98 protein-coding genes, 2 tRNA genes and 1 pseudogene (1 of these 101 running past the window's edge) are annotated in these 114,332 nt (G+C 66.2%); 57 read left to right on the plus strand and 44 right to left on the minus strand.

Annotated features, from left to right (window positions below):
• The 3 genes and pseudogenes from H7F51_RS02000 to H7F51_RS02010 form a co-directional block, all read right to left on the minus strand.
• Positions 1-126, minus strand: a pseudogene (locus H7F51_RS02000) (electron transfer flavoprotein subunit beta/FixA family protein); the annotation flags it as partial.
• Between the two features lie 12 nt (positions 127-138).
• Complete coding sequence (locus tag H7F51_RS02005) at positions 139-1,314, minus strand: acyl-CoA dehydrogenase (protein ID WP_185662555.1); 1,176 nt, start codon at positions 1,312-1,314, stop codon at positions 139-141.
• Positions 1,315-1,428: 114 nt separating this feature from the next.
• A complete protein-coding gene (locus H7F51_RS02010; protein WP_185662556.1) occupies positions 1,429-2,307 on the minus strand; it encodes a LysR substrate-binding domain-containing protein in 879 nt (292 codons plus the stop codon).
• 102 nt (positions 2,308-2,409) lie between these two features.
• On the opposite strand from H7F51_RS02010, the gene H7F51_RS02015 reads away from it, so the two are divergent.
• The 3 genes from H7F51_RS02015 to H7F51_RS02025 are packed head-to-tail and all read left to right on the plus strand — an operon-like array spanning position 2,410 to position 6,214.
• Positions 2,410-3,633, plus strand: a complete 1,224-nt coding sequence (locus tag H7F51_RS02015; protein WP_221773975.1) for a CaiB/BaiF CoA transferase family protein — start codon at positions 2,410-2,412, stop codon at positions 3,631-3,633.
• Position 3,634: 1 nt separating this feature from the next.
• Positions 3,635-4,744, plus strand: coding sequence for an alanine dehydrogenase (gene ald / locus H7F51_RS02020; protein ID WP_185662557.1), 1,110 nt, complete (start codon positions 3,635-3,637; stop codon positions 4,742-4,744).
• 39 nt (positions 4,745-4,783) lie between these two features.
• A complete protein-coding gene (locus H7F51_RS02025) occupies positions 4,784-6,214 on the plus strand; it encodes an aldehyde dehydrogenase family protein (protein ID WP_185662558.1) in 1,431 nt (476 codons plus the stop codon).
• 24 nt (positions 6,215-6,238) lie between these two features.
• On the opposite strand, the gene H7F51_RS02030 is transcribed toward H7F51_RS02025, so the two are convergent.
• The 5 genes from H7F51_RS02030 to H7F51_RS02050 all read right to left on the minus strand — a co-directional run bounded on the left by H7F51_RS02030 (position 6,239) and on the right by H7F51_RS02050 (position 14,686).
• The gene (locus H7F51_RS02030) at positions 6,239-7,393 is read right to left on the minus strand and encodes an acyl-CoA dehydrogenase family protein (protein ID WP_185662559.1); all 1,155 of its coding nucleotides are present in this window, start codon (positions 7,391-7,393) and stop codon (positions 6,239-6,241) included.
• Between the two features lie 4 nt (positions 7,394-7,397).
• Positions 7,398-8,693, minus strand: a complete 1,296-nt coding sequence (locus H7F51_RS02035) for an aminotransferase class III-fold pyridoxal phosphate-dependent enzyme (protein ID WP_185662560.1) — start codon at positions 8,691-8,693, stop codon at positions 7,398-7,400.
• 29 nt (positions 8,694-8,722) lie between these two features.
• Positions 8,723-9,883 carry a GDSL-type esterase/lipase family protein gene (locus H7F51_RS02040; RefSeq protein ID WP_185662561.1) on the minus strand — a complete coding sequence of 387 codons (1,161 nt, stop codon included), beginning with the start codon at positions 9,881-9,883 and terminating at the stop codon, positions 8,723-8,725.
• Positions 9,884-9,975: 92 nt separating this feature from the next.
• A complete protein-coding gene (locus H7F51_RS02045) occupies positions 9,976-13,017 on the minus strand; it encodes a TonB-dependent receptor domain-containing protein (protein ID WP_185662562.1) in 3,042 nt (1,013 codons plus the stop codon).
• Positions 13,018-13,162: 145 nt separating this feature from the next.
• A complete protein-coding gene (locus H7F51_RS02050; protein WP_185662563.1) occupies positions 13,163-14,686 on the minus strand; it encodes a N,N-dimethylformamidase beta subunit family domain-containing protein in 1,524 nt (507 codons plus the stop codon).
• Positions 14,687-14,776: 90 nt separating this feature from the next.
• On the opposite strand from H7F51_RS02050, the gene H7F51_RS02055 reads away from it, so the two are divergent.
• From H7F51_RS02055 to H7F51_RS02070, 4 genes are read left to right on the plus strand one after another with little or no spacing between them, the layout of a single operon-like run.
• On the plus strand, positions 14,777-15,568 hold the full coding sequence (locus tag H7F51_RS02055) for a TetR/AcrR family transcriptional regulator (protein WP_221773976.1): 792 nt from the start codon (positions 14,777-14,779) through the stop codon (positions 15,566-15,568).
• Positions 15,565-16,902 carry a spinster family MFS transporter gene (locus H7F51_RS02060; RefSeq protein WP_185662565.1) on the plus strand — a complete coding sequence of 446 codons (1,338 nt, stop codon included), beginning with the start codon at positions 15,565-15,567 and terminating at the stop codon, positions 16,900-16,902. The genes H7F51_RS02055 and H7F51_RS02060 overlap by 4 nt, the downstream gene beginning before the upstream one ends.
• Positions 16,903-16,936: 34 nt before the next feature.
• Positions 16,937-18,187: a 3-oxo-tetronate kinase gene (otnK, locus tag H7F51_RS02065; protein WP_185662566.1), complete on the plus strand. Its 1,251-nt coding sequence runs from the start codon at positions 16,937-16,939 to the stop codon at positions 18,185-18,187.
• Entirely contained in the window at positions 18,184-18,822 is a 639-nt protein-coding gene (locus H7F51_RS02070) for a class II aldolase/adducin family protein (RefSeq protein ID WP_185662567.1), read from the plus strand. The genes otnK and H7F51_RS02070 overlap by 4 nt, the downstream gene beginning before the upstream one ends.
• A gap of 408 nt (positions 18,823-19,230) precedes the next feature.
• Here the strand turns inward: H7F51_RS02070 and H7F51_RS18785 are convergent, their stop codons facing one another.
• The gene (locus H7F51_RS18785; RefSeq protein WP_281384397.1) at positions 19,231-19,362 is read right to left on the minus strand and encodes a hypothetical protein; all 132 of its coding nucleotides are present in this window, start codon (positions 19,360-19,362) and stop codon (positions 19,231-19,233) included.
• A 441-nt stretch (positions 19,363-19,803) separates the two neighbouring features.
• Between H7F51_RS18785 and H7F51_RS02075 the strand changes: the two genes are divergently transcribed.
• The 4 genes from H7F51_RS02075 to H7F51_RS02090 all read left to right on the plus strand — a co-directional run bounded on the left by H7F51_RS02075 (position 19,804) and on the right by H7F51_RS02090 (position 22,814).
• The gene (locus tag H7F51_RS02075; RefSeq protein ID WP_185662568.1) at positions 19,804-20,040 is read left to right on the plus strand and encodes a hypothetical protein; all 237 of its coding nucleotides are present in this window, start codon (positions 19,804-19,806) and stop codon (positions 20,038-20,040) included.
• A gap of 181 nt (positions 20,041-20,221) precedes the next feature.
• Positions 20,222-20,773 (plus strand): DUF3489 domain-containing protein, encoded by a 552-nt coding sequence (locus tag H7F51_RS02080; protein WP_185662569.1) that lies wholly within the window; start codon positions 20,222-20,224, stop codon positions 20,771-20,773.
• Positions 20,773-21,192 (plus strand): DUF2924 domain-containing protein, encoded by a 420-nt coding sequence (locus tag H7F51_RS02085; protein ID WP_185662570.1) that lies wholly within the window; start codon positions 20,773-20,775, stop codon positions 21,190-21,192. Before H7F51_RS02080 ends, H7F51_RS02085 begins: the two co-directional genes overlap by 1 nt.
• Entirely contained in the window at positions 21,189-22,814 is a 1,626-nt protein-coding gene (locus tag H7F51_RS02090) for a recombinase family protein (protein WP_221773977.1), read from the plus strand. The genes H7F51_RS02085 and H7F51_RS02090 overlap by 4 nt, the downstream gene beginning before the upstream one ends.
• Before the next feature lie 97 nt (positions 22,815-22,911).
• Here H7F51_RS02090 and H7F51_RS02095 read toward each other — a convergent pair whose 3' ends face one another.
• Positions 22,912-23,610: a thermonuclease family protein gene (locus H7F51_RS02095; protein WP_185662571.1), complete on the minus strand. Its 699-nt coding sequence runs from the start codon at positions 23,608-23,610 to the stop codon at positions 22,912-22,914.
• A gap of 105 nt (positions 23,611-23,715) precedes the next feature.
• Between H7F51_RS02095 and H7F51_RS02100 the strand changes: the two genes are divergently transcribed.
• Complete coding sequence (locus H7F51_RS02100) at positions 23,716-25,683, plus strand: DUF2075 domain-containing protein (RefSeq protein WP_246447666.1); 1,968 nt, start codon at positions 23,716-23,718, stop codon at positions 25,681-25,683.
• 271 nt (positions 25,684-25,954) lie between these two features.
• Here the strand turns inward: H7F51_RS02100 and H7F51_RS02105 are convergent, their stop codons facing one another.
• From H7F51_RS02105 to H7F51_RS02115, 3 genes are read right to left on the minus strand one after another with little or no spacing between them, the layout of a single operon-like run.
• Positions 25,955-27,049: a dCTP deaminase/dUTPase family protein gene (locus H7F51_RS02105; protein WP_185662572.1), complete on the minus strand. Its 1,095-nt coding sequence runs from the start codon at positions 27,047-27,049 to the stop codon at positions 25,955-25,957.
• A gap of 4 nt (positions 27,050-27,053) precedes the next feature.
• The gene (locus tag H7F51_RS02110; RefSeq protein WP_185662573.1) at positions 27,054-28,115 is read right to left on the minus strand and encodes an adenylosuccinate synthetase; all 1,062 of its coding nucleotides are present in this window, start codon (positions 28,113-28,115) and stop codon (positions 27,054-27,056) included.
• Positions 28,115-29,983, minus strand: coding sequence for a ribonuclease H-like domain-containing protein (locus tag H7F51_RS02115; protein ID WP_185662574.1), 1,869 nt, complete (start codon positions 29,981-29,983; stop codon positions 28,115-28,117). The genes H7F51_RS02110 and H7F51_RS02115 overlap by 1 nt, the downstream gene beginning before the upstream one ends.
• Positions 29,984-30,136: 153 nt before the next feature.
• Between H7F51_RS02115 and H7F51_RS02120 the strand changes: the two genes are divergently transcribed.
• The 3 genes from H7F51_RS02120 to H7F51_RS02130 all read left to right on the plus strand — a co-directional run bounded on the left by H7F51_RS02120 (position 30,137) and on the right by H7F51_RS02130 (position 34,472).
• Positions 30,137-30,958 (plus strand): DUF5131 family protein, encoded by an 822-nt coding sequence (locus H7F51_RS02120; protein WP_185662575.1) that lies wholly within the window; start codon positions 30,137-30,139, stop codon positions 30,956-30,958.
• The gene (tcmP, locus tag H7F51_RS02125; RefSeq protein WP_185662576.1) at positions 30,925-32,445 is read left to right on the plus strand and encodes a three-Cys-motif partner protein TcmP; all 1,521 of its coding nucleotides are present in this window, start codon (positions 30,925-30,927) and stop codon (positions 32,443-32,445) included. Before H7F51_RS02120 ends, tcmP begins: the two co-directional genes overlap by 34 nt.
• A 320-nt stretch (positions 32,446-32,765) precedes the next feature.
• Entirely contained in the window at positions 32,766-34,472 is a 1,707-nt protein-coding gene (locus tag H7F51_RS02130) for a DNA methyltransferase (RefSeq protein WP_185662577.1), read from the plus strand.
• Positions 34,473-34,838: 366 nt separating this feature from the next.
• Here H7F51_RS02130 and H7F51_RS02135 read toward each other — a convergent pair.
• The 4 genes from H7F51_RS02135 to H7F51_RS02150 form a co-directional block, all read right to left on the minus strand.
• Positions 34,839-34,912: transfer RNA gene (locus tag H7F51_RS02135), tRNA-Cys, on the minus strand.
• 73 nt (positions 34,913-34,985) lie between these two features.
• The gene (locus H7F51_RS02140; protein WP_185662578.1) at positions 34,986-36,371 is read right to left on the minus strand and encodes an RNB domain-containing ribonuclease; all 1,386 of its coding nucleotides are present in this window, start codon (positions 36,369-36,371) and stop codon (positions 34,986-34,988) included.
• An 87-nt stretch (positions 36,372-36,458) separates the two neighbouring features.
• On the minus strand, positions 36,459-37,181 hold the full coding sequence (locus H7F51_RS02145; protein WP_246447668.1) for a winged helix-turn-helix domain-containing protein: 723 nt from the start codon (positions 37,179-37,181) through the stop codon (positions 36,459-36,461).
• 226 nt (positions 37,182-37,407) lie between these two features.
• Entirely contained in the window at positions 37,408-38,607 is a 1,200-nt protein-coding gene (locus H7F51_RS02150) for an LL-diaminopimelate aminotransferase (RefSeq protein WP_185662579.1), read from the minus strand.
• 176 nt (positions 38,608-38,783) lie between these two features.
• On the opposite strand from H7F51_RS02150, the gene H7F51_RS02155 reads away from it, so the two are divergent.
• The 3 genes from H7F51_RS02155 (at position 38,784) to clpS (ending at position 42,573) form a co-directional block, all read left to right on the plus strand.
• Positions 38,784-40,673: a PHA/PHB synthase family protein gene (locus tag H7F51_RS02155; RefSeq protein WP_185662580.1), complete on the plus strand. Its 1,890-nt coding sequence runs from the start codon at positions 38,784-38,786 to the stop codon at positions 40,671-40,673.
• 162 nt (positions 40,674-40,835) lie between these two features.
• The gene (locus H7F51_RS02160; protein WP_185662581.1) at positions 40,836-41,822 is read left to right on the plus strand and encodes a phasin family protein; all 987 of its coding nucleotides are present in this window, start codon (positions 40,836-40,838) and stop codon (positions 41,820-41,822) included.
• Between the two features lie 334 nt (positions 41,823-42,156).
• Entirely contained in the window at positions 42,157-42,573 is a 417-nt protein-coding gene (gene clpS, locus H7F51_RS02165) for an ATP-dependent Clp protease adapter ClpS (protein WP_185662582.1), read from the plus strand.
• Positions 42,574-42,626: 53 nt separating this feature from the next.
• Here the strand turns inward: clpS and H7F51_RS02170 are convergent, their stop codons facing one another.
• Positions 42,627-43,280 (minus strand): VIT1/CCC1 transporter family protein, encoded by a 654-nt coding sequence (locus H7F51_RS02170; protein WP_185662583.1) that lies wholly within the window; start codon positions 43,278-43,280, stop codon positions 42,627-42,629.
• 207 nt (positions 43,281-43,487) lie between these two features.
• Here H7F51_RS02170 and lptF point away from each other — a divergent pair, with 207 nt between their 5' ends.
• Positions 43,488-44,714 carry an LPS export ABC transporter permease LptF gene (gene lptF / locus H7F51_RS02175; RefSeq protein ID WP_185662584.1) on the plus strand — a complete coding sequence of 409 codons (1,227 nt, stop codon included), beginning with the start codon at positions 43,488-43,490 and terminating at the stop codon, positions 44,712-44,714.
• Positions 44,704-45,801 (plus strand): LPS export ABC transporter permease LptG, encoded by a 1,098-nt coding sequence (gene lptG, locus H7F51_RS02180; protein WP_185662585.1) that lies wholly within the window; start codon positions 44,704-44,706, stop codon positions 45,799-45,801. Before lptF ends, lptG begins: the two co-directional genes overlap by 11 nt.
• Before the next feature lie 4 nt (positions 45,802-45,805).
• Here the strand turns inward: lptG and H7F51_RS02185 are convergent, their stop codons facing one another.
• Positions 45,806-46,891 (minus strand): fatty acid desaturase family protein, encoded by a 1,086-nt coding sequence (locus H7F51_RS02185; RefSeq protein ID WP_185662586.1) that lies wholly within the window; start codon positions 46,889-46,891, stop codon positions 45,806-45,808.
• A gap of 145 nt (positions 46,892-47,036) precedes the next feature.
• On the opposite strand from H7F51_RS02185, the gene H7F51_RS02190 reads away from it, so the two are divergent.
• The 4 genes from H7F51_RS02190 to H7F51_RS02205 all read left to right on the plus strand — a co-directional run bounded on the left by H7F51_RS02190 (position 47,037) and on the right by H7F51_RS02205 (position 50,387).
• A complete protein-coding gene (locus tag H7F51_RS02190; protein ID WP_221773981.1) occupies positions 47,037-48,176 on the plus strand; it encodes an N-acetyltransferase in 1,140 nt (379 codons plus the stop codon).
• A 73-nt stretch (positions 48,177-48,249) separates the two neighbouring features.
• Positions 48,250-48,717, plus strand: coding sequence for a response regulator (locus tag H7F51_RS02195; protein WP_185662588.1), 468 nt, complete (start codon positions 48,250-48,252; stop codon positions 48,715-48,717).
• A 416-nt stretch (positions 48,718-49,133) separates the two neighbouring features.
• A complete protein-coding gene (locus H7F51_RS02200) occupies positions 49,134-49,535 on the plus strand; it encodes a response regulator transcription factor (RefSeq protein WP_185662589.1) in 402 nt (133 codons plus the stop codon).
• Between the two features lie 54 nt (positions 49,536-49,589).
• Positions 49,590-50,387: a response regulator gene (locus tag H7F51_RS02205; protein ID WP_185662590.1), complete on the plus strand. Its 798-nt coding sequence runs from the start codon at positions 49,590-49,592 to the stop codon at positions 50,385-50,387.
• 192 nt (positions 50,388-50,579) lie between these two features.
• On the opposite strand, the gene H7F51_RS02210 is transcribed toward H7F51_RS02205, so the two are convergent.
• On the minus strand, positions 50,580-52,208 hold the full coding sequence (locus H7F51_RS02210) for a CHASE domain-containing protein (RefSeq protein ID WP_246447669.1): 1,629 nt from the start codon (positions 52,206-52,208) through the stop codon (positions 50,580-50,582).
• Positions 52,209-52,448: 240 nt separating this feature from the next.
• Here H7F51_RS02210 and H7F51_RS02215 point away from each other — a divergent pair, with 240 nt between their 5' ends.
• From H7F51_RS02215 to H7F51_RS02225, 3 genes are all read left to right on the plus strand, one after another.
• Positions 52,449-52,634, plus strand: a complete 186-nt coding sequence (locus H7F51_RS02215) for a NepR family anti-sigma factor (protein WP_343061173.1) — start codon at positions 52,449-52,451, stop codon at positions 52,632-52,634.
• Positions 52,635-52,732: 98 nt separating this feature from the next.
• Positions 52,733-53,284 (plus strand): sigma-70 family RNA polymerase sigma factor, encoded by a 552-nt coding sequence (locus H7F51_RS02220; protein ID WP_246447715.1) that lies wholly within the window; start codon positions 52,733-52,735, stop codon positions 53,282-53,284.
• Positions 53,285-53,356: 72 nt separating this feature from the next.
• Complete coding sequence (locus tag H7F51_RS02225; protein ID WP_185662592.1) at positions 53,357-54,550, plus strand: AI-2E family transporter; 1,194 nt, start codon at positions 53,357-53,359, stop codon at positions 54,548-54,550.
• 83 nt (positions 54,551-54,633) lie between these two features.
• Here H7F51_RS02225 and H7F51_RS02230 read toward each other — a convergent pair whose 3' ends face one another.
• Together H7F51_RS02230 and H7F51_RS02235 are read right to left on the minus strand one after the other, a co-directional pair.
• Positions 54,634-55,245 (minus strand): superoxide dismutase, encoded by a 612-nt coding sequence (locus H7F51_RS02230; RefSeq protein WP_185662593.1) that lies wholly within the window; start codon positions 55,243-55,245, stop codon positions 54,634-54,636.
• A gap of 103 nt (positions 55,246-55,348) precedes the next feature.
• The gene (locus tag H7F51_RS02235; protein WP_185662594.1) at positions 55,349-56,614 is read right to left on the minus strand and encodes a dicarboxylate/amino acid:cation symporter; all 1,266 of its coding nucleotides are present in this window, start codon (positions 56,612-56,614) and stop codon (positions 55,349-55,351) included.
• A gap of 94 nt (positions 56,615-56,708) precedes the next feature.
• Here H7F51_RS02235 and glmM point away from each other — a divergent pair, with 94 nt between their 5' ends.
• The 3 genes from glmM to thiD all read left to right on the plus strand — a co-directional run bounded on the left by glmM (position 56,709) and on the right by thiD (position 59,175).
• Positions 56,709-58,049 carry a phosphoglucosamine mutase gene (gene glmM / locus H7F51_RS02240; protein ID WP_185662595.1) on the plus strand — a complete coding sequence of 447 codons (1,341 nt, stop codon included), beginning with the start codon at positions 56,709-56,711 and terminating at the stop codon, positions 58,047-58,049.
• On the plus strand, positions 58,049-58,273 hold the full coding sequence (locus H7F51_RS02245) for a DUF1272 domain-containing protein (protein ID WP_185662596.1): 225 nt from the start codon (positions 58,049-58,051) through the stop codon (positions 58,271-58,273). The genes glmM and H7F51_RS02245 overlap by 1 nt, the downstream gene beginning before the upstream one ends.
• A 134-nt stretch (positions 58,274-58,407) precedes the next feature.
• The gene (gene thiD / locus H7F51_RS02250; RefSeq protein ID WP_185662597.1) at positions 58,408-59,175 is read left to right on the plus strand and encodes a bifunctional hydroxymethylpyrimidine kinase/phosphomethylpyrimidine kinase; all 768 of its coding nucleotides are present in this window, start codon (positions 58,408-58,410) and stop codon (positions 59,173-59,175) included.
• A gap of 141 nt (positions 59,176-59,316) precedes the next feature.
• Here thiD and H7F51_RS02255 read toward each other — a convergent pair whose 3' ends face one another.
• Positions 59,317-60,186, minus strand: a complete 870-nt coding sequence (locus tag H7F51_RS02255) for an LOG family protein (protein ID WP_185662598.1) — start codon at positions 60,184-60,186, stop codon at positions 59,317-59,319.
• Between the two features lie 249 nt (positions 60,187-60,435).
• On the opposite strand from H7F51_RS02255, the gene H7F51_RS02260 reads away from it, so the two are divergent.
• Positions 60,436-60,690, plus strand: a complete 255-nt coding sequence (locus H7F51_RS02260; protein WP_185662599.1) for a hypothetical protein — start codon at positions 60,436-60,438, stop codon at positions 60,688-60,690.
• A gap of 118 nt (positions 60,691-60,808) precedes the next feature.
• On the opposite strand, the gene H7F51_RS02265 is transcribed toward H7F51_RS02260, so the two are convergent.
• Positions 60,809-60,882: transfer RNA gene (locus tag H7F51_RS02265), tRNA-Gln, on the minus strand.
• 68 nt (positions 60,883-60,950) lie between these two features.
• Positions 60,951-61,544 (minus strand): PAS domain-containing protein, encoded by a 594-nt coding sequence (locus H7F51_RS02270; RefSeq protein WP_246447670.1) that lies wholly within the window; start codon positions 61,542-61,544, stop codon positions 60,951-60,953.
• Between the two features lie 291 nt (positions 61,545-61,835).
• Between H7F51_RS02270 and H7F51_RS02275 the strand changes: the two genes are divergently transcribed.
• The 3 genes from H7F51_RS02275 to H7F51_RS02285 are packed head-to-tail and all read left to right on the plus strand — an operon-like array spanning position 61,836 to position 64,615.
• Positions 61,836-63,143 (plus strand): Ppx/GppA phosphatase family protein, encoded by a 1,308-nt coding sequence (locus H7F51_RS02275; RefSeq protein WP_185662600.1) that lies wholly within the window; start codon positions 61,836-61,838, stop codon positions 63,141-63,143.
• A 13-nt stretch (positions 63,144-63,156) separates the two neighbouring features.
• Positions 63,157-63,819, plus strand: a complete 663-nt coding sequence (locus tag H7F51_RS02280; RefSeq protein ID WP_185662601.1) for an RlmE family RNA methyltransferase — start codon at positions 63,157-63,159, stop codon at positions 63,817-63,819.
• A 43-nt stretch (positions 63,820-63,862) separates the two neighbouring features.
• On the plus strand, positions 63,863-64,615 hold the full coding sequence (locus tag H7F51_RS02285) for an AraC family transcriptional regulator (RefSeq protein WP_185662602.1): 753 nt from the start codon (positions 63,863-63,865) through the stop codon (positions 64,613-64,615).
• A gap of 308 nt (positions 64,616-64,923) precedes the next feature.
• Here H7F51_RS02285 and H7F51_RS18790 read toward each other — a convergent pair whose 3' ends face one another.
• Positions 64,924-65,871, minus strand: a complete 948-nt coding sequence (locus H7F51_RS18790; protein WP_185662603.1) for a c-type cytochrome — start codon at positions 65,869-65,871, stop codon at positions 64,924-64,926.
• Between the two features lie 189 nt (positions 65,872-66,060).
• Between H7F51_RS18790 and H7F51_RS02295 the strand changes: the two genes are divergently transcribed.
• From H7F51_RS02295 to H7F51_RS02330, 8 genes are all read left to right on the plus strand, one after another.
• Positions 66,061-66,954 (plus strand): prephenate dehydratase, encoded by an 894-nt coding sequence (locus H7F51_RS02295; protein ID WP_185662928.1) that lies wholly within the window; start codon positions 66,061-66,063, stop codon positions 66,952-66,954.
• A gap of 72 nt (positions 66,955-67,026) precedes the next feature.
• Positions 67,027-67,680, plus strand: a complete 654-nt coding sequence (locus H7F51_RS02300; protein ID WP_343061175.1) for a hypothetical protein — start codon at positions 67,027-67,029, stop codon at positions 67,678-67,680.
• Positions 67,677-68,972 carry a DUF4350 domain-containing protein gene (locus H7F51_RS02305; RefSeq protein ID WP_185662604.1) on the plus strand — a complete coding sequence of 432 codons (1,296 nt, stop codon included), beginning with the start codon at positions 67,677-67,679 and terminating at the stop codon, positions 68,970-68,972. The genes H7F51_RS02300 and H7F51_RS02305 overlap by 4 nt, the downstream gene beginning before the upstream one ends.
• Positions 68,973-68,980: 8 nt before the next feature.
• Positions 68,981-69,937 carry an AAA family ATPase gene (locus tag H7F51_RS02310; protein WP_185662930.1) on the plus strand — a complete coding sequence of 319 codons (957 nt, stop codon included), beginning with the start codon at positions 68,981-68,983 and terminating at the stop codon, positions 69,935-69,937.
• Between the two features lie 2 nt (positions 69,938-69,939).
• Entirely contained in the window at positions 69,940-71,265 is a 1,326-nt protein-coding gene (locus H7F51_RS02315) for a DUF58 domain-containing protein (protein WP_246447720.1), read from the plus strand.
• Complete coding sequence (locus H7F51_RS02320; protein ID WP_185662606.1) at positions 71,265-72,341, plus strand: stage II sporulation protein M; 1,077 nt, start codon at positions 71,265-71,267, stop codon at positions 72,339-72,341. The genes H7F51_RS02315 and H7F51_RS02320 overlap by 1 nt, the downstream gene beginning before the upstream one ends.
• Positions 72,338-73,288, plus strand: a complete 951-nt coding sequence (locus H7F51_RS02325) for an RDD family protein (RefSeq protein WP_185662607.1) — start codon at positions 72,338-72,340, stop codon at positions 73,286-73,288. The genes H7F51_RS02320 and H7F51_RS02325 overlap by 4 nt, the downstream gene beginning before the upstream one ends.
• Complete coding sequence (locus tag H7F51_RS02330) at positions 73,285-73,806, plus strand: GNAT family N-acetyltransferase (RefSeq protein ID WP_185662608.1); 522 nt, start codon at positions 73,285-73,287, stop codon at positions 73,804-73,806. Before H7F51_RS02325 ends, H7F51_RS02330 begins: the two co-directional genes overlap by 4 nt.
• On the opposite strand, the gene H7F51_RS02335 is transcribed toward H7F51_RS02330, so the two are convergent.
• Positions 73,803-74,573 carry an SDR family NAD(P)-dependent oxidoreductase gene (locus H7F51_RS02335; protein ID WP_185662609.1) on the minus strand — a complete coding sequence of 257 codons (771 nt, stop codon included), beginning with the start codon at positions 74,571-74,573 and terminating at the stop codon, positions 73,803-73,805. The genes H7F51_RS02330 and H7F51_RS02335 overlap by 4 nt on opposite strands.
• Positions 74,574-74,648: 75 nt before the next feature.
• Entirely contained in the window at positions 74,649-76,064 is a 1,416-nt protein-coding gene (locus tag H7F51_RS02340; protein ID WP_185662610.1) for a hypothetical protein, read from the minus strand.
• A 175-nt stretch (positions 76,065-76,239) separates the two neighbouring features.
• On the opposite strand from H7F51_RS02340, the gene ispG reads away from it, so the two are divergent.
• The 3 genes from ispG to H7F51_RS02355 all read left to right on the plus strand — a co-directional run bounded on the left by ispG (position 76,240) and on the right by H7F51_RS02355 (position 78,624).
• Positions 76,240-77,382 carry a flavodoxin-dependent (E)-4-hydroxy-3-methylbut-2-enyl-diphosphate synthase gene (ispG, locus tag H7F51_RS02345; RefSeq protein WP_185662611.1) on the plus strand — a complete coding sequence of 381 codons (1,143 nt, stop codon included), beginning with the start codon at positions 76,240-76,242 and terminating at the stop codon, positions 77,380-77,382.
• Positions 77,383-77,414: 32 nt separating this feature from the next.
• Positions 77,415-77,936, plus strand: coding sequence for a retropepsin-like aspartic protease family protein (locus tag H7F51_RS02350; RefSeq protein ID WP_185662612.1), 522 nt, complete (start codon positions 77,415-77,417; stop codon positions 77,934-77,936).
• A gap of 76 nt (positions 77,937-78,012) precedes the next feature.
• Positions 78,013-78,624: a murein L,D-transpeptidase catalytic domain-containing protein gene (locus H7F51_RS02355; RefSeq protein WP_185662613.1), complete on the plus strand. Its 612-nt coding sequence runs from the start codon at positions 78,013-78,015 to the stop codon at positions 78,622-78,624.
• Between the two features lie 874 nt (positions 78,625-79,498).
• Here the strand turns inward: H7F51_RS02355 and H7F51_RS02360 are convergent.
• On the minus strand, positions 79,499-80,983 hold the full coding sequence (locus H7F51_RS02360; protein WP_185662614.1) for a L,D-transpeptidase family protein: 1,485 nt from the start codon (positions 80,981-80,983) through the stop codon (positions 79,499-79,501).
• Between the two features lie 180 nt (positions 80,984-81,163).
• Between H7F51_RS02360 and H7F51_RS02365 the strand changes: the two genes are divergently transcribed.
• On the plus strand, positions 81,164-82,057 hold the full coding sequence (locus H7F51_RS02365) for a DMT family transporter (protein ID WP_246447672.1): 894 nt from the start codon (positions 81,164-81,166) through the stop codon (positions 82,055-82,057).
• Positions 82,058-82,344: 287 nt separating this feature from the next.
• Positions 82,345-85,020: an aconitate hydratase AcnA gene (gene acnA, locus H7F51_RS02370; RefSeq protein WP_185662616.1), complete on the plus strand. Its 2,676-nt coding sequence runs from the start codon at positions 82,345-82,347 to the stop codon at positions 85,018-85,020.
• 155 nt (positions 85,021-85,175) lie between these two features.
• Here the strand turns inward: acnA and H7F51_RS02375 are convergent, their stop codons facing one another.
• The 9 genes from H7F51_RS02375 to H7F51_RS02415 form a co-directional block, all read right to left on the minus strand.
• Entirely contained in the window at positions 85,176-86,087 is a 912-nt protein-coding gene (locus H7F51_RS02375; protein ID WP_185662617.1) for a PEP-CTERM sorting domain-containing protein, read from the minus strand.
• A gap of 230 nt (positions 86,088-86,317) precedes the next feature.
• Positions 86,318-87,346, minus strand: coding sequence for a Holliday junction branch migration DNA helicase RuvB (gene ruvB / locus H7F51_RS02380; RefSeq protein ID WP_185662618.1), 1,029 nt, complete (start codon positions 87,344-87,346; stop codon positions 86,318-86,320).
• 339 nt (positions 87,347-87,685) lie between these two features.
• Positions 87,686-88,288: a Holliday junction branch migration protein RuvA gene (gene ruvA / locus H7F51_RS02385; RefSeq protein WP_185662619.1), complete on the minus strand. Its 603-nt coding sequence runs from the start codon at positions 88,286-88,288 to the stop codon at positions 87,686-87,688.
• A gap of 284 nt (positions 88,289-88,572) precedes the next feature.
• The gene (locus H7F51_RS02390; RefSeq protein WP_185662620.1) at positions 88,573-89,130 is read right to left on the minus strand and encodes a DUF4337 domain-containing protein; all 558 of its coding nucleotides are present in this window, start codon (positions 89,128-89,130) and stop codon (positions 88,573-88,575) included.
• 118 nt (positions 89,131-89,248) lie between these two features.
• Complete coding sequence (ruvC, locus tag H7F51_RS02395) at positions 89,249-89,725, minus strand: crossover junction endodeoxyribonuclease RuvC (protein WP_185662621.1); 477 nt, start codon at positions 89,723-89,725, stop codon at positions 89,249-89,251.
• 10 nt (positions 89,726-89,735) lie between these two features.
• Positions 89,736-90,086, minus strand: a complete 351-nt coding sequence (locus H7F51_RS02400) for a DUF3147 family protein (protein WP_185662622.1) — start codon at positions 90,084-90,086, stop codon at positions 89,736-89,738.
• Between the two features lie 28 nt (positions 90,087-90,114).
• Positions 90,115-90,858, minus strand: a complete 744-nt coding sequence (locus H7F51_RS02405; protein ID WP_185662623.1) for a YebC/PmpR family DNA-binding transcriptional regulator — start codon at positions 90,856-90,858, stop codon at positions 90,115-90,117.
• A gap of 106 nt (positions 90,859-90,964) precedes the next feature.
• A complete protein-coding gene (locus tag H7F51_RS02410; RefSeq protein WP_185662624.1) occupies positions 90,965-91,201 on the minus strand; it encodes a DUF2312 domain-containing protein in 237 nt (78 codons plus the stop codon).
• A 99-nt stretch (positions 91,202-91,300) separates the two neighbouring features.
• On the minus strand, positions 91,301-91,636 hold the full coding sequence (locus H7F51_RS02415) for a DUF1244 domain-containing protein (RefSeq protein WP_185662625.1): 336 nt from the start codon (positions 91,634-91,636) through the stop codon (positions 91,301-91,303).
• Positions 91,637-91,703: 67 nt separating this feature from the next.
• Between H7F51_RS02415 and pyk the strand changes: the two genes are divergently transcribed.
• Together pyk and H7F51_RS02425 are read left to right on the plus strand one after the other, a co-directional pair.
• Entirely contained in the window at positions 91,704-93,170 is a 1,467-nt protein-coding gene (gene pyk / locus H7F51_RS02420) for a pyruvate kinase (protein WP_343061176.1), read from the plus strand.
• 73 nt (positions 93,171-93,243) lie between these two features.
• Positions 93,244-93,519, plus strand: a complete 276-nt coding sequence (locus H7F51_RS02425; protein ID WP_185662627.1) for a DUF4242 domain-containing protein — start codon at positions 93,244-93,246, stop codon at positions 93,517-93,519.
• 10 nt (positions 93,520-93,529) lie between these two features.
• Here the strand turns inward: H7F51_RS02425 and H7F51_RS02430 are convergent, their stop codons facing one another.
• A complete protein-coding gene (locus H7F51_RS02430; RefSeq protein WP_185662628.1) occupies positions 93,530-94,192 on the minus strand; it encodes a YggS family pyridoxal phosphate-dependent enzyme in 663 nt (220 codons plus the stop codon).
• Here H7F51_RS02430 and H7F51_RS02435 point away from each other — a divergent pair.
• Together H7F51_RS02435 and H7F51_RS02440 are read left to right on the plus strand one after the other, a co-directional pair.
• A complete protein-coding gene (locus tag H7F51_RS02435; protein ID WP_185662629.1) occupies positions 94,191-94,772 on the plus strand; it encodes a thiamine phosphate synthase in 582 nt (193 codons plus the stop codon). The genes H7F51_RS02430 and H7F51_RS02435 overlap by 2 nt on opposite strands.
• Before the next feature lie 58 nt (positions 94,773-94,830).
• Positions 94,831-97,212, plus strand: a complete 2,382-nt coding sequence (locus H7F51_RS02440; protein WP_185662630.1) for an FtsK/SpoIIIE family DNA translocase — start codon at positions 94,831-94,833, stop codon at positions 97,210-97,212.
• A 187-nt stretch (positions 97,213-97,399) separates the two neighbouring features.
• On the opposite strand, the gene H7F51_RS02445 is transcribed toward H7F51_RS02440, so the two are convergent.
• From H7F51_RS02445 to H7F51_RS02455, 3 genes are all read right to left on the minus strand, one after another.
• The gene (locus H7F51_RS02445) at positions 97,400-97,831 is read right to left on the minus strand and encodes a MucR family transcriptional regulator (RefSeq protein WP_185662631.1); all 432 of its coding nucleotides are present in this window, start codon (positions 97,829-97,831) and stop codon (positions 97,400-97,402) included.
• Positions 97,828-98,589, minus strand: coding sequence for a SapC family protein (locus H7F51_RS02450; protein WP_185662632.1), 762 nt, complete (start codon positions 98,587-98,589; stop codon positions 97,828-97,830). The genes H7F51_RS02445 and H7F51_RS02450 overlap by 4 nt, the downstream gene beginning before the upstream one ends.
• Positions 98,590-98,780: 191 nt before the next feature.
• Positions 98,781-104,681, minus strand: a complete 5,901-nt coding sequence (locus H7F51_RS02455) for an autotransporter outer membrane beta-barrel domain-containing protein (RefSeq protein WP_185662633.1) — start codon at positions 104,679-104,681, stop codon at positions 98,781-98,783.
• 632 nt (positions 104,682-105,313) lie between these two features.
• Between H7F51_RS02455 and H7F51_RS02460 the strand changes: the two genes are divergently transcribed.
• The 4 genes from H7F51_RS02460 (at position 105,314) to H7F51_RS02475 (ending at position 109,284) form a co-directional block, all read left to right on the plus strand.
• Complete coding sequence (locus H7F51_RS02460; protein ID WP_185662634.1) at positions 105,314-105,715, plus strand: MarR family transcriptional regulator; 402 nt, start codon at positions 105,314-105,316, stop codon at positions 105,713-105,715.
• Positions 105,716-106,535: 820 nt separating this feature from the next.
• Positions 106,536-106,967 carry a hypothetical protein gene (locus H7F51_RS02465; RefSeq protein ID WP_185662635.1) on the plus strand — a complete coding sequence of 144 codons (432 nt, stop codon included), beginning with the start codon at positions 106,536-106,538 and terminating at the stop codon, positions 106,965-106,967.
• A gap of 54 nt (positions 106,968-107,021) precedes the next feature.
• Positions 107,022-108,152, plus strand: a complete 1,131-nt coding sequence (gene ald, locus H7F51_RS02470; RefSeq protein ID WP_185662636.1) for an alanine dehydrogenase — start codon at positions 107,022-107,024, stop codon at positions 108,150-108,152.
• A 118-nt stretch (positions 108,153-108,270) separates the two neighbouring features.
• A complete protein-coding gene (locus H7F51_RS02475) occupies positions 108,271-109,284 on the plus strand; it encodes a methyl-accepting chemotaxis protein (protein WP_185662637.1) in 1,014 nt (337 codons plus the stop codon).
• 196 nt (positions 109,285-109,480) lie between these two features.
• On the opposite strand, the gene H7F51_RS02480 is transcribed toward H7F51_RS02475, so the two are convergent.
• The gene (locus H7F51_RS02480; RefSeq protein ID WP_185662638.1) at positions 109,481-109,876 is read right to left on the minus strand and encodes a thioesterase family protein; all 396 of its coding nucleotides are present in this window, start codon (positions 109,874-109,876) and stop codon (positions 109,481-109,483) included.
• A complete protein-coding gene (locus tag H7F51_RS02485; RefSeq protein WP_185662639.1) occupies positions 109,873-111,972 on the minus strand; it encodes a S9 family peptidase in 2,100 nt (699 codons plus the stop codon). The genes H7F51_RS02480 and H7F51_RS02485 overlap by 4 nt, the downstream gene beginning before the upstream one ends.
• A 63-nt stretch (positions 111,973-112,035) precedes the next feature.
• Between H7F51_RS02485 and H7F51_RS02490 the strand changes: the two genes are divergently transcribed.
• The gene (locus H7F51_RS02490) at positions 112,036-113,850 is read left to right on the plus strand and encodes an aminopeptidase P family protein (protein WP_185662640.1); all 1,815 of its coding nucleotides are present in this window, start codon (positions 112,036-112,038) and stop codon (positions 113,848-113,850) included.
• 188 nt (positions 113,851-114,038) lie between these two features.
• Positions 114,039-114,332 carry the start of an EF-hand domain-containing protein gene (locus tag H7F51_RS02495; protein WP_185662641.1) on the plus strand. The gene runs 327 nt beyond the window's last position, so 294 of the gene's 621 nt are visible here — the first part of the coding sequence; the start codon lies at positions 114,039-114,041; its stop codon lies off the right edge, out of view.

Genomic DNA, 114,332 nt, shown 5'->3' on the forward strand with positions numbered 1-114,332 from the left:
GGCGATCTCGTCGAACGGGTTCATGCTCATCTTGACGTTGGCCAGGTCCACCCCCGAACCATCCGCCTTCACCCGCGGCTTCACGTTGTAATCGATCACCCGCTTCACCGGGACCAGGATCTTCATCGCCACCTCGCTTCAGAATGCCGCTATTCCGGTGATGGCACGGCCCAGGATCAAGGCGTGGACATCGTGGGTACCTTCATAGGTGTTCACTGTCTCAAGATTGAGCAGGTGGCGGATGACCTGGAATTCGCCGGAAATGCCGTTGCCGCCGTGCATGTCCCGGGCTGCACGCGCAATATCCAGCGCCTTCCCGACATTGTTGCGCTTGATCAGCGAGATCGCCTCGGGGGCGAAGTCGCCGGCGTCAATCAGGTGGCCAACCCGCAGCGCAGCTTGCAGCCCCAGCGCAATCTCCGTCTGCATGTCCGCCAACTTCTTCTGGTAAAGCTGGGTGGCGGCGAGCGGACGGCCGAACTGGCGGCGTTCAAGCCCATACTGGCGCGCCGCCGAATAACAGAACTCCGCAGCCCCCATGGCGCCCCACGCTATGCCATAGCGCGCCCGATTAAGGCAGCTGAAGGGTCCCTTGAGCCCTTGGACACCCGGCAACAACGCATCGTCGGGCACGAACACATCGTCCATCATCACCATGCCGGTGATCGATGTGCGCAGCGACAGCTTGTTGCCAATCTTGGCCACCCCCAATCCGGGGGCGCCCTTTTCCACGATGAAGCCCCGGATAGCACCGTCATGTTCCGCACTTTTCGCCCATATGATGAAAAGATCGGCGATCGGCGCATTTGAAATCCACGTCTTGTTGCCCTTCAGGACGTACCCCCCCGGCACCTTCCGCGCGGTAGTCGCCATCCCGCCAGGGTCAGAGCCAGCGTCAGGTTCAGTAAGGCCGAAGCAGCCGATCAGTTCTCCTGCGGCCAGGCGCGGCAGATACTTCTCGCGCTGGTTTTCCGACCCGAAGGCCAGGATCGGGTAGATCACCAGGCTCGACTGCACGCTGAGCATCGAGCGATAGCCGGAGTCCACACGCTCGACTTCGCGGGCGACGAGGCCATAGGCCACGTATGACGCTCCCGCACCGCCGTATTGTGGAGGAAGCGTTACCCCAAGCAGGCCTTGCGCACCCATTTCCCGGAATATCCCGGGATCAGTGGCTTCACGCTCGAACGCGTCGATCACGCCGGGTTGGAGACGCGATTGGGCATAGCCCTTGGCGGCATCCCGGATCATTCGCTCGTCTTCGCCAAGCTGGCTTTCGAGGCCAAGCACGTCATCCCAGGCAAACAGGCTCATCTGGTTTCCCCAACAAGAATTCGCCCTCGGCAATGGTGACTTTTGTAATTCCGTTAAACAGACGACTTTCTATTATTTAATTCCATATAGCAATAATACGGCTTGGAAATTTCGTCATGCCAGCCCGTTCACAACCTCCCGCACTGCCTTGGGCAAGGTCGCACCTTGAAGCATCACCAGTTCGACCGACCTATCGAGGTCCGATACCGGCAGGTACGACAAGCCCTCCAGCGAGAGTCGTTGGAGGGAAGCTGGAACGGCTGCCACTCCGCATCCCGCCGCCGCGAACCCCGCGGTGGTGATGAAATCCGAATTGCGGACAACCTCGGGCATGGCAAAGCCGCCAGTCCGTGCAATATCGCGGATAACATCGATCAGGCCGACCTCCTCATGGAACTGTGGCACGATGAAACGGGCGCCCGCGAGATCCCCGCACCGCACGCGTCCCCTCCGCGCCAACGCACTGTCAGCGGCCATGGCAACGACCACAGGTTCGCTATGGATAACCTTTGCGACCAGCCCACCCGGATAACTCAGCCGCGGACGCACGATCGCCAGGTCGAGCCGGCCATCGCCGACCGCCGCGATCTGCTCGGGCGTGCCCATCGCAACAGGATGGATCTCAACCTCCGGCAGAGCAGCGCCGAGAGAGCGGATGATTGAGGGCAATACCCCGGTGAGGATGGCGGAAAAGACATATCCGATGCGCACCGAACCGGCGATCCCCCGGGATATGGCCTTCCCGCGCGCCTCGGCAGCTATCAGCTCCCCCACCATCTGGCGCGCCACTTCAAGAAATTGCGCACCTTCCGGAGTAAGTTCCACCGGCCGGCGCTTGTTCCGCAGAAGCAGCCGCATGCCGAGCTTGTCCTCGAGCCGCATCAGCCGTTTGCTAACAACGGACTGGGTGCAGCCAAGCCGATCAGCCGCCCGAACGAAGTGGCGCTCTTCGGCGACCGTGATGAATGCTTCCAGGCTGTCGGGATCAAGCACTCTCGAATAAATTCCATATGACGATCAAAATTGCAAGTTTTGGCGATTTTCAATCAGTAAAAACCGGGTTCAATGCGGTCCTCCACCAAGGACACTTCTCGCATGCCAGCCTACACCGCGGATCGCCGGAATCTGAATGCTCCCCTCGAAGGCCTGCGGGTCCTGGAACTGGCGCGCGTCCTTGCAGGGCCGTGGGCGGGCCAAATACTTGCCGATCTGGGCGCCGAGGTTGTGAAGGTCGAGGCGCCGGCGGGCGACGATACGCGCAAGTGGGGGCCCCCCTTCGTCCACAATCCGGATGGCACGCGCGACGCGGCTTATTTCCACGCGACCAACCGCGGAAAGCGGTCGGTCGTGGCAGACTTCGCATCACCCGAAGGTCAAGCACTGGTGCGCGGCCTCGCCACCGGGGCCGATGTGGTCATCGAAAACTTCAAAGTCGGCGGTCTTGCCCGTTACGGCCTCGACTATCGCAGCCTCAGCGCCACCAATCCGCAACTGGTCTATTGCTCGATCACCGGCTTCGGCCAGGATGGGCCATACGCGGCACGGGCCGGCTACGATTTCATCGTTCAGGGCATGAGCGGCATCATGGATCTCACCGGCGAACCCGACGGGCCGCCTCAGAAAACCGGCGTCGCCTTTGCCGACATCATGACCGGGCTCTACGCCGTTATCGGCATCCAGGCCGCCCTGACCGAGCGGGAACGCACCGGCCTTGGCCAGCACGTCGACCTGGCGCTGCTCGATGTCATGGTCGGCACTCTTGCCAATCAAGCGATGAACTATTTCGTGACCGGCGAGTCCCCGCGGCGGCTCGGCAACAGTAGTCCGAACATTTGCCCCTACGACGTCTTTCCCACGCTGGACGGCCCGTTCATCCTGGCTGTCGGAAACGATGACCAGTTCGCGCGTTTTTGCCGCGCCGTCGGCATCCCGGCAAACTCCGCCGTCACCACCAACGCCCAGAGGCTTCAGCGGCGCGATGAGGTGACTGCCATGATTGCGGCAAGAACCCAAAGCTGGCGACGCGACGACCTTCTGGTGAAACTCGAGGCCGAAGGTATTCCTGCTGGACCGATCAACACGGTGGCAGAGGCCTTCGCAGATCCGCAAGTCCGCCATCGCGGAATGGCTCTCAGCATTGATCGACCAGATGCTCCCCCAGTGCCCGGCGTCCGCCTGCCAATTCGCTTCTCGCGCTCTGTGCCGGTGGCCAGTTCAGCCTCGCCAGCGCTGGGGCAGCAAACGGCTGCGGCTTGGGGGCCTTGGCGAGATCAAACCGGCTTGGCAGGCGGCCAAACGAACTCGAAAGCAGGAGATTGAAATGCGTGTTGGTGTTCCCAAGGAGATCAAGACCCACGAATACCGGGTCGGATTAACTCCCGGCGCGGTGCGCGAATATACAGCACGCGGACACCTGGTGCTGGTGGAGACCGGTGCCGGCAGCGGGATCGGCGCGAGCGACGAGGATTACCTCGCCGCCGGGGCGACGATCGCCGAGACCGCCGCTGAGATTTTCGCCGCGAGCGACATGATCGTGAAGGTCAAGGAACCTCAGCGATCGGAATGGTCGCAGCTGCGCGAGGGCCAACTGCTCTTCACCTACCTCCATCTCGCCCCGGATCCCGAGCAGACACGCGGCCTGCTCGAATCCGGCTGCACTGCCGTGGCCTATGAGACGGTTACCGACGAGCGCGGCGGCCTGCCGCTGCTCGCTCCGATGAGTGAAGTAGCAGGGCGGCTCTCGATCGAGGCCGCAGGCGCCGCGCTCAAATGCTACAACGGCGGAAGGGGGCTCCTGCTGGGCGGCGTGCCGGGCGTTCCGGCGGCGCGTGTCATCGTGATCGGCGGCGGTGTAGTTGGCACACACGCCGCGCGCATGGCCGTGGGTCTTGGCGCGGAGGTGACCCTGATCGACCGCTCGATCCCGCGCCTGCGGGAACTCGACCAGTTGTTCGGCGGGCGGGTACGGACACGCTTTTCCACGCTTGAGACCATCGAGCAGGAAATAGCCTCGGCAGATGCGGTCATCGGCGCGGTGCTGGTTCCGGGAGCGGCCGCACCCCGACTGGTAACACGTGCCATGCTTTCCCGGATGAAGCGGGGCGCGGTGCTGGTCGACGTGGCCATCGACCAAGGCGGGTGTTTCGAAACCAGCCGGCCCACCACGCACGACATGCCCACGTTCGAGGTCGACGGCGTGATCCACTATTGCGTGGCCAACATGCCGGGCGCCGTTCCGCTAACGTCGAGCCATGCGCTGAACAACGCAACCCTGCCGTTCGGACTGGCCTTGGCCGAAGGAGGGCGCGGGGCGCTGGTGCGCGACCCGCACCTGATGGCTGGGCTTAACATCGATGGCGGGAAAGTGCGCAACCGGCAGGTAGCCGAAAGCCTCGGCCTGCCTTTCCATCCCACAGCCGCTGCAGCCTGAGCCGCCGCGAAAACGCCTGCTTCGACAAGGAACCTGGCCGTGAACGATACTTGTGACGCCGCCCCTTTCATTGCTGGCGAGTGGCGCGGGGCCAAGGACCGTTTGGCCCAGCCGATCTTCAACCCGGCAACCGGTGCAGAGATCGGGCGCGTAGTCCATGCGAACGCGGCCGATCTCGACGATGCCCTGGCGGCGACGAACCGCGGATTCCGGGCCTTCCGGGCGATCAGCCCTGACGAACGGGCGCGGATTCTCGTCAGCGCAGCCGCAAACCTGCGCGCACGGGCCGCCCGGATCGCCCGGACCGTGACGCTGGAACAGGGCAAGCCCCTTGCTGAGGCGCTGGGAGAGGTAAGCGCTGCGGCGGCCCTGCTAGATTTCCATGCCGGCGAGGCCGTGCGAATCTATGGCCGCGTTCTGATGCGCGCGCCCGGCAGCCGCAGCCTCGTGCTGCACCAGCCGGTCGGCCCGGTCGCCGCGTTCTGCGCCTGGAACTTTCCCGTGCTCAACCCCGTACGAAAGCTGGGGCCAGCCCTGGCGGCGGGGTGCTCAATCATTCTCAAGCCCAGCGAGGAAACCCCGGCCAGCGCCAGCGAGGTTTTGCGCTGCTTCCTTGATGCAGGCCTGCCCCCTGACACGGCGCAACTCGTATTTGGCGATCCTGACGCCATTTCCCGCCACCTGCTGGCCTCGCCCGTAACGCGAAAGCTGAGCTTTACCGGCTCGGTATCGGTGGGCAAGCACCTGATGAAGCTCGCGGCAGAAACGGTGATGAAGATGACCATGGAGCTGGGCGGCCACGCCCCCGTGCTGGTCTTCGAAGATTGCCAGTTGGACCGGACGCTCGACATCCTCGCAGCGCACAAGTTCCGTAATGCCGGCCAGGTCTGCATCGCCCCCACCCGGTTTTACGTGCAGGAGGATATCTACGACGCCTTCGTCGGTGGCTTTGCCGAACGCGCTCGCGCCCTGCCTGTCGGCAACGGCCTCGACGCGGTAAACCGGATGGGGCCAATGGCAAATCCGCGCCGTCCCGAGGTCATTGCGGCGATGGTCGAAGATGCCCGCAGCGTCGGCGCAAGGCTTGTCGCCGGGGGAACCGCCGGCGATGGATCGGGCTATTTCTTCGCCCCCACTGTGCTGGCAAATGTCCCTCCTGCGGCGCAGGTCATGAACGAGGAGCCGTTCGGGCCAGTCGCGCTGATCTGCCCGTTCAGCGACGACGACGACGCGATCGCGAAAGCGAACCGGCTGCCGTTTGGCCTCGCCGCCTATTGCTTCACCGAGAACGGGCGGCGGCAGAACCTGATGGGCGATGCGATCGAAGCTGGCATGGTGCTGATCAACCAGGTCCGTGCGACCTGGCCCGATGCCCCGTTCGGCGGCCTCAAGGAATCAGGCTTCGGTTCGGAGGACGGCCCGGAGGGTGTGGCAGCTCACCTGAATGCCAAGGCCGTGCACATCGCTTGATCGAACAATCGATGCAGGCGCGACTCAATCGGCTCGGGCATGACGCCGGATCATTTCCCGGGCAATGATCAACTGCTGGATCTGGCTCGTTCCCTCATAGATGCGAAACAACCGGACATCGCGGTACAGCCGCTCAATACCGTAATCGGCGATGTAACCCGCACCGCCGAAGATCTGCACGGCCCGGTCAGCTACCCGGCCAACCATTTCACTGGCCGTATACTTCGCCGCCGCGGCCTCCATGCCGACGGTTGCCCCCTCATCGCGGACACGGGCAGTTTCGAGCACGAGCGCGCGGGCCGCCAGCATTTCCGCGGCGGAATCAGCGATCATCGCCTGAATCAGCTGGTGCTCAGCAATTGGCTTGCCGAACTGCCGCCGCGTAGTGGCGTAGGCGATGGTGTCTGCGATAAGCCGCTCGGCAATGCCCACGCATACCGCGGCGATGTGCAGCCGCCCGCGATCAAGCACCTGCATCGCGATGGCGAAGCCTTGCCCCTCCTCGCCCAGTCGGTTTTTGGCGGGAACCGGGGTGTCGTCGAACATAACGTCAGCAACATGCGCTCCGCGCTGCCCCATCTTCTTTTCCGAAGCGCCAACCGACACACCCGGCAGGCCGCGCGGCACGAGAAACGCCGAGACCCCCCGCGGCCCCGGAAGGTCGCCGACCCGCGCCATCACGGTGAAGAGGTCGGCCTTGTCCGCATTGGTGATGAAGCGCTTGTTACCAGTCAGCCGGTACACGTCTCCCTCGCGGCGCGCCCGGGTCATCACGCTGCCTGAATCCGAGCCGACTTCCGGTTCGGTGAGTGCAAAACTCGTGATCACCTCGCCTGACGCGATCCCCGGCAACCACCGCGCCTTCTGCTCCGCTGTCCCCGCCAGGACCAATCCCTGGCTTCCGATCCCCACATTGGTGCCAAAGGCAGACCGGAAGGCGGGCGTCGTATGGCCAAGTTCCATCGCCACCCGCGCTTCCTCGAGCATGGTCAGACCCAGCCCGCCATAATCCTCGCCGATCGACAGCCCGAACAGGCCCATGGCGCGCATGTCGGCAATCACGTCATCGGGTAGGGCATCGTTCGCTTCAACCACGGCCTCAAGCGGACGCAGGCGTTCATCCACAAAGCGGCGCACTGCGCCCAACAGGGCGTCGAAGGTCTCGGGATCGACCGGCAACCGTCTAGTCCGACGAGGCGGCGCGCTCGGCGATCCGCCGCTTCAGGGCCGAGGTCTCTCCTTCACTGAGGCGGGCGTGCGAGCCGCGCAACGCCTCGAACGCCATTCCGGTCCGCCGCAGCGTCTCATCGACGACCGTCCCATCGTGAGCGTGGGACAGGAACATGTTGTGGAAGGGGTGGAAATAGACCCCATGCTCGATGCACAGCTGCGCCCAGTTGAACCCGATCACGAAATCCGGATCGTCCCGAAACAGGATCTGCGGCATCTGCGCCGGCCCGGTCTGGGAAAGCGCGAAGCCTTGGTCCGCTGCCTGCCGGTCGAGCCCATCACGCAGTCGCTGTCCCTGAACGATCATTTTCTCCAGGTAATCCGTTTCGCGGATCTGCCGCAGCGTTGCCAGGGCGGCAGCCATCGGGACGGCGGAGAACCAGTAGGACCCCGTCACGTAAATGTCGGCCGCGGCCTTGCGCGCCTTGTCATTGCCGAGGACCGCCGAAATCGGGTGCCCATTGGCAAAGCATTTGCCCCATGCGCTGATGTCAGGCTCAATTCCGGTGTGGGCCCAGCTGCAATCGCGCGCGATCCGAAAACCTGCGCGCACGTCATCGACGACCAGCAGCGCGCCCGACGCATCACACAATTCGCGAGCGGTCTGGGCATAGTCCAGGTCCAGATCTTCCTGATCGGCGTAGACATCGTGGCGATAAGGCGCCGCGAAGACGGCCGCGACATCGCCGCGGTGCGCCTCAAAGGCGGCGCGCAGGCTTGCGGCGTCGTTGTAGCGATACGTAACGACGTGCGCCCGGTCCGCCGGGATCACGCCTACTTGTCGCGGCGTGCACCACGGCATCGCACCGTGATAGGCGCCGTCGGCAACCAGCACGGTCGCGTTCCCGGTGTGGGCACGCGCGGTCATCAATGCGATCATCGTCGCGTCGCTGCCGTTCTTGCAGAACATCGCCCAGTCGGCGTGCGCGACCATGTCGACGAAGGCCTCGGCAAGTTCTACCATGAGCGCGCTCGGGCCGGTCATGGTGTCCCCCAGGCGCCGCTGCTCGGCAGCCGCCTGCTCAACCGGTTCGAAGCCATAACCGAACAGATTGGTTCCGTAGCCGCAGAGGTAGTCGATGTACTCGTTGCCATCGACGTCCCATAGCCGGGCGCCGACCGCGCGGCCGAAGAACTGCGGATACCCGGAAGGCAGCATCCCGACCGAATGATGACCGTATACGCCGGCCGGAAGCACCTTCGCCGCGCGTTCGACAAGGTTCAGGTCATTGGTTCGTGCCCTGACCATTTGGCTTTTCCCTTCCATTATAACTACATTCAGCGCGGTTTGGCGAAGATCGCCGGGTCGATGGCCCGCGCCATGACGCGGTAGCCGTCGTCGTTGGGATGAAGCCAATCGCCGCTGTGGAAGCGCGGATCGACCCGGCCCGGATTGGCGGGGTCGCGCAGCGCCCTGTCGAAATCGATGATGCCGTCGGCCGGGTTGTCTGCCCGTATCCAAGCGTTGACGCGAAGCCGGCTCTGCTCTCCCGCTTCGGTAAAGAAGGTCGAGCCGCGAAACGGCGGGATCGTTCCCAAGAACACCCTGATCCGCCGGGCATGGGCATCGGCAATGAGTTGGCGATAGCCCGCGATCAGCCGCTCGCCGACATCCGGCTCCCCGCCAATGTCGTTGATCCCGAGCAGGATAACGGTATCGGTTGCGCCGGGAACCTCCAGCGCGTCGCGCTTGAACCGCGCCAGCCCCGCTTCGCCGAACGATGGATATTCGCCGGTCCGCGTCAGGTAATTCCCGGCGATCCCGGCATTGACGATCCCGATATTGACGCCGGCATCCAGAACACGCTCCGCGAACAGATCGGGCCAGCGCCGGTTGGCCGCAATGGTCGAGCCCACGCCGTCAGTAATGGAATCGCCGAAGGCAACGACCAGTCGCTTTGCCGTGCTGCCTGCCACGTCGATGCCGCTGAGGAAGACTCGCTGCTGCACGCGTCGGTCAGGCACCGCACCGGGCCTGGCCGATCGCCCCTTGAACACCTGGGTGGGATCTTCGCCGCGGCTGTGACAGGTGCAGGGCCCGGTTGGTCCGGGGAGGTAGAGGCTGATGCGCATCTCCTGCAGCGGTATCGTCGCCAGGTCGACCGCGTCGCTGAGCACCTGCCCATGTGCCGGCATGACCATGCGATCGTTCCCGGCGAAGGTCATGTGCATCGGTCGGGCATAGTGCCCGGCCCCATTCCGCAGCGCGATCGTGACGCCCTCTATCGCTATGGGCCGGTCGCCGTACGCGTTGCTGAAGCGCACCCGCAACCGCTTGCCGCCGATGGCCAGCCGGACATGCTGCACCACCGTCTCGTCGGCAAAGGACGGGGAAACCCTCTCGGGGAACTCAGGCGCCGACAGCACCTGCGGAGCAGGCGGTGCCATCCACGCGGTCATCCACAGCGATGCGGCCATCAGCGCGTCATGCGCAGACACGTCGGTCTCCTTGGCTGGACATTGTTCAATCACTCCGGGGAGAAGAGCCTCTGGATCGGACAGGGTCCCTTCTCCCACAATTCCGGCCGGGGTCAGAACGACTTCTGGAGCGACAGCTTGATGGTGCGGCCCAACGGATCGCCGGTCATGGCGTCGTAGTTGAGGTCCTGCCGCGAGAACGGCGGGTCGCGGTCGAACAGGTTGTTCACGCTCAGCGTTGCCGTGGTATACCAAGGCAGTTTGACCCGGTACGTCAGGTCGAACAGCATCGCCGCACTGATGCGTTGCCCGGCCGTGACCGTGCCGCAGGTTGGCGAAACCACTGTTGGCGGGGTGCCGCCGCACGCCGCGACCGTACCGGTCTGCTGCGCCGCGCTGTAAGTGAACAGACCGCGCTGGTCGGTATAGGCTCCGGTGTAGCGCCCGGTCAGACGGAGGTTATGATTGCCTTGTGCGTATTCCACAAAGCCCTGCCCTTTCCACTTGGGCAACGGGTAGGCCACCGTCAGGATGTTGGCATTGCCTGCCGCCTCGAACGCCGAACCGGCCACCGGCACGCCGCCGATCACGAGCTGACCAACCGAGTACTTGTCGACATAAGTCGCGCTGGCACCCAGGTTGACCGTCCCGCCCGCAAGTACATCCGGGATCGAATAGTCGAGGATGAAATCGAAGCCGGACGTCTTGATCCTTGGTCCGTTGATCTGGGTCACCGTGACCCGCGTGATGGTTGATGAGGAGCAGCCCGAGCTGAAGGCGAAGTGCGAGGCGATGAAGGCCGGATCGCCGTTGCAGGTGCCGCCGCCCGCCGGGAAGGCCGCCGCCAGAACGTTGGCGAGCGGTTCGGCGGTCAGGATATCCTTCAGCTGGTAGTTCCAGTAATCAACCGAGGCGCGCAGGCGGCCCACCTCGAAGATGCCCCCGACACTGTAGGACGTGGCCTTTTCCGGCCCCAGGTTGGGATTGCCCTTCGTCTCCACAGGAAGGGTCTGACCAAAGACCACCAGCCCGGCAAGCGAACTGACCGGAGCCACCGATTCCTGCGGCGGCGCGCGGAAGGTGGTGCCTACCGATCCGCGCAGCGCGAACCACGGGAATGCCTGGAATTTGGCGCGGAGCTGCGGATTGAAAGTCGACCCGCCCTTCGCGCCATAGTCCTCGAAGCGAGCCGCGGCGCTGATATTGAATGTGTCGAATACCGGAATATTGAGCTCGCCGAACACGGCATAGATCGTCTGGCTCAGGCTGACCGGCGTTCCTTGCGATTCCACCACCAGCGGCGAAGTGGGCTTGGGAAAGCAGTTCGTGTTGCCGTTGAGCGGCGTGTCCGCGCAGGGGTAAAGCAGCGCATTGGTGAACGAGCCATATTCGGTGCTGTAGCTGTTGGTGCGAACCTGTCCGCCCACGGCCCAGCGGATCGGCCCGCCTGGCAGTTCGATCGGGGCCGTCCCTGAAAGCCCCGCGTCGATATTCATGATCTTGGTAACGAACTGGTACTGCATCTGCGGGAACATCCAGTCGACCAGTTCCTTGTTGTTGTTGGCTAAAGCCGGAACATATCCCGGATTGGTGAGCCCGAGCGGCGGGCTGCCCGGCAAGGCGTTGGAAAACGGGTTGAAGTAGGAGCAACTGCCCACGCCTGGCGTGCCGGTGGCATAGTTGCAGTTGGGGCCGCCCAGGCCGCGCAGCGCAGCCTGAAGGCGGACCGTCAGCGTATCGCGGAAGGTTACCTTGCTGGCATAGCGGCCGTAGGTCACGCCCAGGTTCCAGGCCAAATCGCGTGCAAGGCTGCTGTCGCCCAGCGTTCCGCTCAATTCAGCCGTAGTCCGGAAGACCGAGCGGTATTGCGGGGTGTAGTTCGGCCCGTAGTCGAATAGCGGATTCCCGCCCGACAGGAACGGACGGAACGCGCCCAGCGGAATGAGCGCACCGTTAGTGCCCCACGGAAAATAGTTGGGATAGGCCGCCACGATGGCTTGGTAGCCCGGGTTAGTGCTCGGGATGTAATAGCCGCCCAGCGTGGCCGGCGTAACGGAAGTGTTGAGCCCGCCGAACCCGGCCGGCAATGCCGACGCGGGGACTTCGCGAGAAACGGCAAACGAAGGCGTGCGGTTCGGGCTGGGTGCATCGGTGAACGAATAGAGCCCGTCGATGGTCAGGGTAACCCGGTCCGACAGCTCTGTCTTCAACTTGCCGTAGAACTGGGCCCGGACCTGCTTGTCGACGAGGTTGTCCCACACCGTGTAATGCGCCCGGCACACGGTAAAGCCACCCGGCGTCGGGTTGGTCAGCACTTCGCCCAGTGCCGCGCAGCCGGGATCGGGCAGTGCCGCCCCAAGCTGGGTCGAGCCGTTAAGCGGGATAAACCGGCCGGGGTTTGCCGCCGCCGACCAGCCGCCCTGCGGATTGCTTTCGAAGGGCAGGACCGCCCAGTCGCGCGCCAGCACCGGCAGGTCTGACTTGTACTGAAAGCCGGCTGACAGCATCAGGCTGGTTCGCTCGCCGCGCTTGCCCCACAGCACACTGCCGCTCAAATCGCCGTCAGAACCTGTAATGTAACGATAGTCGGCGTTAAGCTCGAGTCCGTCGAACCGGTCGCGGGTGATGAAGTTGACCACCCCGGCCACTGCGTCGGAGCCGTATGTCGCTGCGGCGCCGTCCTTGAGCACTTCGACCCGGGCGATCGCCGCCGCAGGAAAGGTGTTCACATCGACGAAGTTGGTGAACGTGGGGAAGCGTTTGCCATCGAGCAGGACCAGCGTGCGTTCCGGCCCCAGGCCGCGCAGGTTCACTGACGCCTGGCCCTCGTTGGAGGCGCCCCGCCCAGCGATGAACTGGTTCGATTCGCCAATGATGCCGCTTGCCGCCGGCAGCGCCTTGAGCATTTCGACCGTAGAGGGCGAGCCCTGCTTGGCCATGCTTTCCGCTGTGATCACGTTGACCGGAATGGCCCCCGTCTCGGCCGCGCCCCGAATGTAGGTTCCCGTCACGACGATCTCGTCCGCGGGCGCCTGGTCGGCCGGGCCATTGGTGCCGCCCGGCGCCTGCTGGGCCGCGGCCACGCCGGGCATCAGCGCCGCGGCCATGGCCAGAGCAGCGGTCGAGCAAGTCAAGGCGTTTCGCAAAATGAGCATCTTGGGCTCCCCCCATGGTTCAGCAAGCGAAAGCAACCACAATCCCGGCATTCGCACAAGTCATAAATAGATATTTATCGTCTTTTTGTGCGGTGAACACGGATTTATCGGAACGAAACCGCATCATAGCCGGGAAAAAACGGCTCTATCCGACTGCGCCAAACCGCTGGAGGACATTCAGGGTGATTCGTGGGACAAAGCTCAGCCCGCTGGCGAGCGCGCTGGCCCATTCGGTTGTGCCGGCATTGAATACCTCGCCTTTTTCGCGCCGGAACGACGCCATTACCGCGTGCCCCCGGCGAAGGCGGTCCTGCGCACCAGCTTCCGAATGGCCGTGGGCGACCAAAGCTGCGAGTTCCAACTTCTCGGGCGCAAGTATCGGCGGATAGGCCGTCCCCGGCTCTTCCGCGAAGACGGCAGGAGCCATGGCGATTACCGCCAGGTCAGCAGGAACGCCCAGGTGCGGAACTGCCGACAGGCGCCCATCTGTGTTGAATTGCAGCAGACAACCATCGTTTTCATAAGCGAGCAAAGGGCTGTCCCCGCCAATCTGGTCACCATAAAACAGGTCGCAACCCTCCAAGGCCCAGTGCGTCTCGTCATACACCGTATAGCTGCCAGTGCCCCGCGCCACGCACATGCCAAGGCGGTGATAGCCGCCAAGCAGAAAGGTCAACCCCAGGAGCGCAGCCTCGGGTCTGGCGAATTGCGGATGGGACCACAGCCCCGTCGCCGCGCTGGCCAGATCCGGCTCACGATCGATGCCTCGCGACTTGTGGCAAACCATCCGGCTTCCGTCCCACCGCACCTTCCAGTAAGACGTGTTTCCAGAAAAGACCGCCAGGTTTCCGCCTTGATCGACATAGTCATCAAGCGCCTGCCGCTGCGGGCCCGACCAGTATTCTGAATGCCCCACGACGAGGACGCAGGCATAGCCGTCCAATACGTGCGGACGGTCATTCAGGTCGCGGTCGGTCGCATAGTCCAGGCCAATCCCATGCTCTTCGCACCAGGCGACGAACTTGTGCTCCCACTTGTTCTTGAACCCGGCCGGATTATCCAGAGGACCCAACCCATGCTCGGCGGTGAAACGCCGCGACGGCATGTCCGGGAGCTCACCGGCCCCCCGCAATCCGCCGTTCATCAGCTTGGGCACGCCCTCCGGGGCGTTCAGGATCCCTTGGGCGAAGGGCCGCTCCTGCGAGACGATGCCGACCGCTTGGTCCAGAGCCTCGAACAGCCCCAGCCGGCCGTCCATCACTGCCCCGATATCGCCGTAAGTGCTGCGCCCGCCCCACCAGTTGTAAGCTTGGTACGTGTTGGTGGCCAAGACCAGCAAAGCGCGTTGCGTACGGGCGGACGGCAACACACAGACGAAATGGCAGGTGGTTTCGCCCAGCTCATTCTCGAACCGCAGTTCGTAGTACCCGCTTTCCCAACCAGCGCCGACGGTGAAGGTGGCGGTAACCGGCCAGCCGCAGCCCATCGTGTCCGCGTCCGCGGGGACCGCGTGCTCGACCGTTGCAATATTTTTAACCTCGAGCACGACGCCGCGCTCGCGCCCGAGCCGGGCGATCTCCAGGCGGCAAACTTCACCGCTCGAAGAAAGGTGAATGTCGACCGGATCGCCCGGCCGGGCGCTCAGAACACTGGTGTAAGCTGCGATCATTCGAGCGTCTCCGCATGGCCCGCGAACAAAGTTGCTTGCTAACCCGATAAAAAACGGAAAATATCGCCGGTAGCAAGTGATTCTCGATAAATGTCGGTTTTTGAAAACCGCACAACCAACGATGAGGGGCCGATGCCGCGAGCCAAGCGAACCAATTCCAACGACGCGGTGGGCAGCCGGACCGCGATTCCCCGCGAGCCGTCGCAGGAGCGAAGCCGCGTGCGATATCGTACCCTGCTCGACGCCACGGCCGAACTCGTCGAGGAGCGCGACTTTGCCGATATCAGCCTCTACGACATCAGTGACAGGGGCAAAGTCCCCCCCGCCTCGGTCTATCATTTCTTCCCGACCAAGGAAGCCGCCTTCGTGGCCTTGGCCAAGCGCTATCTTGAAGACCTGGCGCAAGTCCTCAACCACCCCACACCGCTGGACGAGGTCAACGGCTGGGACGACCTGCTGACTATCCGTTATCAGCGCGTGGTCGCTTACTACAACGCCCACGCAGCTTTCGCGCGGATCGCCTTCAGCGGCTCGACCATATCCGAGATTCGACGAATCGACGCCGATTACCTCGCTGATGCCCGGCACACCCCGCTCGGTTGGCTGTCAAATTACCTCGATATGCCTTACCTGCCGCAGGCCGAATTCAAGTTCGCCTGCCTGGTCGGCATTTACGACGGCATTTGGACCCTGTCCTATTCGCGCCACGGCCGGATTGCCGAACCCTTCGCTCGCGAGGGGCTGCGGGCCGGCATCGCATTTTGCCGAACCTTTCTGCCAGACGTAATTCCCTTCCGAACCCCGAAGAGTGCGCCTCCGGCTGCCCCCGCGAGCCGCGACGGCAATGTGAAAGCGCCGAAGGCGGCGAGCAGGCCGGAATGACCGCGCCCGTTCCATCATCGCGGGTGGAGACCGCCAGTGCAGGCGCCGGGCAATCGCCCGCCCGCCGTCGCTATCTCCTGATCCTGCTCATGCTTGCCTACGTACTGTGCTATGTCGATCGTCAGGTAGTCACCATTCTTGCCGAAGCGATAAAGCAGGACCTGGGCCTGGCGGACTGGCAGATCGGCGCCATGTCCGGGCTAGCCTTCGCTATCTTCTATACCGGCTTCGGCGTGCCCGTCGCTCGCCTCTCCGAACGTACCAACCGCCCTCGCCTGATCGCCGCTGCGATTTTGCTATGGAGCGCGTTCACCATGCTGTGCGGCGCGGCAACCGGTTTTTCCGCCCTGCTCCTGCTGCGGATGGGCGTGGGCCTGGGCGAGGCGGGGTGCGCGCCGGCATCACATTCGCTGATCGCCGATTCCGTCCCGCGCGAGATTCGCTCGTCGGCGCTGGCGACCTTCTCGCTCGGAGTCCCGCTGGGCACGCTGCTCGGACTGGCGATGGGCGGGATCATCGCCGATGCCTATGGCTGGCGCTGGGCCTTTGTCATCGCCGGCCTGCCCGGCCTCGTCCTGGCGCCGATGATCTTCCTTACCCTGCGCGAACCCCGCTCTCTCGCCCAGTCATCCTCCGTCCCGCAGGTGACCATGCGCGAGGTGTTCAAGGAGCTGTCCGGCAAGCGGACCTTCTGGCTCGCCGCACTCGGAGCGGGGGGCATCGCGTACAACGGCTATTCCCAGTCCGCCTTTATTGCCCCGTTCTTCCTACGCGCTCACGGCCCGGAACTTGGGGTTCTGGCAGCGCGGTTCGGACTTGAAGCGGTCGGCTTTCTGGGCATCGTGCTGGGCGTGTTGCAGGGCCTGTCCGGCGTTCTGGGAGCAATGGCGGGCGGGGCCATCGCCGATCGCTTCGGCGCCCGGCAACCGAAGGTTTATATGACTATACCCATGGTCGCCTGCCTGCTCGGCATTCCGCTCTACCTGGTCATCTTCACCACCCCCAACATCGGCTTGGCGCTCGGCCTCAGCGCGCTGTCGTTCTTTGTCGGCAACATGTGGTACGGGCCCGTCTACGGCGTGGCGCAAGGCGTGGTCGATCAGCGGCACCGATCGACGGCAGCCTCGCTAATCATCCTGATCATGAGCGTGATCGGCATCGGCTTGGGTCCGCTGGTCACCGGCCTGCTCAGCGACATGGCCAGCGCCCGCCTCCAGCTCGGCCCGACCGATGGCCTGCGTTTTGCGCTGCTCGCCTCGCCGATCGGCATGGTCCTCTCGGTCGGGCTCTTTTGGCAAGCCCGTAAATCGGTGGAGGACGACCTTGTCGGATGACTCGCAAAGCTGCCCTGATCAGGGCGGCCCCCTCATGTTCGGAGGGATCGCCGACGATCTCACTGGCGCAATAGAATTGGCCGGAATGCTGGCCGCCGGCGGCTGCCACGCCGCGGTTGGCATGGGCCCCTCGGCTATTCCCGAGGAGGTGGTCGAGCTTGACGCGCTGGTGCTGGCGATCAAATCGCGCGTGGTGCCGGCGCCAGTGGCGGCGCAACGCTTTGCCGAGGCAGCGGCGTCGCTCCGGCAGGTCGGGGCGCGGCAGCTGTTCTTCAAATACTGCGCCACGTTTGACAGCACGCCTGCTGGCAACATCGGCCCCTGCGCCGATATCCTGCGCACGCAGACCGGCGCCGCTGCGCTGCTGTTCTGCCCCGCATTTCCGAACGTGGACCGCACGGTGTACCGCGGACATCTGTTCGTGGCGGATCAGTTGGTGTCAAATTCGCCCAAGCGCCACGACCCGCTGACGCCAATGACCGAGCCTGATCTGGTCAAGGTCCTCGGCGCGCAAACCCGCGAAAAGGTCGGCTTGCTTCCCTTGCCAATCATCCGCGCGGGCGAGCAGCAGGTGCGCCGCGCCCTTGCCGAAGGCGCACGGGCAGGCACGCCCTACCTCATCGCCGACACGGCCGAGGAAGCGGATCTTGTGGTTTTGGCGGAAGCGACATGGGATTCCTGCGCCATGACCGGTGGCTCTTCGGTCGCGGCACACTACCCGGCGCTGTGGCGCCGTAACGGGCTGATCGGCAGCCGCGCAGCGCCAGCGCTTCCCCGACGGCGCGGGCGGGGGGCGGTGCTGGCGGGAAGTCTCGCCGAACGGACGGCAGTACAGATCGCGGAGTTCTCCCACCACCATCCCACGCTGCACCTGGATATCCTGAACAGCGCCCACACGCCCGAAATGGCGGCGCGCTGGGCCCTAGAAAACTCTGGCCCGATCTGCATCGCCACTACCACCTCGCACGAAAGAGCCCGTGAAATCCAGCAGGCTCTCGGCGCAGGCGAGGCCGCCCGCCAAGCAGAGCGCCTGCTCGGCGAGATCGCCGTCCGACTCGTGGCGTCCGGGTTCGACCGCTTGCTTGTCGCCGGCGGGGAAACCTCAGGCGCGGTGGTAGATGCCCTCGCGATTCGCCATCTTGCGGTGGCCCCGTTCACGGCACCCGGAGTCGGCCTCTGCCACGCCGAATTGCCCCGGCCCATCACGCTGTGTCTCAAGTCGGGTAAGCTGGGCGACACCGCGATGTTCGCGCGCGTACTGGCGGAAATGGAGGGAATGGAGTGACCGAGGAAACACTAAGAGCCGAAGTCGCGACCACCTATGCCGAACTTGTCACCCGCGGCCTTTGCGTCGGCAGTGCGGGCAACGTCAGCGTGGCGACGGACTGCGGCATGCTGATCACGCGCAGCGGCGCCTCCGCGGCGCTTTCCTCAGCCGATGTCGTGGCCTGCGATCTTGCCGGAACTCCGGAAGGCGAGCTTGCGCCTTCGAGCGAATGGGAAATGCACGCGGCGCTCTACCGCTCTCGCTCCGATGCCCGCGCGGTCGTGCATACCCATTCGGACGCATGCGTGGCCCTTTCTGCTCTTGGGGAGCCCCTGCCGGCCTTTCACTATATGGTCCTTGGCTTCGGCGGGGCCGACGTTCGCTGCGCACCCTATGAGACGTTCGGCACACAAGCTTTGGCCACGGCCGCAGTGTCAGCCATCGCAGGCCGGACAGCGTGCCTGCTCGGCAATCATGGCATGATCTGCCACGGCCCGAACCTGAAATCCGCCTTGGAAACCGCGTCCCGGCTGGAAACCTTGGCCAGGCAATATATAATGGCGCTAAGTGTCGGCACGCCGCGCCTGCTGACGCTGGACCAAATAAGGGCGGCGCAAGAACGGTACCGAACCTACGGTCAAGCGCGAGCATAATTCAGTTTGACTGCGGAGGCTTCGTTATCCTGCAGCCCAGCTTCTCGGGTGGAGTTCTCCTTCCGCGTGCTAATTGTATGGCCGTTCAAACTCTGGCTCTCGCGCATGTAACGGGGTATAGTGCCGCCAGACTATAGGCAGGGGATCAACCCACCGGGGCGAGGTTCTTCAACGTCGGCGCGAGATCCGGGACTTGGTCGGCAAGTCCCTTCATAACCATGATGCCCACCGCCGGCGGATCAGCAATATTCCGCTAATGCTGTATCGCACGGCACGGACAAGCCGCCTGCCCGAATTGGATCGGTGCTGCAACCGTGCCGCCTGCTTTTGGTCCCGCTCTTGTCGACAGTTTGGAGGCAGAATTAGCCTGTCCCGGCTGCCGTTCACGGCGCCTGTCTGATTATCAGTTCATTTGGGGGCATTTTGACGTTCGAACTCGAAGTGAGACTGCATCCCGTTCCTGACGTGCTTGCCCACCGGGTTGTTGAGCATCTCGATGTAGATCCCGGAGGCCAGAGTTTCCTCCGAGATTTGAACCATGTTCTGGCCTTCGCCCTGGCTACCTGATCGAGGGATATCGCAGCCAAGGGGAAACGCAGTAGCATGGTCCGGTGAATGCACAGTCCGAACATCGTCGCCCGAAAGGGTTGGAAGTGGAGCACTTTGAACCCCGGTGATAAGTTCAAGGTGACAATGAACCCCATGCGGACGGTGGCCCAGCGGGCAGCATCGTTTCGGTTCAGATCTCCAATGGAACGGTGCTCATGAGCGCGGAACGCAATGACCGGGTTTGGTCTCATTGCAATGCTATTGACGTGAGGTAATCGAGACCGGAGTTTTCATATGCGCCGGCTTGAGTGAAGGACGCCAAAGCGGCAGCCGGCCAGTCAGTGACACCTCGCCCTGGACCAATCCCGGCACAGACCCGCCCAATGAAATGCTCCATATGGACTTCTTCGCGCCTCGCCCCACTGTAGCGGCATGCGTGAAGACAGCGACGCCGAGCCCATCACCGACCTCATCCAGGGCCTGCTTCTCGAAGCCGGGCGCCTGATGGAGGACGAAAGCGTCCCACTGGCACTGGCCTTCCCCGGCGAGTCAGCCCCGATCGCGGCGCGCATTGCCCGGTTGCATCAAGTCGCCACGGATCTCCTCACTCTGGCGACCGCCGCACAGACACTCGCGTCCAGGCTCGGCGCCAGGTCCGACCCAGTCTGACCCCACGAGCAGAATTCCCGCTCATCGGCCACATTCCATTCGACTTCGCTGCCACGCGAAGCATTGGTGTCGTCACTGGATCGCAGCGGCAACGCCCCGCTGTTGCCCCGACGGCAGGCGCGGTCGGGGCTCAGGGTGGTGGGAGCAGCACGGTGCTGCTCCAGCTCGAAGGAGACCACCGATGACCCGCACAACACCTCTCAGCGACCTCCAGCTGATCCTGCTCTCGCATGCCGCCAAGACCAGCGGCGGAAGCGTGTTCCCTCTGCCCGATTCCGTCACCGATCGGCCCCGTGCCCATAAGGAGCTGGCGGCCCTGCTGGGCCATGGCCTCGTCGCCGAAACCGAGACATCCAACCCGGCGGCAAGCTGGCGCGAGGATGGCGACCTCCACTTCGGCCTCGTGATCACGCAGCAGGGCAATGCAGCTATCGGCCTTGGCGCGGACGATGCGGACGCGCCGGACAGCCCGACCGGGGACACGCCGCCAGCCGAGGACACCGAGAAGCCCGCCGCCGCACCGCGCGCGGTGCGCGACGGCAGCAAGATCGCCAACGTCCTCGCCCTGCTGCAGCGCGCTGGGGGCGCAACGCTGGCTGACCTGACCGAAGCGACCGGCTGGCTGCCACACACCACCCGCGCCGCCCTGACCGGCCTCAAGAAGAAGGGCCATGTCATCGCCAAGGGCAAGCGGGACGACGCCACCTGCTACAGCATCGCGGGAGAGCGGTGATGGCGAAGCGGTCCGCATCGCAGACCGCGCAGGCCGTTTCGGCGCTGGAGACCATGTCGCTCGGTGAGCTGCGCGCCGAGTGGCAGCGGCGCTATGGCCTGCCGCCCCGGCACCGCGCAGCTGACCTGCTGCGCCGGGTACTGGCCTGGCGCATTCAGGCCGATGTCCACGGCGGTCTCGATGCACCGACCCGGCGCATGCTGGAGAAGGATCAGGCCGGGGTGAAGATCTCGCCCACCGCGGGCATGCGCCTTGCCCGCGACTGGGCCGGACGCCGCCATGAGGTCTGTGTGATCGAGAGCGGCGTGGTCTACGAGGGCTGCACCTACGGCAGCCTCTCCGAGGTCGCCCGCCACATCACCGGCCAGCGCTGGAACGGCCCGCGTTTCTTCGGCCTGCGGCAGGAGAACGTCCGGTGACGCTCGCGAAAACCCGCTTCCGCTGCGCGATCTACACCCGCAAGTCGACCGAGGAGGGCCTCGACCAGCAGTTCAACACCCTCGATGCCCAGCGGGCTGCCTGCGAGGCCTATATCCTGAGTCAGGCCGGGGAAGGCTGGGAATGCCTGCCCGAGTTCTATGACGATGGCGGCTGGTCGGGTGGCAACATGGACCGCCCGGCCCTCAAGCGCCTGCTCGACGATATGTCCAGGGGCCGGATCGACATCGTCGTCGTCTACAAGGTCGACCGCCTGACCCGCTCCCTGATGGATTTTGCCCGGATCGTCGAAACCTTCGACAGCAACAATGCCTCGTTCGTCAGTGTGACCCAGGCATTCAACACCACCAACTCCATGGGGCGCCTGACCCTCAACGTCCTGCTCTCCTTCGCCCAGTTTGAACGCGAGGTGACCGGCGAGCGCATCCGCGACAAGATTGCCGCCTCGCGGGCCCGCGGCATCTTCATGGGCGGCAATGTCCCGCTCGGCTATGACCTCGGCGACCGCAAGCTGGTCATCAACGAGACCGAGGCCGAAACGGTCCGGCATATCTTCGCCCGCTACCTCGAGCTGGGCTCGATCGTCGCGCTGGCGCAGGAACTCGACCGGGAGGGCATTCGCTCGAAACGCAGCACCGCCCGCAACGGCAATGTCCGCGGCGGCCTCAGGTTCACCTGCGGCGCTATCTCCCATGTCCTCCGGAACCGGGTCTACCTCGGTGAAGCGGTCCACAAGGGCGCTGCACACAAGGGCGAGCACGAGGCGATCATCCCGAAGAAACTGTTCGCCGCGGTCGAGGCCAAGCTTGCCGGCAACCGCCACCGTCAGGTTACCCGCAAGACCCGGGCCGCCGGCTGCCCGCTTACCGGCAAGCTGTTCGACGCCGACGGCCATCCGATGCGACCGAGTTTTGGTCACGGGCGCGGCCGGAAGATCTACCGCTACTATGTCAGCGAGACGCTGCTCCCCAATGGCCGGATCGGGAATTCCGACAACATGGGCGGCCAGCGCCTGTCCGCCGAGCGGGTCGAGCGGCTTATCCTCGACCGGCTCGCCTGCCTGCTGCCGGCGGGCACCGTACCGCAGGACCTGTTCGGGATGATCGAGCGGGTTGACTGCCGGGGCGAGGAGCTGCGGATCGCGATCGAGGCGGCTGCGCTGGCCGCCGACAACCGCTGTGACGACATGCTGGCCGGGCGGGCCCAGCAGATCGATCCCGCCGCGTGCATCGTCGGCAACCAGCTGCGGCTTTCGCTCGACGCCCGCGCTACCCGCCGCGGCAGGACCATCCATGCCAGGGTCCATCTGCTCGACGATGCCGAAAAGCGGCAGGCGCTGGCCGACCTCGTTCGGGCCTCGCATCGCAAGCTGGCCGAGCTGGGCGCCTCTCCGCTTGATCCGGAGCACCACCACGAGATGACCCCGCCCGTCAATGAGTGGTCCCGGTTGCGGATCCCGGTCGGGTTTCTCGCGCCCGATATCCAGAAGGCGCTGCTGCAGGGCACAGCTCGGGCCGGACTTGATCCGGACCTCCTGCTCTCGCGGGACCTGCCGCTCGAGTGGGAGGCCCAGCGGCGATTTCTGGGGATGCGAGGGCAATAACCGGCGGCAGTGGGTACCGCATCAAACCGCGACGCTATCGGCCGCCCAACGGTCCCAATTCAGAAAAGCGGAGAATGTAGAGTCGGCCTGGTCTCGGCTAATCGGACCGCGACCGCCGATAGCCGGCGCGCTGCGCTTCCTGCTCCGTGCAGAACATCGCCTCCGCGCGGGTGACATTATAGTATTTCATGCCAGGCAGATGGTAGATCCAATCGCCCCGGCGACTGTGGTTGCCCTTGATTGTGCAGCCGCTGAACCCTTCGGCGCGGCCAGGTTGAACCCGCCGCTGAGAGCCCATTGCAGCCGCGGGCGGTAGCTTGGCCATCCGATAGTCGGCCGGCGGCGTAAACTCGGACGCCCAAATCCCGAGCCTGCCGGCTTTGGCCCGGGCCTCTTGGCCCACATAAGCGTCGCTGTATGCGCGGTAGGCAACCGCCCAGCCATTCTCAACCAGGGTCTTGTTCAGCTCGAGGTATCCGGCTGAGCAGACCGCAAGAAGCCGGGCATGCGCATCCCGCTCGAAACCAGAACATTCGATCCGCTGATCCTGCACCAGAGAGGTCAGTTGGGTTTTGGCCTCTTGCCCGCAGGTCCAGCTTTGCCCGCCGCGCTGGCACGTCTGATCAAATTCTGGGGCGTCGATACCGACCAGGCGGACCTGCTGCCCGGCAACGACTAAGGAATCGCCGTCGATCACCGTTGCGGGCCCAGCGATGGTTTCCGCGAGCGTGGGCGCTGCTAACCCCGTAATGAGGACGCTGCCGAGTGCCACGTGGATGTTGCGAAAAGCAGTCATCGTGTCAGCCTAGATATCAGGGCTAGATGATCGATTAACAACAAATATCCGCGCGGCAAACTGGCGATGCTTGCTTGGTTGGACCGTGTCAGGCAGGCCAGGTTGATGGACCGGGCTTATCTTTCACTCGCCGCGGGCGCGATAGGCCTTGCCAGCGACAACGAGCTCTATGGGCAGTTGGCCAAGAAGCTCCCGTTCGCCGTTGAGCCCACCCAGCGCGCAGCGTGGGAATACCAAATTGCGCACCTGCGGGCCCTCGCCCATGAATTGCCCCATGCACACTTCCTTCTCGAATTTCTAATCCCGCGGATGGGCCGGCGGGCGGACCTGATCGTGCTCGAGGCCGGAATGGTCTTTGTGGTCGAATACAAACTGGGCGCGCGACACTTCGACCGATCGGGGCTGGATCAGGTCTACGGCTACGGCCTCGATCTCAAGCATTTCCACGAGACTAGCCATGCCCGCCGGATTGTCCCACTCCTCGTGGCGACGGAAGCGCCGGCCGCGCCAGGGCCGGCTCTGCGCTGGGATGAAGATGGCTTGGCCAAGCCAATTGGCGTGGCCCCGGCCGCACTGGCTCACACCATCAAGCAGATCGCGAGCACCTCTACCGAAGTGCACCTGGACGCCGAGACTTGGCTTGCCGGCCGTTATCGGCCCACCCCGACCATCGTGGAGGCTGCCCAGGCCTTGTACCGCGGCCATCAGGTGGAGGAGATCTCGCGTTCCGAGGCCGGCGCCGAAAACCTCACGGTGACCGCCGACTATATCGCAGCCGCAATTGAGACCGCCAAGCGTGAGCGAAGGAAGATCATCTGCTTCATCACGGGCGTGCCTGGATCCGGTAAAACGCTGGCCGGGCTAAACTTGGCCACCGCGCGGCAGCGTGCCCATTCAGACGAGCATGCAGTATTCTTGTCGGGCAATGGGCCACTCGTTGACGTGCTGCGTGAGGCACTCGCGCTCGATGCGGTCGCCAAGGCTCGCGAGGCCGGCAAGAGCACTTCCAAAGCCGTGGAGGAGCGCCGCGCCGCCGCGTTCATCCAGAACATTCATCACTTCCGCGATGACGCACTCGCAACCGCCGTCGCACCTGTCGAGAAGGTGGCGGTGTTCGACGAGGCCCAGCGGGCCTGGGACGTCGCGCAAACCTCCAAGTTTATGCAGCAGAAGAAAGGGCAGGTGGGTTTCGCCATGTCCGAACCCGAATTCTTGCTGAGCGTGATGGACCGCCACGAAGATTGGTGCGCGATCATTTGCTTGGTGGGCGGCGGGCAAGAAATTAACACCGGTGAGGCTGGCATCGACGAGTGGCTCCGGGCGCTCGAGCGGTCGTTCCCACATTGGCAGGCCCATGTACCGCAGACACTGACCCACACCTGCCAGGTTGCCGACGAGGTAACAGCGCCGGCGCTGCATCTCGCGACCTCGCTCCGCTCGTTTCGTGCAGAACGGCTGTCGGATTTTGTTGGGCACGTGATCAGCGGTGATGCCGCTGCTGCCCGGCAAGTGCGGACAGAGCTCGACAACTATCCGCTGCTGTTCACCCGGGATCTCCGCGCGGCTCGAACCTGGCTACGGTCGCGGCGGCGCGGGCCAGAACGCGCAGGGTTGCTCGCCTCCTCCAACGGCTCCCGCCTGAAGCCCCACGGCGTGTTCGTCAAAGCCAAGATTGAGCCGGCAAAATGGTTCTTGGCCGCCACTGAGGACGTGCGTTCATCCGACGCGCTGGAAGACGCGGGCACCGAATTTGACGTGCAAGGACTCGAACTCGACTGGGCATGTTTGTGTTGGGATGCCAATTTGCGGCGGGCAAGCGATCGCTGGCAGGCCCTGCAATTCAAGGGCACAACCTGGCAGACCGTCAATGACGAGCAGCGCCAGCGTTACGTCGCGAATTCATACCGGGTGCTGCTCACGCGGGCCCGGCAAGGGTTGGTGGTCTTTGTTCCCCAAGGCGAGAGCGCCGATGCGACACGCCCGCCCGCGGTCTATGATGCGATCGCCGCGTTTCTCGCACACTGTGGCTTCGCTGTGCTGCCGCCACTACCAGGCGGCCCGGGTGGCGGTTGAAAGGACACTGGAATTTAGGCGCACGACCTTTCTGGCATTGGCAATCCTACCGCGGGAACATCGCGTCCGATCGTCGCATCCGTCATAAATCCAACCGAGGCACTATCTGGTAAAGGGCGCTGCAGACCGACGGCTTCGTTGGGCGGTCCGGAACGGCTCCTATCGAACCAATCCGGGTCGAAGCTGCCCTTGGGGCAGCAGGGTTCATGAGCGCGCCGCAGACTTTCGGTTTGGGCGAATCAGCCCGTCTGGAATCGTCTGCGAAAGCTGACTAACGCGCAGGCTGATTGGGATCGCGCTGCTTGGGTTTGATGCGCGCCACCTCGGCTTTTATTTCCGAAACTTGGTCCGAAAGCTTCTTGATTTCGCCCTGTTGGCGTTCGACCTCCCCCCTAAGCGCCGGAACAGAGGCCCGTGCGTCTTTTGGGGTCAAGCCATAGCGATCAACATCGCGGATATGTTGGTCAAAGGACCTTTCTAACCCTGTCGTTTTGTCTCTGATCCCACCAATGTCGGTCTGATTGTCGTGATAGTATTGCCAAGACAAGCCCGCGACCGTGGCAGCGAGGCCAATTGCGGAGATTGCACCTACCAAAATACCGCCAATGCTCCAATTGCGAAGTGACTTCGCGGATTGTTCGGATTTTTGCGCCAGATCGGCCGCTATAGTGGCCTTGTCATTTGCCTCGGAAACCATGTCCGGGATAGAGCTGCGAATAGCGATTGGTGCCGCATCCGCGAAAATTGGCTTTGCTGCTTTTTCGATCATTCCTTTAATATTAGGAAATTCGGTGTTTGACGGCGGACGTCCATGCGTTGGATTCGATGAAGTCTTTGTAAACTCGATCCAGATCAGCCCATCATCTTTCGAAATATAATATGGTTCATTTGTGAGATTATGAAGTGGTATGCAGAGCTTTCCCCAAAATCCCGGATCAACAAGTGGCCCCGTGCCCAATAGCAGCCCCCGGTGAACGTGATTGATTTGAAGATTGAATCGGACGGCGATAAATGGTGGCAGCCTGAAATATACATCAGACTCAACGAATACAATAGAATTGGCTGGTATTTCTAGAAAATCTTGAGAGCCATTATATATTGTTTTGGGGTAATTAACCCCCTTTTCGTATATAAAGGCAACGCTTCCGATTTTGCTTTCATACGAGGCGGCCTTGAGGGGGGACTTATTGCCATTCCTCCCGTCAAACGGGGCTATCATGCCCGTTTTTTTGACATAGTCGATAATGTGATCTGCGGACAAAAGCGCTGATCGAATTCTTGGGAACGGGTCGGCGGCGGGATTCTTGCTGGACATCTTGAATGGCTCGGCCAGCGCCAATGCCGAATCGTTATCGAGTTGGATCATCTAATCAAGCCCTAACAGGCCGACCAGCCTGCGAAGGATTTGGCGTCATTCCACGGTCAGAGAAGCCGAAATGCGTCATCGCAAGGCCGATTGCGTCAGAGACTTCTCGAATGAAGTCGTTGATTTTGCTGTTTGCGTCGTCCAAATCAGCCTCAAGGCCGACATAATCCAAATGATTCAAGACAATCATGGTCGGATTGTTGCAAGCAATCGCTGCCTTTACCACCGATGCATCAAAGTGGCCGACGCGGCGCAGTTTCTTGGTTACGGTCGTGAATTCGCGAAGGTTGGTTTGCGCGTCAATAGATTCGGAAATCGCTTCCCAGCTGGTCTCGCCAGGCAGTGGCCCTGAATTGCCGGCAACCCTGATCGGATAGGAGCGGATGACGAGCACGACGTTATCCACATCCATCGGGCTCAGCCCGGTCTCAGCCAATGCCGCAGCGGCCGTCGTCGCGCGCGAAGTGGCCTTGGGCCAATAGCCGCCATCGTAGAGCGAGAGGCCGAAACCCTGCGTCCCTTCGATGACGATTCTCGCGCCAGCATCTAGCCAGTTCCGCATCAAAGCTGTCGTATCGCGCAGGAACGGCTCGAGCACTCCGCAGTGTGCCGCATCATGACGGTGCAACGGAAAGTTGGATGCCTCGCGCGCGACCTGCGCCATGATCGCCGCGCCGACACCACTACCGGTAGATCCAATTCCCGAAACCAGTCCGGCATCCACTTCCCAGGCCTTTTGTTCTGGGGTGATGACGTTTGCATAGGGGCTGACAAAGATGCGGTCGCGCGGATAGTCGAGATCTTCGATTTCGCCCAGCAAGACATCGACATCGATGTAGGAACCAGCGGGGAAGACGATATCGGCATTCCGATCGATCGCCCCAGCGGGGAGTTGCCGCAGGGCAAATTTCCGCCCCGATCGATCATAGGCGGTATGGCCCGAGTTAGGTCCGCCCACCCGCACCACCGCAATCCGCCCTTCGGTCGCCATCCTGACGAGTTCAAGGGATACCTTGCCCTTGCCTTCAGAGCCGAATTGACCACCGACGACGATTGATACTGGCATTAGTTCCCCTCTTCCCACTGGGCCAAGAGACTCAGGAGTAGGGCAGCCATATCGTCCTTTGTTCCGACATTGAAGACCGTTTGCTCAGCGAGCGGTCTAAGCGTTGGAACCATACGCTCGACTTCCGATGCGTTGGCTTCGTCAAATGCCGTAGCCGCCTGCAAAGGCGGCAATTCCAGCCTCTCGGCATACCGCGCTCTGCGCACCTCATCAGGCGCCGACACATGGATGTGGTGAAACCGGAAGCCGAACTTTTCTTTCAAAAACGCATGATCATCGGGGAAGCGAAGGCCGTCTACCACAATTGCGGCTGCCCCTGCGACTCTGGAAATGGTCCGTTCTGCCAGCTCTCTTTGGCGCCCATCCCGATTTATCTCGGCTCCAACTAATTGGCGATGATGCCTATCAAGCGGCAGGTTTCGCTCCTTGAGGATGTCATCAATCACCAGACTGAAACGTGTGTAGGCGAAACCTTGATTCTGCAGGATTTCCGCTAGAGTGGTCTTGCCGGCAGCGATTGGCCCGCTGGCTCCAATCACAATGGGCTTACGGCTCACTTCAAGGCGCGGAATGATCAGTGGCGCCTCGTTGGCGGTCCCCAGCTCTTCCGATAGCTCGGCAAGATGGAACGTGCCTACGAGCGCTGACGTGATTGCATCGAGTTCATCGTGCGTAACTTTGGACGCCGCATACTTTCCGCGAATTCCGAAGTTTTTCAGTCCCAGCTTGAGCCACTCCTCGCCCGCTCCCTTTCGCGGGATGCGCATTACGTCTTGGGCTGCCCCAGGGTAGCTCTCAATGACCGGCAAGCCGTGCGATCTGAAAATCGCCGCCAACCTGATACCCCGGGCAGTCAGCTTTTGCATGCTTGGAAGTAGGCAGGGATAAACATTGACTCCCCTTCGCTTCAGCTCGCGCTCGCAAAACCGCATGATGCCGATTTCGTCACGGGTCGGATCATCATCAAAAACGGTCTGCCGACCAAATGGCAGGCAGAGCGGAGAGTCGATCGAGACGAGGTCTGGCGATGCCGACATTGTACGCTCAATGAGATCGTCATCACTGGAAATCGTCTCGGTCTTCGCCTTGGCCCCCTCAAGCAAACACCATCCTGTCGGCCGCGCCTCAGACCCGGTTAGGTCAATCCCAACTATCCTCGAGGTTTCGGCGCGATGACCGTCAAACAACTCACGAAACGTCGGCGCGCGGGTAAGCTCGGGAGCAGGCTTTTTCAGGCCGGCGGGTAGCCTGTGCCGGTCTTTGGGATTGGACCAATCAACGAATTTCACAGCCCGGCCGATTAGATCAGGCTCATAGCCCAGCATATCTAGAGCATGATCCATCAACCCGCCCATCGCAGCGATGTCGGCGCGGTTATATGCGATCAGGCGTTTGAGTGCTGTTAGATCGCCGCGAAGATACTGATGCCACAGTAAGACTGCGGCAAATCCGTCCACTCCTTCCAGGTCCTCACGAAAATTCAATCCCAATGTGATTTCGATGGCCTTTTGACCGCCAGTCAACCCCACCCGCCGACAAAGGTACATCAGATCGATGTGTGTTTCGGGAAGGCATACATGCGGAAATTCTTGCTTCAGAAACCGCTGGTCAAAACGAATTCCATTGAAAGTGACCACTGCAACAGAGTGCTGAGCCGCCCGAATTAATTCAGATGGATCTTGCCCCTTTATGAAGGTGCCAGATTGACCGCCGATGGTCCAACCTACGATCGTGATTTCGTCATAAAAATGACTTAAACCAGTTGTTTCGATATCCAGGAAGAGTACGCGTTGGGGGTGTTCGTGGCAGATTGCTATTTTATCGCGAAGCTCCTTGGGGATTGCTCTAGCAGTCTGGATTCGGGGCATTCGAGGCATGGTCACCTTTCACCACAGATGCCCGGCGGTGTATAGGCACGGAGTAAGCGGACAAGCCCACGGCCCCTCGTCCGGTCCGCTTCGCATGAACAATGAACACTTGGCGTGCCTTGCATTTTCGCTATCGTTGGTCACGAGACGAAAATGGCTAAGAACTCCCGTATCGAATGGACCACCCACACTTTCAACCCCTGGTGGGGTTGCGTGAAGGTGTCACCCGCCTGCAAGCACTGCTACGCAGAAAGCTGGGCAAAGCGTGTCGGTAGCAACGTCTGGGGCATCCAGGCTGAGCGGCGTTTTTTCGGTGATAAGCACTGGGCGGAGCCGTTCAAGTGGGATGCCCTCGCCGCTGCATCCGGGATACGGGCCCGCGTTTTCTGCGCATCAATGGCCGACGTGTTCGAGGATCGCCGCGATCTCGACATCCACCGCGCTCGCCTTTGGAAGCTTATCGAAGCAACGCCGCACCTCGATTGGCTCCTCCTCACCAAGCGCCCCGAAATCATCTCCCAACTCGCGCCGTGGGGCAATCAGTGGCCAGCAAACGTCTGGCTCGGCACTACCGTGGAAACACAGGAATACGCCCAGGAGCGCTTGCCGCACCTTACCGCGATCCCGGCCTCGGTGCGCTTCATATCAGCCGAGCCCCTTCTCGGCCCGGTCGATATCAGCCCTTGGGCCGACAGGTTAGATTGGGTCATCACCGGAGGAGAGAGCGGGCCCAGGGCTCGACCATCCAGTCCGTCGTGGTTTCGCGATTTGCTCAACAGTTGCATGGCGCGCGATGTCGCGTTCCACTTTAAGCAGTGGGGCGATTGGGCACCAGGGCAGGGAATCTCACTCGCCAAAGCTCGAATAGAGACGGTCTCTGACGGCACCACTATGATCCGCGTCGGCAAAAAGCACGCGGGCCGCGAATTGGACGGAGAGACATGGGACGAGCTCCCCGTCGTAAGAACGGCTTAGATCCGAACCATCCCACACTGTTCACTGAACAGGAGATCCCTCCCCGGGAGAAACCCGAGGAGAAGGATTTCAAATCGTTGGCCCATCCGCTTTGGACCGAGAACAAGGCGAAGCTAATCCAAGAATATATCCGTCTCTTCACCTTTGTGACAAAACACGGAACCTATATCGATGGTTTCGCCGCACCGCAGCAGCGCCATCTCAAGGAGCTCTGCTCGGCCAACCTAGTACTTCAAGCAAGACCGCCGTGGATGCGTGAATTCTGGCTGTGCGATCTTGATCCGGCAGGAGTCAGCCTGCTTGAGGAAATCAAGGCCGAGCAGGCGTTACCCAAGCGACGAATTGAGGTGTTGCCCGGAGACTTCAATCTCCGCATTCATGACATCCTTGGTGCAGGGACGATCAAGCCAACCACCGCTACTTTCGCCCTACTAGACCAACGAACATTCGAATGCGAGTGGGCTACAGTGCAGGCGATCGCTCGTCACAAGCAAACCCACAAGATCGAGATATTCTACTTCCTCGCTACCGGCTGGCTTGACCGGTCGATAGCCGCCGTTAGCCGTCCAGAAACCACTGAGCGCCTCACGAAGTGGTGGGGGCGTGAAGACTGGCGCGACCTCAGGAAGATATCCTCGGCTGTGCGCGGCGTTCAGGTAGCCGAGCGCTTCAAGGCCGAACTGGGCTACACCTACGCCTATCCCTACCCGATCCACAGCGAGCGGCGAGGTGGGCGAATCATGTACCACATGATTCACGCCACAGATCATCCCGCTGCCTCACCCCTCATGCAGCGCGCCTACCGCAAGGTCGCAGGCCGCTCATTGGACGATAGAGAGGCGCAGCAGGATCTTGAGGCTCTTCTCGCACAATATATGGGCAAAGGTGACCTCGACGCGGTCTTCGATCTTGGCGAACCTTTCGATGGGACACCTATCAGCGTCCCCACCTCTCGATCCGACGCGCTCCCTGCGAAACTGGATGCGACATCACAGGAGCTTGACGATGTCATTTCGCGTTTAGAGGGCGCTGTCGAAATCGAGTTTCTCCAGGAGGGCGAGGCCGATATGCGCCGGGCGCTGAGGGATGCTGCACTCCGCTTAGCAAAAGCTTTGGATGATCGCCGCCCCCGTCATGGTGAGTTGGGGCACAATGGGCCACCGCTCGACGATGAGGGAAATCCAATTCCCGCCAACTTCGTAAACGAGCTCACGACGGCCACGCGGGAAATCATCGAAGAGACGGAAAAGGTGGATCCCGACGCGCTGACGATTGCGCGGGCCGCGTCCCGACTTCAAGCGTTGAAGGCCTGGCTAAGGCCCCGGGCCGATCTGGCCGCCGACGAGTTTGCAAAGAAGTTGGGCAGTAGCGCCGCCATCGCGACGGCCGCAGGCGTCAGCATAGCCTGCGCGTCACTTATAACGCCACTTCGTGACGCCATAATCGCATCAGTCCACTGGCTGACGGCGATTCTTTTGGCAGTGTGATCGCGTAATCTCCATTCAACAGCCCAACTTCTTAGTTCGCATAACTTTAGTCCGAACGATCGTGGCACAGCCATGACGAAAGGATGCTTTGTGGATTGCAGTAATGCAGCTCGAACGCCCACTTTGTTAGCGGTGGCGTATCGTTGTCTCGTCGTGTTGATATATTCGGTCCTACGTAATGCTGATGCCTTTCAGAAATATCTCTAGATGACTTCCTCGGGAGGCTGTCGCAATCGAGGTTCAAAGTCGCGTTAACCCATTTCTTGAAATGGTAGTGTATCCTGCCTGCTTCGTGCGCTGATCCGTGAGGAGCGAACGGGATGAATCGTCTATATTTCGGTGACAATCTGGAAGTCCTCCAGTCTTCCATTCCGGATAACTCAGTCGATCTTATCTATCTGGATCCACCCTTTAACTCCAAGGCGCAATATAACGCCATCTTCAAGACCCACGCCGGGAGGGCTGCCCAGAGTCAGGCCGAAGCCTTCATGGACACGTGGGCGTGGGGGGCAGAAGCCGCTCGCGCATATGATGTCGTTCTAGGCTCAGGATCAGGTGCCTCACGCATTCTCAAGGCGCTCCGCGACTGCCTGGGGGAAAGCGATTTGATGGCCTACTTAGCGATGATGGCTGCGCGATTGGCTGATCTTCATCGTGTCCTCAAGCCCAATGGCAGTCTGTATCTGCACTGCGATCAGAATGCGGGACACTATCTCAAAGTCATGCTCGATGGCGTTTTTGGGCCTCGCGCATTCAAATCAGAAATAACCTGGAAGCGCAGTTCCAGCCACGGGAATGTCGCGCGAAATTACGGCAGTTTAACCGACAGCATCTACTTCTATGCCAAGGGCGAACGCCATACGTGGAACCAACAGTTTGCGCCGCTCTCTCAAACATATGTAGCAAGAAAGTTCGGAAACAGGGATCAAGATGGGCGACAATGGCAGTCGGTTTCTTTGAGAAATCCGAGCGTACGTCCGAACCTGCAATTTCCGTTTACGGCCTCGAACGAGGTGACATACTTTCCTCACCCTAACGGATGGGCCGTCGGCCGCGAGCGGCTAGAAGCATATGATCGAGATGGACGTCTACATTTCCCCTCTAGGGAAGGCGGGCAACTCCGGCTTAAGCAATATCTGGACGAACGGCCCGGCACGAAACTTCAGAATCTGTGGGACGACATTCCGGCCATCAATTCCCAGGCGCAGGAGCGGCTTGGATATCCCACGCAGAAGCCTCTTGCTTTGCTCGAGCGGATTATTCGCGCTTCGTCAAACGAAGGTGACGTTGTGCTGGACCCGTTCTGCGGCTGCGGAACTACGATTCATGCCGCGCAATCACTCAACAGGAAGTGGCTGGGGATCGATGTTACTCATTATGCGATCTCGGTGATCGAGGATCGCCTAAAACGCCACTTCCCCGATGCCAAGTTCGAGGTGGAGGGCCGGCCGCGTGATCTCGACGACGCCTACGCTCTTGCAGCGAGAAATAAATACCAGTTTCAGTGGTGGGCCAATTGGATGCTTGGTGCTCAAGCCTATAAGCAAAAGAAAGGTCCAGATGGCGGAATTGACGGGCTCATTTATTTCCACAATGGCGCGGGAAGGACTGGCACGGTCGTAATCTCGGTTAAGGGCGGCCTTAACTTGGGCCCCGAGATGGTTCGAAGCCTCGGGCATGTTGTCGAGCGTGAAAATGCCGAGTTGGGAGTTCTGGTTACGCTGGGAGATCCAACGCCCGGAATGATCCGCGAAGCAGCATCGTCACCACTTATTGGTACGCCGTTGGTTCGCCGACAGAAGCTGCAAATCGTTACCGCTAAGGAATTGATCGAGGGCAGCGGCACACTTGATTTACCGGAACCCATCCACGTGACTCATGGAGGAGCTCCGCGTCGACGTGCCCGGGCCGTGGCGCGCGATCTTCGCCAGCTTTCTCTTCCACTTGTTGTGCACGGCGGACTCAAAGGAACGGATGTCACCGATGAGCGGGTATTCCTTGATCCTCGCGTTCGCGCTGAAGGGTAAATCGATTCATGGTCTGCCGGGAATCTAAGGCAACGCCGGCTTTCCGATGCCTTCGTGCAGACTGCATACATGCATTAATCGACGGCCGCTAACAGGGAGCCGATCCCGGCGCCTGAACGGCGGGTAGGTTGAGGATTCCAGGCATCGAGGCGAAATGTCTACCAGATTTTTGCGGACCAACCGCCGGCCTGAGACGAAAGTGTCGCTGCTAAATTCGGCCCAGAGACTCTGGGTGTTTCCGGCGCAATTTGGGGCGAATTCGACCCAAGCGGAGACGAGGTAGGGCACCCCAATACAGGCGAAACCACGCGGAAGTCCGCCGTTTTTGCCCGGCGTATCCGTCACCAAAAATGTCTTGAGAATGGTTGGAGGCCCGAGCCGGAATCGAACCGGCGTATACGGATTTGCAGTCCGCTGCGTCACCACTCCGCCATCGGGCCCCCGGGCAGGAGAGCGCCCCTACCAGCGGTCTCGACCCGGCGCAACGGGATTCGCCGGACAATCTTCTTTCCGTCAGCCCACCGGTTCGAAGCGCAGGGCGCGGCGGGCGGGATCGACCTCGACCAGACGCACCGACATGCGCTCGCCCGGCTGGACCGCGCCGGCCGCAACGCGCGCCACGACCGGCAGATCGCATAGCTGGATCCGCGCGCCGTTCGCCCCCGTGTCGGTCACCACGGCCGCGAAAGGCTGGCCCTCCTGCCCGGCGAGCAGGACCGTTTCCGCCAGATCGATCACCGCCCGCTCGATCTGCCCGTCGCGCGCCTCGGCCCGGGCCATGACCTCCGGCAGGCGCTCGAAGGCATCGCTCACCGCCGCGGGCACGGGCTGGCCCGCGGTGACGGCGAGGACCGCGCGCAGGACGTAACGATCGGCCAGGCGCCGGAGCGGCGCCGTGGCATGGGCATAGGTCGCCGCCACCGCCGCGTGCCAGGGCCGCTCGCCCGGGCGAAACGGGGCATAGCTCGCGCCCTGTCCGGCGCGGCGCACCGCCAGCATGAAGGCCGCCTCGCGCGGCGCAGTGCCGCCCAGCGTCCGCTCGAACTGCTCAAGGGTCATGGCCTCGGGCCAGTCCAGCCCGAAGGCGCTGGCCGTCGTCCGCAGGCGCAATTCGGCCCGCGCATCGGGGCGGGCCATGACCCGGAACAGTCCGGTCCCGGCGGCGCGCAGGGCCTCGGCCACGGCGAGGTTGGCCGCCAGCGACAGGGCGGCATTGCGCTCCTCCGCTTGCCGGCGAGGCCGGAAACCAAGCTGGAAGCGGCCCTCGCCATCGCGCTCCACTTCCTGCTGCGGGGGATCGACCCGTGCCGCGCCGCGCCGGTCCTCCGCCGCCTCGATCCGCCGGGCGACCTCGGCAAAGCCCTCGGGCACGTCCTCGTCGCGCACCGTGGCATAGCCGAGCTTGGCGCGGCTGCAGACCAGCGCCCGCTCGGCCCCGTCGAGCCGGGCCGCCCCATCGGGATCGACCCGCACCGCGAGCACGATCGCCGGGCGCGGCCCGTCGGGCAGGAGGCTGGCCGCCCGCTCGGCAAGCGCCGGGGGATAGAGCCCGGCCTTGCCGTCAGGCAGGTAAGTGGTGGTCCCGCGCTTCCACGCCTCGGCGTCGAGCCGGTCGCCATCGTCCACGAACCAGGCGGCGTCGGCAATGGCATAGCGCAGGATCAGGTCCGCGCCCGCCCGCTCGATCGCGAAGGCCTGGTCGAGGTCGGTCGAACTGACCGGGTCGAGCGTGACGAAGGGCAGGCTGGTGCGATCGACATGCCGATCGGGCACGCGCCCCGCCGCTGCCTCGGCCGCAGCCAGCACAGCGGGCGGGAAACCCTCCGGCACCTGAAACTGGGCGCGGATCGCGGCAAGCCCGCCGGCAAGCACGCGGTGAGGATCGCGCAGGGCCTTCATCGCTCAAGGAGTGCCAGCCCGCCGCGCCGGGCGCAAGACGCGCGAGCCAGGGCGCCCGGCAAAGCGCGCGGCCGAAGCAAATGCGCTTCAGGCCTGCTCGCCGGTTCGGGCCGGAGGGGCCGGCTCGCCCGGCAGGCGCAGGTGCGCATCAAGCGCCGCGCCATCGGCCGGCAAGGGGATGGCCGGTGCTTCCGGGTCCGGGGCCAGCACGTAGCTGCCGGCCGGGGTCGTGCGCACGACCTGATCGAGCCCCGCCCCGGCAAGCTTGGCGCGCAGGCGGCAGACGTGGACCGCCAGGCTGTTGGTCTCGGGCCGGAAATTGAGCTGCCATACGTCAGAGAGCAGTTCGCCCGGCGCAACCGCCTCCCCCGGGGTTTCGGCCAGCCGCCAGAGCAGGGCGAATTCGCGCGGGTGCAGGCCAAGGCGCTTGTCCTCCACCCGCCCGTCGCGCAGCAGGAGATCCAGCTGCAGCCGGCCATGATCCCGCCGCCGCGGCAGGGCGTCGAGCGCCGTGGCAAGGCGGGCGATGCGTTCCTCCAGCTCTTCCAGCGTGATGGCCGCCGGCAAGGCTTCGCCAAACCCCTCGCCCAGCAGGCGCGCGCGTTCGAGCGGTTCTTCGATCCCGAGCAGGGCGACCGGCGCCCGTTCGCGGCGGGTGCGGAAGGAACCCCGCATGGCCATGTCGGTCAGCAGCAGCGGCAGCGAGGCCTGACCCGGCGAGACGGCGAGATCGACGCGGTGCCAGCCGAGCAGGCCAAGGTCATAGCGTTGCGGCAAGTCGTCACGCCCGAGCCAACCGAAAAGCTGCATTGTCCCTGCATCCGAACACCCGGCCCCCGCGCCGAATATCGCGCGGCTCCGTTCCCCGATTCCGAAATGACCCGAACAAGATCGTTAACGGAGGGGTTGCCCCGTAAGCAACTGGCCTGACTCGATAATTGGTCGGATGTGGATTGAATCCCCCGCGATCCCGGGTCGGGGCGTGAGCCGATTGTCCTCCCGGACAAGGGTCCACGCCACCAAACCGGACCGGTCGTCAGGCCGCCGAAGCGTTAACGCCCATCGAGGCGAGGTAGCGCTTGATGTTGCGCGCGGCTTGGCGCAGCCGCTGCTCGTTCTCCACCATGGCGATGCGCACGAAGCCTTCGCCGTCCTCGCCGTAGCCCACGCCCGGTGCCACGGCGACCTCCGCCTGGGTGAGCAATTGCTTGGAAAATTCCAGGCTGCCCATGTCCTTGAGCGCCGGCGGCAGCGGGGCCCAGGCGAACATCGAGGCCTTCGGGCTGGGGATTTCCCAACCGGCCCGGCCGAAAGCCTCGACCATCACGTCGCGGCGCTTCTGATAGAGTTCGCGGTTCTTCTGGACGATGTCCTGCGGCCCGTTGAGCGCGGCGCAGGCCGCCGCCTGGATCGGGGTGAAGGCACCATAGTCGAGGTAGGACTTCACCCGCTTGAGCGCGGCGATCAGCTTGGGATTGCCCACCGCGAAGCCCACCCGCCAGCCGGCCATCGAGAAGGTTTTCGACATCGAGGTGAATTCGACCGCGACATCCTTGGCGCCGGGCACCTCGAGGATCGAACGGGTCGGGTTGCCGTCGAAGTAAAGCTCCGAATAGGCCAGGTCCGACAGGACCCAGACCTTGTTCTCCTTCGCCCAGGCGACCAGCCGCTCGTAAAAAGCGAGGTCGACCGTCTCGGCCGTGGGGTTGCCGGGATAGTTGACGATCAGCACCGAGGGGCGCGGCACCGAGTACTTCATCGCCCGGTCGAGCGATTCCCAGTAGCGTTCGTCGGGCGTGGTCGGCACCGAGCGGATCGTCGCCCCGGCGATGATGAAGCCGAAGGTGTGGATCGGGTAGCTCGGATTGGGCGCCAGCACCACGTCGCCCGGCGCGGTGATCGCCGTGGCGAGGCTGGCGAGGCCTTCCTTCGAGCCCATGGTCATCACCACCTCGGTCTCGGGATCGAGTTCGACCCCGAAGCGGCGGCCATAATAGTTCGCCTGGGCGCGGCGCACGCCGGGAATGCCGGACGAGGCCGAATAGCCGTGGGCATCGTCCTTGCGGGCCACTTCGCACAGCTTGTCGATCACGTGAGACGGCGGCGGCAGGTCCGGGTTGCCCATGCCAAGGTCGATGATGTCCCGCCCCGCGGCGCGCGCGGCGGCCCGCATCGCGTTCACTTCGGCGATGACATAGGGCGGCAGGCGCTTGATGCGGTAGAACTCGTCTTCCATGACTTGAACAACTTTTCCGATGCATAAAAAGCGGCAACAGCGCCGCCCCCGCGTCTGTAAGGGCTATCGGCCCCCGGCGCAAATCCCGGCCTCAGAGAAATGCTGTTTCGGACGATCTGGCCGCTGGCCACTGCGCCCGGCCCTCGCTAACGTCTGCTCCAGACAGGGAGCACGCGATGGCAGACCAACCGACGACCACCGGCCTTTCCGCGACCGAAATCTTCGAGGAGATGGTCAAGCTCCAGTCGAGGGTCTCGGAGATGATCGTCGGCCAGCTGGGCGACCTCGCCCCCGCAGCCCTGCCCACCCAGGATGATCTGGTGCGCCAGTGGGCAGACTGCGCGACCGAGTTCACCAATGCCTGGCACGCGGCCGGCTCACACGATTCGACCGCGCCGGCCGCTGCCCTCACCGATGCGATGACCGACCCCGAGCAATGGCGCCAGCTGGTCGATGCCTGGTACACCAACCTGCCGCTGGCCGACGCCCAGACCCAGAAGTCGCTGCTCAACGATTCGATGAAGCTGTGGGACGGGGTTCTGGCCCAGTTCGGCATCGGCACCGAAAAGGCGCCGGGCCACGCGGTCGAACTGCCGCGCAAGGACCGCCGCTTTGCCGACCCGCGCTGGAAGGAGCAGCCGCTGTTCGCGGTGATGCACCAGTCCTACCTGCTGCTGGCCGAACAGGTCGGCGCGCTGGCCGACAGGGTCGAAGGTCTCGATCCCGCTCGCCGCGAGCAGCTGCGCTTCACCCTCAAGACCATGGTCGAGGCGCTCAGCCCGGCCAACTTCCCGCTGACCAACCCGGTCGTGCTCGAACGCACGATCGAGACCCGGGGCGAGAACCTGGTCCAGGGGATGGAACATCTCCTTGCCGATCTCGGCAAGGGCCAGCTCACCCATGCCGACAATACCGCCTTCGAGGTTGGCCGGAACATTGCCAACACCCCCGGCAAGGTCGTTCTGGAAACGCCGATGTTCCAGCTGATCCAGTACACGCCGACGACGGACAACGTGCTGGAAACCCCGCTGCTGATCTTCCCGCCGTGGATCAACCGCTTCTATATCCTCGACCTCAACCCCCAGAAGAGCTTCGTGCGCTGGGCGGTGGAGCAGGGCATCAGCACGTTCATCGTCTCGTGGAAGTCGGCCGACGAGACCATGGCCGAGGTGACGTTGGACGACTATGTGCGCGCCCAGATCGAGGCGATCGACTTCATCCGCGCCCGGCTCAAGGTGCCCGCGGTCCACACCATCGGCTACTGCGTGGCCGGAACCACTCTGGCCGCCACCCTTGCGATCCTTGCTCGGCGGGGCGAGGCGGACAAGGTGGCGAGCGCGACCTTCTTCACCGCCCAGGTCGATTTCGAGGAAGCGGGCGAGCTCAAGGTCTTCGTCGACGATCACCAGCTCGCCATGATCGCCCAGCTCGGCAAGGCCGGCTATCTTGACGGGCGCTACATGGCCGCGACCTTCAACCTGCTGCGCAGCTCGGACCTGATCTGGTCCTACGTGATCAACAATTACCTGCTGGGCGAGGAGTATCCCGCCTTCGACCTGCTCCACTGGAACAGCGACATCACCAACCTGCCCGCCAAGTGGCACCAGTGCTACCTGCGCGACCTTTACCGCGACAACCTGCTGGTCAAGCCCGATGCCCTCGTGGCCGACGGGACGCCGATCGACCTCTCGCTCGTGCGTACCCCGGTCTATATCCAGGCCGGGCGGGAGGACCATATCGCCCCGCCGCAGAGCGTGTGGCGGATGACCACGCACCTCAACGGCCCGCAGACCTTCGTGCTTGCCGGATCCGGCCACATCGCCGGGGTGGTCAATCCTCCGGCAGCGAAGAAGTACCAGTACTGGACCAACCCGGCCCCCGTCGAAAGTCTCGAGCAATTCGTCGCCGGGGCGACCGAAACGCCCGGCTCGTGGTGGCCGCACTGGCTGGGCTGGCTGCGCGAACTCGGCACCACCGAAGTCCCGGCCAAGGGCAAGCGCGTACCGGGCTCGCGGGGCGACAAGATCATCGAGGACGCCCCCGGACGCTACGTCGCGACTCGCTGAATCCGTTGCATTTTGCAACACGGCACCAGACAGCTCTTCCGCACGTGACGCTTTTGTTGCAGTGCACAAAAATGATTGACAGCCACCCTCCATTTTGGCATTGCTGCATTGCAACATGATCTGATCGGCGAATCGGTCAGAAAAATGGAGGATCGAGTGACGATGGCTGACGAAGCCGAAAAGCCCCAAGAAACCGCGTTGCCGGCGCCGGTTTCGGCTGACGTCCCGGTCGAGGCACCTGTCACGGAAGGTGCCGATGCGCCCATCTCGGTTGTCGAAGCAGTAGCCGCGGAAGAACCGCCGGCCCCTGCCGCAGCGCCGAAGGCCCAGCGCAAGCCCGCCACGAAGACGGCCCCGGCCCCGACCGCTCAGGTCGAGGCTCCGGTAGCCGCCCCCGTGGAAGAGCTTCCCGTGGCAGAGACGAAGGAAGAGCCGGTCAAGGCCGCTCTGCCCAAGTCCAGGCCTGCCAAGGCCGAACCGGTCGCCAAGACCCCCGTCGTCAAGCCCAAGCCCGTCAAGGCGAAGGTGCGCGCGGCGAAGGCAGCCAAGCCGGTTCTCGCCCCGGCGGCACGGCCGGCAAAGAAAACGACCAAGTCCGTTACCAAGCCTAAAGTCGTCGCTCCTCCCACGCTTCAGCCGAAGCTCACACCGACCAAGCCGCGGATCGCCGCAAAGCCCGCGTCGTCACAGATCAAGGATACCTTTACCATGGCCAAGACCCTTCCGACCGACTTCATCGCCTCGTTCCAGACCGCTTTCAGCGATTTCCAGACCAAGGCCGCCGGCGCTTACGAAAAGAGCACCTCGGTGCTCGGCGAAGCCAACGAATTTGCCAAGGGCAACGTTGAAGCCGTCGTCGAATCGGGCAAGATCCTCGCTTCGGGCCTGCAGGAACTGGGCACGACCTTCGTCGCCGACAGCCGCTCGGCCTTCGACACCCTGACCGCCGAGGTCAAGGATCTCGCCGCGGTGAAGACCCCGGCCGAATTCTTCAGCCTCCAGGGCACCCTGGCGCGCAAGAACTTCGACACCGCCGTGGCCCAGGCCTCGAAGAGCACCGAAGCTTTTCTCAAGCTCGCCAACGACGTGCTGACGCCGCTCTCGGGCCGCGTCACCCTCGCGGTGGAAAAGGTCAGCAAGGCCGCCTGAGCGGTCTTCACCTGACGGGATTTCGGCCGCCCCCCTACCCGGCGGCCACCTCCCGCCAAGGCCGGGATCTCCTCTCCCACCGGCCGGACGCGGGCATAGACGGGCCGGGCAGCTTCGCGCTGCCCGGCCTGTTCGCATTTGCTTTACCGGCGGGGTCTATGGTTGGCCCAGTTGGTTGGCCCAGTAAAATCCCCGGTCTGCTCCAACCCTGAAGCCCGATCCGGCGGCCGCGCGCCGCTTTTTTCGGGCGGCCTGGCTGACAGCAGGGCGCCGGGCACGGGCAAAACGCAAGGCTCTCTTGTAACGCGATGGTCAGATACGATATTCTCAGGCCATGATTCCCCAATTCTCCCCCGTCCCGGCCGAGCCTGACCGGTCGCGCCCGATTGCCGTGGCCATTCCCGGAGTGCGCGCGGGCGAGGACGAGGGCGGCGCCGGCCGCCCCGGACAGGGCGAGAGCGAGATCGGGATTGCCACCAAGACCAAGACCCGTACCAAAAAGCCGAGCCAGTTCAGGGTCTTGATGCTGAACGACGACTATACACCGATGGAATTCGTGGTGGTCGTGCTCAAGCGCTTCTTCCACATGGACCTTGAGCAGGCGACCCGCGTCATGCTCCACGTCCACCAGAAGGGCGTCGGCGTCTGCGGGATATTCCCTTACGAAATCGCCGAAACCAAGGTGAACCAGGTGATGGATTTCGCCCGGAAGAACCAGCACCCGCTGCAGTGCACGCTCGAAAAGGCCTGATTCGCGCGAAGCGCCGCCAGATTCTGCACTTGGGGCCTGCCAGCCGCCCGCCTTCAGGCCAGCGCCGTGCCCATCAGGTTGCCCACGATCTGGCCGACGATCACCACCGCCGCGCAGGCCAGCGCCACCCGTAGCGCGACCCGGCCCAATCCGGCCCTGCTGCCCCGCGCCGCGAGAACTGCCAGCACCACCGCCACCAGCCCCGATGCCGCCCCGACGCCGAGCGTCATGTGCTCGAGCGAAAACAGCGAGGCGAGGGTAACCGGCACGGCGGCGCCGGTGGCGAACGAGCTCGCCGCGCTCAGCGCCGCCTCGACCGGGCGGGCCTCGTCCCCGGCACGGACCGAGGCATAGGGGCGCATCGCGGCCAGCGCCGCTTCCTGCGCCAGTTGCTCCGACAGGCCGCGCCCACGATAGACCGCCGCGATCGCGTTCAGGTCGCTTTCGGAATGGAATTGGGGGAGAGCCTCGGGCGCTGCCGGCAGGCGCCCGTCCGTCCGCGCCATCGCCGCGCCATAGGCGGCCGAGGCCACGGCAATTGCCCCCGCGACCAGCCCGCCAACCCCGGCAACGAGCACTTCGCTCTCGCTCGCCGCCGCGGCGGCCACGCCCGCGATCAGCCCGGCCAGGGCCATGATCCCGCCATTGGCGATGAATACGGCTCCACTGAGCCAGCACAGCCGTTGTTCGGCTTGCTGCTCGATCATCCTCTCAGGTTCCTGCATCCCACTTCTTTCCCTTTCGGGACCCGGAACGATGATACGCGGCTCGGGCGCGGATTCCAGCCCCTTTCGTCGCGCGATTCTTCGCGCACCGGGGCCCGCGCGCCTTCGCATCCGCGGCGCGGCGCTTGCCTCGCGCCCGGCGCTGTCCTAGGCAAAAACCCGCGCACGAACCTGAAAGCCTCTCCCGCCTTGAAGCTCATCCCGGCCATCGACCGCTATATCTTCCGGCTGGTGCTGATGCCGATGCTGGCGGTCTTCGTGATCGCGGCCATGCTGCTGATGCTCGACAAGATGCTCAAGCTGTTCGATTTCGTCGCGGCGATGGGCGGCCCGGTCAATGTCGTGTTCCGCATGCTGGCCAACATGATGCCCGAATATGCCAGCCTCGCCATCCCGCTCGGGCTGCTGCTCGGCGTGCTGCTGGCCTTCCGCAAGCTCGCCACGTCGAGCGAGCTGGACGTCCTGCGCGCCGTGGGGATGAGCTATACCCGGCTGCTGCGCGTGCCCTATGCCATGGCGATCGGGCTTGCCGTGCTCAACTTCGCCATCGTCGGCTATCTCCAGCCGCTCTCGCGCTACTATTACGAGCAGCTCAACTACCAGCTGGTCAGCGGCGCGCTCGGCGCCTCGATCAAGATCGGCGAGTTCACCACCCTGGCCGACCGCATGGCGCTGAGGATCGAGCGGAGCGAGGACGAGGGCCGCCGCCTGATGGGGATTTTCGCCCGCGTGGCCGACAGCAAGGGCCAGGTCCTCGCCATCTCGGCGCGCGAGGGGCGCTTCCTCTCGCTCAAGGACAGTCCCGACACGATCGTCCTGCGCCTCGCCGATGGCGAGATCGTCCAGAACGAGCCGGGCGAGACCCCGCGCGTCCTCACCTTCTCCCAGCACGACCTGCCGATCGACCTTCCCGCGGTCGAGGCCTTCCGCAAGCGCGGCGGCAAGGAGCGCGAATATTTCCTGCCAGAACTGCTCAAGATCGGCTGGTCCGACCATGTCGCCGAGAGTGTGCGCGCCTCGAGCCAGGCCAGCTTCAACTACCGCATGGTCGAAGTGGTGATGATGCTGATGATGCCACTGCTCGCCGTGGCACTGGCCGTGCCGCCCAAGCGCTCGACCTCGACCCTCGGGGTCTTCGTCTCGATCGTGATGGTCGTCGCCTATCACAAGGTCAACGAATACGGGCAGTCGGTCGCCTCGCTCGGCCGGGTGAACCCGGTGCTGGCGCTGTGGGGGCCGTTCGCCCTGTTCGCCCTGCTGATCGGATGGATGTACTGGCGCATCGCCTATGTTCCGGGCGGCCAGCCGATCGGCGCGCTCGAACGCTTCGCGGCCACGGCCGGCAAGCAGCTGCGGCGTTTCTTCCGCCGCCATCCGGGCGCGCGCAAGCTGGCGGGGATGCGCGATGCAGCTTGATTTCTTCCCTTCCCGCACCCTCACCTTCTATCTCGCGCGCCAGTTCACCACCCGCATCTTTGGCGTGCTGATCATGCTGGTGCTGGTCCTGCAGATGCTCGACCTGCTCTCGGAAAGCGGCGACATCCTCGCCCATCCCGGCAACGGGGAGGCCCAGCTGTGGACCTATGTCTCGCTGCGTGCGCCCCAGCTGATCGCCCGGTTCCTGCCCTATTCGGTGCTGCTGGCGACGATCCTGACCCTCGCCACGCTCAACCAGAACTCCGAAGTCATCGCGATGAAGGCGGCCGGGCTCTCGGCCCATCAGGTCCTTGCCCCATTGCTGATCAGCGCCGCCCTCGTCTCGGCCATCAGTTTCGGCTTCAACGAGCGCGTGGTCACCCGCTCGACCGCCACGCTCAAGGCGTGGGAGGCCAACGAGTGGGGCACGATTCCCACCCAGTCGGCGGTGCGCAACAATGTCTACCTGTCGGACGGCAACAATATCCTGATGGCGAAAACCGTCTCGGGCTCGAACGACGGCCTGGTGATGGAAGGCGTCACCTGGTACCGCCGCGACAGCCGGATGATGGTGGCCGAGACCCTTACCGCCGCGCGCGCCACTTTCGCCAAGCCCGGCTGGAAGCTGGAAAAGCCGAGCCGGTTCGACGCCCAGACCACCGCCGTCACCGCCCTGCCCGATACTGTGATCGCGAAGGACGTCACGGTCCGTCAGGTCGAGCTGACCAATATCAACCCCGATGGGCAGGACGTCTTCACCCTGACCCGCACGATCAACGCCCTGCGCGAATCCGGCCGCCAGACCAGCGAGCTGGAAGGCAACTGGTGGCACCGCTTCGCCGGGCCGCTGTCGGCCATGCTGATGCCGCTGCTGGGCGCAACGGCCGCCTTCGGCCTCGCCCGCTCGGGCCAGCTGCTGATCCGCGCGGTGATCGGCATGGCGCTCGGCTTTGCCTATTTCGTGATCGACAATGCCGCTCTCGCCATCGGCAATTTCGGCGGTTACCCGCCGCTCGTCGCCGGCTGGGCGCCGTTCCTGCTGTTCCTGCTGATCGGCGAGACCGTACTCGTCCGCACCGAGGAATAGCGCCTCAGGGCTGGATCACCGCCGGATTGTCGGCCGCGCGCTTGCCGCCGACCCGCATGGTGCTTTTCGCGATCCGCCCGATCAGCATCCACAGGCCCGGATAGCTCGCCTGCCCGTAAGTCGAACCTTCGCCCAGCCGCGCGCTCAGGCGGCGGTGCGCCTCGGCCAGCGAGTGGTAGGGCAGGCTTGGCAGCAGGTGGTGCGTGGCGTGGTAGCGCAGGCCGACCGGGGCCCACAGTTCGGCCCAGATCCCCGGCGGCGGCACGTTGACCGAATCGAGGTACTGCGCGGTCACCGTCATCGCCTCGCCCTCGTTCTGCCAGAGGTGCGCGACCAGCGTGCGCAGCTGGTTGAACACGGCCACGGCCGAAACCACGCAGAGCGCGATCAGCAGCGGACGCCAGCCATAAGCCACCGAGAAGGCGACCAGCGCCAGCGCCCAGACCGCTCCGCCCAGCTCCTGCCAGAACACCAGCCGGGCAAAGTCACCCTCCGGCGCGCGGCGGCGGAACTGCGGGTTGATCGCAAGGGCCGAGGCCCGCTCCCACACCAGCCGGCGCAGCGGCGGGATCGCCGCCCCCAGCGGCACCAGCACGGCAAAGCGCGCGAGCAGGGCAAAGGGCAGGGCCAGCGCGGCCACGATGAACATCGGCAGCGACCACGGCTTCATCAGCGCCAGCGGCAGGTATTCCGGGTCTTCCGCCGTGCCGTAGCGGGTGCGGGCATGGTGCAGGGTATGGACATTCTCATACATGAACGAGGGCGTGAGCAGCGGAATGCCGACCAGCAGGTTCCACCCCAGCCGGAAGCCCGGCAGGGCATCGCGGTGGATATGGGTCAGCTCGTGGATGAACAGCAGGGCCCGGTAGAGCGCCAGCACGGCCACGGCGGCACAGGCCAGCGCCGCCGCCGGGCTCTCCAGCAGGATCGCCCCAGCCAGCGCGCCATAGCCGATCACCGCCGAAACCAGCATGTCCGGCCAGTAGATTCCGCCCCGCGCGGCGGAAATGTCACGCGTCAGCTCGGCCGCGGCGCGCAGCATCGCCATGTCGTCGGGAATTTTGGCGGTGGACGTCTGCGAAGAACTCATTGAATCATCCAGCAATACAAAATAGCGCGAAGGGCGAAGGCGGTTCCGGCGTTGCCGCAGTGAACCCCGCTTGACAAGCTGCCAGCCCGGCGGACCGGGCTCATTGACCTGGCACAAGGAGAAGAATGTGGCTGACACCGGAATAATGATTGTGCCGGTCACAACCAAGGCTGAACGGGAGACTTTTGTCGATCTGGCCTATCGGCTGGGCCGATCAGACCCGAACTGGGTGCCGCCGCTGCGCATGGAAGCGCTCGAGCTGATCACCCCGGGCAAGAATCCGTTCTTCGAACACGCCGATGTCCAGCTGTTCCTCGCCAAGCGGGGCGGGGCCGTGGTCGGGCGCATTTCCGCCCATATCGATCACCTCGCCACGGCGATGAACCCGGTCCAGGGCTTCGGCCCCGGCACCGGCAACTGGGGCCTGTTCGAGGCCGAGGACGAAGAGGTGGCCGATGCCCTGATCCGCACCGCGGAAGACTGGCTGCGCGCCAAGGGCATGACCCGGGTTCTGGCGCCGCTCTCGATGTCGATCTGGGAAGAGCCGGGCCAGCTGGTACGCGGCCACGACCATCCGCCGACGGTGATGATGGGCCACCAGCCGGCGCACTACCAGCCGTGGTTCGAGGCGCGCGGCTATGTCGGCGTCAAGAACCTGATGACCTACGAGCTGGACATCACCACCGGCTTCCCCCCGCTGATCCAGCGCATCATCCAGTCGGGCGAGAAAAACGCGCGGATCCGCATCCGCAATGTCGACAAGAGCCGGTTCGACGAGGAAGCCGCCCTGATCCTCGACATCCTCAACGATGCCTGGTCGGACAACTGGGGCTATGTCCCCTTTACCGACACCGAGATCGCCTATGCCGGCAAGAAGTTCAAGCCGATCGTCCGCGAGGACCTGATCATGGTCGCCGAATATGACGGCGAGCCGGTGGCCTTCATGATGACCCTGCCCGATCTCAACGAGGCGCTGAAGCCGATGGAGGGCAAGTTGCTGCCGTTCAACTGGCTCAAGCTGCTGCTCTGGCTCAGGAATCCGCAGGTGAGAACCATGCGGGTGCCGCTGATGGGCGTGCGCAAGAAGCTGCAGAGCTCGCGCCTCGCCAGCCAGCTCGCCTTCATGATGATCGAATTCATCCGCCGCAACGCGGTCAGCCGCTACGGCGCCAGCCGGGGCGAGATCGGCTGGATCCTGGAAGACAACCAGGGGATGGTGGCCATCGCCGATGCCATCGACAGCCATGTGAACAAGGAATATCGTATCTACGCCAAGCCGCTCTGAATCGTCGCCCCGCGCCGGCACGGCGCACTTCCCGGCGGTGCATACTGCCGGCGGGCGACAGGAGCAGACGGTGATGGCCGGCAAGCATTCAGCGGCAGGAAGGGGCACGGGCAGCGAAGGCTCACGCCCGCCCCCGCCGATCGGCCCGGCCCTGGTGGTGGAGGACGATCCGATCGTCGCCATGTCGCTGGTCGATACCCTCAGGGAATGCGGCGCCGACCCGGTCGAAACCTGCCCCAATACAGAGTGCGCCCGGATCATGCTCGAACGGCTGAGCCCGGCCGTGCTCGTGCTCGACAGCCGGCTGGAAGATCGCGACGATGGCTGGGCGCTGGCCGAACTGGCCTCGCTCATGGGGCCTCACGCCCCGCAGGTGATCTTCGCCACCGCGTCGCCCGAGCGGATCCCGCCCCACATTGCCCTGCTGGGGACGGTGCTGGGCAAGCCCTTCGCCCCGCACGACCTGATCGCCGCGCTGGCCCCGCGCCGCCACGAAAGCCTGCTCGGCCGCCTGCGCGGCGCGCTGGGCGGCGACGCCTGAGGCATCTGAAGTTCACGTCATTGCGAGGGGCGAAGCCCCGAAGCTTTCCAGGGCGGCCTTGCGCAAAAGCTCTGGATTGCCAAGCGACCTGCGGTCGCGCGCAATGACGATAGGGAGCGGACCGAAAAAAAGGCCTCCGTTCGCATGGAACGGAGGCCTTTCGGGATCGTGTCACCGGCCGCTTGGACGGGAGGGGGGGTCTCGGCGGTGACAGTGGGAAAATGCGTCGCCCGAAAAGGGGTTCCCGCCCTTCGGAAGAAAATGAAAAAAATTTTCGCCCCTCCGGCCAAGCGGCCCCGACAACGGCCTGCCGCAAGAATCGCGCTTCGACTCGACCCCTTGCCCTGGCGATGCTAAGTTCGCCCCGATCGAGGCTGAAAATCGACAATGGCAGCAGATTCCAAAAGGAAATCGCCATGAACCCGCGCCCTGTCCTCGTGCTCGAGGACAGTTTCCTGATCGCCGCCTCGCTGGAGGACGCGCTGCTCGCGGCGGGCCACCCGGTCATGCTGGCGGGAACCCTGGCCGAGGCCGAGGCGCACATGGAAGACACTGACTTCCATGCCGCCCTGCTCGATTTCATGCTGCCCGATGGAGACAGCCTCGGCCTCGCCCGGCGCCTCCACGCAGAAGGCTGCAAGGTCGCGGTGATTTCCGGGGCCGACCGCGATCTGGTGCCGCGCGATCCGGCGATCACCGCCCATTTCGCCAAGCCGACCGACGACCGCGACATCATCGCCTGGATCGCACAGGTCGCCCGCCCCGGCGCGGCGCGGGCTTCGGCGCGCGACGAAGTGCCATCCACCCGGGAACCTTGAGCCCAGGCAGGCGTTGCCTGCCTGATTGCTCATTCGTAGAGGGAAGGGGTTCGAATGCCATTAGGCACCCAGGTTGCCGCCCAATTGCCTTACCTGCGCCGCTATGCCCGCGCCCTTACCGGCTCGCAGCACACCGGCGATGCCTTCGTCCGTGCCACGCTCGAAGCCGCGCTGGCTGACGAAGAGCTACAGGCCAGCCTCGCCGGCGGCCGTGTTCCGCTCTACCGCGCCTTCAACAAGGTCTGGGCCAGCGCCTATCTCGACGTTCCCGAGCCCGAAGCGGCCGCGGGCGGCGAGCTTGAGGTCGCGGCGCAAAGCCGCCTCTCGGCGATCACCCCGCTCAACCGGCAGGCCCTCCTCCTCGCCACGCTGGAGGACTTCACGGTCGAGGAAACGGCCGAGATCATGGATCTCGATCCGGCCCAGGTGGATGGCCTGATCCAGGAGGCGGTCGAGGAGATCGACCGCGAATCGACCACCAACGTCCTGATCATCGAGGACGAGCCGCTCATCTCGATGCAGCTCGAAGACCTCGTCCGCTCGCTCGGCCACGACATCTGCGGCACCGCCGCCACCCGCACCCAGGCCCAGGAAGTGGTCGCCGAGCACCGCCCCGGCCTCGTCCTCGCCGACATCCAGCTGGCTGACGGCAGCTCGGGCCTCGACGCGGTCGACGACATCCTCGCGATCGGCGACGTCCCGGTGATCTTCATCACCGCCTATCCGGAACGCCTGCTCACCGGCAACCGCCCCGAGCCGACCTACCTGATCACCAAGCCGTTCCAGGAATCGACCGTCCGCACGGCGATCAGCCAGGCCCTGTTCTTCGCTTCGAGCAAGACCATCGCATAAGTTTGTTGATGCGCCCCCGGCATCCGTCGGGGGCCAGCGGCGAGTCTGATGCATGGATCGGGGCAAGCTGGGCTTGCCCCTTGCGCGGCACCGGCCCGCCTTCGACGGATGTCGAAGGCGCACCAATCAAAAGACTCCCCGCACAAGGATCAGGCAAGGACCTGATCCGCGGACCATGCACAAAACCTCCCCCTAGCCCTCGCCGCCCTGCCCCCCGCGCAGCTGGAACGGCGCCGGGGTCCGCACCGGCACGACCAGCGAGCAGGAAACCCCTTCCGGCAGGAACCGGAGGTCGACCGGGTTCTTCAACTCGTGCGCCACGATCTTCTCGATCAGTTCGGTGCCGAAGCCGCGCCGCCGCAATTCCGGCACCACCGGGCCGCCGCTCTCGGTCCATTCTATCCGCGCGAGCTTGTCGGTGATCATTTCCCAGCAGATCTCGACCCGCCCCCCGGCCACCGAAAGGGCGCCGTATTTCGAGGCATTGGTCGCCAGCTCGTGAATGGCGAGGCCGAGCGACAGCGCGTCGTTGGGCGCCAGTTCCACGTTGGGCCCGCGCATGTCGAGCACATGATCGGCATCGTGGGCATAGGGTGCCAGCTCCGCGCCGACCACGGCCCGGATCGGGGTCGTGCCCCATTCCGACTGGGTCAGCAGGTCGTGCGTGGCCGAAAGGGCGCGAACCCGCCCGATCAGGCCCGTCACGAAATCGTCGATGTCATCGGTCCTGCGCCGGGTCAGGGTGACGATCGAAAGCACGTTGGCAAGGGTATTCTTGACCCGGTGGTTGAGCTCGCGGGTCAGCGAATTGCGGATCGAGGCCTGCTCCTCGAACCAGGCCAGCGCCGCACGGTCCTCCGCCGCCTGCTGGGTGACCAGCCGCGCCACGACCAGCAGCAGGGCCGCCGCCATCATCCCGAACAGCAGGGTCAACAGCGAGAGGTTGGACAGGGTCGAACCCTCGGGCGGGGAAATCTCGATCCGCATCGGCCGGTCCGCGAACATCACCCGGGTCACGATACGGTGCCCCTCCCCCACCTGCCGCCCCATCTGCGCCAGCGGCACCAGCCGCGAGCTGGCTTCGTCGATCAGGGCGATGCCGTAGCCGCGCGCCCGGTCGTCGCCGAGCGCGGCCTCGATGAAGCCCTGCGCATTGAAGGCCCGGGCCAGTACGCCGACCAGGCGGCGTTCCGCACCCGATCCGTCGAACACGGGAACGAATATGCCGAACCCGGTGCGCGGCCCGCTGGCTGATGCGCTCTGCAACTGCACCGGCCCGCTCGCGCTCGGGCGCCCGGAGCGCACGGCCCGCTCGATCGCGTCGCGGCGCACCGGATCGCTCATCGGATCATAGCCATAGACGCCGGGCTGAACCGCATCGACCGGGTGGACGAAGATGACCGGCAGGGCCACCCGCCCCTGCGGCGCGGGATGGATCGTGAACCCGGCCAGTCCGTCCGCCCGCGCCTTGTCCTCCATGGCCGCCGCAGCACCGGGTTCGACCGCCTGCATCCAGGCCACGGCCCCGCCCCCGCGCAGGCTGGCATCGCGGTCGAGCTGGGCGGCGAATTCGTGGAAGCCGGTGGAATTCATGCGCGGCTGCATCGACATGAGCACGGCCCCCGCCCTGAGGTAGACCGTGTTGGCACTGGCCAGCCGCTCCATCGCCGAACTGGCCGACAGCGCGATCTGGCGGTTCAGGGCTTCGGCCCGCTGGGTCTCGACCTGTTCGATGGCATAGACGCTCAGGCCCGTGATCGCCGAGACCAGCAGGAAGATCCCGACCGGCATGGCCCGCGGAAACCGCAGGTACCAGCGCAAGGCCCGAATCCGTTTGACTACGTCTCGCTCCACGCCATCCCCTGTCCCACAGCCATCCTGCCCCCCAAGGCATAGGCTCGCCAACTGCGATCTGTTCGCTAGCGGGAACCACACAGCATGGTTTTCGTTCCTGTGGGGTCGGCGGCGCGAATTGCCCGTGGTTTGCTGGCGTGTAAGGGGAGAGTGGCACGGCCGCCCCGGCCATGCACTCGATTTGGATCAGGGACAGCGCGCACCGTAATGACGCAGGACAAAAGCCCCGGAAAGGCAGACCCATCAATGCAACCGGAGACCACCCGCGCAGGCAGGAAAGCCAGGCCGGAGTGGGCTGATGGCCTGCGGCAGCTTTACGATTCCGTCGTCAACGAACCGCTGCCTGACAGCTTTGCCGATCTGATCTCCAAGCTGGACGATACTGGCAAATGAGCAAAGCACCGGCCCCCGCAGGGCCCCTGGACCGCCCCGCCAGCGCCCCCAGCGGCCAGCATCGCAGCGAAAGCGACCGCATCGCCTTCAAGCGCGAGATGACCGCCGTCATCCCGCACCTGCGCGCCTTCGCCCGCGGCCTTTGCGGCCGCCCCGACCTCGCCGACGATCTCGTGCAGGAAACCCTGCTCAAGGCCTGGGCCGCGCAGGACCGGTTCGAGCCGGGTACCTCGATGCGCGCCTGGACCTTCGTCATCCTGCGCAACGCCTACCTCACCGACATGCGCCGCAACCGCTTCCGCGGCGAATATGACGAGGGCGTGGCCGAACGCACGCTAACCGCGCCGGCCGGGCAGGAAGGCCCGCTTCACCTCGCCGACATGCACCGCGCCCTGCTCACCTTGCCCCACGAGCGGCGCGAGGCCCTGCTCCTCGTCGGCGCCGGCGGCTTCAGCTACGAGGAAGCGGCCGAGATCTGCGGATGCGCCGTCGGCACGATCAAGAGCCGGGTCGGCCGCGCCCGCGCCGCGCTCTCCCGGATGATCGAGAACGGCGAGATGCCCCGCCGCGGCAAGGGCGGCGAGGATGCCGCACACCGCGCGATCATGAAGGATCTCGATCACGTCGCTCACGGCGGCACGCTGGACTAGAGCGGATTGACTGGGGGGCCCACACAACCAGTGCTTGATCCGCCGGCCTCCCCGCGCCTAGATTCCCCGGCAATGACCGCCGAGGGACCAGACAGAGCAGATCAACCCAGCTTCGCCGGCCCGCCCGCGTCGGACGATCCCGCGCCGTTCGCCGCCCAGCAGCTGCGCCTCGTCTCGGCCCTGGTCATGCTTCTCGGGCTCGGCCTGTTCCTCGCCCTGCCCTTCGTCCTTTCCAGCGCGGCCGTGGTCTTCCTGCCGCTGTTCACGGCGGCGATCCTCTCGATCGTGCTGTCCCCGCTTGCCGACCAGTTGATGAAGTTCGGCCTGCCCAACCTGCTCAGCTCGGCGCTGGCGCTCCTGCTGTTCATCGCCCTCGTGGTCATGGCGATCTCGCTGATCCTGATCCCTGCCCTCGCGCTCGCCGACGATATCCCCGCGATGGTCGGGCGCGCCGCCCAGCAGCTCACCCGCCTGCGCTCCAACCTTGACTGGATCAACCAGCTGAGCACGGCGCTGGCCCGCCTCTCCGGCCGGGCCCCGATCCGCGAAGTGGTCGTGGCCAGCCCATCGGTGGTCGAACAGGTCGCCGTCGCCACCCCTAGCGTGGTCCTTGAAACCCTGCTCACCCTGCTGATGAGCTTCTTCATGATCGAATCGCGGCTGCGCCTGCGCCAGCACCTGCTGTTCGATCGCACCTCGTTCGGCTCCAGCCTCAAGGCGGCCCGCCTGGTGCGCGAGATCCAGGACCGCGTCGGCAGCTACATTCTCACCGTTGCCCTGATCAATGCCGTTGTCGGCGCCATCACCGCCTTCGGCGCCTGGGCGCTGGGCTGGAACGCCCCGATCATGTGGGGCGGGATCGCCGCCCTGCTCAACTTCGTGCCCTACGTCGGCCCGCTGACCATGATCGGCGCCCTCACCCTCGTCGGCATCGCCACTTACGATACCGTGGCCATGGGCATGGTCGCGCCGCTGGCCTACCTCGCCATCCACGCGACCGAGGCCAATGTCATCACCCCGGCCGTGCTCGGCCGCCGCTTCACCGTGAACCCGGTGCTGATCCTGTTCTCGTTCAGCCTGTTCACCTGGGTCTGGGGCGTCATCGGCGCCCTGCTCTCGGTGCCGATCCTGATCACCATCACCGCCGCGCTCGACCATCTCGGCAAGCCCAACATCGTCGGCTTCGTCTTCGGCGAACCCCTGTTCCCCCACCTCCCCGAAGTGGCCGTGGCCGAGGAAAGCGCCGCCGCCGCGGAACTGGGCTGACGGCCTGCCCATGTCCGGAATGAAGCAGGGCCGCGCGCGCCGAGGGAAACGCGCGGCCCCGATCACTCAGGCTGGCCCGGCACTCAGGCCGGATAGACCCAGCGGCCTTCGCTGGCGAGGTTCGCGGCGGCGAAGTCCCAGTTGATCAGCTCGTCCAGAACCGCCTTGAGGTAGTCCGGCCGCAGGTTCTTGCGGTCGACGTAGTAGGCGTGTTCCCAGAGGTCGATCACCAGCAGCGGCTTGGCGCCGGTGTCGGCCAGGGTCTCGGCGTCGTGCGTGTCGACCACGACCAGCTTGCCGCCTTCTTCGGCCAGCCACACCCAGCCCGAGGCAAAGTGGTCGGCGCCGCTGCTGGCCAGTTCCTTGGTGAGCGCCTCGACCGAACCGAAGTCACGCTCGATCGCGGCGAGCAGCTCGCCGGCCGGGGCGGTCTTGTCCGGGCTCAGGCTGGCCCAGTAGAACCCGTGATTCCAGGTCTGGGCGGCGTTGTTGAACAGCTTGGGATTATCCTTGCGGGCCGCCGCGACGATATCCTCGAGCGCGGCGTTTTCCAGCGCGGTGCCGGCAGTGGCGGCATTGGTCTTGTCGACATAGGCCTTGTGGTGCTTGCCGTGGTGGACGTCGAGCGTGGCCGAGGAAATGGCAGGCGAAAGCGCGTCCGCCCCATAGGGCAACGGCATCAGCGAGATCGGCATGGGAACTCCGTAAGGCTATGGAAGATAAGGATCGGATGGGCCGAAAGAACCCGGCCCTGCGCTGGGAAACGCCCGCGTCCCCTGTCGTTTCCTCCGCCTCGCGTCAAGCCGTGCGCGAACGACGGTCGACCGTCGCGGTCACCGCCACGTCCATCGTCACATTGGCAAGGGTGCGCATCAGGTCGGGCAGCATCTCGACCGCCACGAGCAGGCCGAGCGGCCCGGTCGGCACGCCCATGGCCAGCGCGATCGGCGCGGTCGAGGCGATGAAGCTGATCGTGCCGGGCAGGGAGATCGTCCCGAAGGTCGTGGCCACGGCCACGGCCACCCCGGCGGCGATCGCGGCGGGCGGCAGCGGCGTGCCGGTCAGCCGCGCGACATAGATGCCCACGGCGAGGTTCATCACCGGGCTGGTCGCGCGGAACAGGGCCACGGCCAGCGGGAGGACGAAGTCGGCGCTGGCGCTGCGCACGCCGAGGGAGCGGCAGGCCGCCAGCATGGCCGGCAGGCAGGCGAGCGAGGACTGGGTCGAGAGCGCCATGGCCTGAACCGGCAGCATGGTCCGGGCAAAGGCGCCCAGCGCGAGCCGTCCGCCCAGCACCGCCAGGCCGTAGCCCGCCACGAAGACGATCGCCCCCATGCTCGCCACCACGGCGATGTAATGGGCGAGCGCCGCGATCGCGTCACTGCCGGCAGCGGAGGAAACCCCCAGCGCCAGCGCGAAGACCCCGACCGGCGCCAGCCGCAGGACCCAGCCGATGATCACCATCATCGTCGCCGCAAGGGCCGCGAACACATTCGCCATCAGGTCTCGCGGCGCGGCCGGCAGCCGGGTCGTGGCCATGGCGAACAGCGCGAAGAAAGCCAGCACCGGCAGGACCAGGTCCCCGGCCGCCGCCGCCACCACGTTGGCCGGAAGCAGGGCATCAAGGAAATCGGCAAAGGCGGGCAGCGACCCGCTCGCCGCTGGGGCCGCTGCCTGCAAGGCCGCCGCCGCTCGCTGCGGCACAGGAAACAGGTCGAGCGCCAGTGGCATCAACACGGCGGCCATCACCGTGCCCACGCCGAGCACCGCCACGAACAGGCCCAGCGTGCGCCGCGCCATCGGCCCCGCCTCGGCCGCGGCGACCGACTGGACGATCCCCGTGACCAGCAGCGAAACCACCAGCGGCAGGATGGTCATCTGCAAGGCGCGAAGCCACAGGTGGCCGAGCGGCGCGATCATCGCGCTCAAGCCGCCGCCTTCGCCCACCAGCAGCCCCAGCACGAGGCCGCCGACCAGCCCCGCCAGCGTCAGCCCGGCCGGAACCTTCACTTCGGGGATCATCGCGGAAAGATCGGGCGCGCCCGTGCCGGTGTCGTGCTGCATGGACGCTCCATTGCTCTTTGCTAAGGTGACAATAGACTGGCCATGATCCATGGCAAAGCCACGCACGCACAATACGAGATTGAGCGAAGACCTCATGAGCAAGCACTATTTCGGAACCGACGGGATCCGCGGCCGCACCAACGCCGGGGTGATGACCGCCGCCACCGCGATGAAGGTCGGCATGGCCGCCGGCAAACGCTTCCTGCGCGGCGATCACCGCCACCGCGTGGTGATCGGCAAGGACACCCGCCTGTCCGGCTACATGCTGGAAAACGCGATGGTCGCCGGTTTCACGTCGGTCGGCATGGACGTCGTCCTGCTCGGGCCGATGCCCACCCCTGCCGTGGCTCTCCTCACCCGCGAACTGCGCGCCGATGTCGGGGTGATGATTTCGGCCAGCCACAACCCCTATGAGGACAACGGCATCAAGCTGTTCGGCCCCGATGGCTTCAAGCTGTCGGACGAGGACGAGCTGGCGATCGAGGCCATGCTGGGCGAGGAAATCGACCTTGCCCCCTCGCCCGAGATCGGCCGCGCCCGCCGCATCGACGATGCCCGCGGCCGCTACATCCACGCGGTCAAGGCCAGCCTGCCCGAAAACGTCCGGCTCGACGGGCTCAAGATCGTGGTCGATTGCGCCAATGGCGCGGCCTATCAGGTCGCCCCGTCCGCGATCTGGGAACTCGGCGCGGAAATCCACGCCATCGGGGTCAATCCCAATGGCCGCAACATCAACGAACGCTGCGGCTCGACTCACCTCGATCTCGTCCGCGAAACCGTGGTCGCCTCGGGCGCCGACATCGGCATCGCGCTGGATGGCGACGCCGACCGCCTGATCGTGATCGACGAAAAGGGCGCCGTGGTCGACGGCGACCAGATCATGGCCCTGCTCGGCACCGAGATGGCCCAGCGCGGCCTCCTGCGCGGCGGCGGCGTGGTTGCCACGGTCATGTCCAACCTCGGCCTCGAACGCTACCTCGCCGGGCAGGACCTGACCCTCGAACGCACCGCCGTGGGCGACCGCCACGTGCTCGAACGCATGAAGACCCAGGGCTTCAACGTCGGCGGCGAACAGTCCGGCCACATGATCCTGCTCGACCATGCCACCACCGGAGACGGCACGGTCGCCGCCCTGCAGGTCCTCGCCGCGCTCGTCCGCTCGGGCAAGCGCGCCAGCGAATTGCTCCACCTGTTCGACCCTGTGCCCCAGCTGCTCAAGAACGTCCGCTTCTCCGGCGGCAAGCCGCTGGCCGATGCCCGCGTGCAGAAGGTGATCGCCGAGGCCGAGGCCCAGCTTTCCGGGCGAGGCCGCCTCGTCATCCGCCCCTCGGGCACTGAACCGGTCATTCGCGTCATGGCCGAGGGCGACGACAGCTCCGAGGTCGCCTCGGTCGTCGGCGCGATCTGCGATGCCGTGGCAGAGGCCGCCGCCTGATGCTGGAAATGCGCCCCGACTGCGAACGCTGCGGCACCGACCTGCCGGCCGAAGCCCCCGGCGCCTTCATCTGCTCGTTCGAATGCACCTTCTGCGCCGAATGCGCCGATGCGCTCGACGAACTCTGCCCCAATTGCGGCGGAGAGCTGATGGACCGCCCGACGCGCGCCAAGCGCCATCATGCCGAGAATCCGCCGTCAAACGTAAGGCACTATAAAGGGTAGCCTTCTCCCCTCCCGCAAGCGGGAGAGGCCGGGGGTGGGCAAAGCCCCAATCACCCAACCCCCGCTCAGCCTGAGCCCTTCGACAGGCTCAGGACATGCTTGTCGAAGGCCGCGCGCTGCCCTAGCCCCAAGCCATGCCCGCCAAGCCCCCCCGCATCCTCGTCATCGCCGGTTCCGACAGTTCCGGCGGCGCCGGCATCCAGGCTGACCTCAAGACGATCACCATGCTCGGCGGCTACGGAATGACCGCGATCACCGCGATCACCGCCCAGAACACTCTCGGTGTCACCATGGTCGAGGCCCTCTCGCCCCAGCTCGTCGCCGCCCAGATCGACGCCTGCCTGTCCGACATCGGCGCCGATGCGGTGAAGATCGGCATGCTCGGCTCGGCCGCGCTGGGCCACCTCGTGGCAGACCGGCTGGAAGGCCTGTCCTGCCCGGTGGTGTTCGATCCGGTGATGATCGCCACCAGTGGCGCCGTCCTCGCCGATCCCGAGACCGTTGCCGCCTTCGAACGGCTGATGGCGCTGGCTACCCTGACCACCCCCAACGTCCCCGAACTCGCCGCGCTCGGCGGCCCCGCAGGCATGGCCGCGCGGCGGGTCGCCTATCTCGCCAAGGGCGGCGATGCCGCAGGCGATGTGCTGGAAGATCGCCTGGTGATCCCGGGGCAGGCAGACAGGGTATGGCACGCCGCGCGCATCCACACCCGCCACACCCACGGCACCGGCTGCACGCTGGCCAGCGCCGTCGCCACGTTCCTCGCCTCCGGCCTGGCGCTGGCCGAGGCGGTGGAACGCGCCCGCGTCTTCGTCCGTGCCGCACTGCTCGCCGCGCCCGGCTTCGGCGCCGGCCACGGACCGCTCGGTCATCAGGCGGTCGGCGATATTCCCGGAGACTAGGACGGATCGAAATTCAGCTCAGACCGAGACGAAAATGGTGCTTTTCCGTGACCCGGCGCGCAGCGTACTCAAAGTACGTGAGCACCGGAAGCGCGGAGAAGCGCCATTTGCAGGCCGGTATGGGCTGAATTTCGATCCGTCCTAGTCCAGCTCGTAGAACGCGCGGATCACTGCCCAGCCTTCCTCGGCGGTCTCCACGATCCTGAACAGCTTGAGATCATGCTCGTTGACCACGCCTTCCTCGGCGAGGGCTTCGAAGTTGATCACCCGGTTCCAGAACTCTGCGCCATAGAGCAGGATCGGGATCGGCTTCATCTTCCCGGTCTGGATCAGGCAAAGCAGCTCGAAGAACTCGTCGAACGTCCCGAACCCGCCCGGAAACACCGCCACGGCCCGCGCCCGCAGCAGGAAATGCATCTTCCTGAGGGCAAAGTAGTGGAACTGGAACGAGAGGTGCGGGGTCACATAGCTGTTGGGCGCCTGCTCGTGGGGCAGCACGATGTTGAGCCCCACGGTCTCGCCCCCCGCCTCGACCGCGCCGCGGTTCGCCGCTTCCATGATCGACGGGCCGCCGCCCGAGCAGACCACGAACTGGCGCATCCCGTCTTCCACGATCGCGCATTCGGTGGCGATCCGGGCCAGCTTGCGCGCCTCGTCGTAATACTTCGCCTTGGCCGCGAGCCTCTCGTTCACCTTCTGCCGATCCGGCGTGGTCGGCATCTCCCGCACCGCCGCGGCCGCCTCGGGCGAGGGGATGCGGGCCGAACCGTAGCAGACCAGCATCGAGCCGATCTTCGCCTCTTCGAGCAGCATCTCGGCCTTGAGCAGCTCGAGCTGGAAGCGGACGGGCCTCAGTTCCTCACGCAAAAGGAAGTCGGTGTCGCGAAAGGCCAGGCGGTAGGCCGGGTCCTGGGTCTGCGGGGTGGTGTGGGGCCGGGCCTCGGCAAATGAGGCTTCCTGCTCGGCCTTATAGAACTTGCGGTCGGTGAGATGGTGGTCTTCTTCGTGCATTTCCCAAACCTTGCCGCACACGCGGCAAAGCGCAACGAATTAATGCCCCGGCGCGAGCCGTGGTGCGCCGGCAGCCCCCAAAACACGCCTTCCGGCTCGGTCCATCACCCGAGAACCGCGTTTCGCCGCATTGCAGCATAAATCAGGGAACGCCCGCGCGCCTCGGGCTTACCCCCGTTGTTCGCACGCATCCGCCAAAGCCCGTCAACCGGGGCCGTTACTGGCCGGTCAGTCCAGAGGAGTACCGCCATGTCCGTTTCCTCACGCCCGTTTGCCGCCGCCCTTCCGCTTGCCGCTTTGATAGCCGGCGGCGCCTATGCCGATACCCGCTCGGCCGCAGCCATCCCGGCCAAGGCGGCCGCCAACGCCGCCGCGCCGCAATCCACGCCGCAATCTACGCCGCAAGGGCCCAAGGCCGGCTTCCCCGACAGTCCCGGCCTCGACCGCGCCCGCGAAGTCGCCAACGAACACGCCCGCTTCCTCCGCCCCGACAGCGAGGGCTGATCGCCCCGCCACTGCCGGAATGTCACTGCCCGAACAGCGCCGCCCCCGCCGGCGCGATGGCCGCGCGCCAGCGCCCGAAGCACGGTACGGCGGCAAATTTCGGCGATGTGTGAAGTCCTGGATGCCCCGCGAGGATTCGAACCTCGATTGACGGAGTCAGAGTCCGTAGTCTTACCTTTAGACGACGGGGCAGCTCGGAGCGGGCCATCTAGTCCGCCCGGACTGCCCGGTCAAGGTGATTCGGGGCGCTGATTTCGCGCTCAGTATCCCGCCTCGATTGCGATCCGGATTGCCTCGGCCGGGGTCCGCACCCCCAGCGCCCGAAGCACCGCCCCGCGGTGCATCTTGACCGTCCGTTCCGACAGGCCCAGCTCGTGCGCGGTCTGCTTGTTGAGCTTGCCCGCGGTCATTTCCACCAGCACCTCGTGCTGACGCGCGGAGAGCGCCCCGATCCGCTCGCGCGCCGCGCGGCGCCGGTCCTCGCCGTCCCGCACCGCGCCTGTCACCTCGACCTGCGAGCCGACGAAATGGATCACCTCGCCATCGTCGCCGAAAATCGGCGCGATCATCACCGCGTTGCGAAACGGGGTCCCGTCCTTGCGATAATTGACGATCTCGGTCAGCACCGGCTGGCGCCGCGCGATCGCCTCGCGCAGGGCTGCACTCGCCGCCGGATCGGTGCCGGCCCCGGCAAGAAACCGGCAGTTGCGACCCAAAATCTCGGCCTCGGCATAGCCCGTCAGCTCCTCGAAGGCGCGGTTGCAGGCGACGATCGGATTGTCCGGCTGGCGCGGATCGCTGAGCACGGCGGCGGTTGCACTGCGGGCGATCATCTCCAGCAAGGAAAGCGTCATTTCGCGGTCAACTCCCTGCGGCCCGCGGGCGCCCCCTGCCCCAATGGCCATATTGCCCGGCTGCCCGCGCCATGTAAGCACGGCAAAAGGCGGTCTTGCGTTAGATGTACCCCCCTGTGCCAGCCAAGACCCCGGCAAGTCCACCGGAACCTTGCGCCAGCCCCCGCAGGCCTGTTCCGGTGGACAAGCCCCGGCCGCCCCCCGCACTTGCCGTAATCGCTTGCGCCGTCTAGCATGGCCGTCAGGTACCCGTCGCACCCGGCGGGCTTTTGGAAATATCGAGTAACCAGTATGGCGGAATCCCTTCCGCCGGCAATGCGGGGAGAATCAGGCCAGCGCCGCGCGAAGGAACCGGGAACCAGCACCAGCAGCCGCCCCGCGGCTCACCGCTCCCGCAAGTCCGCAGCCGCAGCCTCCCGCACCTCCGGCGGCCGTCCCGATCGCGAGGCCGCGCCTGCCGCGCCCACCCGGTCCGACGGCAACGAGTCGAATGGCTCCGGCAATGGCTCCGGAGGAGGCAGCGCCCCCGCTCCGGCCGGCACCGCTCCTGCCGGCAGTCCCACTGCCGGCAATGCCGTCCAGCGCCAGGCCTATGCCGCGATCGATCTCGGCACCAACAATTGCCGCCTGCTGATCGCCCGGCCGCAAGGGCAAAACTTCGTCGTGGTCGATGCCTTCAGCCGCGTCGTCCGGCTGGGCGAGGGGCTGGCCCAGGCCGGCCGCCTGTCCGACGCGGCGATGGACCGCGCGCTCTCCGCGCTCTCGGTCTGCGCCGACAAGCTCAAGCGCCGCAATGTCCACCTCGCCCGCTCTGTGGCGACCGAGGCCTGCCGCCGCGCCAGCAACGGCATGGACTTCATCGACCGGGTGCGCCGCGAAACCGGCATCGCGCTCGACGTGATCAGCGCCCAGGAAGAAGCGCGCCTGGCCGTGCTCGGCTGCCACATCCTGCTCGAACAGGGCGAAGGCCCGGCGATGATCTTCGACATCGGCGGCGGCTCGACCGAGCTGGTCCTGATCGAGAACGGCCCCACGGTGCCGCGCATCCTCGATTGGCAGTCGGTCCCCTGGGGGGTCGTCTCCCTCACCGAAACCTGCGGCGGCGAGGGCGAGAGCGCGGCTGACCGCGCTGCCCGTTATGCCCGCATGCGCGGCCTGGTGGACGACAGCTTCGCCACTTTCGCCGAACGGCTGACCGAACACCTCGCCGGCGGCGGCAGCGGCAGGGCCGACCTGCGCCTGCTCGGCACCTCGGGCACGGTCACCACGCTGGCCAGCCTCCACCTCGAACTGCCGCAATACGATCGCGGCGCGGTCGACGGCCTCGTCGTCCCGGCCGAATCGATGCGCGCCATTTCCACCCGCCTCGCCGGCCTTTCGCCGGCCGAGCGCCGCCTCGTTCCCTGCATCGGGCGCGAGCGGGCCGATCTCGTCGTCGCCGGCTGCGCGATCCTCGAATCGATCCTCGACATCTGGCCCGCCAGCCGTCTTGGCGTGGCCGATCGCGGCATCCGCGAAGGCATCCTGCGCTCGCTCATGGCCTCGGGCCTGCGCGCCGAATCCGCCCAGGCGGCCCTGCGCCGCCTGCGGGCCCAGTAACGAGTTACCCGCTATGAGCAGATCCGGCCGCGACCCCGGCGAACGCCTGAAGACCGCGAAAAAGCGCACGGTCTCCTCCGCCCGCTGGCTCACCCGCCAATTGAACGACCCCTACGTCAAGCAGGCCAAGGCCGACGGCTACCGCAGCCGCGCCGCCTACAAGCTGGCCGAGCTGGACGACCGTTTTGCCCTACTCAAGGGCGCGAAGCGCGTGGTCGACCTCGGCATCGCGCCGGGCGGCTGGAGCCAGGTCGTGCGCCAGCGCGCGCCCGCCGCCAAAGTCGTCGGCATCGATCTGCTCCCCACCGAGCCGATCGAGGGCGTCACCATCTTCGAGATGGACTTCATGGCCGACGAAGCCCCCGCCGCGCTCGAAGGCGCGCTGGATGGCCCGCCCGACCTCGTCATCTCCGACATGGCCGCCAACACCGTCGGCCACAAGCAGACCGACCACCTGCGCACCATGGGCCTCGTGGAAACGGCGGTCGACTTCGCGATCACAACGCTCGAACCCGGCGGCGCCTTCGTCGCCAAGGTCTTCGCCGGCGGCACCGATCAGGCGCTGCTGACCATCCTGAAAAAGAACTTCACCACGGTGAAACACGCCAAGCCCCCGGCCAGCCGCAAGGGCTCGTCTGAGTGGTACGTGATTGCGCAGGGGTTCAAGGGGCGCTGAGCGGGCAACCGGTGCCGGCGGCGACCATGCTGAAAGGGTGCCAATGGCCGGCGGACGGGCAAGGTTGGCAATCGGCCGGGGCGTCAGCGTCTGGGTGCTCGACGCCCCGGACGGACTGGGCGAATCCGGATTTCACGCCCATCACGCGATTCAGGTCACGGTCTGCCTGTCCGGGCACCTCGCGCTTGCCACCACCGACAACTGCGTTCGCGCCGGCGCTATCGCCGTTGCACCCGACATCCAACACCGGATCGACGCCCGCGGCCTGCTGGCCTTCGTCTTCATCGAACCGGAAAGCCCGGCGGGCAGGGCGCTGGGCGCGGGCCTGTTCGCCGACAACGGGTTGGTTGCGCTTGACCGGCCGGGGCTCGAACCCGCCGCGTGGTGGCAGCAGGCGCTCGATCGCGGGCACTCCGATGCCGATCTGCTGGACAGAGGCCTCACCCTCGCAACCGGCGGGATTCCGGTCCGGGCGACCTCCGGTTGCGATCCGCGCATCGACCGGATCATCCGGCACAGCGCAGACCAGCTTAACCCGTCGCTCGGTGCAGCCGCTGCCGCGTGCGGGGTCAACCTTTCGCCCAGCCGCTTGCGGCACCTGTTCGTCGAACAGACCGGATTGGCATACAAGACATACCTGCTCTGGGTCCGCCTGACCAAGGCGCTCGACGTCTATGCGACCGGCGCTTCTCTCACCGAGGCCGCCCACGCGGCCGGCTTTGCCGATTCGGCCCATTTCAGCCGGGTGTTCAAGCGCACCTTCGGTTCTCCGGCGACCACGCTGACGCGGGTCTGAGGAAGCAATTTCAGCCGTTACGTTCAATCCCGCCGGGGCCGGGCCGCCTATCATGACATTCCCAACCAAGGAGAAATGCCATGACCGGTTCCATTGAAACCTCCCGCCGCTGTTCCGATGCCTGCCGCTGCGTCAATTGCGGGTGCGGCAGCGCCTGCACCTCTAAGGCCGATTGCCGCTGTGCCGGCACGTGCCAATGCGGCGAGAAGGGCTGACCCGCCAGTCCAACCCGGCTTGCTGCCACGCAATGAAAAGGGCGGGAACCTTCCGGTCCCGCCCTTTTCAATTCCTGTCCGGAAAGGACCGCCTTACTTGGCCGCCGGAGCCGCCGCCGGCAGGGTCAGCTTGCCGCCCTGCGAGTTCAGGTAGGCGATCACGTTGGCGCGTTCCTTGTCGTCGGCGATGCCGGCGAAGGTCATCTTGGTGCCGGCGGCAACGGCCTTGGGGTTCTTCAACCACGCGTCGAGCGCGGCCGCGTCCCAGGTGCCGCCCTTGGCCTTGAGGTCGTCGGAGAAGGCGAAGCCGCCGCGGCCTTCGGCAACCTTGTCACCGGCAATGCCGTTGAGGTTCGGACCGATCCCGTTGGCGCCGCCCGCGTTGATCGTGTGGCACGACTGGCACTTCTTGAAGCTCTGCTCGCCCTTGGCGACGTCGGCCGAGGCCAGCAGCGCGTCGATCCCGGCGGGAGCCGCGGCAGCAGCGCCGCCAGCCGGAGCCGCCGGCACGGCCGGAAGCGGCAGGTTCGAGCCCTTCGAGTTGAGGAACAGGATCACGTTGGCGCGGTCCTGCCCGTCAGGCAGGCCGGCGAAGGTCATCTTGGTGCCGGCGGCGAAAGCCTTCGGGTTCTTCAGCCAGGTGTCGAGCGTGGCGAAATCCCACTTGCCGCCCTTGGCCTTGAGATCGTCGGAGAAGGCGAAGCCGCCCTTGCCCTGGGCGATGGCCTCGCCAACCGTGGCGAACAGGTTCGGGCCGATGCCGTTGGCGCCGCCCTGGTCGACCGTGTGGCACGACTGGCACTTCTTGAACACGGCCTCGCCCTTGGCGGGGTCGCCCTTGGCGAGACGGGCCTCGATCCCTTCCTCGGCAGCGGCAGCGCCGCCTTCGGACGAAACCACGCCCTCGATCTCGTAGCCCATCTTCTCGGGGCGCTCGGACTTGTCGGCAAGGAAGTAGTGCGCCGACAGGGTTCCCAGGCCCAGCGCGACGATGCCCGAAAACAAGGCCCAACCGGCGATGGTATTTTTACGGTCCTGCATGAATGCCCCGACGAAGAGTTGCTCTTGGCGTATCGGACGGCGCTCTAGTGAGACGAAGGCCCTCGCGCAAGGCCTATTGGCGCCGCCCCGGGGCGCAAAATCGCTGCAATGCACACCATGGGCACGCTATGACCGGCGAAGCCGATTGTTCTTGCCAGCCTTGGCCGCTTTGTGGCTAAGCCCAGCGCCATGCACAGCTATCCCGCCCCCGCGCTCGCGCTGGTCGAGCAGATGACCCAGAACGCCGCCGCCGATTCCCGCCGGGCAATGGCCTTCCAGGGCGCCCCGGGCTGCAACTCCCACCGCGCGGCCACCGAATACGCGCCTGACAGCCTGCCGCTGCCCTGCTTCTCGTTCGAGGACGCGCTTGAGGCGGTGAAGGAAGGCCGGGCCGACCGCGCGATCATCCCGATCGAAAATTCGCAGCACGGCCGCGTGGCAGACATTCATTTCCTGCTGCCCGAATCCGGCCTGTCGATCGTGGGCGAGCACTTCCTCTCGATCAACCACGCGCTGATGGCCCTGTCGGACGGCCCGTTCGAGGCGGCCTATTCCCACCCCCAGGCGCTGGGCCAGTCGCGCCGCTACCTGCGCGAACGCAGCATCGTGCCGCTCGCCTATGCCGACACGGCGGGCGCCGCGGCCCATGTGGCCGAACTGGGCGATACCAGCCTCGCCGCGATCGCCCCGCGCCTCGCCGCCGAGCTTTACGGGCTCAAGGTGATCGAGGACAATGTCGAGGATTCGGCCGACAACACCACCCGCTTCGTCGTCCTTGCCCGCGCCCCGCTCGATCCGGCCACGCTGGCCGGCAAGCAGGCCATGACCACGCTGGTCTTCGAGGTGAAGAACGTCCCCGCCGCGCTTTACAAGGCGCTCGGCGGCTTCGCCACCAACGGGGTCAACATGACCAAGCTGGAGAGCTACCAGAAGGGCGCAAGCTTCGCCGCGACCATGTTCTATGCCGACATCCTCGGCGCGCCCGGCGAGGCCCACATCGACCGCGCGATCGAGGAACTGGCCTTCCACTGCAAGGACCTGCGCCTGCTCGGCTGCTACGAACAGGCCCGCCCGCGCGGTTGATTTTTGGCGGGTGCGCCCCCGACATCCGTCGGGAGCTTGCACCCACCGCCCCGCCATGCCACCACTTTACGCGTGAGCGCACCGCAAGCATCCCCGGCCGATCCGCTGCGCGACTGGCAGGCCGTGCGCCATGCGGCCGACATCCAGTATGCCCCGCTCCAGATCCCCGACCAGAAGGTCGAGATCCCCGGCTGGCTGCAATGGCTGGGCAAGGCGCTGGAGGCGATTTTCGGCCCGCTCGGGCGCTGGCTCGGCATTGCCTGGCCGGTATTCGAGAAGATCCTGCTCGCCCTCGCCGTGGTCCTGCTCGCCCTGCTGCTCTGGCAGGTGCTGCGCCGCCTGCGCCTGCCCCGCAAGGCGCAGGCCCCCGAAGCCGCGCACTGGACGCCCGACCGCGCCGCCGCCCTCGTCCTGCTCGAGGATGCCGACCGTCTCGCCGCCGAGGGCCGCTATGACGAGGCGGCTCACCTCCTGCTCCAGCGCAGCGTCGGCCAGATCGGCGCGGCCCGGCCGGACTGGCTCGGCCCCGCCTCCACCGCGCGCGAGATCACGCACCTGCCCGGCCTGCCCGAAGGCGCCCGCCGCGCTTTCGCCGTGATCGCCGGGCGGGTCGAGCGCAGCCTCTTCGCCCTGCGCCCACTGGGGCGGGAAGACTGGACCACGGCCCGCGCCGCCTATGCCGATTTCGCGCTCGCCCCCCTCCCTTCGGCGGACGGCGCGCGATGAACCCCAACCCGCCGCCGTTCAGCCGCCGCGCGGTCCTCGCCCTCGTCGGCCTCGGCACGGCGCTGTTCCTCGCCCTGACCTACATGGTCGGCGCGGGCCTCGCGCATGGCCCGCTCAACGATGGCGGCAGCCACGGCGCGGGCAAGGGGCTGACCGGCTATGCCGCCCTCGCCGCCCTGCTCGAACGGCAGGGCTGGCAGGTCGCCATGGCCCGCACCCCGGCCGAGCTCAAACAGCCCGGCCTGCTGGTCCTCACCCCCCCGGCCGGCGCCAAGGGCGAAGACCTCGCCCGCGCGGTCGAGGCGCGGCGCCACATCGGGCCGACCGTCGTGGTCACGCCCAAGTGGCTGCCGGTTCCGCTGCAGAACCTGCAGGTCCCGCTCAAGGGCGCCAGGCCCGGCTGGGTCACCCTCGGCGGCACGGCCCTGCCCGGCTGGAAGGGCTTCCTTGACGAGATTGCGATCGGCACCGCCCCGCTCCCCGGCGGCCGCTGGACGGCGGACCGTGCCGCCGGGCAACTGCCCGATCCGCGCGTGGTCCTCTCCGGCCGGGGCGAGCGGCTGGTCCCGCTGGTCGAGGGCGCGGTCCCCTCCGGTCCAATACTCGCCGGCTTCATCGCCGATGGCGGCCACTACCCCGCGCTCGACGCCATGGCCCTCGTCGGCAGCGACCCCGGCGATGCGAACAGCGGTGTCTATCCCCTCGTCGTGGTTTTCGAGCCCGACCTGATCGACAATTACGGCCTCTCCCGCAGCGACAACGCGCTCTATGCCCTGCGCCTGTTCGACGCGGCCAGCGGCGGCATGGCCCCGCGCAGCGTCACCTTCGACATCTCGTTCAACGGCTTCGCCCGCTCGCCCAACCTCTTGACCCTGGCCTTCACCCCGCCGTTCCTTGCGGCCACGCTGTGCCTGCTGCTCGCCGCCCTGATCGTCGGCTGGCGCGCGTTCCTGCGCTTCGGCGGCGGTGCGGCGGAAGCGCCGATCGCTTTCGGCAAGGCCGCGCTGGTCGCCAATGCCGGAGGGCTGGTCCGCCGTTCCGGCCGGCTCCACCTCCTCGCCGCGCCCTATGCCGCCATGGTCCGCGACCGGCTGGTCCGCGCGCTCGGCCTGCCCCGCCATGCCGACGGCGCGGCGAGCGAGGCGGCGATCGACCGGGCGCTGGCCGTCCGCGCGCCCGAAGCCCGGCCCTTCTCCGTGGCCGCCGCCGCCTTGCGCGCGGCGCGCCGCCCGATAGACCTGCTGCGCGCCGCGCAGGATCTCCACGCGCTTGAAAGGATGCTGAAGGAATGACCGAGCCCATGAGTCTTGGCGAAGTGGCCGCCCTTGCCGAGGCGATCCGCGCCGAAGTGGGCAAGGCCGTGGTCGGCCAGACCGAAACGGTCGATCACCTGCTGGTCGCCCTGCTCGCGCGCGGCCACGTCCTGCTCGAAGGCCCGCCCGGCACGGCCAAGACCTTCCTTGCCCAGTGCTTCGCCGCCAGCCTCGGGCTCGATTTCGGCCGCATCCAGTTCACGCCCGACCTGATGCCGGGCGACATCCTCGGCTCCAACCTGTTCAACTTCCAGACCAGCCACTTCACCCTCACCCGCGGCCCGATCTTCTGCGATCTCCTGCTGGCCGACGAGATCAACCGCACCCCGCCGAAAACCCAGGCAGCCCTGCTCGAGGCGATGCAGGAACGCCGCGTCACGCTGGACGGCGAAACGCACGTCCTGCCCGAAAGCTTCCTCGTCGTCGCCACGCAGAACCCGATCGAGAGCCAGGGGGTCTATCCCCTGCCCGAGGCGCAGCTCGACCGTTTCCTGTTCAAGCTGCTGGTCCCCTATCCCAGCGCCGAGGAGGAAGCGAAAATCGTCGCCCGCTTCGGCGAGCGGGTTGGCCCGCCCCGCCCCGAAGAGCTCGGCCTCGCCCCGGTGGCCGACGGCGCCCGCCTCGCCGCCGCAGCCACGGCGGTCAAGGGCATCGCGCTGGCGGAAAGCGTGGTCGACTATGTCGTGCGGCTCGTGCGCGCCACCCGCGAAAGCGCCGACATCGCCGCCGGGGCCAGCCCCCGCGCCGCCGTGCTGCTGGCCAATGCCGCCCGTGCCCGCGCCGCCATCGCCGGGCGCGACTATGTCCTGCCCGACGACGTCAAGGCTCTTGCCACCGCCGTCCTGCGCCACCGCCTCGTCCTCAGCCCCGCCGCCGAGATCGAGGGCAAGCAGGTCGAGGCCCTCGTCGAAGGCCTCGTCCAGCGCACCGAGGCCCCGCGGTGAAGCTGGCCCCCAAAGCCCCCATCGTCCCCACCACCCGCGCCGCCCTGCTGGCCGCGCTGGCCGCGCCGCTCGCGCTGGTCCTCGCCGCCCTCGCCCCCGCCGCATGGATCATCGCCCCGCTGCTCGGCCTCGCCCTGCTCGCGCTGGTCCTGCTCGATGCCCTGCTTGCCGGCCGCCTGATCGATGCCCGCCTGATCGCGCCCGACGATGCCGAGGTCGGCGAACCGCTCCAAATCGCCGTCCTGGCCGACCTGCCCACCGGCCGCCCCGCCGCGCTCGAAGCCGCCCTCGCGCTCGATCCGCGCCTCGCCGCCGGCGGCACCGCCCGTTTCCCGCTCCGCTCCCACCTCGACACCTGGCAGGGCGCCGCCCAGCTCACCCCCCACCGGCGCGGTCCCGCCCCGATCGCCGGCCTCACCCTGCGCTGGACCGGGCCGCTCGGCCTTGGCGCCCGCCAGCGCACCTTCGTGCAGGACCGCACGGTCCGTATCTGGCCCAGCCTCGCCCTCGTCCGCTCGACCGATCTCCAGCTGTTCCTGCGCGAGAGCGAAAGCGGCCTGATCGCCCGGCGGATGCGCGGCGAGGGCAGCCAGTTCGAGGCCCTGTCCGAATACCAGCCGGGGATGGACCGCCGCCGGATCGACTGGAAGGCCTCGGCCCGCCACACCCACCTCTACGCGCGCGAATACGAAGCCGAGCGCAACAACCCGATCGTATTCGCGCTCGATTGCGGCCGGGCCATGTGCGAGCCTGTCGCCGGCCTGCCGCGTATAGACCGCGCCGTGTCCGCCGCGCTGGCCGCCGCATGGGTCGCGCTCAAGGGCGGGGACCGCGCCGCCCTGTTCGGCTTCGCCGCCCGGCCCGAGGTCGCCACCCCCTTCGTCACCGGCACCGCCGCCTTCGCCCGCCTCCAGCGCGCCGCCGCCATGCTCGACTATTCGCCGGCCGAACCCAATTTCACCCTCGCCCTCGCCACCCTCGCCGGGCGGCTCCAGCGCCGCTCGCTGATCGTGGTCTTTTCCGAATTCCCCGATCCGACCAGCGCCGAACTCCTGCTCGACGCCGTCGCCCGCCTTGCCAGGCGCCACGTCGTCCTCTTCGTCACCATGGCCGACGAGGAACTGGCCGGGCTGGCCGACAAGGCCCCGGCCGATATGGCCCGCCTTGCCGAAGCGGTCGCCGCCGATGGCCTGCTGCGCCAGCGCCAACTGGTCATCGCCCGGCTCCACGCTCTCGGCGTCGAAGTGGTCGAGGCCCCGCACGGCGAGATCGGGATGCGCCTGATCGACGCCTATCTGGCGATCAAGCGCAAGGGCACGATCGGCTGATGGCCCTGGGTGACACCCTGCGCGGCAGCCGCCTCGGTGCCCTGCTCGGCGCCCGCGCCCCGGCCGGGGACGCCGCCATTGCCGCAGCCGCCCTGCGCTCTGACCGCTTCCGGCAAGAGCGCGAGGGCGACTGGAAACGCCTCGATGCGATCGTCACCCGGATCGAGCAGGGCCGCCTGCGCTCACTGTCCGACGAGGACCTGCTCGCCCTCCCGGTGCTCTATCGCACCGTCGCCTCCAGCCTCTCGGTCGCCCGCGAAACCTCGCTCGATGCGGCCACCCTCGCCTACCTCGAAGCCCTGGTCCAGCGCGCTTGGTTCCAGGTCTATGGCCCCCGTCAGGGATTGGGCCGCTGGCTGCTGCGCTTCCTCGGCGGCGGCTGGTCCCGCGCCGTGCGGGAAATCTGGCCCGACCTCCTGATCACCCTCGCCCTGATGGTCGCGGGGGCCTTCGTCGGCTGGAAGCTCTGCGCCGCCGATCCCTCGTGGTATTTCACCCTGTTCCCGGCCGAGGGCGATCCCCGTGTTCCCGGCGCCGGGCAGGCGGTGCTGCGCGCGAGCCTGTTCGGCCAATCGCAGCAGAACGGGCTGGCCGCCTTCGCCGCCTACCTGTTCAGCCACAATGCCCAGATCTCGATCCTCGCCTTCGCGCTCGGCTTCGCCTTCGGCATCCCCTCGCTGCTGCTGGCGATCCAGAACACGGCCACGCTCGGCGCCATGCTCTGGCTGTTCCATTCGCAGGCCCTCCTGCCCGACCTGATCGGCTGGCTCTCGGTCCACGGCACGACCGAGCTGTTCGCGATCCTCCTCGCCGCCGCTGCGGGCCTCCACATCGGCCGCGCCTTCGCCTTCCCCGGAGACCTGCCCGTGCTCGAGGCGGCCGCCAGGGCCGGGCGCCGCGCCTCCACGGTCATGGCCGGGGTCGTGCTGATGCTGGTGGTCGCCGCCATGCTCGAGGGCTTCGCCCGCCAGCTGCTCGACGCGACCGGCCCGCGCCTCGTCGTCGGCCTTTCCATGCTGGTCTTCTGGCTGTGGTACTTCTTCGCCTTCCGCCGCGATCCGGGCGCCCTGCGATGAGCGCCGCCGCCACTTCCTCATCGGCAACCACCCTGCCCACCCAGCGCTTCCGGCTCGATCAGGCCCGGCGCCAGCGCACCGTGCTGACACCCGAGGGCATCCCCCTGCGCTTTACCCTCGCCACCCGCAGCGCCCGGGCCGGGGCCCTGCTGCTAGACCTGTTCCTCGTCGGCGCGGTGATGGTCGCCACCACGATCGGCCTGATCTACCTCGCCGGCGGCACGGCGAAAGCCATGGGCCAGGCCAGCGGCGCGGCGGGCCATGCCCTGCAATTCCTCTTCATCCTCTGGCTCGCGGCGATGTTCCTGCTGAGGAACGCGTGGTTCCTGTTCTTCGAACTGTCCCCGCGCGGGGCCACTCCGGGCAAGCGCGCCAGCCACATCCGCATCGCCGCGCGAAATGGCGGCCGCCTCACCGCCGAGATGGTCCTCGCCCGCAACCTCCTGCGCGATATCGAGCTGTTCCTCCCGCTCTCGTTCCTGCTCTCGGCCCGGGATGGAGACATGGGCGCGGCCGGCATTGCCGCCGCCGGCTGGTTCCTGATCTTCGGCCTGTTCCCCTGCTTCAACCGCGATGCCCTGCGCGCGGGAGACATCATCGCCGGGACCTGGGTGGTCGAGGCCCCGCGCCGCAAGCTCGAACAGGCGCTCAGCGCCGCGCGCGCCGCCGCGCCGGGGGCGGCGGGCGAATACCACTTCGATGCCGCCGCTCTTTCGCACTACGGCGAATACGAACTGCAGGTGCTGGAACGGGTCCTGCGCGAAAACCGGGGCGACCAGCTTGCCGCCGTCTACCAGCGGATCTGCGGCAAGATCGGCTGGCACGCCGGGGCCGGCGACGAACGCGCCTTCCTCGCGGCCTATTACACCCAGCTGCGCGCCCGCCTCGAAAGCGGCATGCGCCTCGGGCAGCGCAAGGCGGACAAGTTTACCGGACCCTCCCGATGACCGACCTGACCCTGCGCCCCGTCGCCCCGGCCGACATCCCCGCCCTGTCCCTGCTCGGCGTCGCCGCCTTCACCGCCAAGTTCTGGCAGCTTTACCGCCCTGAGGACCTCCTCCCCTTCCTGCTCGAGACCCATTCCGAGGCGGCGCTGACCCGCGACCTCGCCAACCCCGCCCGCCTGATCCACCTTGCCGAACGCAGCGGCACCCTCGTCGGCTGGGTCAAGCTCGGCCTCGCCTGCGGCTTCCCCGATCACGCGCGCGGCGCGCGGGTGATGGAGCTGAAACAGCTCTACACCGCCCCCAATGCCCAGGGCTCCGGGATCGGCGCGGCGCTGATGGACTGGGCGATGGCGGAATTCGCCTCACGCGGTGCCGACGAGGTCCAGCTCTCCGTCTGGTCCGAAAACCACGGCGCCCAGCGCTTCTACGCCCGCTACGGCTTCGAGAAGCAGGCCGACATCACCTTCCGCGTCGGCCAGCAGCTCGATCAGGAATACCTCTTCGCCCGGATGCTCTAAAGAAACATCCCGCCCGAAGCCTCGATCCGCTGGCCGTTGACCCAGCGCCCCTCCTCGCTCAGCAGTGCGGCGATCAGCGGGCCGATGTCCTCCGCCTCGCCCACCCGCCCAAGTGCCGTGGCGCTGGCGACCATGCGGTTGACCTCCGGGTTGTCGCGCACCCGGCCGTGGCCGAAATCGGTAGCAATTGCGCCCGGCGCCACGGCATTGGCGGCGATCCCGCGCGGCCCCAGCTCCTTGGCGAAATAGCGCGTCATCACCTCCACCGCGCCCTTCATCGAGGCATAGGCGCTGCTCCCCGGCACGGCAAAGCGCGCCAGGCCGGATGACAGGTTCACGATCCGCCCGCCATCGGCCATCAGCGGCAACAGCTTCTGGGTCAGGAAGAACACCCCCTTCACATGGACCCGGTACAGCGTGTCGAACGCCTCCTCGGTCACCTCGGAAAGCGGTGCATGGTGCGCGGTCCCGGCATTGTTGACGAGGAAGTCGAACCGCTCCGCGCCCCATGCACCCAGCACCTTGCCCACCGCCTCGGCGAAGACCGGAAAGGCCGAGGTATCGCCCGTATCGAGCTGCAAGGCCGCCGCTTTCGCCCCGGCGCCTTCAACCGCCACCACCACCTCGTCCGCCGCCGCGCGGTTGCTGTTGTAGGTCAGGATCGACCAGACCCCGCGCCGCGCCAGCGCCTCGACCGCGCTACGCCCCAATCCCCGGCTCCCGCCGGTCACGATTGCGATCCTGGGATTGGAAGCATGATAGGACATGGGGCAGGTCTCCTTGCGCAATGCTCCCGATGTAGTGCTCCGCCGCGCCGAAATAAGCCCGCGCGGCCGCTTTGCTCAAAACCGCCCCGGCTTGCCCAGCCACTCGGCCACATAGTCGAACAACCGGCCCTTGGTGTCGCCATATTGCGGCGCGCAGGGGCCGAACTCATGCTCCGATCCTTCCACCCCCACCAGCGTCCGGTCGCGCGCGGCCAGCCGGTCGAACACGATCTCGGCGGGCACGACGAACTGGAAGCAGGTGTTGCTGACGATCAGGCTCGGCACTTTCACCCGCGGCGCCTGTCCCGGCGCACTGGCCAGCGAGGAGCCCCAGTCGATCCCCCGGATATCATCGGCGGTCAGGGCAAAGGCGGGGGTCGCCCGCACGGCGTCGTTCATCAGGAACTCGTCCAGCGAATAGGCCGCGCTGGCCGGGCGGCCCTGCCGCTCGTTCGTGGCGCGGATCGCCGCATCGCCCTTCGGCCCGGCCGCCGCACGGAGCGAGCGCAGCACCGTCGGCGCCCGCGTTCCGTCGGCCCTGAGCAGCAGGTGCGGCCGCTTGGTATGGGCCAGCAGCGAGACGTCGCTGGCCGAGAGACTGCCGATCCCCGGCACGTTGGCCCCGCCCGCCACGAAAAACGGCTCGTTGCCGCCCCCGGCCGCATCCAGCGCCCGCCGCCGCGCCAGCGCCTGGTCCATGATCGCGGCGTTGCGCCGCGCCTGGGCGGCGAAATAGCGGGCCCGAAAGGCGGGCGGGTAAGCGGCCTGGCCCGTGGCGGGATCATAGCCATTGGCGGCGGCGAACCGGTCCAGCCCGCCATCGCGCCCGTCCGCCCCCACCGCCGGGTCGATCGAGGCAACCCGCGTTCCAGCGCCCGGATCGAGCATGATCAACCCATCGGCCCGCGCCAGCCCGGTCGCCTCGGCCGCCGAACAGGGCGCGATCACCCGCTTGCCCTGGCAAGCCGCCGGCCCACCAGCCGCCACGCTGGCGTAAAGCGTCATCGAGCTCGCCCCGGCGCCCCAGCCGATCACCACCACCCGCTCCACGCCGGGCAGGCGGCGCAGGAAGGCGATTCCCGCCGAAGTCTCGGCGAATCCATCGAACGGCTTGCCGAAATCGCCCGGTTTCATCGGGGGATAGGAAACGTAAAGCGCCCGGTATCCGCGCCGGGCCAATTCGGCGGCCGGCGGATCAAAGCCGAAATTCCGGTCCGAATAGAGCACCGCGACGCGCGCGTTCACGCCGGCATGGGCGCCCTTGGGCTCATAGTAGATCCCCGGCCTCACCCCTTCGCCCAGCCGGACGATGGCCGACCGGTACTGCCCCGTATCGACCGGCAGGGAAAGCTTGCGGTCCGCGCCCGGCCGCCCCGGAGAGGCGAGGATGGCGGCCGCTTCCTCGGCCGAAATCTGCGGCGCAGCGAAAGGATCGGGCGCGGGCTGGGCCACCACGACAGCGCCCCCCACCGTCACGGCCGCGAATCCCACGATCGCTCCCGCAAGTCCGAACGTCCTCATCCCGGCTATCTCCCGCCCCTGCCTGATACCGGTCACACCCTAGCCAATCCCCGCCCGGGCGGAAGCCCCCAACCTGTCGCAAGCGGTAACGGCCGGGCGCGGTTACGCGTTGCCCGAATCCCCGCCTGCCCCTATATCGCCCCCCATGTCTTCCATCAGACCCTGGCGCACGATCGAGCGCCGCAAGAGCCGGCAGATCATGGTCGGCAAGGTGCCCGTGGGCGGCGATGCGCCGATCACGGTCCAGACCATGACCAACACCCCCACGTCCGACGCGGGTGCAACGATCGACCAGATCCGCCGCTGCGAGGAAGCCGGGGCCGACATCATCCGGGTCTCCTGCCCCGATGTCGAAAGCACGGCCGCCTTCCGCGAGATTGCCCGCGCTGCCCGCGTGCCGCTCGTGGCGGACATCCATTTCCACTACAAGCGCGCGCTCGAGGCCGCCGATGCCGGCGCCGCCTGCCTGCGGATCAACCCCGGCAACATCGGCAGCAATGACCGCGTGGCCGAAGTGGTCCGCGCCGCCAAGGCCAATGGCTGCGCGATCCGCATCGGCGTCAATGCCGGCAGCCTTGAAAAGGACCTGCTCGAAAAATACGGCGAGCCCTGCCCCGAAGCCCTGGTCGAGTCCGCGCTCGATCACATCAAGCTGCTGCAGGACCACGATTTCCACGAATACAAGGTGGCGGTGAAAGCCTCCGACGTGTTCCTCGCCGTCGCTGCCTACATGGGTCTGGCCGAAGCGGTCGATTGCCCGCTGCATCTCGGCATCACCGAGGCGGGCGGCCTGATCGGCGGCACGGTCAAGTCGTCGATCGGCATCGGCAACCTGCTCTGGGCCGGGATCGGCGATACCCTGCGCGTCTCGCTCTCGGCCGAGCCGGAAGAGGAAGTGCGCGTCGGCTTCGAGATCCTGAAGAGCCTCGGCCTGCGCACCCGCGGCGTGCGCGTCGTCTCCTGCCCAAGCTGCGCGCGGCAGGGTTTCGACGTGATCCGCACGGTCGAGGCGCTCGAAAAGCGCCTGACCCACATCAAAACCCCGATCTCGCTTTCGGTCCTCGGCTGCGTGGTCAACGGCCCCGGCGAGGCGCGCGAGACCGACATCGGCCTCACCGGCGGCGGCAACGGCAAGCACATGGTCTATCTCTCGGGGGTCACCGACCACCATGTCGAAAGCGCGGCCATGCTCGATCACATCGTCAGCCTGGTCGAGGCCAAGGCCGCCGAGATCGAGGAGGCGATGAGCGACGCCGGCCACGCCGATCCCGCAGTCGCGGCGGAATGATCCGGTAACCTTCCCCTGCTAGAGCGGCGGACATGAAAGGCTTCGTCGCCCTTGCCCTCGCCATGGTCGCGGTGCTCCTGTTCGCGGGCGAATATGCCGTCCCGCTTCACCCGCTGCGCGGCCAGGCCGAAACGGCCGAAGCCGCCCCCCGCCCGGCGCCCACCACCAGGAGCCGCTTTTCCGGCGAGGCCCTGACGCTGGACCGCGATGCCAGCGGCCAGTTCCACGTCGATGCCCGGGTCAACGGCAATCTGACCAAATTCCTCGTCGATACCGGCGCCGATACGGTCGCCCTCACCGTGCGCGATGCCGAGGCCGCCGGGATCCCGGTCAACCCCAATGCCTTCATCCCGATCCTGCGCACCGCCTCGGGCGAAGGCTGGGGCACGCTCGTCAAGATCGACCGGATCGAACTGGGCGATACCGAGGTGACCAACGTCCAGGCGATCGTCGCCCGCGATCTCGATGTCAGCCTGCTCGGGCAGACCGTGCTGGCCCGGATGGGCCGGGTCGAACTGGCCGGAGACCGCATGGTGATCGAGCAGAAGCCCTGATTCCGGCGTGCAGTCCGCTTGCAGACTCGCTGCGGCAAGACTGGAAAAATTCAGCGAATTGCGCTATATTCCCGCGATGGACAGACGCTGCGTCATCTCCGGCCTCGTGGCCGCCACAGGCCTCGCCGCCAGCCCGGCGCGGCTCTTCGCGCAGGCCTACACGATCAGCGGCCAGCACCGCAAAGTCCTTGAAATCGCCAAGGAACAGATGGAGCGCAACCGCGCCCGCCTGTGGCGCACCGATATCGTCGGGGTGGCCGATTTCGCCCTGCCCTCCTCGCTCCCGCGCTTCCACTTCGCCGATCTCGAGAAGGGTGAGGTCCGCTCCTTCCTCGTCGCGCACGGCAAGGGCTCGGACCCGGAACACGACGGCTTCCTCAAGACCTTTTCCAACGAACCCGGCAGCCTCGCCACCTGCCGCGGCGCCTTCATCACCTATGAATGGTACAAGGGCAAATACGGCACCTCGATCCGCCTCGGCGGCGAAGACGCCGACAATTCCCACGCGCTGGACCGCGCGATCGTGCTCCACCCGGCCTGGTATGCCAACCCGGACATGCTCGAAAAATGGGGCAAGCTCGGCCGCAGCGACGGCTGCTTCGCCATGGCCGAGAGCGATTTCAACGAAGCCCTCTGGCACCTCTCCGGCGGCCGCCTGCTCTATGCGGACCGGTTGGGACTGGGTTAGGCCCCCCAAACGTCATGCCCGCGCAAGCTGGCATCGCTGTGATCTTGGTGCAGCGACCGTGCAATGCGCAACACCGCCCACCACGCCCGCTATCGGCGCATAGGTTCCGATTGCTCAACGGCAGGAAAGTCGGGCGAGAAGACCCGGTGTCGGGCCGCTGAAGTTCGCTATTCACGTCGGGTCAAACGTCTGTTGTGGTTTTCCATTTGGCGTTTGACCTCCTCAAAGGCATCCACGCACCTGACAATTACTCCGCCGTGTGGAATGTTTATGAGCACCACTCGCCGCGTTGGCATGGCACCGTCCCATCCAGGAACTTCAACACTTCCTTCTGAAATCAATGATACAAACCGATCGCGCGGCAATCGAACTATGCCAGCCCTGATTGCCTCAAGTCGGCTGCACGCCTCGGCGCTTGTCTCACTCACAATGCGAGCAGGCGACCTTTGCGCCAATGCAACGGGGCTGAAAGTGAAAACCATAACGGCAGCTACAGCGTGTTTCATCCACAATTCTCCGCCAGGGCACGCAACGTCATAGTTCCCCAAAGAGCCCAAGCTAGGATGTCGCTAATTCGGAACGTCCGCAACGTTGGCGAGTCCGGACAGTCCGCTTTCGAACGAATCAGCTGGCAAACCGACCCCGAACCCGGTGCCGGACATTTGCCTGCCACTTTCCTACACTGCCCGCGCCTGCCACTATCCCCGCGCGCGCCGTCGGCCGCGCTCTTTGAACCGTTGGCAGATCGCACCGGGTTGGAGAAGTGTCACCCATGCACCGATCCAGCAAACCCCTGATCGCGCACGATAATCCACCGAAACGGCGGCCGGACAGGGTTACACTCGTGTCACCTTGTCCGGCATGAACCTGCGGCTCAGGCCCCCGGCGCGTCGATCGCGATGACCTTTTCGTTGCTGGTCCGCTGGCCGGTCTTGAGCTGGCGCGGCTGGGCGAAGCTGGCCAGCACCGGCGCGTCGCGGCCATAGAGATCGGGCCAGGTGATCAGCTGGTCATTGATGTCCTTGGCCATGGTGAAATAGCCGACGTAGACCGGCATCTTGGTGGTCAGCGGCACCTTGGTGTACTTGCCCGACTGGCTGATGGCGGTCACTTCCTCGGGGGTCTTGCCGGCCTTGAGCATGGCCAGCATCATGCCCAGCTCCAGCGCCCGCTCGGTGCGGATGCAGCCGTGGCTGTAGGCCCGGCTATCGGTCGCGAACAGGCCGCGCGCCGGGGTGTCGTGCAGGTAGATCGCGTGGGGATTGGGCATGTCGATCTTGACCAGGCCGAGCGAATTCTTCGGCCCCGGCTGCTGGACGAGGATGATCGTCCCGTCCGCCTGCTTGATCACCTTGTAGCCATCCTTGGCGGCGCGGGCCGGGTTATTGGCATATTTCGCCCCCATCCCCTCGCCCACCACGATCGACTGCGGCACGGTCCAGGTCGGGTTGAAGACGATGTCCTCGACCTCTTCGGCCAGCTGCGGCGTCGCGGTCTTGCCCGGCTTGCCGACGATGGTCTTGTAGGTCCGCACTATCTTGTCGCGCCGCACCAGCCTCAGCTGGAATTCGGGCACGTTGGTCATCAGGTAGTATTCGCCGAGATCCTTGGTGAACCAGCGCCAGCGGTCCATGTTGGCGCGGATCAGGGCGCGGGTCTTGGTCTCGGCGCGGGGCGTGGTCGCCAGCGCGGCCTTGAGCACGGCATAGTCGGGATAGGTCGGGTCGAGCGCGGCGAGCGTGCCGGCGATGTCATGCGATTCGAGCGCGCGGGTCATGATCGCGTCGGTCGGGTTGACGTCGACGTCCTTGTCGACCGCGAACCACTGCACCCGCGCGTCCATCGGCGTACGCCCGTCGCGCAGGTCCTCGGCCAGCCAGGCGAACGACTTGCTCGCCACCTCGTCGAGTGCGTCGCCCTCGCCGATGCCGATCGCCGCCTTGAGCGCGGCCGGGCGGTAGTCCGCCGGGGCCAGCCCCTCGTCGGCGATGCCGTTGATCACCGCCAGCAGCGCCTGGGCATCGGCCAGCGGCCAATGCATCACCGGTTCCTTGACCTCGGCCGGGGGCGGGATGGTGGCCGCGGTCGTCACCGGGTCGGCGACGGTCGAGCCCGGCGCCGGGCTCGAGCCGGCCTGGGGACGGACCGTCGCGGTGGCAACCGGGGCGGGCTTGATGCTGGGGGCCGGCTTGGCCGTGGCAGCAGGCTTGCTCGCGGCGGCGGGCTTGGCCGCCGCCGGAGAATCGGCCGGCTGCGCGGCCTGGGTCGGCTGTGCGGCTTGGGCGGGAAGCGCCGCGCAGGCGGCCAGAAGCAGCGCCCCCCGGAAGAGCGGGCGCCGCGTCGCGGTGGAAATGCGCATTGGGCTGATCAAGTTCACGTGTAACCCCGTAATGAGCCAGCACCGGGCTTCGGCCGCGCCATCGCGCCCCATCGCCCGTTCCATGCCCTGTTCGTCCGGCACCATCAAGCACGGCACCTGTCACAAGCCTGAATCATCCCCGGCTTGCTCCGTTCCCGCCCACCGCTATGGCCTGCGATGATGACCGTGCAAGCCCGCTCCTCCCTGATCCCCCTGCTGGTGGCCTTCGCGGGAATCGCGGTGTTCTCGCTGATGGACGCGCTGATGAAGCGCGCCGCCATCGCCACCGGGGTCTACACCGCCCTGCTGCTGCGCTGCGCCATCGGCGCGGCGGGCATGGCCCCGGTCTGGCTCGCGCGCAAAGGGCGCTGGCCCCGCCGCCCGGTGCTGCGCCTGCACGTCTGGCGGGCGGTGCTGGTCGCGGGCATGGCCACCTCGTTCTTCTGGGGCCTCGTCCGCACGCCGATGGCCGAAGGGATGGCGCTGTCGTTCATATCTCCGCTGATCGCGCTGGCCCTCGCCGCGCTGTTTCTGGGCGAGCGCATCCGCCGCTCGGCGATCCTCGCCTCGCTCATGGGTCTCGCCGGAGTGGCCATCATTGCCGCCACCCGCCTTTCGGCCGGCTCTCCCTCGCCCGACCGCGCGCTCGGCCTCGCCGCGATCCTCCTGTCGGCCGTGTTCTATGCCGGGAACCTCGTGCTCCAGCGGCGGCAGGCGCAGGTCGCCAGCCCGGTCGAGGTCGCCCTGTTCCAGAACGCGATCGTTGCCCTCGTCCTGCTCCCGGCCCTGCCATGGCTCTGGCAATTGCCCGGCCGCGCAGCGCTGATCGACATCGCCCTCGCCGCGCTCCTCGCCTCGGCCGCGCTGGTCCTGCTGTCCTGGGCCTATGCCCGGGCCGAAGCGCAGGAACTGCTGCCGGTCGAATACACCGCCTTCGGCTGGGCCGCGCTGATGGGCTGGCTGTGGTTCGACGAGCCGGTGCACGAAGCCACCCTGATCGGCGTCTGCCTGATCGTCGCCGGTTGCCTCGTGGCAACGCGCAGCTCCCGCCGGTCACCGCCCGACTCGGCCTAGGCCGGATCGAATCGGCTTCGGCCCGGGCAGCGACACGGCGCGCCGACCGGGAGGGGTTTGGAGAGGTCGTGCGGCACGTTTGTTTGATAATGATTTGCAACATCAAATAAACGGCTGGCAGCGGCCAAATTTAGCGCTCCGCCGGCCTTGACGCAGACGCAACAAGCGCGCATCGCGCGACCGATTTTAAGGCTGAACTGGCCCGGTTTGGCGCCGTATCCGCTCGGAGCGGCGATTGTCCCGGCCGATTGCCAGTAAGGCACTCACAGAAGGGAACTCGACTCGACATGACCCAGGTCGGACAGGACTCGCTCGGCACCCGCTCCACGCTTTCGGTGGGCGGCAAGGACTATGCCTTCTACTCGCTGAAGAAGGCGAGCGAAAAGGTCGGCGACATTTCTCGCCTGCCCTTCTCGATGAAGGTGCTGCTGGAAAATCTGCTGCGCTTCGAAGACGGCGGCTTCACCGTCTCGGTGGGCGACATCCAGGCCCTGGCCGACTGGCAGAAGGACCCGAGCTCGAGCCGCGAGATCCAGTATCGCCCGGCCCGCGTGCTGATGCAGGACTTCACCGGCGTTCCCTGCGTGGTCGACCTTGCCGCGATGCGCGACGCGATCGCCAAGCTCGGCGGCGACACCAGCAAGATCAACCCGCTGGTCCCCGTTCACCTCGTGATCGACCACTCGGTCATGGTCGACGAGTTCGGCCACCCCAAGGCCTTCGAGCAGAACGTCGAGATCGAATACCACCGCAACATGGAGCGGTACGACTTCCTCAAGTGGGGGTCGAAGAGCCTCGACAACTTCAAGGCGGTCCCCCCGGGCACCGGCATCTGTCACCAGGTCAACCTTGAGAACATCGCCCAGTCGGTCTGGACCAGCCAGGACCAGAACGGCGAAACCGTCGCCTACTTCGACACCTGCGTCGGCACCGACTCGCACACCACGATGGTCAATGGCCTCGGCGTGCTGGGCTGGGGCGTCGGCGGGATCGAGGCCGAGGCGGCCATGCTCGGCCAGCCGGTCTCGATGCTGATCCCCGAAGTGGTCGGCTTCAAGTTCACCGGCGCGCTCAACGAAGGCGTGACCGCGACCGACCTCGTGCTGACCGTCACCCAGATGCTCCGCGCGCACGGCGTGGTCGGCCGCTTCGTCGAATACTTCGGCCCCGGCCTCGCCACGCTGACCCTGGCCGACCGCGCCACCATGGGCAACATGGCCCCGGAATACGGCGCCACCTGCGGCTTCTTCGGGATCGACGACAAGACCCTCGAATACCTGCGCCTGACCGGCCGCGACGACGACCAGATTGCTCTGGTCGAAGCCTATGCCAAGGAGCAGGGCTTCTGGATCGAACCCGGCGCCGCCGACCCGGTCTTCACCTCGACCCTTGAACTCGACCTTTCCACGGTCGTTCCCTCGCTCGCCGGTCCGAAGCGCCCGCAGGACAAGGTCGTCCTCACCGAGGTTGACGACGTGTTCAACGCCGACCTCGCGAAGGTCTACAAGAAGACCGCCGCCAAGCGCGTTGCTGTCGAAGGCGCCGGCCACGACATCGGCGACGGTGACGTGGTGATCGCCGCGATCACCAGCTGCACCAACACGTCGAACCCCGACGTGCTCGTCGCCGCCGGCCTCGTGGCCCGCAAGGCCCGCGCCCTGGGCCTGACGCCCAAGCCGTGGGTCAAGACCAGCCTCGCCCCCGGATCGCAGGTCGTCACCGACTACCTGATCAAGGCCGGCCTCCAGGCCGATCTCGACGCTCTTGGCTTCAACCTCGTCGGCTATGGCTGCACCACCTGCATCGGCAACTCCGGCCCGCTGGCCGAGCCGATCAGCCAGGCGATCAATGCCAACGACATCGTCGCCGCGTCGGTCCTCTCGGGCAACCGCAACTTCGAGGGCCGCGTTTCGCCGGACGTGCGCGCCAACTTCCTCGCCAGCCCGCCGCTGGTCGTCGCCTATGCCCTCAAGGGCACGGTGACCGAGGACTTCACCACCACCCCGATCGGGACCGGTTCGAACGGCAATCCGGTGTTCCTCAAGGACATCTGGCCGACCAACGCCGAAGTGGCGAGCACCGTTTCCGCATGCATCGACGCCGACATGTTCAAGGCGCGCTATGCCGACGTCTACAAGGGTGACAAGCACTGGCAGGCGATCAACGTCACCGGTTCGGAAACCTACAAGTGGCAGGCTGGTTCGACCTACGTCGCCAACCCGCCGTACTTCGAGGGCATGAGCATGACCCCGGCGGACCTGACCGACATCGAAGGGGCCAAGCCGCTGCTGATCCTCGGCGATTCGATCACGACCGACCACATCTCGCCGGCCGGCTCGATCAAGGCCGACAGCCCGGCGGGCAAGTGGCTGATGGACCATCAGGTCTCGAAGGCCGACTTCAACTCCTACGGCGCGCGCCGCGGCCATCACGAAGTGATGATGCGCGGCACCTTCGCCAACATCCGCATCAAGAACGAGATGGTTCCGGGCGTGGAAGGCGGCATGAGCCGTTATGGCGACGAGGTCGGCGCGGTGTTCGACGTGGCGCAGAAGCACAAGGCTGACGGCACCCCGCTGGTGGTCATCGCCGGCAAGGAATACGGCACCGGCTCCTCGCGCGACTGGGCGGCCAAGGGCACCAACCTGCTCGGCGTGCGCGCCGTGATCGTCGAGAGCTTCGAGCGCATCCACCGCTCGAATCTCGTCGGCATGGGCGTGCTCCCGCTGCAGTTCAAGGATGGCGAGAGCCGCGAGACCCTCGGCCTGACCGGTGACGACAGCTTCACCATCAAGGGCGTGGCCGAACTCAGCCCGCGCCAGGACGTGGAAGTCGAAGTTACCCGCAAGGACGGCTCGAAGTTCAGCTTCACCGCAGTTTGCCGGATCGATACGGCCAACGAAGTGGAATACTTCCGCAACGGCGGCATCCTACACTACGTGCTGCGCAAGCTGGCCGCGTAAGCGCCAGCCACAGCGAGACGCGACGAGAGGGGCGGTCCTGCGGGACCGCCCCTTTTTCGTGCCCGGCGCAGGCCCGATGCAGGCCCCGCGCAAAGAAAAAGGGCTCCGGGGGGACAGCCCCGAAGCCCTTTTTCCGTAAGCCGTGGTGGACCGGCTTACTGAGTTACGTTGCGCCGCGTCTCGGCGAGGCGGCGGCGGCCGACGAGGGTTGCGGCCGCGGCACCGAACAGGAGCAGCATCGGCGGGGCCGGAACCTCGGTCGGCGGGCCGCCCGAGCTGGTGTGCCAGCCGCCGCTCGAAGAATGGCCGCCGCTGGACGACGAGGAACTCGAGGTCGACGAGGACGTCGAGGTCGAGCTGCTGGTCGAGGACGAACTGGAGGTCGACGAAGAGGAACTGGTCGAGCTGGAGGTCGAGACATTGCCCGACGAGGTGCTGACGTTGCCTGACGACGTGCTCACATTGCCCGAGGAAGTCGAGACGTTGCCCGAGCTGGTCGAGGTCGAGGTCGAGATGTTGCCCGAGGAGGTCGAGGTCGAGCTGCCGCCGGTGCTGGTGCTGGTCGAGCCGCCCGAAGTGGAGGTGGAACCGCCGGACGAGGACGTGGAACCGCCCGAGGTCGAGGTCGAGCCGGTGCTGGTCGAGGTGATCACCACCTGACCGCCGGAGCTGCCGCCGCCGCCGAAGAAACCACCGAAGAAGCCGCCGCCGAAACCGCCGCCCCAGCCGCCGCCGATCACCACCGGCTGGCCGCCACCGCCGGCCGGAACCGGGGGAAGCGGGGCGAGCATCGGGATCGCGGCCATGGCCATCTGCGGCGCGGGTTCGCAGGTCGTGGTGGTGGAGACGATGCGGCGGGTGCGCTTGACCGGGCGCGGGGCCGCGGCGATGCGCCGGACGGCGCGGCGCGGGGCCTTCACCTGCTTGGGCGCGGCGACCTTGGCGTGCTTCACGTATTGCGGATTGCTGGTCTTGGGGCTTTCCGCGACGTGGACCGCACCGCCGCCGATCAGGGCGCCGCCGGCCGCGAAGGCTGCTAGTTTGGCAATGGCCGTCCGAACCGACATGTCATCTCACTTTCGTCCACCGAGAGTGGAGAGCTGGCCGGTAGCGGATGGGCCACTACCGGCCGCGCCATGCCCCCACTGACTTCAAAAGCGCAGAGGCGAGGGATTACGGCAATCGCGTTAACCGATTCTGCGGCCACGATTTTGCGATTTTGCCCGCTGATTAAGGACATGCCCGGAAAGGTGTCCCGCATTGGCACCGAACTGGGGCGCGAACGCCCCTGGGCCGGTCAGTCGCCGCTGTCGAATAGGCCGGTCTGGCTGCCGGAAGGCGGGGTGAGGCCGAGGTGCTGCCAGCCGCGATCGTTGAGGCAGCGGCCGCGCGCGGTGCGCGCGACCATGCCAAGCTGGATCAGGTAAGGCTCGATCACTTCTTCGATCGTGTCGCGCGGCTCGGACAGGCCGGCGGCAAGGGTTTCGACGCCGACCGGCCCGCCCTTGTAGATATCGGCGATCATGTGGAGGTAGCGGCGGTCCTGGGAATCAAGCCCGACCGAATCGACCTCGAGCCGGGTCAGCGAATTGTCGGCAATGGCGCGGGTGATGGTCTCGCTTCCCGCGACATGGGCGAAATCGCGCACCCGGCGCAGGAGGCGGCCGGCGACGCGCGGCGTGCCGCGGGCGCGGCGGGCGATCTCGGTCGCCCCGCCCTTGTCGATCCCGATGCCGAGCAGGCCCGCGCCGCGGGTGACGACCCGTTCGAGTTCGGGCACCGAATAGAACTGGAGGCGGACCGGGATGCCGAAGCGGTCGCGCAGCGGGGTTTGCAGCAGGCCCTGCCGGGTGGTGGCGCCGACCAGCGTGAAGGGCGGCAGGTCGATCCGCACCGAGCGCGCCGATGGTCCCTCGCCGATGATCAGGTCGAGCGCGCGGTCTTCCATCGCGGGATAGAGCACTTCCTCGACCACGGGGTTGAGGCGGTGAATCTCGTCGATGAACAGGACGTCGCCGTGTTCGAGGTTGGTGAGAAGGGCGGCGAGATCGCCCGCCTTGGCGATGACCGGGCCCGAGGTGGCGCGAAAGCCGACGCCTAGTTCGCGGGCGACGATCTGGGCCAGCGTGGTCTTGCCGAGGCCCGGGGGGCCGAAGAACAGGACGTGATCCATCGCCTCGCGCCGCGAGCGGGCGGATTCGATGAAGACCGACAGGTTGTCCTTGGCCGCCGCCTGGCCGACGAATTCGGCGAGGGTCTTGGGGCGCAGGGCAGCGTCGGCGTCTTCGGCCTGACGGCTTGAGGCAAGGAGGGGGTTATCGGTCATTCACGCGTCAACCCCACCACGCCAAGTAGACGCAGTATCGAGCCGTTCCGTCGTCAGATTGCCCCCCGGTACTAGAAGAGTTGTTTCGCTTATTAAGTGGATACTTTGCGTCTCGCTGAGAGCCGGATGCATCCCAACAACCGCGCTGCAACGCTTTCTCCAGATTCCTCGCCTGCTCGAAATTAAGCTCATTAGCCAAGATAACGAAGTGATTGAATCCTTCGCGTCTATAAGCTTGCCTTCGATCGGCGGCATTGCGCGTAAGACCAACTATTATGCCTTCTACGCCATTCATGTCAGCGATCGTTTCAATCGTATCCAGATAATCGTCTTCTAGGTTCACCCTGCAGCCCTCTTCAATGCAACACGGATCAGGTCATTGAGCCCCGCGCCTTCGCCCAGTTCATCGATGGCGCGGGCCACGGCATCCGTGGCTACGTTGGGCTTGAAACCGAGGTTTTGCAGCGCAGAGACGGCATCGCCGCTGGCCGAGCCCGCTGGGACGGCTGCCAGCGCCGGGGCGCCCGGGGCCGAGGGGAGGCCGCCGGCCTTGTCCTTCAGTTCGTTGACGATGCGACTGGCGAGCTTGGGGCCGACGCCGTTGGCGCGGGCGACCATGGCGGCGTCTCCGCCCGCGCAGGCGCGCTGGATTTCTTCGGTGGAGAGGGCCGAGAGGATGGCGAGGGCGACCTTGGAGCCGACGCCCTGGATCGCGGTCAGAAGCCGGAACCATTCGCGTTCGGCTCCGCTCGCGAAGCCGATTAGGCGCATGTCGTTCTCGCTCACCTGCATCTGGGTGAAGACGGTGCAGGCATCGCCGCGAATGCCGAGGTGCGTGAGCGTCTTGACCGAGCAGAACACGAGGTAGCCGACGCCATTGACGTCGATCACCGCCCAGTCGGGGCCGAAATCGTCAAGGATGCCGGTGAGCTTGGCGATCATGGTTTGTTCCTATGGCACCAGCCGAGTCGCGCCGCAAGGGGGGCAGGTGCAGGGTGACACGACTGTCACCCTGTTTGCGGAGGATGCGCGGCGTAAAGCATTGTTTTTACGCGATCCTGCTGAGGAGTGCATGGGTGACAGTTTTCCTACGCGATTTCGCCGGCCGGGGTTGGCCGGGCCGGTGATGAGGCGGGCCCGGCGCGAGAATGGCAGGAGGGCGTCGAGTAGGAAAACGGTTTGGAACTCTGGATTTCCGCCTGCGGGAGGGGAGCCTGCCGCGCGTTCTAGCCGAGGATCGTGCTGAGGACGTCGGGGTGGAAGGGCCAGCCCATAAAGCCGCAGAGGCCCATGAACAGGCCGAATGCACCGAAGGCCCAGGCGGCGATCAGTACCCAGCCGCTTTCGGCCAAGGCGGCGACGGCGGCGATCGAGATGGCGGTGGCGAGGGACGCGTCGGCGGCGTCGAACTGGTCGTCGTGGACGTTGAGCGCGTCGTAGAGCGCGGCCTGCTGTTTTGCTTCGGCGGCAAGGCCGGGGGCTTCGGCGCCGTAGCGGGCGATGTCCCGATCGAGCCTGGCGAGGGCGGCGCCGGTGCGGGCGGGATCGGCGCCGAGCGCGGCGATCAGGGCGCGATTGCCTTCGGCGAGGTGCTGCTTGGTGCGGGTCGCCTGATATTCGTTCCAGCGGTCGACCGAGGCGGACTGGGCCTGTTGCATCGCCTGGACGACGTTGCCGTCCTTGATGTTGCACAGGCCGGCCCACACCGAGAGCACGACCACGGTGATGGCGACGAGGCGGTTGAGGCGCTTGTCCTTGGCCTCGGCGGTGACTTCGATTTCCATCCTCGCCGTTTACGGGACGGTTAGTGAGCAGGCGGTGGAGGCGAGGCTACCAATTGGTAATCCTGCGCGGGCGGCCCTGAATTGCCGCGCGGCTGCGCCGCTCGCAATGACGATGCGGCTAGCGGTGGGAGCCGAGCATGTTGGCGTGCGTGATCGCCACGGCGAGGGCGTCGGAAGCGTCTTCGCCTGCCAGCTTCACGCCGGGGAGCAGGACTTTCAGCATGTGCTGGATCTGCTTCTTGTCGGCCCCGCCGGTGCCGACGAGGGCCTTCTTGATCACCTTGGTGGGATATTCGGCGACCGGCATACCCGAGCGGGCAAGGCTGAGCATGGCGACACCGCGGGCCTGGCCGAGCTTGAGGGTGGACTGCGGGTTGACGTTGACGAAGACCTCCTCGACCGCGCCGCTATCCGGGCAGTGCGCGAGGATCACGTCGGTCAGCGCGCGGTCGAGCTGGACGAGGCGTTCGGCCATCGAGAGCTTGATATCGGTACGGATCTGGCCGTTGGCGACGTGGCTGAGGCGGCTGCCGGCCTTGGCCACGAGGCCCCAGCCGGTGCAGGTGAGGCCGGGATCGACGCCGAGGATGATCATGGATGGACGATCACAGGCGCAGCCCGAAGCGCGGGGCGAGCCAGGTCATGACGAGGTATAGCGCGATGGTCAGCGCGCAGCCCGCGCCGAGGGCCAGCCAGAACGGGGCGGCGCGGCGCAGCAGGGCCGGGATCAGCAGGAACATCGGCAGCGAGGGCAGGACGTACCAGAAAGTCGCCTGCGAGAAGGCGGCCATGTTTTCCGCATCGGGCCGGGCATTCCAGAGGAAGACCATGCCGAGCACCGAAACCAGCGGGAGGGCAGCGACCAGCGCGCCGAGCGCGGGGAGGCGCTTGCCGATCTCGGCAATGGCCGCGATCAGCACGCCCGAGAGCAATGCTTTCGCGGCCAGTTGCCACATCAGTTGAACGCTCCGGCGGTCATAGTGTTCAGCCGAGCTTTTCCATGACTTCGTCGGGGATGTCGTAGTTGCCCCAGACGGTCTGGACGTCGTCATCGTCATCCAGCACGTCGATCAGCTTGAGCAGGGTCGCGGCCGTGTCGGCATCGACCGTGGTCTTGAGGCTGGGCTTCCACGCCAGCTTGACGCCTTCGGCTTCGCCCAGGACCTTTTCCAGCTCGCGCGCGACGGGGTGGAGGTTTTCCACCGAGACCCAGATCGAGTGGCTCTCGCCATCCGATTCTACATCGTCGGCGCCGGCTTCGATTGCGGCTTCGAGGACCTTTTCCTCGTCACCCACCGAGCCGGGATATTCGATCAGGCCGAGCCGGTCGAACCCGTGGCTGACCGCGCCGCTGGCGCCGAGGTTGCCGCCGTTCTTGGCAAAGGCGGTGCGCACGTTGGTGGCGGTGCGGTTGCGGTTGTCGGTCAGCGCCTCGACGATGAGGGCGACGCCGCCGGGGCCGTAGCCCTCGTAGCGCACTTCCTCGTAGTTTTCCGCGTCGCCCTTGCTCGCCTTGTCGATCGCGCGCTGGATATTGTCCTTGGGCATCGATTGGGCCTTGGCCGCGTTGACCGCGGCGCGCAGGCGCGGGTTCATGTCCGGATCGGGCATGCCCATCTTGGCCGCGACGGTGATTTCGCGGGAAAGCTTGGAAAACTGGGCAGAGCGCTTCTTATCCTGCGCGCCCTTGCGGTGCATGATGTTCTTGAATTTGGAATGGCCTGCCATGGTCTTCGTCTTGCTTTGAGGTGGCGATTGCGCCGCCCCCTAGCCCATGGCGGCCGTGCGGGCAACTTTGCGCGTGGTGATGCGCAAAGTTGCCCCGCAGACGACCTCAGTCGAGGCCGAGCGCGGTCTTGTAGGTTTCGAGGAGGAGATCCATCTCGCGCCGGTCATCGGGCTTCATCTTCCGCAGGCGGACGATCGTCTTCATGATCTTGGTGTCGTAGCCGACGGCCTTCGCCTCGCCATAGACGTCCTTGATATCGTCGCTGATGCCCTTCTTTTCTTCTTCGAGGCGCTCAACGCGTTCGATCAGCAGGCGCAGGCGGTCATCGGCGGCTTCGGCCATCGGGAAAGTCTCCGTAAGAATCGGTTTGCGGTTGGGGCGGCTGATAGACAGGCAGCAGGCTGCCCGCCAAGCCCGGGCTGTGGATATCAGTGGGCCGGATCAGTGCGAGGGTGCGTTCTTCTTGAGCGATTCGGCCATCCGCTCCAGTTGCGCGGGGGTCGCCTCGGTCTGGTAGCGCGCCTTCCATTCGGCGGCGGGCATGCCGTGGATGGCCTCGCGGGCCGCGGCCCTGTCGAGCGGAGCGCCGGCATCGACGATCCAGTCGGCCAGGCAATTGCGGCAGAAGCCGGAAAGGCCCATCAGGTCGATGTTCTGGGCATCGTGGCGATGGCGCAGGTGGCGCACGAGGCGGCGGAAGGCGGCGGCGGCATGCGCGTCGTCGAGCGCTTCGAGCGGGTCACCGGGGGTCGCATTCGTATTTTCAGAGCAAGACATGGGCGCAGTCCTTGGGTTTTGCCGCGCGGCTTGCCATAGGTGGGTCGCACAAGAAAAGGATCAAGTCGTGACCAGGGCAGAGAAGAGCGGCCACCGCGGGCGCAAGGTAAAGATCCTCGCGACGGTGGGACCGGCCAGCCGCTCCCCGGAAATGGTCGAGCGCCTGCTGCGCGCGGGCGTCGATGCCTTCCGCGTCAACATGAGCCACGGCGACCATGCCACCCATGCCGAGACCATCGCCACGATCCGCGCGGCGGAACGGGACATGGGCCGGCCGGTGGCGATCCTGTGCGACCTGCAGGGGCCCAAGCTGCGCGTCGGCACTTTCGCGGAAGGCAAGGTGCTGATCCGTCACGGGGCACACTTCACGCTTGACCGCGACCCCGCGCCGGGCACCGCCGAGCGGGTCTGCCTGCCCCATCCCGAGCTGTTCGAGGTGCTGCGCAAGGGCCAGCGCCTGCTGATCGACGACGGCAAGCTCAAGCTGCGCGTGATCAAGGCCGAGGCGGACACGATCCTGTGCACCGCCGAAGTCGGCGGGTTCATCTCCGACCGCAAGGGCGTCAACGTGCCCGACGCGGTGATCCCGGTCCCGGCGATGACCGAGAAGGACCGGCGCGACCTCGCCTTCGCGGTGGAACAGGGGGCGGACTGGATCGCGCTCTCATTCGTGCAGCGGCCCGAGGACGTGGCCGAGGCGCGGCGCCTGATGGGCGGGCACGGCGCGCTCTGCGCCAAGATCGAGAAGCCGGCGGCGGTCGACCGGCTGGACGAGATCATCGAGCTGTCCGACGCGATCATGGTGGCGCGCGGCGATCTTGGGGTGGAACTCAACCCCGAGGAAGTGCCGCCGCTGCAGAAGATGATCGTCGAGGCGACGCGCCGTTCGGGCAAGCCAGTGATCGTGGCGACGCAGATGCTCGAATCGATGATCGAGAGCCCCGCCCCGACCCGCGCCGAAGTGTCGGACGTGGCCAATGCGGTTTACGACGGGGCCGACGCGGTGATGCTCTCGGCCGAGACGGCCAGCGGGGCCTGGCCGGTGGAGGCCGTGACGATCATGGACCGGATCGGCAAGCAGGTGGAGAATTCGCCGGGCTATTCGGCCCGCATCCACTTCACCGACGTCCAGCCCGACGCCACCACTGCCGACGCCCTCGCCCGCGCTTCGGCCGAGATCGCGCGGACGGTGACCCTCGCCGGGATCATCGTCTTCACCGGATCGGGCTCGACCGCGCGGCGCGTGGCGCGCGAGCGGCCGGGCGTGCCGATGCTGGTGCTGACCCCTTCGCAGAAGGTGGCGCGCAAGGTGGCCCTGCTGTGGGGCGCCTATGCCGTCCACACCAAGGACATCGGCTCGTTCGAGGAAATGATCGCCAAGGGCAAGCGTATGGCCCTGCGCCACGGCTTCGGCTCGGCGGGGTCCAAGCTGATCGCGCTGGCGGGCGTGCCCTTCGGCACTCCGGGGGCGACCAACCTGCTCCACATCGTGACGCTGAGCGGGGAAGAGCTGAAGGGTCAGGGCGGGGCTTAACGCTCCGCCGCACGCGCTGGACTCGACTCTCGGCCGGGCGCATGATGCGCGCTCACGACAGCAGGAGAGAGCCATGCCTCAATATGTCGTCGAACGCGATATGCCCGGTGTCGGACAGGCGAGCCCGGCCGATCTGCAGGGCGCTGCCCAGAAATCCTGCGATGTCCTGCGCGAAATGGGGCCGGAGATCCAGTGGGTCCACAGCTATGTCACGGACGATAGGATCTACTGCATCTACCGCGCGCCGGATGAGCAGATGATCCGGGACCATGCCGAAAAGGGCGGTTTTCCCGCCAACCGGATCTCGCAGGTCAGGTCGGTGATCGATCCGACCACCGCCGAAGCCTAGCGCCCTTATCTCAATCGCGCGCGCCGAACAGGGCGGAGCCGACGCGGATGTGCGTGGCGCCGAGTTGAATCGCGGTCTCGAAATCGTCGCTCATCCCCATCGAGCGGCCGGAAAGGCCGTGGTCGGCCGCGAGCTTGTCGAGCAGGGCGAAGAAGGGCGCGGGCTCGATTTCGGCCGGGGGTACGCACATCAGGCCGATCAGCGGGAGAGCGGCGGCGCGGGCTTCAGCGAGGAGCGCGGGCAGCTCGGCGATCGGGCAGCCGCCTTTCTGCTCCTCGGCGCCGATGTTGACCTGGACGAAGCAGGGAACCTGCCGGGCCGCCTTGTCCATCGCCTTCGCCAGCGCGCCGACCAGCGACAGGCGATCGAGCGAGTGAATGCAGTCGAACAGGCGCACGGCATCTTCGGCCTTGTTGGACTGGAGCTGGCCGACGAGGTGGAGTTCGACACCGGCATGGGCTTCGATCAGGGCGGGCCACTTGGCCTGGGCCTCTTGCACGCGGTTTTCGCCGAAGACGCGCTGGCCCTCTGCGATCAGCGGCGCGATCGCTTCGGCCGGATGGGTCTTGCTGACGGCGACGAGGGTGATCTCGTCCGCCTTGCGGCGGGCGACCCTGGCGGCCGATGCGATGCGGGCGCGGATTTCGGCGAGGGGAGAGGCTGGCTGATCCATGGCGCTGCGCTATAGCGCGGTGATGCCGCCGCGCCAGACCCTCCCTTTCCTGTGGCTGATCTCCGACGCGCGGAACGATCACGCGCTGGAGCGGGCGCTGGCCGCCCTGCCGCGCGGCAGCGGCTTCGTGTTCCGGCACTATCACCTTGCGCCGGCGGCGCGAAGGGTGCGGTTTCGCGCCTTGCGGCGGCTGTGCCGGGCGCGCGGGATCGTGACGGTCTGGGCCGGGACGGCGTTCGAGGCGCGGAGCTTGGGCGCGGAGGGCTGTTATGGCGCGGCGGCGCGGATCGGGGGCGGCCCTGCCCTGCTGCGGCTCGCCACGGCCCATTCGCTTCGTGAAGTTGCAGGCGCGCGGCGGGCCGACGGCGTGCTGCTCTCGCCCGTCTTTGCCACCCGTTCGCACCCCGGCGCCCGCCCGCTCGGCCCATTGCGGTTCCTCGTGATCGCGCGGCAGGCGCCGCTTCCTGTGATCGCGCTGGGCGGGATGACGGCGCGCGGGAGCCGCCGTTTACCGGGCTTCGCCTGGGCGGCGATCGACGGACTGTCGCATAAAAGTGGCCGGATTCCCTTGGATTCTTGACGGGGAGTCACCCCCGGGCGCATTATGCGCGCCGGTTCAAGGAAGGGGCGGAGCGCCAATGGCGACGCAGGCAATAGGGCAATCGGGCGCGCGGCGCCGCGCGAGCGGCGGCAATTGGCGCACTGTGCTCAAGCGCTCGCTGCGCCGCGCGGGCGAAATGGGCGCGGCCCTGCTGCTGTTCGGCGCGGCGCTGTTCCTGACGCTGGCGCTGGCGTCCTATCACCAGACCGACCCTTCGGGTTCGACCGCGGCGGCCGAGGGCGTGGTGCTCAACTGGATGGGCGCGCCGGGCGCCTGGCTGGCCGACCAGGCCTTGTTCCTGTTCGGGCTGATCTCGGTCCTGCTGGTGCCGCTGCTGCTGGTTTCGGGGCGCCGCCTGTGGCGCATGGTCGACGAGGACGAGGCCGAGTTCGACGAGAGCGACGAGACACCCCGCCCGTGGTGGCGCGGCGCCGTGCTGCTGGTCGTGGCCATGATCCTGCTCAGCACGGTGCTGAGCCTCTCCTTCACCGCGCCGGGCGGCTCGCTCCCCGCGACGGCGGGCGGGCTGACCGGCCTGATGGGCGCCCTGGCGATCCGCGCGCTGGCCGCGCTCCTGCCGGCAGCGGCGGCGGGCTGGGCGATCCTTGCCGCCGCGCTGGTCCTGCTGGCGGCGGGTGCCCTGCTGATGGCGCGGGTCTTCGCGCTCGACTGGGCGAGCCTGCTGACCATTCCCGATTTTCTCAAGCGCCGACCGCACCTGCCCACCCCGGCACAGTTCCAGGGCATCGTCGCTCCGCGCGAGAAGAAGGTGCGCGAGCCCAAGGTCTCAGGCGAGCCCGAGACCGCCGCCGCCCCGCGCCGGGCGCCGGAGATTTCCGACCCCACCCGGCCGATCAAGGCTTCGACCGGTCCGGTGCCGACCCGGCAGGGCGACCTGTTCGACCAGGCCGAGCTGCCCGGGCTTGACCTCCTCGCCGATCCGCCGCCCCATTCGCAGCAGAAGATCGACAAGCTGGCCCTGGAACGCAACGCTCGCCTGCTCGAGACCGTGCTCGACGACTTCAACGTCAAGGGCGAGATCACGGCGGTGCGGACCGGCCCGGTCGTGACCATGTACGAGCTGGAACCGGCGCCGGGGATCAAGGCGAGCCGGGTGATCGGCCTGGCCGACGACATCGCCCGCAACATGAGCGCGATCTCGGCCCGCGTCTCGGCCATTCCGGGGCGCACGGTGATGGGCATCGAGCTGCCCAATGCCGACCGCCAGATGGTGAGCTTCAAGGAGATCGTGGCCTGCGACCGGTTCGCCGCATCGAAGGCCCTGCTGCCGATCATCCTCGGCAAGGACATCGCCGGGGAGCCGGTGGTGGCCGACCTTGCCACCATGCCGCACCTGCTGGTGGCGGGAACGACCGGCTCGGGCAAGTCGGTCGGGCTCAACTGCATCCTGCTCTCGCTGCTCTACCGGCTGACCCCGGCGCAGTGCCGGATGATCCTGGTCGATCCCAAGGTGCTCGAACTCAAGAGCTACGACGACATTCCGCACCTGCTCTCGCCGGTGGTGACCGAGCCGGCCAAGGCCGTGCGCGCTCTGAAATGGGCGGTCGAGGAAATGGAGCGGCGCTACCGCATGATGAGCGAGATCAGCGTGCGCAACCTTACCGGCTTCAACGAGAAGGTGCGCAACGCCGTGGCCAAGGGCAAGCCGCTGGGCAAGCGCATCCCGATCGGCTTCGATCCCGATACCGGCGAGGAAATGTACGAGGACCAGCAGTTCGAATACCAGACGCTGCCGCAGATCGTGGTCATCGTCGACGAACTGGCCGACCTCATGGTCACGGTCGGCAAGGAAATCGAGGTGCTGATCCAGCGGCTTTCGCAGAAGAGCCGCGCGGCGGGCATCCACCTGATCATGGCGACGCAGCGCCCCTCGGTCGACGTCATCACCGGCGTGATCAAGGCCAACCTGCCGACCCGCATCTCCTTTGCCGTGACCAGCCGGATCGACAGCCGCACGATCCTGGGCGAACAGGGCGCCGAGCAGCTGCTGGGCAAGGGCGACATGCTCTACAAACCCAACACCGACCCGATCAAGCGCGTCCACGGGCCCTTCGTCTCGGACGAGGAAGTCGAGCGGGTGGCTGATTACTGGCGCGCGCAGGGCAAGCCGGTCTACGTCGATTCGGTGACCGAGGAGCCCGAGGATGCGCCCTTCGGCTTCGACGACCTCGATGCCACGGCCTCGGACAATCCCGAAGAACGCAAGTACCGGCAGGTCTGCCAGCTGGTGTTCGAGAGCCAGAAGGCCTCGGCCTCGTGGCTCCAGCGCCAGATGGGGGTGGGCTACAATACCGCCTCGAAATGGATCGAGCGGATGGAAGACGACGGGCTGGTCGGCCCCTCGAACCATGTCGGGCGGCGCGAAATCTATCGCGACAAGGATGGCAATCCGCTCTGAGCGGGGCGCTCTGATCGGGGCCTTGCGCGAAGCGTTTGAGAGGCTCTTGCAGAGCAAGGAAGCATAGTCCTGGGGCCATTGCCCCAGACCCCGGACCTGTCGATGTCGGCCCGCTCATGCACCGCTGCGTGATCTCGAGACGCCTACAGGGATTAAATCCGCTTGGCGGAAGAAATCGGGGCTGCGGCTAGTGCTGCTTGCGCCGCGCGGCGGGGCGGACGCCCCAGCCGCTGGGCTGGGCGCGGGTGCTGCGCCGGCTGCGCTCGGCCGAGTGGGCCGGGGCGGTCATCGGGTAATCGTCGGCGAGGCCGTGGCGGGCGCGGTAGGCTTCGGGCAGGAGGCCGTGCTTGATGAGGAGGTGGCGGCGCAGGACCTTGAGGCGCGCGCCGCATTCCCGGCAGGTGAGGGTTTCGCCCAGTCCCGGCTTGGGCGGCTGCGAGACGCGGGGCGAGAGCCCGTCGATGGTCTCGTGAACCGCGCGGATCAGCTGCGGCAGGGCGCGGGGATTGATCGCGTTGTTGCCGACGAAGGCCGTGACCACTTCGATGGCCAGTTCCATCGCGTTGCGGCGCGGCGTGACGGGCTGGGGTCCGTGCCCCGTCGGCAAACGGTCGATCATTCGGCGGCTTCTTGCGCGAGCTCGAAGACGGGCGACTGGCGCGCGGCATCGACCAGGCGCGGCATCAGGTCGAGCGAGTGGAGATGCGAGTAGATCAGTTCGAGCATGCCGTTCTGCGCCCACTGGCGCAGGACATGGCCCCGGACCTTGCCGAGCCGCTCGGCATCGACGATGCGGAAGCCGTTGTAGGCCGAGGCCTCGCCATCGCGGCGCACGTCGACCCGGCCATCGACCAGGAGATCGTTGCGCACAAGCTCGGCGACGAACTGGCGGGTGCGCTCGCCCGACTGGTCGAACTGCTCGCAGAAACGCAGGACCTTGAGGCAGGCCTGCGAGGCCTTGCCGTTATCGAACAGGGCATCGCCGTCCACGTCCTCGCCCAGCAGCTCGCTGGCGGGATCGAAGCACAGGGTGGTTGCCGGCGCCGCCGGATTGGGCCGGGCGAGGATGAAGGGATAGCGCCGGGCATAGGCCGGCAGGTAGGTCTCCGCCGCCGTCTCGCCCTGGCCGGAGACGAACGCGTTGTGGCCGGGGACGAGGCTCATCAGAGCGAGGGGAACCGGCTCCGCATCGGTCGAGAAGACGATCGGGTAGAAGCGCCGGGCGTGGCTGAACTCTTCCGTGATCAGCGGAACGAGGTTCTGGCCGGCGAGCCAGGCGATCCGGCTGGTGCGCGCCACTTTCCAGTTGCGGTGGGCATCGGAGCGCAGCGGGACAATACCGGAATAGAGCAGGGGCAGGTCGGGATGGCTGGTCACCGTAAATCTCCAATGGAGCTCGGGGGAGCTTGATCGGGGCTACCGGCCTTCGCCGGCAGAGCAGGGTTTCCGGTCTGCGCCGGAGGGCCGGGCCTTGCCGGGCTTTCAGCGCGCAGGCCGGATTTCAGACGTAAAGAGGGCGCCAATCGGGGTCTGGATTGGCGCCCTCCTTTCGAGATCAAGGGAGTGTTTTAGAACTTGATCCCGATCGCACCACGGATGGCGGCAACGCTGTTGTTGCTGCCGAAGTCGTAAGTGCCGCCGAGCGACAGGCTCACCTTGTTCGACACGGTCGCGGTCACGCCGGCGCCGATCGAGCCGTAGCCCTTCGGATTGACGCCATTGAGAACGAACTGGGTCGAAGCCGGATCGCCAACGTAGCTGACGGTCCGCGCCGTGCCGGCGTCACCCTGGAAGGTGTACGACAGGCTGGCGTAAGGCTTGAGCGAGAAGGCCGCGGCCGGATCGGCGTTGCCCGAGAGACGGACACCGACGGTCGGATCGAACACGGTCTTGCCCGCACCCTGGACATTGAGGCCAACCCCGGCGCCACCTTCTTCGGTGAAGCCATTGGTGTGCCAGTGACGCAGGGACAGGTCGGCGAAGGGCTCAACGTTCATGCCGCCGGTCTGGAGCAGGTAGCTCAGACCGATGCTGCCGTCCCATTCGCTGCCACGGAAGTGACCGGTGATCTTGCGGGCAAGAACGGTGAGGTCACGGTGAGCATCGAAGGTCGAGAAGCCGTAGGCGAACTTCGCGTTGACGGCGAGCGGACCGAACGACTGGGTGAGGTAGGCACCCAGGGTGTAGGTATCCGCATCGACCGAGGCCGGGAAGGACATGGCGTCGAAGTTGTGACGGCCGTAGCCGAAGCCGAAGCCGAAGGCCCCGCCATCGCCGTAGCCGACGTCCACGCCGATCGCCGCACCGTAGGTGGTGGCGTCGATCTTCGAGGCACCTGAGTCCGTCCCGCTGTACTTCGCGAAGCTGCCGACCGGCGACATCCACAGGCTGACCGCACCGGCTTCGGTTTCACGACGCTGCGCCAGCTGGTCGAACTGGCCGTTGAGGACCGCGTTCTGACGCAGGTTGGCGAGCGAACCATAGATCGAACCCGAGGCCAGCTCGTTGAAGACCGTCGCGGCCTGGGTGGCGTTGAGGGTCCAGTCGAGGTTGGTGACGATGTTCGCGATATCCGCCGCGTTGCTCAGCTGGCTGAGCGACGTGTAGGTGCGAATGCCGGCAACGTCGTTGGCGAGCATGGAGACCACGCCCGGGATCGCGGCGGTGAGGGCCGAAGCCGCCGAAGCCGCGTTCGGGTTGGTCGCACCGACCGAGTAGTTCGAGCGGGTAGCCTTGAGCTGCACGGTCTGGCCCGAAGTGACAAGCGCGAGCTTGACGAACTGCGAGGACAGGTTGCTCGACACGGTCGCCGTGTTGGCGATCGTCCCGGTGGCGGTGAACAGGGTCTGGCTTTCCGTTCCGAGGAAAATCGAACCGGTCGGGACATAGACCTTGACCGTGCCGCCCAGGTTGAGGTTGCCCCCGACCGTGACCGACGAAGCCGTGTTCGAACCACCGGTGGTGAAGCCGGTGCCCGCGCTGGTGAGGACCGAGGTGATCGGAGCAATGAAGTCCGTCGAGGTCGACGACAGCAGGGTCGGGTTCTTGACCAGGGCCCCGTTCAGGCCAACCGCAACCGTGCCGGTGGAGGCGAAGTTGCCGGTGACCAGCAGGTTGGCACCCGTGACATAGGGCGAGAGCGTGTTGACGCTTGCACCCGTTCCCGCAGTGACCGTCGGCGTGGTCAGCAGGCCGACCACGAGGGTGCCCGAGGCACCGACCGTGACGCTGCCGTTCAGGCCGAAAATCTTCGAACCGGTGGTGACCGGGGTGATCGAAGCCGTGCCCGAGTTGACGTTCAGCGCGAAGCTGCCGCCGGTCGAACCGCCAGCCAGGCCCGCCGAGTAGGTCGGGGTCAGGACGGTGGCGCTGGCCGGGACATAGGCCGGGCCGACCAGGGTCAGGTTGCCGCCGGCGACGTTCACCACGGTGGTGGTGTTGTTGGCGCCGAAGATCGATCCCTTGGTGGTCGAACCGGTGTTCAGGTTGATCGTCGCAGCGACGTTGCTGGTCTTGACCTTGTTGCCCAGGTAGTCGGTGTAATCGGCCCCATCGACGTAGATGTTGCCGGTCAGGGCACCGTTCTGCGCAACCGTGTAGGCCTGGCCGAACAGCGTGGCAGACGGGGTGAACACCGGCGTCGGGTTGGACGTGGTGGTCGAGGTCACCGTCTGGACATAGGTGCCGTTGACGACCGAGTCGCCGAGGTAGACGTCACCCGTGATGGTGCCGCTGTTGGTCAGCGTACCGGTGGCGCCGGCCAGCGAAACCCCATTCGTCGTGCCCGAGTTCGTCACCGTCGCCGCGCCGCCCACTGGGGTGTAAACGGTGGTGGTGATGATCTTGTGGGTCGACGGGGTGAGGTTCGAGACGTCGTTGTCGCTGTAGGTGTAGGTCTCGTTCGTATCGAGCGAGTATGCACCCAGCGAACCGGCCTTGCCCGCGTTGGTCACGCTGGCAGCCGTGCGGCCTTCAGCCCAGACTTCACCGCCGACCGTACCGTTGTTGACCACCGAAGCGGCAGCGCCAACCGCGGTGGACGAACCGGTTTCGGCAACCGTGCTGGTGCCACCGGCATAGGTGCGGGTGTAGGTGTAGGCCGTGTTGTCGTCCGAGCTTTGGGCATAGACGCTGTCGGCAACGCTCGAGCCGGCCGCGATCGTGACCGTGGCGCCGCCCAGGCCATAGGCATAGACGTCCGACACGCTCGGGATGGTCGAACCAACGCCGAGGGCCTTCTGAGCGGCCGAAGTGTTCACCGTGACCGTGGCCGTGCCGCCGGTGGCGGTGCTGGAGCTGGTCTCGATGTACTTGTTCAGCGTCGTCGGCGAAGCAGTGCCCGAGTACTGGCGCTCTTCACCGTAGGTGTAGACGCTCGAACCCGCATCGGCTTCGACATAGCCCGCAACCCGGCCGGTGACGGTGGCCGAGGCATTGCCGCGAGCCGCCGAGACGTAGACCGAATCGTCGACATAGCCGTCAACCGTGGCGCTGGCGTTGCCCGAGGCAGCGGCCGGCGTGTAGGTGTAGGAATACTTGTCGACGCGGGTCGAGGTACCCGCGGTCAGGTTGTAGGCCGAGATGTCGCTGCTGTTGTAGGTGTAGTCCGTACCGCCAGCATAGACGTCGAGATCGCCGTAGAGCTTGGCATTGGCACCGACCGAAGCGGTAGCCGACGACACGCCATCCACGTCGAGATCGCCGTAGACCACGCCCGAACCGGTGAGGTTGCCCACAGCGGCGCCCGAAGTGACCGTGGTGGTCTCGGCGTCGATGTCGGACGAGCTGGTGAGGGCCAGGCCCGCACCGGTGCGCAGCGTGGTGTAGGTCGAGGCCTCGGTGTCCGTCGAGATACCGTCTGCGTAGGAGTAGACGTTGCCGTAAACGGTACCCGAGACGTTGACGGTGCTGCCCGAAGTACCCTCCGAGTAGACTTCCGCGCCGTCGTAGGCATCCGACACCAGGCCCGAAACGGTGATGGTGCTGACGCCAGCGCCGTCGGTTTCGGTCGAGTTGCTGGTTTCGGTGTAGGTCTGGGTGTTGTTCGCCGGGGTTACCGCATCCGTTGCCGTGACCGTGGTCTCGGTGTTGGAATAGGTGCCGGTGCTGTTGTCATATCCGGCGTAGGAGGTCAGCGAGCCATAGACCGTGCCCGACAGGGTCAGGGTGCTGTTGGCGGCCGCTTCCTGATAGATCGAACCGTCCTGGTTCGGCGAGAAGCTCACCTGCCCATTGGTGCCCGAATAGGTACCGGTGATGCTGCCGCCGGTGCCGGCATAGCTGCCGACATCGCTGTAGCTGTCCGTCACCGTGGTGACGTCACCCGCCGTCGCGGTCACCTGCTTGTAGGTCTGCAGCTCGTCCGAGCTCTGGCCATAGGTGTAGACCGAGGTCTGGCCGGCGATCTGACCGGTGTTGGTCACCGTGGCGCCGGTCACGCCGTAGACGTCGACATCGCCCTTGATGTAGCCGCCGTTGGTCAGGCTGGCGGTGCTACCGGCAGTCTGCTCAACGTAGTGGTAGGTCGTGGTGTAGTCACCCGTCACCGGAGCAGAAGCGCCGTAGGTGTAGGTGTCGACCTCGTTGGAGCCCGGCTGGGCATCGACGGTCACGCTGCCGTTGATGATCGAACCGGCAGCCGCGGTGACCGTGGCTGCGCCGTTGCTGTAGGCCGAAACGTTGCCACCGACCTTGACGTTGGCGCCGACCGCGACCGAGGCCGTCCCCGGAGCATAGGTGTAGGTGTAGGTGTCGGTTTCGCCGCCGGCAGCCGGATAGCTGTAGGCCTGCGAGTAGTCGTAGCCGTTCATCTGGTCAGCAGTGATGCTGCCGGTGACATTGCCGTTGGCCGTGACGGTCGCCGATGTGTCGCCAACTGCGGTGACGCTGCCGCCGACCGAGCCGCCGGCCGCGACGGTGACAGCCGCCGCGCCGCCGGCACGGTTGGAGCCGTAGCCGTCGACATAGAGCGTCTCGACGCCATCAGCGTCGTAGCTGTAGTCGTCGGTGTAGGTCTCGTCATATCCGGTCGAGGAAGCGGTGATCGAGCCGGTCACCTTGCCGCTGTTGGCGACAGCGGCGCTGGTGGTGCCGGTGGCCGAGACGCTGCCGCCGATCGTGACGCCGGTGCCGACCGTGACGTTGGCCGCGCCGCCCGCCAGAGTGTAGATCGAGCTGTCGTGCTCAGCCAGGATGCTGCCATCAGCTTGGTAGCTGTTGTTGCTGACGTAGGTCGTTTCGGTGCCCTGCGAGGTGGCCGCAAGGCTGCCGGTCACATTGCCGTTGGCGGTGATCGACGCGCCGGCATCGCCATTGGCCGAAACGCCGCCGGTGCCGACAGTGCCGCCCGCGGCGACCGTGACGGTAGCCGTGCCGCCGCCCAGCTTGTAGGTTTCGAGGTTGTCGTACTCGGTGGTGTTGCCATCGGCATCGACGGTTTCGGTGTCGGTGTCCGAATAGTCGGTGCGGTTGGACGAGGCAGAGACCCCGCCGGCGCCGACCTTGCCTGCAACCGTGACGGTGGCCGAGCCAGCGCCGTTGGCGACAACGCCGGTGACATCGCCGGCAGCGGCGACAGTCACAGCGGCAGCATCGTTACCCCAGGTGTAGGAGTTTTCGTAGACCCTGGTGGTTTCACCGTCGACCGCAGCGGTCGAGCCCGAAACGGCAGAGGCAACGGTATCGCCCGCATAGGCATAGACCGTGCCGGCCTTGGCGCCGACGTTGACCGTGGCGTCGCCGGTCTCGGCATAGGCGGACAGGTCAGCGCCCGTCGTGCCGTTGAGCAGGGTGGCCGCGCCATCCTGGTTGATGACGGCATTGCCGCCGGTCCAGGTCGTGGTGGTGAAGCCGCCCGAGACGTCCGCATCGCTGGTCGAATAGGCGCTGGCGCTGACCGCGTTACCGCTGGCGACGAGGACCTTGCCGGCGGCCGTGGTGCTGACGGTGACGTTGTCGTAGCCGGTGGCATTGATCGGACCGTAGACCGTGCCGCTGTTGGTGATCGCGTTGGCGCCGCCGAAGCCGGTGGCAGAAATGCCGCTGGTGATCAGGCCGCTGTTGCTGACGGTCACGGTGTTGGCTGCGCTGGCAACGCCAACGCCCGAGAGGGTTACGCCGACCGCGTCGGTGACCGTGCCGGTGGTGACGACGCCGAGGTTGCCGGTGTTGGTGAAGGTGATCGCGCCGTCACCTTCGCCTGCCGTCCCGGTGGGAGCGAGAACGAGGTTGGCGCCGCCGGTGACAACGGCCGGCGTGGTGATGGTGATCGCGATGTCCGCGGCGGGAAGGTTGACCGCGGTGTCGATCGCGGTGTTGACGGTGGTTACCGTGCTGTTGGCGGTGATGTCCACGTCTTCGGCGAAGGCGTGGCTGGCATTGAAGCCGACCAGTGCAGTCGTGACCGCGAGGGCAAGGCGCTGCTTGCGTGCACGATCAGACTTAGTGGAAGTTACGGAGTAAGACGTCATTAAGGCCCCCTTTATTTGGCACCTGAACCTTGTTTCTTGGGATTTATCGCCGCGCCCATCGCGAAACGACACGTTCCCCCAGATTCCGGACGGGGTGGTAAGTCGCATCTGGCAGTTGTTCCAATGTTTTCACTGGCACTAACTGCGCGAGTATTTTACCGGCGATGCCGACCGGCAAATGCTTCCGGAATGGAATACCGGCAGAGAATGCTACCTTTTGATATAGAATTCCGGCACAAAGTGCGACTATATGACCCTACCCTTCGGTAACGCAGCAGGTAGACCGGCACTCACGACCGGTCAGGAATTCAGGGTTGAGGCGGAATTTCGGCCCGTGAGTGGCCGTGCAGTTCGAATGGGGTTGTTTCGATGAATGTTCGACCAGTCAGGCAATCCGGAAGGCCCGGGAATGGCATGAGCGGCGCCGACCCGGCGCAAGGCTGAGCCGAAGCGAGCATAGAGAGCCGCTTTATCCATCCGGATTGGACGAAGTTCAAAGTCCGTTCCAGACAATTTCAAATATAGTCCGATCCCGCGAACCACCGGTACTGCCGATGCTTCGCGAATTGGGGGACAGTCGCGCCGAATTTCTGCCTGGCGCGGCGATTTTAAATCGGAAACGGTGTTTCATGATGATCAATCGTGTTGATCAGGCCTCGAGCAAGCCCGTCACGCTGCCCGAGGCCCATGCCGCCCTGACGGCGCGGTTCGAGGAATTGCTGGAACTCGACCGGTCGATGACGCCGTCGCTCGGCACCTGCTTCCTGTGTCACGATTTTCGGCTGATCCTGCAGCTTTACGTGCGCAACGGGCTGACTGTGAAGGACGCCGCGCTGTCCTCGCGCCTGTCCAGCCGGGGCTTCTACGAGCTGCTGCGCCGCCTCGAACGCGACAAGGTGCTGCGCTTCGAGCAGAACCCGACCGACAAGCGCTCCAAGTCGATCATGCTTGAAGAGACGTTCAAGGATCGCCTGCTCTCCCACATCCACCGGAACTCCGGGTCCGCCTCGGTCTTCCAGTTCAGCATGGCGTGAACTGGCGGGGCGGGCGGGGACAGACAACCCGTTCGCCGGAAAGCGGGCTTCCGTTCGTCGTTCCGTCATCCCGGACTTGGCCAGGACTCCCGCTTGCCCAAGCCCGCGCTGGCGCCGAGAGGCAGGGGGGCGCCGGAGCAATGGCTGAAATGGCGATTGCAGACCCCCTGCATTTCAATACAGTTCATAAGTGACTGCCTTGGCCACCGAAACTTTAGCCTTTCGTGCCGCTCTCGGGTGGGCGATTGGCCTGTTCAGCACGGTATTGATTGCCGGCTTCCTGGCAAGCCACACAAGCGGCCCACGGTCCGGCTGGGTAGCCTTTCCGATCCTTGCCGCACGAATACCACTCTTCCTTGGACCAGCAGGCGTCGGCCTGATTGTGGGACGATTGACAAGCGGACAAACTGAGATCGTCGGATACGCCGCCATAGGCATGTCCGTCGTCGCTGCGATGTGGGCGACCGCTATAATGGAGCAACTTGCCCAGAACGTCGGCCATCAACTCGTCGGAGCGCGAACTCAGCCGATCCGCTGGTGGTCGGGCGATAAAGGGAAACGAACCCGACGCAGGAAACGGAAGGCCAGAGCGAACGACGGCTAGTCGGCGTGTCCGCACCGTTCGCGCCTGTATTGCACAGGCGTTAGGCCGGACGCCAGTTCGGGCGCCCGCATGTGTCCGTTGCGCCCTCGCCCCCGGAACGGCCTCGACTGCCCGGAGGCCAGCCAATCATCGCACGGCGGCCTTCATGCGAGCGCGGCCTTAAAATTGGGCGGGGATCGGCCGTTTTCCCTTGGGACCATTCCCACGGAGCGCGCGATGAAGGCCCTTACGCAATGCTGGTTCACGCGGATGCATGTCCTGGCCGGGCGGGCGCATCGGGAAGAGGATGGTTCGCACACCGGCTATTGCCGGCATTGCGAGCGGGCAATCGTGTCGTGGGACAGGTCGCGCTGGTTCCTGGCGGACGGGTTCAACGTGACTCACCTCGCCGAGACCGTGGGTGGCCGGTTCCTCTTCGTGCTCGACAGTTTCGAGGAAGCGGTGATCGCGCGCTATCCCGTGCCCGAGGGGGCGGATGCGGCGGCGCTCGAGGCGCTGCGCAAGGACCTGGCCGAGCGGCACAGTATCGACCGGCCGGGATCGGGGCTGGAACTGCATGACAGCGGCGCCCCGGTGCGGCGCAGGACGGCCGCGGCGCAGCGCGTTCCGGCGCTTTCGCGCGGGGGACGTTTCTCCGCCCCGGCCTGAGCCATTGAAGCGGGCGCCCCGCGTTCATACCTCGCTGGACGAGAGGAACGGCCCATGCGCATCGGCACTGTCCGCGAGATCAAGAACCATGAGTACCGGGTCGGCCTGACCCCGGAGAGTGTGCGCGAACTGGTGGCGCACGGGCACGAGGTGCTGGTCGAGAGCGGAGCCGGCCTTGGCATCGGCGCGCGCGACACCGACTATGCCGGGGCGGGAGCAACCATCGTGCCCGATGCGGCCGAAGTGTTCGGACGGGCCGACCTGCTGGTCAAGGTCAAGGAGCCCCAGGCGGCGGAGCGGGCCCTGCTGCGGCCCGGGCAGGTGCTGTTCACTTACCTTCACCTTGCGCCGGACCCCCAGCAGGCGGCCGACCTGCTGCGATCGGGGGTGAGCGCGATCGCCTATGAAACGGTGACCGGGGCCGGGCGTTCGCTGCCGCTGCTCAAGCCGATGAGCCAGGTGGCCGGGCGGATGAGCATTCAGGCCGGGGCGACAGCGCTGGAAAAGGCGCACGGCGGGCGCGGGGTCCTGCTTGGCGGGGTGCCGGGGGTGCTGCCGGGCAAGGTGGTCGTGCTGGGCGGCGGGGTGGTCGGCTTCAACGCGGCGCAGATGGCCGTGGGGCTGGGCGCCGACGTGACCGTGCTCGACCGCGATCCCGAAGTGCTGGAGCGGTTGGGCATCCATTTCGAGAGCCGGGCCAAGACCCGCTTCGCCAACCAAGCCAATATTGCCGAAGTGATCTGCGAGGCCGACCTCGTGATCGGTGCCGTGCTGGTGCCGGGAGCCTCGGCCCCGCGCCTCGTCACCCGCGGCATGCTGGGCTGCATGAAGCAGGGGGCCGTGCTGGTCGACGTGGCGATCGATCAGGGCGGGTGCTTCGAGACCTCGCACCCCACGACCCATGACGCGCCGACGTTCGTGGTGGACGGCATCGTCCACTATTGCGTGGCCAACATGCCCGGCGCCGTGGCGCGGACCAGCACCTATGCGCTCAACAACGTGACCCTGCCCCATGCCCTGCGCATCGCCGATGCCTCGGGCGGCCCCGGCGGCTGGCGCGCGGCCCTGCGCAGCGATCCGCATCTGGCCGCCGGGCTCAACATCCATGCCGGGGCGATCACGCACGGCGCCGTGGCCGAGGCGCTGGGGCTGGAGCTGACCCCGCTGGAACAGGCGCTGGCCTGAGGACAGCCGGGCGCGATCACGGGTTTGTGCGGAGTTTCGCTTTCGGGCGATGGCAAGCCTGTCCGTTCATGCTGCGCCGCACACAAAGCGGCGCTCGGCTCGCGGGGGAATTGGTCATATGCACGGCAACGTCCTGGAACTGGCGATGGATATCTCGCGCATCACCGGCGAGAAAATCGCCGGGCTCGAGCAGATCATGCTCAAGACCAAGATGCTGTCGATCAATGCCCGGCTGGAAGCGGCGCGCGCGGGCGAGATCGGCCAGAGCTTTTCAGTGGTGGCGCGCGAGATGGGCACCGTGGCCGACGAGGTCAACGCCATGTCGGCCGAACTGAACCGCGCGATGAACGACAACGCCGCCCGGATCGAGCAGGCCGGGCGCGAGATGATGCTCGGCATGCGCGGCAGCCGCCTTGCCGACATCGCCCGCAATACGGTCGAGATCATCGACCGCAATCTCTACGAACGCTCCTGCGACGTGCGCTGGTGGGCAACCGACAGCGCCGTGGTGGATGCGGTGGAAAGCCCCGCGATCGAGGCTGCCCGCCATGCCTCGTCCCGCCTCGCCACGATCCTGCGCTCCTATACCGTCTATCTCGACCTGTGGATCGCCGATGCCACCGGGCGGATCGTCGCCACCGGGCGGCCCGAACGCTATCCCGGCCTGACCGGGCGCGACGTCAGCCGCGAGGACTGGTTCCGCGAAGGAATCCAGACAGCAGACGGCGATGCCTTCACCGTCTGCGACGTGGCCCAGAACCCGGCGTTGGGCGGGGCGGACGTGGCCGCCTATGCCACCGCGATCCGCGTCGGGGGAGAGCCGAACGGGCGCGCGCTCGGTGTGCTGGGCATCTTCTTCGACTGGCGGCCCCAGGCCCAGGCCATCGTTACCGGCGTTTCCCTCTCCGACGAGGAGCGCGCCGCCAGCCGGGTCATGCTGCTCGACGCCCGGCACAAGGTCATTGCCTCGTCCGACGGCCGGACCGGCGACACCTTCGCGCTGAAGGCCGAGGCGGCGTGGGGCCACTATGCGGAGGGCCGCAAGCTCGTGGCCTATGGCCTGACGCCGGGCTACGAGACTTACCAGGGGCTGGGCTGGTACGGCTGCATCGAAACCTCGGCGGCGCTTTGAATTTTTGCGCGAAGCGCAGGCAGAAAAAGGAAGATAGTCCTAGGGCCATGGCTGCAGACCCCTTGCCGTCTCCCGGCGCCAGGGCCGCGGGGACGGCGCCCCCGCCGGCTAATCCATCGCCGGAAGACGTTCCGGGGTACAGGGGCGATAGCCCCAGCTTCTTCCGAATTTATTCCGCTGCGCGGGAAGAAGTGACTCAACCCGTGAAGGGCGCGGCGACTTCGGGCGGCACGCGCATCAGGCGGCCCGTGGCGCGATCGATCATCGCCCAGGTGGTGCGGGCCGAGACGACGAGCCTGCCCGCCCTGTCGAAGAAATCGACGCGGCGGTCGAAGCGGGCGCCGCTGGGCCCTTCGGGGATGAAGGTTTCGGCGGTGACGCTTTCGCCGAGGGCGATGTTGCCCTTGTAGTCGATCTCATGGCGGGCGACGACCCAGACATAGGCCTCGACATGCTCCGGCGGGGCCACCGCTTCCCAGTGGGCCGTGGCGATCTGTTCCATCCATTGCACCCAGACCGCGTTGTTGACGTGGCCGAGCACGTCGATGTGCTGCGGCTCGGCCACGAAGGTCTGGGTGAAGCGGGCTGTCACTCGCAAAGGCCGAGTTGCCAGAGGATGAAGGCAAATTCCTCCGCCGTTTCCCTGAGGCTTTCGAAGCGGCCCGACTTGCCGCCGTGGCCCGCGCCCATGTTGGTCTTGAGCAGCAGTTCGTTGGAATCCGTCTTGAGTTCGCGCAAGCGGGCGACCCACTTGGCGGGCTCCCAGTAAGTCACGCGCGGATCGTTGAGGCCGGCGGTGACGAGGAGCGGGGGATAGGCCTGAGCCGAAACCTGATCGTAGGGCGAATAGGAGCGGATCAGCTCGAATGCCGCCTTGTCCTCGATCGGGTTGCCCCATTCGGGCCATTCGCCGGGGGTGAGCGGCAGGCTTTCGTCGAGCATGGTATTGAGCACGTCGACGAAGGGAACGTGAGCGACGACCGCGCCCCACAGGGCGGGATCGGAATTGATCACCGCGCCCATCAGTTCGCCGCCGGCCGAGCCGCCCGAGATCGAGATCCGGCCCGGCGCGGTGTGGCCGCGTTCGATCAGGCCTTTGGCGACATCGACGAAGTCGTTGAAGGTGTTGGCGCGGCGTTCGAGCTTGCCCGCCTTGTACCAGGCGCGGCCGAGATCGTCGCCGCCGCGAATGTGGGCGATGGCATAGGCGAAGCCGCGATCGACGAGACTGAGGCGGGTGGTGGAAAAGCCAGGCGGGATGGCGATGCCATAGGCGCCGTAGCCGTAGAGGTGGAGCGGGCCGTCGCCATTTTGATATTGGGCGGGGCGATCCTTGCGCATGACCACGCTGACCGGGATCAGGGTGCCGTCGCGCGCGGGCACTTCGAGGCGCTCGGTCACGTAGAGCGAGGCATCGTAGCCGGAGGGGATTTCCTGGACCTTGCGCGGCTCCAGCCGCCGCTCGGCCACGTGATAGTCATAGACCGTGGCCGGGCTGACCATCGATTCGTAGCCCAGACGCAGGACGGTGGTGTCCCACTCCGGATTGTCGCCCATCCCGGCGTCGTAGCTGGCTTCGGGGAAGACGATAGGCTCGATCCGGGCGGGATCGTCGTAGTAGCGGATCTCGATCTGGTCGAGCCCGGCGCGGCGCCCTTCGACCACGTAGAACTGGCGGAACAGCTCGAAGCCGGTGAGGTAGAACTCGTCCGTGCCTTCGATCAGCGTGGTCCATTCCCCGGGCGAGGCAAGCGGGGCGGTGGCGAGGCGGAAGTTCTCGTGCGTGTCGTTGGCGTGGACGTAAAGCGTCTCGCCGAAGAGGTCGACGTCGTATTCGACGCCGCCCTGGCGCGGCTTGACCAGCAGCGGCGCGGCCAGCGGATCGCTCACCGGAACGAGGCGGACCTCGCTGGTTTCGTGATCGCTGGTCGAGATGACCAGCCATTCCTCGTTGGCCGAAAGGCCCGAGCCGACGCGGAAGCCTTCGTCATCCTCGTGGTAAAGCTCGACGTCGCTCTCCAGCGGCTGGCCGAGCCAGTGGAGGCGGGCATTGTCGGTCCGCCACTGTTCGTTCGCGAGCGAATAGACGAGGCCCTTGTCGCCCGCGACCCAGACGAGGGAGGAGAGGGTTCCGGGAATCTCGTCGGCCAGCAGTTCGCCGGTGGCGAGGTCCTTGATCCGGGCGGTGAAGCGCTCCGAGCCGTTGTCGTCGACCGCATAGGCGAGCAGGCGAGCGTCCTTGCTGAGCGAGAGCGCGCCGAGGCGGAAGTATTCCTTGCCCTCGGCCAGGGCGACCTCGTCGAGGATCAGCTCGTCAGGCCCGCCGGCGACAGGCCTGCGCCACCACTTCTTGTATTCGGCGCCTTCCTCGAACTCGATCCAGTAGAGCCAGTCGCCGTCCTTCTGCGGGACCGACTTGTCGGCCTCCTTGATCCGGGCGCGCATTTCGGTGAACAGGCTGTCGATCAGGCCCTGACGCGGCTTCATCCGCGCCTCGAACCAGGCATTTTCGGCCTCGAGATGGGCGAGCACGTCCTTGTCGGTCACCTCGGGATAGCCGGGATCGCGCAGCCAGGCGTAATCGTCGGCGACCGTTATGCCGTGATGCGTGACGCTGCTGGGCTTGCGGGCGGCGGCAGGGGGAGCGAGCGGCGCGGCCGCGAGAGTGGAACTTGCCATGCACAGCATCTATGTTGGCAAGGACCCCACATCAACCCGCCACCTTGACCAGGACCAAAGCCCAAGATGCTGATGACCTCTGCCCAAGCCCGCCTTACCGCCTTGCGCCAGGAACTGTCGCGGCAGGGCCTCGACGGTTTCGTCGTGCCGATTTCCGACGAGCACATGAGCGAATATGTCGGTGCCTATGCCCAGCGGCTAGCTTGGCTGACCGGCTTCGGCGGCTCGGCCGGGACCGTGGTGGTCCTCAAGGACGAGGCCGCGATCTTCGTCGACGGGCGCTATACCCTGCAGGTGCGCGACCAGGTGGACGGGGCGCTCTATGCCTATGAGAGCGTGCCGCAGACCTCGGTGGCGAAGTGGCTGGGCGCGCATGCGGGCGAAGGGGCGCGGATCGGCTACGACGCCTGGCTGCACGGCAAGCGCTGGGCCGACGCGGCGCGGGCCGCGCTCAAGCTCAAGGGCGCGGAGCTGGTTGCGGTCGAAGCCAATCCGGTCGACGCGGTGTGGAGCGACCGGCCCGCGCCTTCGGCCGCGCCGGCGCTGGTTCATCCCGATGCCTTTGCCGGCCAGCCGAGCGAGGCCAAGCGCGCCGCCGTTGCCGGGTGGCTGGGCGAGCAGGGGCTCGATGCCGTGGTCATCTCGGCGCTGGATTCGATCGCCTGGCTGCTTAACATCCGGGGCTCGGACGTGGAGCGGACGCCGGTGACGCTCTCCTTCGTGATCGCCCATGCCGACGGCACGGCCGACCTGTTCATCGCGCCCGAAAAGGTCACGGCGGAGCTTTCCGCCCACCTCGGCAATGCCGTGCGGCTGCGCCCGCGCGCCGATTTCGAGAGCGCGCTGGCGGCTTTGGCGGGGCAGAAGGTGGCGGTCGATCCCGAGCGGTCGGTCAGTGCGATCTTTTCCGCGTTGCAGGCCGCCGGGGCCGATATCGCCGAGCGGACCGATCCGGTCGTGCTGCCCAAGGCGGTCAAGAACGCCGCCGAGCAGGCCGGGCACCGCGCGGCCCAGGCGCGCGACGGGGCGGCCGTGGCGCGCTTCCTCCACTGGCTCGAGCAGGAAGGGCCGAGCGGGGCCGTAACCGAGCTTTCCGCCGCCGAACGCTTGCACCAGTTCCGGCGCGAAACCGGGCAACTGGTCGACCTCTCGTTCGACACGATCTCGGGCGCGGGGCCGAACGGGGCGATCGTTCATTACCGGGTGAGCGAGGAGACCAACCGGCTGCTCGAACCGGGCAGCGTCTATCTGGTCGATTCGGGCGGGCAATATGCCGACGGCACGACCGACATCACCCGCACGGTGTGGATCGGCGGCGCGGGCGAGGCGCAGGAGCCGGGCGCCGAGGTCAAGGACCGCTGGACCCGGGTGCTCAAGGGCCACATCGCGCTGGCCCGCGCCGTATTTCCGCGCGGCACCTTCGGCAGCCAGCTCGACACCCTTGCCCGCCAGTTCCTGTGGCACGCCGGGCTCGACTATGCCCACGGCACCGGGCACGGGGTGGGCTCGTTCCTCTCCGTCCACGAAGGGCCGCAGCGGATTTCGCGCGCCGCCGGGGGCCAGGCCGGGACCGAGCAGGAATTGCTCCCGGGCATGATCGTTTCCAATGAGCCGGGCTATTACAAGACCGGCGCCTACGGCATCCGCATCGAGAACCTCGTGCTGGTGGAAGAGCGGGCGATCGACGAGGCCGAGGAGACATCGCTCGGCTTCGAGACGCTCACCCTCGTCCCGCTCGACCGGCGGCTGCTGTCGATGGCGATCCTCGATCCGGGCGAGGCTGCCTGGTGGAACGCCTATCACGCCAAGGTCCGCGACGTGCTGGCCCCGCAGCTGGAAGGCGCGGCGCTGGACTGGCTGGAAGAAGCCTGCCGGCCGCTGGACTGACCCTGTTCCTGTCGGGCCCATTAATCGGGCCCGGCGGGGGCGACAATTAGCGACAAAAAACCCGTCCTGCGGCATAATCCCGCGACAGCCCCGCGCTAGAAGGGGCCATGGAAGTCGACCGCGCCGCTGGTTCCCAGCCCTTCCCTTCCCCCGCGGCGCGGCGGCTTCCTTCTGGACGGAGAGATCCCATGAAGAAGATTACCCTGGCGCTGAGCGCGGCCGCCCTCGGCCTTGCCGGCACGGTTGCCGGTGTCGCCGTGGCCCAGCAGGCCGCTCGCCCCGATCGCCCGATGATGCAGGACCCCTTCGGCAATGCCACGGTGACCCGCGCCGAGGCCCAGGCCAAGGCGCTCGAACTGTTCGCCAGGCTCGATGCCAACAAGGATGGCAAGATCGACAAGGCCGACCGCGAGATCCGCCGCTCGGTCCGCCTCGACGAGATGTTCGCGAAGCTGGACACCAACAAGGACGGCAAGATCGAC

This window comes from Novosphingobium flavum (genome assembly GCF_014230315.1).
In the GTDB taxonomy this organism is placed as follows: domain Bacteria; phylum Pseudomonadota; class Alphaproteobacteria; order Sphingomonadales; family Sphingomonadaceae; genus Novosphingobium; species Novosphingobium flavum.

Bases quoted from the DNA above. Each gene is read 5' to 3' on its own strand.
- H7F51_RS02235 (WP_185662594.1), bottom strand. From the start codon at position 56,614: ATGCAGCACGACACCGGCACGGGCGCGCCCGATCTTTCCGCGATGATC.
- H7F51_RS02490 (WP_185662640.1), top strand. From the start codon at position 112,036: ATGACCTCTGCCCAAGCCCGCCTTACCGCCTTGCGCCAGGAACTGTCG.
- H7F51_RS02185 (WP_185662586.1), bottom strand. From the start codon at position 46,891: ATGAGTTCTTCGCAGACGTCCACCGCCAAAATTCCCGACGACATGGCG.
- H7F51_RS02035 (WP_185662560.1), bottom strand. From the start codon at position 8,693: ATGGTCAGGGCACGAACCAATGACCTGAACCTTGTCGAACGCGCGGCG.
- H7F51_RS02170 (WP_185662583.1), bottom strand. From the start codon at position 43,280: ATGATCGAGCAGCAAGCCGAACAACGGCTGTGCTGGCTCAGTGGAGCC.
- H7F51_RS02215 (WP_343061173.1), top strand. From the start codon at position 52,449: ATGACGCAGGACAAAAGCCCCGGAAAGGCAGACCCATCAATGCAACCG.
- H7F51_RS02285 (WP_185662602.1), top strand. From the start codon at position 63,863: ATGGCCGGCGGACGGGCAAGGTTGGCAATCGGCCGGGGCGTCAGCGTC.
- H7F51_RS02160 (WP_185662581.1), top strand. From the start codon at position 40,836: ATGGCTGACGAAGCCGAAAAGCCCCAAGAAACCGCGTTGCCGGCGCCG.
- H7F51_RS02245 (WP_185662596.1), top strand. From the start codon at position 58,049: ATGCTGGAAATGCGCCCCGACTGCGAACGCTGCGGCACCGACCTGCCG.
- H7F51_RS02255 (WP_185662598.1), bottom strand. From the start codon at position 60,186: ATGCACGAAGAAGACCACCATCTCACCGACCGCAAGTTCTATAAGGCC.
- H7F51_RS02455 (WP_185662633.1), bottom strand. From the start codon at position 104,681: ATGACGTCTTACTCCGTAACTTCCACTAAGTCTGATCGTGCACGCAAG.
- acnA (WP_185662616.1), top strand. From the start codon at position 82,345: ATGACCCAGGTCGGACAGGACTCGCTCGGCACCCGCTCCACGCTTTCG.
- ruvC (WP_185662621.1), bottom strand. From the start codon at position 89,725: ATGATCATCCTCGGCGTCGATCCCGGCCTCACCTGCACCGGCTGGGGC.
- otnK (WP_185662566.1), top strand. From the start codon at position 16,937: ATGTTCGGAGGGATCGCCGACGATCTCACTGGCGCAATAGAATTGGCC.
- H7F51_RS02260 (WP_185662599.1), top strand. From the start codon at position 60,436: ATGTCCGTTTCCTCACGCCCGTTTGCCGCCGCCCTTCCGCTTGCCGCT.
- H7F51_RS02375 (WP_185662617.1), bottom strand. From the start codon at position 86,087: ATGTCGGTTCGGACGGCCATTGCCAAACTAGCAGCCTTCGCGGCCGGC.
- H7F51_RS02075 (WP_185662568.1), top strand. From the start codon at position 19,804: ATGCGTGAAGACAGCGACGCCGAGCCCATCACCGACCTCATCCAGGGC.
- ruvB (WP_185662618.1), bottom strand. From the start codon at position 87,346: ATGACCGATAACCCCCTCCTTGCCTCAAGCCGTCAGGCCGAAGACGCC.
- H7F51_RS02045 (WP_185662562.1), bottom strand. From the start codon at position 13,017: ATGCTCATTTTGCGAAACGCCTTGACTTGCTCGACCGCTGCTCTGGCC.
- H7F51_RS02095 (WP_185662571.1), bottom strand. From the start codon at position 23,610: ATGACTGCTTTTCGCAACATCCACGTGGCACTCGGCAGCGTCCTCATT.
- H7F51_RS02295 (WP_185662928.1), top strand. From the start codon at position 66,061: ATGCACAGCTATCCCGCCCCCGCGCTCGCGCTGGTCGAGCAGATGACC.
- H7F51_RS02145 (WP_246447668.1), bottom strand. From the start codon at position 37,181: ATGCAGCTTTTCGGTTGGCTCGGGCGTGACGACTTGCCGCAACGCTAT.
- H7F51_RS02225 (WP_185662592.1), top strand. From the start codon at position 53,357: ATGACCGCCGAGGGACCAGACAGAGCAGATCAACCCAGCTTCGCCGGC.
- H7F51_RS02310 (WP_185662930.1), top strand. From the start codon at position 68,981: ATGAGTCTTGGCGAAGTGGCCGCCCTTGCCGAGGCGATCCGCGCCGAA.
- ald (WP_185662636.1), top strand. From the start codon at position 107,022: ATGCGCATCGGCACTGTCCGCGAGATCAAGAACCATGAGTACCGGGTC.
- H7F51_RS02465 (WP_185662635.1), top strand. From the start codon at position 106,536: ATGAAGGCCCTTACGCAATGCTGGTTCACGCGGATGCATGTCCTGGCC.
- H7F51_RS02085 (WP_185662570.1), top strand. From the start codon at position 20,773: ATGGCGAAGCGGTCCGCATCGCAGACCGCGCAGGCCGTTTCGGCGCTG.
- H7F51_RS02120 (WP_185662575.1), top strand. From the start codon at position 30,137: ATGGCTAAGAACTCCCGTATCGAATGGACCACCCACACTTTCAACCCC.
- glmM (WP_185662595.1), top strand. From the start codon at position 56,709: ATGAGCAAGCACTATTTCGGAACCGACGGGATCCGCGGCCGCACCAAC.
- H7F51_RS02005 (WP_185662555.1), bottom strand. From the start codon at position 1,314: ATGAGCCTGTTTGCCTGGGATGACGTGCTTGGCCTCGAAAGCCAGCTT.
- H7F51_RS02130 (WP_185662577.1), top strand. From the start codon at position 32,766: ATGAATCGTCTATATTTCGGTGACAATCTGGAAGTCCTCCAGTCTTCC.
- H7F51_RS02150 (WP_185662579.1), bottom strand. From the start codon at position 38,607: ATGGAAGACGAGTTCTACCGCATCAAGCGCCTGCCGCCCTATGTCATC.
- H7F51_RS02110 (WP_185662573.1), bottom strand. From the start codon at position 28,115: ATGCCAGTATCAATCGTCGTCGGTGGTCAATTCGGCTCTGAAGGCAAG.
- H7F51_RS02400 (WP_185662622.1), bottom strand. From the start codon at position 90,086: ATGTGGCAACTGGCCGCGAAAGCATTGCTCTCGGGCGTGCTGATCGCG.
- H7F51_RS02330 (WP_185662608.1), top strand. From the start codon at position 73,285: ATGACCGACCTGACCCTGCGCCCCGTCGCCCCGGCCGACATCCCCGCC.
- H7F51_RS02365 (WP_246447672.1), top strand. From the start codon at position 81,164: ATGACCGTGCAAGCCCGCTCCTCCCTGATCCCCCTGCTGGTGGCCTTC.
- H7F51_RS02140 (WP_185662578.1), bottom strand. From the start codon at position 36,371: ATGAAGGCCCTGCGCGATCCTCACCGCGTGCTTGCCGGCGGGCTTGCC.
- H7F51_RS02320 (WP_185662606.1), top strand. From the start codon at position 71,265: ATGGCCCTGGGTGACACCCTGCGCGGCAGCCGCCTCGGTGCCCTGCTC.
- H7F51_RS02350 (WP_185662612.1), top strand. From the start codon at position 77,415: ATGAAAGGCTTCGTCGCCCTTGCCCTCGCCATGGTCGCGGTGCTCCTG.
- H7F51_RS02205 (WP_185662590.1), top strand. From the start codon at position 49,590: ATGCCATTAGGCACCCAGGTTGCCGCCCAATTGCCTTACCTGCGCCGC.
- H7F51_RS02080 (WP_185662569.1), top strand. From the start codon at position 20,222: ATGACCCGCACAACACCTCTCAGCGACCTCCAGCTGATCCTGCTCTCG.
- H7F51_RS02055 (WP_221773976.1), top strand. From the start codon at position 14,777: ATGTCGGTTTTTGAAAACCGCACAACCAACGATGAGGGGCCGATGCCG.
- H7F51_RS02270 (WP_246447670.1), bottom strand. From the start codon at position 61,544: ATGACGCTTTCCTTGCTGGAGATGATCGCCCGCAGTGCAACCGCCGCC.
- H7F51_RS02415 (WP_185662625.1), bottom strand. From the start codon at position 91,636: ATGTCTTGCTCTGAAAATACGAATGCGACCCCCGGTGACCCGCTCGAA.
- H7F51_RS02195 (WP_185662588.1), top strand. From the start codon at position 48,250: ATGGCCGGCAAGCATTCAGCGGCAGGAAGGGGCACGGGCAGCGAAGGC.
- tcmP (WP_185662576.1), top strand. From the start codon at position 30,925: ATGGGACGAGCTCCCCGTCGTAAGAACGGCTTAGATCCGAACCATCCC.
- H7F51_RS02475 (WP_185662637.1), top strand. From the start codon at position 108,271: ATGCACGGCAACGTCCTGGAACTGGCGATGGATATCTCGCGCATCACC.
- H7F51_RS02275 (WP_185662600.1), top strand. From the start codon at position 61,836: ATGGCGGAATCCCTTCCGCCGGCAATGCGGGGAGAATCAGGCCAGCGC.
- H7F51_RS02200 (WP_185662589.1), top strand. From the start codon at position 49,134: ATGAACCCGCGCCCTGTCCTCGTGCTCGAGGACAGTTTCCTGATCGCC.
- H7F51_RS02100 (WP_246447666.1), top strand. From the start codon at position 23,716: ATGGACCGGGCTTATCTTTCACTCGCCGCGGGCGCGATAGGCCTTGCC.
- ispG (WP_185662611.1), top strand. From the start codon at position 76,240: ATGTCTTCCATCAGACCCTGGCGCACGATCGAGCGCCGCAAGAGCCGG.
- H7F51_RS02060 (WP_185662565.1), top strand. From the start codon at position 15,565: ATGACCGCGCCCGTTCCATCATCGCGGGTGGAGACCGCCAGTGCAGGC.
- H7F51_RS02305 (WP_185662604.1), top strand. From the start codon at position 67,677: ATGAACCCCAACCCGCCGCCGTTCAGCCGCCGCGCGGTCCTCGCCCTC.
- H7F51_RS02050 (WP_185662563.1), bottom strand. From the start codon at position 14,686: ATGATCGCAGCTTACACCAGTGTTCTGAGCGCCCGGCCGGGCGATCCG.
- H7F51_RS02390 (WP_185662620.1), bottom strand. From the start codon at position 89,130: ATGGAAATCGAAGTCACCGCCGAGGCCAAGGACAAGCGCCTCAACCGC.
- H7F51_RS02015 (WP_221773975.1), top strand. From the start codon at position 2,410: ATGCCAGCCTACACCGCGGATCGCCGGAATCTGAATGCTCCCCTCGAA.
- H7F51_RS02325 (WP_185662607.1), top strand. From the start codon at position 72,338: ATGAGCGCCGCCGCCACTTCCTCATCGGCAACCACCCTGCCCACCCAG.
- H7F51_RS02425 (WP_185662627.1), top strand. From the start codon at position 93,244: ATGCCTCAATATGTCGTCGAACGCGATATGCCCGGTGTCGGACAGGCG.
- H7F51_RS02405 (WP_185662623.1), bottom strand. From the start codon at position 90,858: ATGGCAGGCCATTCCAAATTCAAGAACATCATGCACCGCAAGGGCGCG.
- clpS (WP_185662582.1), top strand. From the start codon at position 42,157: ATGATTCCCCAATTCTCCCCCGTCCCGGCCGAGCCTGACCGGTCGCGC.
- H7F51_RS02355 (WP_185662613.1), top strand. From the start codon at position 78,013: ATGGACAGACGCTGCGTCATCTCCGGCCTCGTGGCCGCCACAGGCCTC.
- H7F51_RS02220 (WP_246447715.1), top strand. From the start codon at position 52,733: ATGACCGCCGTCATCCCGCACCTGCGCGCCTTCGCCCGCGGCCTTTGC.
- H7F51_RS02435 (WP_185662629.1), top strand. From the start codon at position 94,191: ATGGCGCTGCGCTATAGCGCGGTGATGCCGCCGCGCCAGACCCTCCCT.
- H7F51_RS02335 (WP_185662609.1), bottom strand. From the start codon at position 74,573: ATGTCCTATCATGCTTCCAATCCCAGGATCGCAATCGTGACCGGCGGG.
- ald (WP_185662557.1), top strand. From the start codon at position 3,635: ATGCGTGTTGGTGTTCCCAAGGAGATCAAGACCCACGAATACCGGGTC.
- H7F51_RS02360 (WP_185662614.1), bottom strand. From the start codon at position 80,983: ATGCGCATTTCCACCGCGACGCGGCGCCCGCTCTTCCGGGGGGCGCTG.
- H7F51_RS02430 (WP_185662628.1), bottom strand. From the start codon at position 94,192: ATGGATCAGCCAGCCTCTCCCCTCGCCGAAATCCGCGCCCGCATCGCA.
- H7F51_RS02485 (WP_185662639.1), bottom strand. From the start codon at position 111,972: ATGCTGTGCATGGCAAGTTCCACTCTCGCGGCCGCGCCGCTCGCTCCC.
- H7F51_RS02410 (WP_185662624.1), bottom strand. From the start codon at position 91,201: ATGGCCGAAGCCGCCGATGACCGCCTGCGCCTGCTGATCGAACGCGTT.
- H7F51_RS02440 (WP_185662630.1), top strand. From the start codon at position 94,831: ATGGCGACGCAGGCAATAGGGCAATCGGGCGCGCGGCGCCGCGCGAGC.
- H7F51_RS18785 (WP_281384397.1), bottom strand. From the start codon at position 19,362: ATGGTTCAAATCTCGGAGGAAACTCTGGCCTCCGGGATCTACATCGAG.
- H7F51_RS02190 (WP_221773981.1), top strand. From the start codon at position 47,037: ATGATTGTGCCGGTCACAACCAAGGCTGAACGGGAGACTTTTGTCGAT.
- H7F51_RS02230 (WP_185662593.1), bottom strand. From the start codon at position 55,245: ATGCCGATCTCGCTGATGCCGTTGCCCTATGGGGCGGACGCGCTTTCG.
- H7F51_RS02445 (WP_185662631.1), bottom strand. From the start codon at position 97,831: ATGATCGACCGTTTGCCGACGGGGCACGGACCCCAGCCCGTCACGCCG.
- H7F51_RS02280 (WP_185662601.1), top strand. From the start codon at position 63,157: ATGAGCAGATCCGGCCGCGACCCCGGCGAACGCCTGAAGACCGCGAAA.
- H7F51_RS02105 (WP_185662572.1), bottom strand. From the start codon at position 27,049: ATGATCCAACTCGATAACGATTCGGCATTGGCGCTGGCCGAGCCATTC.
- H7F51_RS02155 (WP_185662580.1), top strand. From the start codon at position 38,784: ATGGCAGACCAACCGACGACCACCGGCCTTTCCGCGACCGAAATCTTC.
- lptG (WP_185662585.1), top strand. From the start codon at position 44,704: ATGCAGCTTGATTTCTTCCCTTCCCGCACCCTCACCTTCTATCTCGCG.
- H7F51_RS02115 (WP_185662574.1), bottom strand. From the start codon at position 29,983: ATGCCCCGAATCCAGACTGCTAGAGCAATCCCCAAGGAGCTTCGCGAT.
- H7F51_RS02460 (WP_185662634.1), top strand. From the start codon at position 105,314: ATGATCAATCGTGTTGATCAGGCCTCGAGCAAGCCCGTCACGCTGCCC.
- ruvA (WP_185662619.1), bottom strand. From the start codon at position 88,288: ATGATCGCCAAGCTCACCGGCATCCTTGACGATTTCGGCCCCGACTGG.
- H7F51_RS18790 (WP_185662603.1), bottom strand. From the start codon at position 65,871: ATGCAGGACCGTAAAAATACCATCGCCGGTTGGGCCTTGTTTTCGGGC.
- thiD (WP_185662597.1), top strand. From the start codon at position 58,408: ATGCCCGCCAAGCCCCCCCGCATCCTCGTCATCGCCGGTTCCGACAGT.